This is a genomic window from Pseudomonas putida (assembly GCF_050990305.1).
GTDB lineage: Bacteria > Pseudomonadota > Gammaproteobacteria > Pseudomonadales > Pseudomonadaceae > Aquipseudomonas > Aquipseudomonas putida_AH.
This window is the reverse complement of sequence record NZ_CP158817.1, coordinates 4180623-4295965: the sequence shown is the minus strand read 5'-3', so window position 1 is coordinate 4295965 and position 115343 is coordinate 4180623. Positions and strand designations below refer to the sequence as shown.

Below are 115343 nucleotides of genomic sequence, written 5' to 3'. Positions count from 1 at the left end.
GGGTTGTGCAGGGAAGGGTCGTTTGAGGATGAACGACGGTTTTTCGGGTCCTGAGGGATTGGGATGGGTCAGATGACAAGGTTCTGGACCGTTGCCGTCGCGAGCGCATTGGTGCTGCCGGCGGGTATCACGCAAGCTACCGTCAGCGGGCAGATTCAGGCGCGGCTGACGCTCATCGCCGGTTGCGAGGTGACCAATGGTGCCGACACCAGCAGCCCGGTCAGCGATTTCGGCACGCTGGATTTCGGCCAGCACGGCCCGACCTGGGACAACCCGATCAAGGCCCGCGTCAGTGATGAGGCCAGTGGCACGCTGAACGTGGCCTGCAACCCCTCGGTCACCGGTTTCACCGTCACCATCGATGGCGGCACCCATGGCGACGGCACCACGCGCCGCCTGAGCAATGGCCGCCAGACCATTGCCTATCAACTGTTCTTCGATGCCTCCGGCAACCAGAGCTACAGCATCGGCCAACAACACAATTTCGCTGTCACCAGTGGGGCGCAGATACCGATTCCGGTATTCGGCTCGGTGGTGGCCAATACTCGCGCGCTCCCGGCCGGTGTCTACTCCGACACCTTGACGGTGACGCTCGACTGGTAACCCCGTAGAGGACGGACACCATGCGTACGTTTGCATCAAGGATAGGTTTGTCGCTGCTTGGCCTGACGCTGGCGTCCGGCGTCCAGGCGGCCACCACCGTCACCGGCCAGATCAACTCGAGCCTGATCCTGATCAGCAGTTGCCAGGTCAACGGTTCCGGCGGTTCTACCGGTCTGAACTTCGGCGCCTTGAACTTCGGCACGGCCAACAGTTTGTTCACCACCGCCACCGGACAAGTGTTGGGCGGTGGCGGCGGGGCGCTGTCGATTCTTTGCTCCGCCGGCACCACGCCGACGGTCAAGGTGCGGGCTGGCGCCCATGACGGGCAGTCGGCGGGAGGCACGCGGGCGCTGTTCGACGGTGTCGCCAACTATGTGCCCTACGACCTGTACACCGACGCCGGACACTCGCAGCTGCTGGCCATCGACGGGGTGATCAACCTCGCCCCCAGCACCGGCGTGGCGCAGACCGTGAATATCTACGGGCAGGCGCTGGGCAAGGCCGGGCTGCCGGCGGGGACTTACACCGACACCATTTCCGTCGAGCTGACGTTCTAGGGCCATGTATCGAACGGGCTGTGCGTTGCTGTTGCTGATGTGTGCGGGCAGCGCGCCGCTGCCGTTGTCGGCGGCCACCAGCCAGAGCTTCCAGGTCAGCGCCACGATCATCCCCGGTTGCCTGGTGGTCGGCGGGGTGTCGAATTACGGCAGCCTGAATTTCGGCAGCCGCTCGGCGCTGGCCACAGGCACCGTGCAGGTGGCGCTGACCGGGGGCGTGCAGTTGCAATGCACGCCGGGCGTGACGCTGAACATGAGCGTCGATGGCGGACAGTACAACAGCGGCGGACGGCACATGCAGCTCAGCACCGGCAGCAACCGCGTGGCCTACCAGTTGTTTAGCGATGCGGCGTTCAGCCAGAGCCTGGGGATTGGGCAAAGCGTGGCGGTGGCCTACAGCGATGCGAACAACATCAGCCTGCCGATTTACGGTCAGGTGCAATTACCCGGCAATCAGCCTGGGGGGACATACACCGATGTGCTGCAGGTGCAGCTGTCGTGGTAGCGCAACGAGCCGCTTAAGGAGTCAATCCATGTTTTCACTTTCGCAACGACCCTCGGTCGTCGGCCGCATGCTGTTGGCACTGTTGTGGCTGGGGGCGGCCAAGGCGCAGGCCGCCAGCTCGGTGCTGATTTGGCCGATCGATCCGGTGCTGGAGGCCGATCAACAAGCCAGTGCCCTGTGGTTGGAAAACCGCGGCAGCGAGACGGCGAACCTGCAAATTCGTGTATTTGCCTGGAGCCAGAGTGGCTTCAGCGATCAGTACAAGAACCAGCGCGATGTGATCGGCAGCCCGCCGGTGGCGAAGATCGAACCGGGTCAGAAACAACTGGTGCGCCTGACCCGCACCAAGGAAATCCCGCCGGGGCAGGAGTTGGCCTACCGCATCATCATCGACGAGATTCCCTCGGCGAAACCTGCGGTGGTGGACGATGGCAAAACCGCGGCGGCGATTCGTTTCCAGATGCGCTATTCGGTGCCGCTGTTCGCCTACGGGGCAGGCCTGTGGAGCAAGGAAGACACCACCCGTCGGCGCGATCCGAAAGGGGTGGGCCTGCCGGATCTGAGCTGGCGCACGGTGGCGGTGGACGGACGTCCCTTTGTCGAGGTGCGCAACCAGGGCGCGGTGCATGCGCGGCTGACCGATGTTTCGCTCAAGCAGGGCGGCCAGGCCAAACCGCTGGTGGAAGGATTGTTGGGGTATGTGTTGCCCGGCGCCGTGATGCGTTGGCCCGCGCCCGGCCCGGTGGCTGGCGACCCGGCGTTGCAGGTACGGGTCAATGGCGCGCCACAGGTGCAGAGCATCACGCCGGTCCGCTGAGTCCAGCAGGGCTGCATTGTTCATTGTGGCGAGGGGATTTATCCCCGTTGGGCTGCGAAGCAGTCCTGAATTCATCAGCGCGGTGCGTCAGACAAACCTCTGCGCATGTGTTTGGGGCTGCTTCGCAGCCCAACGCTCACCACAGGGAGTTTTTTACCTAAGGTGATGCAAGGGAGGACAAGGTCCATAGACGGACAAAAAGCGGTAATGAGCCAGGGCTGGGCTCGCAGTTTGCAGCGTCCGTTGCGGGTCGTTGGCTGTGTGTGTTGCCTGGCATTGGTTCATCACGCGAAGGCCGGTGACCTGCCGCCTCCGCCCAGTGGCATGGAGGCGGTGGCCGATGCGCAGTTGTTCCTGGAGTTGGTGGTCAACCAGATGAATACCGGACGGATCGTGGCGGTCGAGCAGCGCCACGGGCAGTTCTTCGTGCCTGCCAGCGTCTTGCGTGAAACCGGCATGAAACTGCCGGAGCACATCGGTGCCGAAGTCGGCCTCGACAGCCTGCCAGGTCTGCACAGCGAGTACGACAGCAACGCCCAGCGCCTGCTGCTGGATGTTCCGCCCGATTGGCTGCCCGAGCAGTTTGTCGGCCGCCGCGAGGCCTACCCGCGTACCCCGGCCCTGAGCAGTTTCGGTGCATTGTTCAACTATGACCTGTACCTCAACGACACCGATGATGCCGGCACCTACCTGGCGGCGTGGAACGAAGTGCGGCTGTTCGACAGCTGGGGCACGCTGTCCAACACCGGGCAGTATCGCCGTACGATGTCCGGGGATGGGGTCAGCACGCTGAACAATGGCTACCTGCGTTACGACACCACCTGGCGATACTCCGATGATGATCGTCTGCTGACCTACGAAGCCGGCGACCTGGTCAGCGGCGCCTTGCCCTGGAGCAATTCGGTGCGCTTGGGCGGGGTGCAACTGTCCCGTGATTTCGGTGTACGCCCGGACCTGGTGACGTACCCCTTGCCGCAGTTCGCCGGTGAAGCGGCCGTGCCGTCCTCGGTGGATCTGTTTATCAACGGCTACAAATCCAGCAGCGCCGATCTGCAGCCCGGCCCTTATACGCTCACCAATGTTCCGTTCATCAACGGTGCCGGCGAAGCCGTGGTGGTCACCACCGACGCACTGGGGCGACAGGTGTCGACCACGGTGCCGTTCTATGTCACCAGCAGTTTGCTGCAAAAAGGCCTGTCGGACTTTTCCGTGGCGGCCGGCACCTTGCGCCAGGAATACGGCTTGCAGGATTTCAGTTATGGCCCCGGTGTCACGTCCGGCAGCCTGCGCTATGGCCTGAGCGATCACTTCACCCTGGAAAGCCACGCCGAGGCCTCGGATGCCCTGAGCCTTGGCGGCATCGGTGGCAACATGCGCCTGGGCAATTTCGGCGTGCTCAACAGCGCCGTCAGCCAAAGTCGTTTCGACGGAGAAAGCGGTCAGCAACTGAGCCTGGGGTATCAGTACAGCAGCCAGCGCTACAGCTTCTCCTGGCAGCGTTTGCAACGACGTGATCAATATGCCGACTTGACGGTGGTCGACAGTCCGTACACCACCCTCAGCCAGCGCAGCGAACAAGCGACCCTGAGCGTCAACCTCAACACTTGGGGCAGTCTGGGCCTCGGGTATTTCGACGTGCGCGCGGCGGACGATTCGCGCACCCGCCTGCTCAACCTGACCTGGAGCAAACCCCTGTGGCACAACAGCAGTTTTTACCTGTCGGCCAACCGCGAGATCGGTGACAGCAACTGGGCCGTACAGGCACAACTGGTGATTCCGTTCGACTTGCGCGGCAGCCTGGCCGTCAGCAGTGAGCGCAGCAAGACCGGACAGACCCAGCAGCGGGTCAACTACAGCCGGGCTGTACCGACCGAGGGCGGGGTGGGTTTCAACCTGGGTTATGCCAGTGGAGACGGGCCGGATTATCGCCAGGCCGACCTGACCTGGCGCCTGCAATCGGTGCAATTGCAGGCCGGTGTCTACGGCACCAGCGACGCTGAAACCCGCTGGGCCGACGCCAGTGGATCGCTGGTGTGGATGGACCGCCAGGTATTCGCTGCCAATCGCATCGACGACGCCTTTGTGGTGGTCAGCACCGATGGCTACGCCGACATTCCCGTGCGCTACGAAAACCAGCAGGTCGGTCAGACGGATAAGAACGGCCACCTGCTGGTGCCCTGGAGCAGTGCTTACTACCGTGGCAAATACGAAATCGATCCGCTGAACCTGCCGGCCAATGTGCGCAGTCCGACCGTCGAACAGCGCATCGCGGTACGCCGCGGCAGCGGTTACTTGCTGGAATTTCCGTTGAGCCGGGTGGTGGCCGCGAGCATCGAGCTGGTGGATGCCCGGCAACAGGATCTGCCGCTGGGCAGCGGTGTTGTGCACGCGCAAAGCGGCACGCAAACCGTGGTGGGTTGGGACGGTCTGGTGTACCTGGAAAACCTGCAGCAGCAGAACGATCTGCAGGTGACCCTGGTCGATGGCAAAACCTGTCACGTGCAGTTCGCCGTCGATGTGAATCAGGATCAGGTCCCGCTGATCGGACCGTTGGTGTGCCGATGAAGTGGCTGATGCTGTTGGCGTTTTGGCTGCCGGGTTGGGCATGGGCCTTGTGCTCGGTGGTCAGCACCACGCCAGCAGGCTTCGGCTCGCTGAGTTCGATTGCCGTGCGCACCACGTCGCAACCCAGCTCCACGTTGAACGGCGGGTTGAGCTGCACCGGCTCGTTGCTGACCTTGCTCAGCAGCAACGATCATTTCTGGGCCACCGTCACTTCGACCCAAAGCGGTTTGCGCGGGCCCACCGGCGACGTCATCGGCTACACGATCTACGCCAACAACAGCACCAGTTTTCCGCTGACTCGCGGTACCGCTTACGACTTCGCGCGCAACGGCATCATCGATGCGCTGGGTTTGCTCAACGGCACGGTGCCCAAAACCGTACCGCTGTATTTCGCCACCACGATTGGCAGCAACGTCGCCGCCGGGGTGTACAGCGAAACCCTGAGCATTTTCTGGAACTGGAATTACTGTTCGGGGATCGGCGTCGGCAATGTTTGTTTGGGACGCGATATCAACAGCGGCACCACGACACTGACGATCAACCTGACCGTGGCCAACGACTGCACCATCACTGCACCGAACATTGCCTTTGGGAGCGCGCCGGTGATCAGCGCGTTTACCCCGGTCACTGGCCAGACCATCAATCTGGCGTGCACCAAGGGCAGTGCCTACACCGTTGGCTTGAGCGATGGCCAGAATCCCGTCAGTGTCGGCGGGCGGCGGCGGATGGTGTCCGGCGGTAATTATCTGGCCTATGACATTTTCAAAAGTGCCGGTACGACGCGTTGGGGCAGTGTGGGCAGTGCACGCCGCGCCAGTTCGGATGCCGAGGTCAATCCGGGAAATGGGTTGGGTACAGGCAGTCAGGTGTTCAATTACAACGCGAAGATCTATACCGATCAGACCACGCCACCGGCGGGGACTTACCTGGACAACGTGGTGCTGGATGTGGGGTTCTGAGGCTTGTGGTCCCCTGTAGGAGCGAGCCTGCTCGCGAAAAATGTCCGGGCAACGCGTTCATTCAGACAGGGCGCGTTATCGTTGACGTCCATCGCGAGCAGGCTCGCTCCTACAGGGGATTGATGTTGTTGCGAAAATGACTTATCGCTCGATACTGCGGTTCCACCGCGCATTCCACTCGGGACGCTGTTCGTTGACCTGGTCCCAATCCACCGCTATCGCCGTCTCCAGGTACTGCTTCATTGCCTCGACCTGGCCACGGGTGCGGTCGGTGGTCGGGGTGTTCGGGTTGGACGGGATCTGGTCGCCATCTTCAAGGGCAGTGGCCTGGGCTTGCGGCGTCAGCAGGAAGGCGGCGAGCTTTTGCGCCAGCTCCGGTTGGGTGTTGTTGGCGATAGCGCATTCGGCGACGTTGAGCACCACGGCGCCTTCTTTGGGTTGGGCGTATTCCACTGGCATGCCCTTGAGTTTCAGCGCGGTGACCTGGGTCGGCGTCAGTGGAAACAGCGCCGCTTCGTCGGTCTGGAGCATTTCGGAAATCTTCGCCGAACTTGGAATGTACTCCAGCACGTTACGTCCCACGCTGTTCGGCCAGGCCTTGAACCCCGGATCGACGTTGGTTTCGCTGCCGCCCTGAATCCGGTTGAACATCAGGAAACCATGCAGGCCGAAGGTGGAGGAGGCCATCGACTGGAACACCACCTTGTCCTTGAAACGCGGGTCGGCCATGTCCATCCAGGAGGTCGGCGCGTTCCAGCCTTTTTCCTTGAACAGGCGGGTGTTGTAGGCCAATCCGGTCACGCCCAGGCTGACGGCCACTGCCTGATCCTTGATCCGCCCCTTGGCCGGTATCTGCGCCAGGGTCGGGTTCTCTTCGAGCTTGTCGCACAGGCCCATGCCGATAGCGCGATACATGATGCCGTCGTCGAGGAACATCACGTGCATCTGCGGGTTGCCCTTGCTGGCCTGGACCTTGGCCAGGATATCGGCGGAGGTGCCGGGCACGATCACCACTTTGACGTTGTTGGCCTTCTCGAAGGCTGGCAGCACCTTGTCGGCGTAGAGCCGTTCCATGGTCCCGCCGTTCATGCCCAGGTACAGCGTCGGCTCGGCATGGGCCTGGGTGACGGCGAGCAGGGCGCTCATGCAGGACAAACCGAGCAGAGCAGTGCGTTTGACGTTATTCATTGGCGCGACCTTCCTCTATCAAGCTACGGAGATGGAGTGAAACCGGGTGATGGAAAACGCATCCAGCGGCGTCGTTGACGCGCCGCTGCAGATGATTTCGGTGAGCGCCTGGCCCACCGCCGGACCGATCTGAAAGCCGGCGCCGGCAAAGCCGAACGCATGCAACAGCCCCGGCTGGGTACGGCTGTGGCCGATCACCGGTTGGCGATCAGGCAGATAACCTTCGGTGCCGCTCCAGGTCCGAATTGCCTGGGCACCTTCCAAAAACGGGTAGAGCTCGACGGCCTGGCGCAGGATTTCCAGCACCGCGCCTTGGCCGGGGCGGGCGCGGGCGTCGTCGAGGGCAAAGCCCTGGCCGCCGCCCAATACGCAATTACCCCGCGCGACCTGACGGGCGTAGATGCCGCCACCTTCGACGCCGGTGCTGGCATCCATCACCAGTGGCAGCGGTTCGGTGACCAGCATCGCCGGGTGACCGGAATGCATCGGCACCGGTTCGCCGAATTGCGCGGCGAGGGTGCCGGCCCAGGCGCCGGCGCAGTTCAGCAACCAGGGCGCGCGCAGCTCCAGGCCGGTTTGCGTACGCACGCGAAAGCGTTGGCCGTCGTGCTCCACCGCCGTCACTGTGCACTGTTCATGCACTTGCACACCGTGGTGCCGGGCCGCACGGGCAAACGCCGGTGACACCAATCTCGGATTGGCGTGACCATCATCCGGGCAATACGAGGCACCCACGGCCACCTCACCGACCCACGGAAAACGTGCGCGCAGCTCGGTGCGATCGAGCACCTGCAAGTCAAGACCGAAGCCCTGGCTGCTATCGGCATACGCCTGCAAGGCATGCAGGTCGCTGAGGCTACGGGCGAGCTTAAGGTGACCGCTGCGCTGGTACTCGCCGTCGATGCCGATCAATTGCGGCAGCTGTCCCCAGATGGCGTGGGAGCGTTGCGACAGTGGCAATTGCGACAGTGGTCGACCCTGACGGCGCACGCCACCGTAGTTCACGCCACTGGAGTGCGAACCGCAAAAATCCCGCTCCAGCAGCACCACGCAGCGACCGGCCTTGCCGAGAAACAGCGCCGCCGAAGCGCCGACGATGCCGCCGCCAATGATCACTGCGTCGACTTCGATCATGCTTCGATCTCCAGACCAAAAGGCAGCGGTTTGATCGGGGCCTGGGCCCGCAGCCGGCCAATCTCGGAAACGGCGCGCTGACTCTGGCAGGCAATAATTTCCGCGGCTGCGGCGCCGCACATACGACCCTGGCAGCGACCCATGCCGACCCGGCAATGAGCCTTGACCCGATTGATTTCCCAATGGCCCTCGCGCACCACTTGGCGAATGTCGCCGGCGCGGACTTCTTCGCAGCGGCAGATCATCACCTCATCGGCAATTGCTGCGGCCCATTTTTCGGGAAAGGCAAAAGCGCGCTCCAGCCCTTGACGGAAATCTCCGATGTGTTCGAGGGCCTGTTCCAACTGGTCGGAGCGCTGGTGCGGGATCAGGTAGCCGATGTCTTCAAGCAACGCCAATGCAGCACGCTCTCCGGCCATTTCCGCCGCATCGGCACCCATGATCCCGGCACCGTCACCGGCCAGGTAGACTTCTTCGACACTGCTGCGCCCGGTGCGGTCCCTTTGAGGCAACCAGGCGCGGTTGAGCGGGTTCCAGGCGAATTCGCATCCGAGCAGGTCGGCGAGTTGGGTTTCGCTGCGCAGGCCGTGGGCGAAGGCGACGGCATCGCAGTCCAGTCGATGTTCGCCTTTCGCGTCGGACCAGATCAGCGCTTGTGCGCGTTGTTCACCCTCGACGCGTTTCAAGGATGCGCCCTGATGCACCGGGATACCGTGGGCGGTCAGCCAGCCCCTGTAATAGATGCCCTTGGCCAGCGTGGCCGGTTGTGAGAGCAGGCCGGGCAGGGCACGGGCCTGGGCGCTAAAAGGCGAGCTGTCGAGCACCGCGACCACCTTCGCCCCGGCCTTGGCGTACTGATAAGCCACCAGATACAGCAACGGACCCGTGCCGGCGAACACCACGCGTTCGCCGATGGCGCAGCCCTGGAATTTCAGGGCGATTTGCGCCGCGCCAAGGCTGTAGACGCCGGGCAGGGTCCAGCCTGGCATTGGGAGAATTCGGTCGGTGGCGCCGGTTGCGACGATCACCCGGGAAAATTCCAGCCGCGCGGCACGCCCGTCGTGCAAGGTGTCGAGGGCACCTTCCTCGGCGTTCCACACCAAGGTGTCGGGACGGTAATCGAGTTGTTCGCGCAGCGTGTCGATGGTTTGGTGCAGGGCCTTGGCCTTGCGCGCTTCGAAGCCATACAGCTTGACCGGCGAACGCTTGAAATGGGTCGGTTGGCGCCGATAAATCTGCCCGCCACCGCGTGCGGCCTCATCCAGCAACACCGGGCGAACACCCTGTGCCACCAGCGTCTGCGCTGCACGAATACCGGCCGGACCGGCGCCGATGATGACGACAGGTTTCATGCGCACCTCATTTGTGAACGATGCTGGACCCCTGTGGGAGCGGGCTTGCTCGCGAAGACGGTGGTACAGGCAACATCAATGGTGACTCTAAGACCGCTTTCGCGAGCAAGCCCGCTCCCACAGTAGACAAGGGATGGCCGCAGTATTTGTGTCCGACGCATAACCCCTGTAGGAGCTGGCTTGCCAGCGATGAGGGCAGCAGATTCACCATTGAAGTTGGCTGACAGTCCGCTATCGCTGGCAAGCCAGCTCCCACAGTAGACAGGGGATGGCCGCAGTATTTGTGTCCGACGCTTAACCCCTGTGGGAGCTGGCTTGCCAGCGATGAGGGCAGCAGATTCACCGTTGAAGTTGGCTGACAGTCCGCTATCGCTGGCAAGCCCGCTCCCACAGTAGACAGGGGATGGCCGCAGTATTTGTGTCCGACGCTTAACCCCTGTAGGAGCTGGCTTGCCAGCGATGAGGACAGCAGATTCACCATTGAAGTTGGCTGACAGTCCGCTATCGCTGGCAAGCCCGCTCCCACAGTAGACAAGGGATGGCCGCAGTATTTGTGTCCGACGCATAACCCCTGTGGGAGCTGGCTTGCCAGCGATGAGGGCAGCAGATTCACCGTTGAAGTTGGCTGACAGTCCGTTATCGCTGGCAAGCCAGCTCCCACAGTAGATAGGGGATGGCCGCAGTATTTGTGTCCGACGCATAACCCCTGTAGGAGCTGGCTTGCCAGCGATGAGGGCAGCAGATTCACCATTGAAGTTGGCTGACAGTCCGCTATCGCTGGCAAGCCAGCTTCCACAGTAGACAGGGGATGGCCGCAGTATTTGTGTCCGACGCATAACCCCTGTAGGAGCTGGCTTGCCAGCGATGAGGGCAGCAGATTCACCATTGAAGTTGGCTGACAGTCCGCTGTCGCTGGCAAGCCCGCTCCCACAGGGGAAGGAGGTTCTGCAGGTGGAATGTGCGTTCATATCGTTCGCCCCGGCTCGCGGCTGATCTGTTGTCCGGCCTCGAGTAAGGTGGCGCAGGCGCGTACGCGGCGGCCGTCGCCCAGGCGCACCCAGCAGTCCTGGCAGGCGCCCATCAGGCAGAAACCGGCGCGGGGCTCGGCGCTGAAATCGCTACCGCGCAGGTGGTCGCTCGAGGTCAGCACCGCCGTCAACACGGTGTCGCCCAGCAGGCCCCTGGCCGGTTGGCCGTCGAGGGTAAAGTCCAGGGCCGGGCGGTCGCCTTCGGCCAGTCGTTTCAGCAGAGCCATGGCGCCCTCATTGTTTGCCCACCAGAACCCGATCCAGGCCATAGACCCGATCGAGCAGAATCATGGTCAGCGCGGTCAGCGCGATCACCAGAGCCGACACCGCCGCCATCATCGGATCGATGGATTCGGTGGCGTACACGTACATGCGCACCGGCAGGGTTTGCGTGGCCGGCGAGGTGACGAAAATCGATAGCGTGACCTCGTCGAAGCTGTTGATGAACGCCAACAACCAGCCACCGGCCACCCCCGGCAGGATCATCGGCAGAGTGATCTGGCGGAACAGCGTAAAGCGCCCGGCCCCCAGGGACTGCGCGGCGTGTTCAGCGCTGCGGTCCAGGCCGATGGCCGAGGCCAGTACCAGGCGTAACACATAGGGAGTGATCACCAGCACGTGAGCGAAGATCAGCCAGGCGAAGCTGCCGTTGACACCCATCAAGGCGAACAGGCGCAGCAATGCCACCCCCAGCACCAGGTGCGGAATGATGATCGGCGACAGAAACAACCCGTTGAAAAAGTCCCGGCCGGGGAATTCGAAACGGGTGATCGCCAGCGCCGCCGGCACCGCAATCAAGGTGGCCAGCGAGGCCGCGCTGAACGCCAGGATCAGGCTGTTGTAGAACGCATCGACAAAGTCGGCACGCTCGAACACGGCGCGGAACCAGCGCAGGGAAAAATCGCTGGTGGGCAGGCTCAGGGTGTTCTCCGGGGTGAAGGCCACCAGGCACACCACCACCAGCGGCGCGAGCATGAACAGCACCACCAGAGCATGAAACAGCAGGGCGAAAGGACCGTTCCTGGACATGACGAATTATCCCAATGACTTCTTGTAGCGGCCTTCGATCATGCGGTTCCAGGACAGCATGATCAGCAGGTTGATGAGCAGCAGGGCGACGGCGATGGCGGCACCCATGGGCCAGTTGAGCTCCGACAGGTACTGGTCATAGATCAACGTGGCGACCATCTTCAGGCGACGCCCGCCGAGCAGGCCGGGAATGGCGAAGGAGCTGGCGGCGAGGCCGAAGACGATCAGGGTGCCGGAGAGAATCCCGGGCATGACCTGGGGCAGCACCACTTGGCGAATCACCGTGAACTGGCTGGCGCCCAGCGACAACGCCGCCTGCTCGGCGGCCGGATCGAGCTTCTGCAACGAGGTCCAGACCGGAATGATCATGAACGGCAGCATCACGTGGACCAGCGCGATCACCACGGCGAACGGCGTATACAACAGCTTCATCGGCGAGCCGCCGAGGGCTTGCAGGACCTGATTGACCAGGCCGTCGGCACCCAGTAGCAGGCTCCAGCCGAAGGCGCGCACCACCACCGAAATCAGCAACGGAGTGAGGATCAGGATCAGGAAGATCGAGCGCCACGGCGTACCCATGCGGCTGAGGATGTAGGCCTCGGGCACGCCGATCAGCACGCAGAGCAGAGTGGTCAGCGCGCTGATCCACAGGGTGCGCAGGAAGATTTCGTAGAAGTACGGATCGCCCAGCAAGCTGCCGTAATGTTCGGCGGTATAGGCATCGGCATTGATGCCCGAACCGTAGTCGAAGACGTTGAACGACAGCACCAAAGTCAGCAACAGCGGGATCACCAGCAGGCTGACGTACAGCGCCAGGGCCGGTGCTGACAGCCAGTAACCCTGGTGTGCCTGGCGGATGGCGGCGAGGGTGCTCATGCTGTCACCTCGTCCACACTCAACACTCGCAACAGCGCCGTGTCCCAATCCAGGCCCACCGCCGTGCCCTCGTGCAGCGGGGCCGAACCGTCGTTGCGGCGCACCACGCACAACTCGCCCAAGGTCGTCGACACGCCGTACAGCCATTGGCTGCCGAGGAAGAAGCGGCTGCTGACTTTGCCCTGCACGCGTCCGTGGCCGGCCTCACGCAGATCGATTTTTTCCGGGCGCAGGCTCAGGGTCAGCTCACCGGCACCGTAGGTGCAGACCTGAACCACACCGTTCGCGTCGCGTTCACCGGGCAGCAGATTGGCCTTGCCGACGAAGCCGGAAATGAACTCGGTGCGCGGGTGTTCGTAGAGGGTGTAGGGCGCGTCGATCTGGGTGATGCGTCCGGCCTGCATCACCACCACGCGGTCGCTGATCGACAGGGCTTCTGACTGGTCGTGGGTGACCATCAGCGTGGTGATGCCCACTTCGCGCTGAATGCGGCGGATCTCGAATTGCATCTCTTCGCGCAGGTTAGCGTCGAGGTTGGACAGTGGTTCGTCGAGTAGCAGCACCGGCGGCTGGATCACCAGCGCGCGGGCCAGGGCAACGCGCTGGCGCTGGCCACCGGACAGTTCCCGTGGGTAGCGCTCGGCGTGCTGGTGCAGGCGCACCAGTTTCAGGACCCGATCCACACGCTGCTGGATGTCGGCGTTCGGCACCTTGCGCATGCGCAGGCCGAAGGCGACGTTGTCCTTGACGGTCATGTGCGGGAACAGTGCATAGCTCTGGAACACCACGCCCAGGCCTCGACTGGCGGGTTTGGCGTGGGTGATGTCGCGACCGTCCAGCACGATGTGCCCGCTGGTGACTTCGACGAAGCCGGCGATCATTTGCAGGGTGGTGGTCTTGCCACATCCGGAGGGACCGAGCAGGGAAACGAACTCGCCTTTCTCGACCGAAAGGTCGGTGGCGACCACGGCGTCGATTTCACCGTAGCGTTTGCCAAGTTTTTGAAGTTGCAAAAAAGCCATGACTGCGCCTCCACCTGAGATTGTTATGCGCAGCCTTTGGGCGCGCTTTTTTGTATGGGCAGATACGAAAAAATGTTGGCGGGGTGCGTTGGCGCTCGACTTGAGTCGGCTGCCGCTGTTGTTTGAATCGCCCCTGTCTGGACGCAGATTAGGACGAAGACTAGGATGGGCTCAATGGCCAATTTCACTGAATCGATGACTATTTTCAGTTTCATTCGCTGAGTAAATTAATTACTGAGAAAACCCATGTCAGATTCCATTGAGCGGAATGAAAGCAAAAATGAAGTCGGTGTCGGTGCCGTCTCAAGGTTGTTTGCGGTGTTGCGAGCGCTGGGCGACACGGTCGAGGGCGGTGAGCGGGTGACACAACTGGCGCAACAGATCGGTTTGTCGCAACCGACCACCCACCGTTTACTGCGCAACCTGATGGAAGAAGGCATGGTCGAGCAGGATGCGCGTAGCAAACGCTATCGCCTGAGCCTGGATTTTTTCGCCCTGGCTGCCCGGGCAGGCAATAGCGGCAATCTGCGCGAACTGGTGCGCCCGTCACTGCTGCGACTGTCGGCGTCGCTGGGCGATTCTCTGTTTCTACTGGCGCGCAGCGGCTTCGATGCGATCTGTCTGGACCGTAGCGAAGGGCCGTTTCCGATCCGCACCTTTACCGGTGACATTGGCGGGCGGGTGGCGCTGGGTGTGGGCCAGGGCAGTCTGGCGATCCTGGCGTTCCTGCCGGAGGAAGAGCGCGACACGGTGATCCACTACAACCTGCCGCGGCTCAAGGATTTCCATCTGTATGACGAGGTGTTCCTGCGTTCGGAAGTGGAGAACGTGCGCAAGCTCGGTTACGCGGGACGCAACACCGGGGTGTTGCAGGGCATGGCCGGGGTAGCGGTGCCGATTCTCGATCGCGAGGGACGGGCGGTGGCGGCGTTGAGCGTGGCGACCGTGACCGATCGCCTGGACCCGGATCGCTTGCCGACGGTGGTGGAGATGCTCAAGCGCGAAGCGGCGTTGATCGGGCCAAGGATTAATCCGTTCGATCCGTTGTTGCGGCGGCCTTCGCAGGTGTTTGGGCAGGGTTGAAAGGATCGCAGCCTGCGGCAGCTCCTACAGGGGCATGTGTATATCTGTAGGAGCTGCCGCAGGCTGCGATCTTTTGATCTTTTAGAAACGCACGGTCTGCCTGAGCATCTGCGCCGCCGGGGTATCCGTCGGGCTGACCATCGCATAGTTGTAGCCGCCCCCCGACCAGTACTCGGCCTGCAACCCGCCATCGCTGCGACTGCCCCTGGGCAGCATGAAGTTTTTCGGCCCCGGTGGGCGCACGTAGAAGCTGATCTTGTGCCCGCCCCGATCCTCGTACACCACCATCGCCGCCGGCCCCTGTTCGGTGCTGAGCAAGCGCCCGCTCACCGGTTTGAAGCCGGCGCCGGCGAGATCGGGTAAGCGGTTGGCCTGGGTGAAGTAGCGGTCGAGCCAGCTTTGCATGTCGCCGCCATCGCTGGCCTTGTAGTCGGCGGGCAAGATGCCTTGCTCGGCAATCAAACGGTAGGCCTGCATGGCATCGGCCATCGGTTGTGCAGTGCTGAGGAGGGTCATTTCCCGGGCTTTCCAGCCGCTGAACCCGCCGATGCTGACGGCGATCAGCAGCACCGCGGCACTGGCCAGGTGACGCCGGGACTGGCGTTTGAGGCGCTGGCGGATCACGGCAGGATCGAGGTCCGGATTGGCCGGTTGTTGCAAGGTGCCGCTCAGGGCCGCGCGCAGTAGCTGGGCGTCCTGTTGCCAGGCCCGTACTTGTGCAGCTGTGTCCGGATTGCTGGCGAGAAAGGTTTCCACGCGCTGTCGGTCGCCCTCGCTGAGTTGGTGATCGACGTAAGCGTGCAAATCGCGCTCGCTGGGGGGCATGCTGATCATTTGAGTCTCCGCAGGGCAGGGCGGGTGATTTCGCCATCGCTGAGTTGGCGCAGGGCTTGGCGGGCCCGGGACAGGCGGGACATCACTGTGCCGGTGGGTACGTCGAGAATCTCGGCGACCTCTTTATAACTCAGGCCTTCCACCGACACCCACAGCAGCAGCGCGCGCTGTTCGGTGGGCAGCCGATCGAAGGCATCGAGGGTCGATTGGGCGATCACGGTGCGTTCCACCGAAGGCTGTGCATCATCGCGTCCGGTAAAGAATTCGAGCATCCGCGCATAGCGTCGGGAGCGGCGGTGAGCGTCGAGAAACTGCCGATACAGAATCGCGAACAACCAGGCGCGCAAGTCGCCTTCGGGGCGCTTGTCGCCCCAACTCGACAGCGCACGCTCAAGGCACGACTGCACCAGATCGTCGGCGCTGCTGGCATTGCGCGTCAGCGACACGGCAAACCGGCGCAATCTGGGAATGATTTCTCTGAGTTGTTCGTCGATGTCGTTCATGAAGTGCTGGTCAGTTACTACGCTATGAACCAGGAAGACGCTTGGCGTGGGAGGTTATTCCACCCCCGGAAAAATAAACACCGCGCCAGGGAATAAACCGTTGTGCGGTGCGTCTGCCTGATTCTTCTCACTTTGTGGCCGATGGCCCTGGAGTCTTTCATGGTAGATCGATCATCACCGCCACCCTTGAGTGCTGCCAGTCTGATCGTGCGTCTGGCGGGCATCGCCGTGGTCGTCGCCGCCGTGGCCGGGGCGTTTGCCTACGTCAACGGCACCCTCGACCCACAGCGGTTGACCCCGAAAAAACTGATCAACGTGTTGGAAACCAACAACGGCGTGCACCCTGGATTCCGGCGTAATCACGCCAAGGGCGTGTGCGTGATCGGCCATTTCGAGAGCAGTGGCGAGGCGCGCAGTTATTCCACTGCGCAGGTCTTCAATGAAGCACGCACGCCGGTGGTCGGCCGCTTGGCGTTGCCGCCGGGCAATCCCTACGCGCCGGATAGCGCTGTACCGATCCGCAGTATGGCGTTGCGTTTCACCCAGGCCAACGGCCAACAGTGGCGAACCGGGATGAACAGCATGCCGGTGTTCCCGGTGGGCACGCCCGAGGCGTTCTATCAGTTGCAGCAGGCGCAGTCGCCGCTGCCCGCGACCGGCAAACCGGACCCGGCAGCTGTGCCGGCATTCTTCGGTTCACACCCGGAAGCCGGGCCGTTCCTGGCTTGGGTCAAAACCGCGAAACCTTCAGCCAGTTACGTGACGGAAACCTATAACAGCGTCAACGCGTTTTACCTGGTCAACGCCACCGGGCAAAAGCAGGCGGTGCGCTGGAACATGGTGCCGCAGGCTAAGGATGCGCCGGGGGCGACCGCACCAGAGGGTGCAGACTTCCTCGAGAAGGACCTGGTACAGCGTATCGGCGCCGGCCCATTGCGCTGGCAGTTGATGATCACCCTGGCCAACCCCGGTGACCCGGTCAACGACGCCAGCAAGGCCTGGCCCGAAGGGCGCAAGGTGCTGAACGCCGGCACCCTGGTGCTGGAAAGCATCCAGCCGCAACTCAGTGGAGAGTGCCGCGATATCAACTACGACCCGCTGGTGTTGCCCGCCGGCATCGAGGGTTCCGACGATCCATTGCTGGCCGCGCGTTCCGCCGCCTACGCCACGTCTTACCTGCGTCGCACCAGCGAAGTCAGCCAGTTACCCGCCGCCAAACAGGAGGCCAAGCAATGAGCGCCCATCCGAACCATTTCGCTCCTTTGGCGCGCCTGCTGCACTGGCTGATGGCGCTGATGATCATCGCTATGTTGTTCATCGGCGCGGGCATGGTTGCTTCGGTTTCCGAGCGTCATGAATGGCTGATCCACCTGCACAAGCCTTTGGGCGTGGCGATTCTGTTGTTGGTGATCGTGCGTCTTGTGGTGCGTTTCTCCACGCAACAGCCGCCGTTACCTGCCGATCTGCCGGGTTGGCAGGCGCTGGCAGCCAAGGCTTCCCATGTACTGCTGTATGCCTTAATGCTGATTTTGCCATTGTTGGGTTGGGCGATGATTTCTGCGTCCGGTGAACCGGTGATGATCAGCAGTTCGTTGCAACTGCCCTCGATTGTGTCGGCGAACGCTCAGGTATTCGCGTTCCTGCGCAAGGCCCATGGGTATCTGGCGTATTTGCTGTTCTTGACGGTGCTGCTGCATTTGGCGGCGGCGTTGTTCCATGGTTGGGTGCGCCGAGATGGCGTGCTGGACAGCATGTTGCGGGGCAAGGATCGCGGTTAATCGTGGCCTGAACAACAAAAGATCGCAGCCTGCGGCAGCTCCTACAGGTGTACATCTGTAGGAGCTGCCGCAGGCTGCGATCTTTTGATCTAAAGGGTGATCATCGCAAGCTGTCGACCATCTCGGCAACCGTGGTCAACACATCCTTGCCCAACTGCTTGGAACGCTTGCCCGACCAGCCAGTCTCCGCGTTCGGATGATCGTCGTGATCCTTGAACGGCATTTCCAGGGTCAGGGACAGGCAGTCGTACTTCTGGCCCACGGCGTTGCAGGCCAGGGTCATGTTGGCCTGGCCCGGTTCGTCGCGGGTGTAGCCGTACTTGGTCTGGAAGTCCTTGGTGGTTTTCTTCAGGTGGTTGCGAAAGTGCTCTTCGAGTTTTTCGATCCGAGGCGTGTAGCCCGGATTGCCTTCGCAAGCGGCGGTGAAGACGTGGGGGATTTCTTCATCACCGTGGGCATCGATGAACATGTCGACGCCGTACTTTTCCATCTGCTGTTGGACGAAAAACACTTCCGGGCTGATTTCCGGACTGGCGTTCTGCCAGGCGCGGTTCAGGTCCTGGCCCATGGCGTTGGTGCGCAGGTGTCCGTGGAAGGCGCCGTCCGGGTTCATGTTCGGCACCAGGTACAGGTCGGCGCTGGCCAGCAATTTATTGAGCACTGGGTCGTCGTGGTGTTCCAGGCGCTCGATCACGCCTTCCATGAACCACTCGGCCATATGTTCGCCCGGATGTTGCTGGGCAATGATCCACACTTTGCGCTGGCCTTCGGCCCCCGTGCCTTTGCGCAACAGCTGAATGTCACGACCTTCGATGCTCTTGCCGGTGGCCAGCAGTTCGGCGCCGGCCTTGGTCAGCGCCTGCTCGATCAGCCAGTCGTGGCGACCACGGCTGTAGGGTTCGAAGTAGGCGAACCAGGCGTGGGTCTGCTCGGCTTCAAGGCAAAAGCGCAAGCAGTCGCCTTCGAAAATGGTCGGGACCTGGAACCAGTTGACGTGATCGTAAGAAGCCCGGGCCTGATAACCCGTCCAGGCTTTGTTGTAGGAAGACTGGCTGGCATTGGTCAGGCGAAACCAGTGCTCCTGGCCAACGTGCAGGCCGCTGGCCTTGAAGTGGAACCATTGAAAGTGGGCGCTTTTGGTATCGGGACGAATGGCCAGCAAGGGTTTGAGCGGGTCGCTGACATCGATCACCTGGATGTTGCCGCTGTCGAAATTGGCAGTGATGTCGAGAGTTTTAGCCACGGTCAGGGTTCCTGATCAAGATTTTTATGGCGGCTACTGTACACGCATGAGCAGGGGGTTAGGAGCGCAGAAAAACGCTTCACCGTCCTGGTGCGAATTTGATCCGCTGCTCACGCTTTGCCGCAAAGTTCACTGTCACAGCATAGCGATCAGTCGTGTGACCACCCGCATTCTTTTGTAGCGCTCTGGTGACAGCCTGGGGCAACCCAAAAGCTGCCCTTGATGCGCCGCGGGCACGCGGTGATGGTTGCCTGTGACCTGACTCGTTATGGCCGTGGACAAATCATCCAGCGCGATCCTGAAACCGGTGTGCTTTATGGAGGGACAGAGCCGCGGACGGAATCGTCTATCGCGGTGTATTGAGCTTGTAGGAGCGAGCCTGCTCGCGATGGTCGTTAACGATAACGCTGGGTGCCTGATGCCCCGTGGCGTTCAGGGGTTCATCGCGAGCAAGCTCGCTCCTACAGTGCAGACAAGGGGGCGTCCTCCTTGACGCGTAGGCAGATTAGAGATTATGCGATTGATTCTCAAGTGCTATCTGCCATTGGTTTGCCTTTATGACCAACGGCTTCTCTTGCCAACAAATATTCTTTTGATATCATCCGCGCCATCGAATTTGCGGCACCCAAAGACTTCATTAGCCTGAAGCTATAAGCCAGAAAACTGGCAAAAAAAGACCCGGCAAAAAGCCGGGTCAAAAACCGTGATTAGCCTGATGAGGAGATAGTCCAGGAGACCGACCTAAGGTCCCTTGGTCCATCGACTGATCTCGCGACCAGCTGATGCAATAATAATCATTCTCGTTTGCAAGTCAAACGATTTTACCTGCGCGATTGGAAAATTCATTTCCAGTCCGTTATTCGCATCCCGCTCTAACCGTGCGGATGCCTCTCCAGTGAACAGTCCACCATGGCTTTGGCCATGTCGATCATATGCACCGTCGAAAACGCCAGATTCCGGCTCGAGCCCTGCAAGTGGTTGGCTGACTCGATGGCCGTGGCGGCCGCACAACGCAGCAGGTCCGAGGCATGGACCAGCGCTTCCTCGCAGCTGATGTTACGGTTCACATCAAAGAAACGCGTCTCGACCCCTTCCTCTGGATCAGCCGGCTTCAAGTAATAGTCCAGTGCGCGCTGGGCGGCGGCCGAGCCCTGGGGGGAGGTGAGTGAGGTGTCGATTTGTATATCAGGCAGTTCGTTGGCGGGGTGGGTCATGATGGTGGCAAGCTCCGTGACAGGTTCAGATCCGTGAGTTCATGCTAGTACGATCTGTATTTATTGCATTAAATGAAATACTACAATTTGTGTTTTGATGGCCGGAGTCCACCACGTATCGTGCCGCACATGGATAAATGGATTGAATTGGTCAAGGCCAAGATGAGTGAACTCAAAATCACTCAAGAGATACTCGCCGACCGCCTCGGGATGTCCCAGGGGGGCGTGGGCCACTGGCTCAATAAACGTCGTGAGCCGGGTATCGACGACATGAATCGCGTGCTGAAAGCGCTGGGCATGGACTTTCTCGAGGTGGCGCTGGTGATCCGCGAGCCGGTGGACTCACAGGACGATGAGGTTTCCCTGGCGCAAAAGTACAACCCGTATTTTCGCTACCCGGTCAGTGATTGGCGGGAAACCTGTGAGGTGCGCGATGGTGAGCAAGGGCAGTATCGTTTCGAACTGTCCGACTATCACGCTCAGGGGGCGGCCTTCTGGCTGACGGTCACCGGCGATGCGATGACCGCACCCATTGGCCTGAGTATCGCCGAGGGCATGTTGATCCTGGTGGATCCGGACGTGGAGGCGGTGCCAGGCAAACTGGTTATCGCGCAATGGCCGGACAGCAGCGAAGCGGTTTTTCGCAAGTTGATCGAAGAGGGCGGGCAGCGTTACCTGGTCCCGCTCAATCCGACTTATCCGAAAGCCCTGTACACCGAGCAATGCCGAATCATCGGCGTGGTGGTTCAGGCGACAGCCAAATTCTGATCAGATCGGTCCTGGCAGCGCGTAGGACCGATCTTCATTTCAGGCTTCTTCCAGCTCGACCAACGCACTGCCTTCGCTGACCATCTCGCCTTCCTGGCAATACAGCGCCTTGATCACACCAGCGTGGGGCGCGCGAATGCTGTGCTCCATCTTCATCGCTTCGAGCACCACCAGTTGTGCCCCGGCTTCGACCGTCTGCCCGGCCTCCACCAATACACGCACGATGCTGCCGTTCATGGGCGCGGTCAGCCCGCCGTGATGGCTGTGACTGGCTTCTACGGCGCTGATCGGGTCGTAGGACTCGATGCGGCGCAGTTCGCCGTCCCATTGCAGGTACAGGTAGTCACCGCGACGAATCGCCCGATGCTGGCGGCGTACGCCGTCGTGTTCGGTCAACAACTGTTCACCCTTGAGTTGCCCGCTGTGGGCAGCCGGTGCACCCAGGGTCAAGGCGCGGTCCTGGCCTTCACAGCTCAGGTGCAGGGTGATTTCCGAAGGCAGTCCGGCACGCAAGCCGTTGCTGTTGGCCCAAGGCGAGCTCAGGTCATCGGCGCGGGGTGAACGAAGCTGGCTCTGGGCAAACGCCTGGGCGGCGGCTTGCCAGAATGCGTCGCTGAGTTCGGACGGAGCCGGCAGCAGTTGTTCCTGATAGCGCGGGATAAACCCGGTATCCAGTTCGGCTGAAGCAAACGCTGGATGCGCAATGATCCGGCGCAGGAAGTTAATGTTGGTCTTCAGCCCGCCGATGGCAAATTCATCGAGCATGCTCAGCAGCCGCAAACGTGCCTGTTCACGGTCCTCGCCCCAGGCAATCAGCTTGCCGAGCATCGGGTCGTAGAACGGCGAGATCTCGTCGCCTTCTTCGACACCGCTGTCCACCCGGCGACCTGCGCCCGGTGCGGATTCGCGATAGAGCTCCAGACGCCCGGTGGCTGGCAGGAAGTCATTGCCCGGGTCTTCGGCATACAACCGAACTTCAATTGCATGGCCGATCAGTGGCACTTGTTCCTGAGTCATCGGCAACGCTTCGCCACGGGCCACGCGGATCTGCCACGCCACCAGGTCGAGGCCAGTGATGGCTTCGGTGACCGGGTGTTCGACCTGCAGGCGTGTGTTCATCTCCATGAAGAAGAACTCACCACGGGCATCCAGCAAAAATTCCACGGTGCCGGCGCCGACATAACCGATGGCTTGTGCCGAGCGCACGGCGGCTTCGCCCATGGCACGACGCAGTTCGGGGCTCAGGCCGGGGGCCGGCGCTTCTTCGACGACTTTCTGGTGGCGACGCTGAATCGAGCAGTCCCGTTCGTTGAGGTACAGGCAATTGCCGTGTTGGTCGGCGAACACCTGGATTTCCACGTGGCGCGGCTTGAGCAGGTATTTCTCCACCAGCATCCGCGAATCGCCGAACGATGAAAGGGCTTCACGCTGGGCCGAGGCCAGGGCTTCGGCCAACTGGCTAACATCCTCGACTACCTTCATGCCCTTGCCGCCGCCACCGGCCGTGGCCTTGAGCAGCACCGGGTAACCGATGCGTTCACAGGCCGCGCGGAAAGTATCGAGGTCTTGCGCCTCGCCGTGATAACCGGGCACCAGCGGCACCCCGGCGGTTTCCATCAGGGCTTTGGCCGCAGACTTGCTGCCCATGGCGTCGATGGCTGAGGCGGGTGGGCCAAGGAAAATCAGGCCGGCCGCTTCGATCGCGCGGGCGAACCCGGCGTTCTCCGACAGAAAGCCATAACCGGGGTGGATTGCCTGGGCGCCACTGGCTTTGGCGGCGGCGATCAGCTTGTCGATTTGCAGGTAGCTGTCAGCCGCTTTACTGCCGCCGAGATCGACACGAATGTCGGCTTCGCGGCTGTGCCGCGCATCACGGTCGGTGGCGCTGTGCACGGCGACGGTGGTCAGTCCCAGGGACTTGGCGGTGCGCATCACGCGGCAGGCGATTTCGCCGCGGTTGGCCACCAGCAGGGTAGTGAGGACGGGGGCGCTCATCAACGCGACTCCTTGGGGGTGATTTCGGCTTGCCAGCTCGGCGGACGTTTTTGCAGAAAGGCGCGCAGGCCTTCCTGGCCTTCGGGGCTGACGCGGATGCGGGCGATGGCGTTTTCGGTGTAGCGACGCAGGGCCGGGAGTAGCGAGCCGTCGCCGACTTCACGCAGCAAGTCCTTGCTGGCACGCATGGCTGCCGGGCTGTTGAGCAGCAGGTTGTCGATCCACTGCTCGACTCTCTGTTCCAGCTCGGAGGCTGGATAGCTTTCCGACAACAGACCCAATTCCCGTGCCCGTTGTCCGCTGAAGCGTTCAGCAGTCAAGGCATAGCGCCGCGTCGCGCGTTCGCCGATGGCTTGCACTACGAACGGGCTGATCACCGCCGGTGCCAGGCCGATGCGCACTTCCGACAAACAGAACTGCGCGTCATCGACACCGATGGCCATGTCGCAGCAACTGATCAGGCCCAACGCACCACCGAAGGCTGCACCTTGCACCACCGCCAGGGTCGGGATTTTCAGTTTGGCCAGGTTGTACATCAACTCCGCCAGTTCCCGGGCGTCGTCGAGGTTGGTGTGGTAATCGAGTTCGGCCGATTGCTGCATCCACGCAAGGTCTGCGCCTGCGCTGAAGTGCTTGCCGCGACCGCGCACCAGCAGGAAACGCAGGTTTGGATCGCTGGAGACCTGGTCAAGCGCCAGGATCAACTCGCGGATCATTTCGGCGTTGAACGCGTTGTTCTTTTCTTCGCGGCTGAGCCACAAGGTTGCAAAGCCCCTTGGGTCGGCCAGCAGTTCGAGGGTGTTGAAGTCGCTCATATTCTTCCGTTCTCCACGGTCTTTGACCTGTAGGAGCGAGCATGCTCGCGATGGCCTTGAAGGCGCCGCTGGGTGTCAGCTTTGCAGCGTTATCGTTGACGACCATCGCGAGCGTGCTCGCTCCTACAGAGATCCAGATCACATCCGGAACACGCCGAAGCGGCTCGGTTCGATTGGCGCGTTCAGCGATGCCGACAAGGCCAGGCCCAGGACATCTCGGGTCTGGGCCGGGTCAATGACGCCGTCGTCCCACAAGCGAGCGCTGGAATAGTAGGGGTGGCCCTGCTCTTCGTACTGGTCGAGGATCGGTTGCTTGATCTGCGCTTCCTGCTCGGCGCTGAAACCCTGGCCACTGCGTTCGGCCTGTTCGCGCTTGACCTGCACCAGCACGCCGGCCGCCTGTTCGGCACCCATCACGCCGATCCGGGCATTCGGCCACATCCACAGGAAGCGTGGATCGTATGCCCGGCCGCACATGCCGTAGTTACCGGCGCCGAAGCTGCCGCCGATGATCACAGTGAATTTCGGCACCTTGGCGCAGGCCACGGCGGTCACCAGTTTCGCGCCGTGCTTGGCGATGCCACCGGCTTCGTACTTCTGACCGACCATGAAGCCGGTGATGTTTTGCAGGAACAGCAACGGGATGCCGCGCTGGCAGGCCAGTTCGATGAAGTGCGCGCCTTTCTGCGCAGCTTCGGCAAACAGGATGCCGTTGTTGGCCAAGATCGCGATCGGGTAACCGTGCAGGTAAGCAAAGCCGCACACCAGTGTGGTCCCGAACAGTGCCTTGAACTCGTCGAACACCGAGCCGTCCACCAGCCGCGCAATCACTTCGCGCACGTCGAACGGCTGCTTGGCGTCTGCCGGCACCACGCCGTACAACTCGTCGCTGCTATAGAGCGGGGCGATGGGTGCGCGTTGTTGCACGTCGCCGAGCTTGCGCCAATTGAGGTTGGCGACGCTGCGGCGGGCCAGGGCCAGGGCATGTTCATCGCTTTCGGCGTAATGGTCGGCCACTCCGGAAATCTTGCAGTGCACGTCGGCACCGCCCAGGTCTTCGGCGCTGACCACTTCCCCGGTCGCGGCTTTCACCAGCGGCGGACCGGCAAGGAAAATCGTCGCTTGCTCGCGCACCATGATGGTTTCGTCGGCCATCGCCGGTACATAAGCGCCACCAGCGGTGCAGGAACCCATGACCACGGCGATCTGCGGGATGCCCATGGCGCTCATATTGGCCTGGTTGAAGAAGATCCGACCGAAGTGTTCGCGGTCGGGAAACACTTCATCCTGACGCGGCAGGTTGGCGCCACCAGAGTCAACCAGATAGATGCACGGCAGGCGGTTCTGCTGGGCAATGGTCTGGGCGCGAAGGTGTTTTTTCACGGTCAGTGGGTAGTAGGAACCGCCTTTTACCGTGGCATCGTTGGCGACGATCATGCACTCGATGCCTTCCACGCGGCCGATACCGGCAATCACACCGGCGGCGGGCACGTCTTCGCCATACACCTCGTAGGCCGCCAGCTGGCTCATCTCCAGAAACGGCGAGCCCGGATCGAGCAAGCGATTGATGCGCTCGCGCGGCAGCAACTTGCCCCGCGACGTGTGGCGTTCCTGAGCCTTCGGACCGCCACCTTGCGCCACTTGGGCGAGCAGGGTGTGCAGCGCGTCGACCTGCTTGAGCATCGCCGCGCTGTTGGCGGCGAACTCCGCTGAACGGGGGTTGAGCTGGGTATGCAGGGTAGCCATGGGCAGCTCCGTTTAGCGGGTTTCGTTGAACAGTTCGCGACCGATCAGCATGCGACGGATCTCACTGGTGCCGGCACCGATTTCGTACAGCTTGGCGTCACGCAGTAGACGACCGGCCGGGAATTCGTTGATGTAACCGTTACCGCCGAGAATCTGGATCGCGTCGAGGGCCATTTGCGTGGCGCGTTCGGCGCTGTAGAGGATCACGCCGGCGGCGTCCTTGCGCGCGGTTTCGTTGCGCTCGCACGCTTGGGCCACGGCGTACAGGTAGGCGCGGCTGGCGTTGAGCTGGGTGTACATGTCCGCGACCTTGCCCTGGATCAGCTGGAACTCGCCGATGCTTTGGCCGAACTGCTTGCGGTCGTGGATGTACGGCACGATCAGGTCCATGCAGGCCTGCATGATCCCGGTCGGGCCACCGGAGAGCACGACGCGCTCGTAGTCGAGGCCGCTCATCAGCACTTTCACGCCGCCGTTGAGCGTGCCGAGGATGTTTTCTTCCGGCACTTCGACGTCATCGAAAAACAGCTCGCAGGTGTTCGAGCCGCGCATGCCCAGCTTGTCGAACTTGTTGCTGCGGCTGAAGCCTTTCCAGTCGCGCTCGACGATGAAGGCGGTGATGCCGTGCGGACCCTTTTCCAGGTCGGTCTTGGCGTAGATCACATAGGTGTTGGCGTCCGGACCGTTGGTGATCCAGGTCTTGCTGCCGTTGAGCACGTATTTATCGCCGCGTTTGTCCGCGCGCAGTTTCATCGAAACCACGTCGGAACCAGCATTCGGCTCGCTCATGGCCAGTGCGCCAATGTGCTCGCCGCTGATCAGTTTCGGCAGGTATTTGGATTTTTGCTCGTGGTTACCGTTGCGGTTGATCTGGTTGACGCAGAGGTTGGAATGCGCGCCGTAAGACAGGGCAACGGAGGCCGAGCCGCGGCTGATTTCTTCCATCACCACCACGTGAGCCAGGTAACCCAGGCCAGCGCCACCGTACTCTTCCGGTACGGTAATGCCCAGCAGGCCCATGTCGCCGAACTTGCGCCACAGGTCGGCGGGGAACAGGTTATCGCTGTCGATCTGAGCGGCGCGGGGGGCGATCTCTTTGGCGACGAAGGACTGAACCTGATCGCGCAGCATGTCGATGGTTTCACCGAGGGCAAAATTCAGGGATGGGTAGCTCATGGGTCACCTTTTGGCTTTTTTGTCGGTTGATGAGACGGTCAATCGATTCTCACCTTTACGTTAACGTAAGCCTGTGACGAATGGCTGTCAATCACCCTTTACGTTAACGTCAACTTGAGCGACAGTAGGGGCAGTTCAAGATAGAGCGCGGACGAACTCTGTGGGAGTGAACTGTGGTGAGGGGATTTATCCCCGTTGGGTCGCGAAGCGGCCCTGAGCCGGTGATTGCGGTGCATCAGATGGACCGCATTCGCTGGATTCGCGACTGCTTCGCAGCCGAACGGGGAAAAATCCCCTCGCCACAAAAGCCCTCTCCTGCAGATGACCGCGAACAGCCCATAAATAAAGACAATAGGGGTCGTCATGGATCAACCCAGTGCAAACCCGCAACGCAGCTACACCCGTGGTTCCCAGGACAAAGCCTTGCTGGCGATGACCATTGGCCAGGCGTTCGATAACACAGTCGCGCAGTACCCGAACGGGGAGGCGCTGGTCGTGCGCCATCAGCAGTTGCGCTACACCTGGCGGCAACTGGCGGAGGCGGCGGACCTGCACGCCAGGGCAATGCTGGCGCTGGGCATGCAGACCGGTGACCGGCTCGGCATTTGGGCGCCGAACTGTGCCCAGTGGTGCATCAGCCAGATCGCCAGCGCGAAGATCGGCGTGATCCTGGTCAACATCAACCCGGCTTACCGCAGTTCTGAACTTGAGTACGTGCTGAAGCAATCCGGCTGTCAGTGGTTGGTGTGCGCTGGGGCCTTCAAGACCTCCAACTATCACGCCATGTTGCAAGGCCTGGCGCCGGAACTGGCCGAGCACGCCATTGGCAAGTTGCAGAGCGAACGCCTGCCGGACCTGCGGGGTGTCATCAGCCTGGATTCGCAACCGCCAAGTGGCTTCCTGCCGTGGTCGCAATTGGCCGATCTGGCTGGCAGCGTGTCGGTCGAGCAACTGCGTGAACGTCAGGACAGTCTGCATTTCGATCAGGCGGTGAACATTCAGTACACCTCCGGCACCACCGGTTTCCCCAAAGGCGCGACCCTCAGTCACTACAACATTCTCAATAACGGTTACATGGTGGGTGAAAGCCTTGGCCTGACCGCCGCCGATCGTCTGGTGATCCCGGTGCCGCTGTACCACTGCTTTGGCATGGTCATGGGCAACCTGGGCTGCATCACCCACGGCAGCACCATGATTTACCCTAACGATGCCTTCGATCCGCTGCTGACCCTGAACACCGTCGCCGAAGAAAAAGCTACGGCGCTTTACGGCGTGCCGACCATGTTCATCGCCATGCTCGATCAGCCGCAGCGTGCCGAATTCGACCTGTCGAGCCTGCGCACCGGAATCATGGCCGGCGCGACCTGCCCGATCGAAGTGATGCGCCGGGTCATCAATGAAATGCACATGAGTGAAGTGCAGATTGCCTACGGCATGACGGAAACCAGCCCGGTGTCATTGCAGACGGGGCCGTCAGACGATCTGGAATTGCGCGTCACCACTGTGGGCCGCACTCAGCCACAGCTTGAAAGCAAGATCATCGACGAGGCGGGCAACCCGGTGCCCCGTGGCACCATCGGCGAACTCTGCACACGCGGTTACAGCGTGATGCTCGGTTACTGGAACAACCCGCAAGGTACCGCCGAAGCGATAGACCAGGCGGGCTGGATGCACACCGGTGACTTGGCGAGCATGAACGAAGAGGGGTATGTGTGCATTGCTGGGCGCAACAAGGACATGATCATCCGTGGCGGTGAGAATATTTACCCACGGGAGCTGGAAGAGTTCTTCTTTACCCACCCGGCGGTGGCTGATGTGCAGGTGATTGGTATTCCGTGTTCGCGCTACGGCGAAGAGATCGTCGCCTGGATCAAGTTCCACCCCGGCCACAGCGCCACCGAGCAGGAGCTGCAAGCCTGGTGCAAGGAGCGCATTGCGCACTTCAAGACGCCGCGTTACTTCAAGTTCGTGGATGAGTTCCCGATGACCGTAACCGGCAAGATCCAGAAATTCCGCATGCGCGAGATCAGCATCGAGGACCTGAAGGCGAAACTGTAGGAGCTGCCGAAGGCTGCGATCTTTTGACCTTGCTTCTGAAAAGATCGCAGCCTCGTTTCACTCGACAGCCCCTACAGGAATTTGGTCTTTCCTGCTTTTCACAAACGCCAGACAGCACAAAGGGGAGCCGAAGCTCCCCTTTAATTTTGTCGTTGCGCGTGCTCTTTTTTATTATTGAGGGGCGGTCTGTTTTTGTTTTTGGCAACCGTTGCCCTTTACCGCTGTTTTTGGCGATCCCCACTCGGGATCAAGAGCAAACGTATTTTTTTGAGCGCTGATCTACTTTCTCGCTGAGCGATCCAACCAGTTCGGGAGCTACCTGAAGGTAGTTTTATTGTTCTCTGCCCGGTTGCGGGTGACTTCGAAAAGCACCCTGAAAAGCACATCTTCTCCAAAAAAATCTGTTAGCTGCGTCTCTGCCGTGTTGTTTTTGTTATGTCAGAGTCGTTACGTCTTGTTTTTATTAGGTGTGTCACAATTTTTTATTCTTGTTATGCCATAGAGATAGCAGAAGCCGTGCCAACTTTTAAAAACCCTTTAAAATCAACAACTTAATATTTTGTAGGATTTTTCTCTCAGGGAATCCCTGACAATTTGTTTCCGTGTTACTCGCTTCCGCCCACGTTTTCAGTGTGGGCGGTAACACCCGGACACATCCGCACACTCAGTGTGCGCTACGGGCCTTGGCCACGCGTGAACCGGTCGGGCGCCCCAGCACTGTACAAATTTGCTGGCCGGCCAGGATCAGGGCGTCCAGGTCGATTCCGGTTTTGATACCCAGGCCGTTGAGCAGGTACACCACGTCTTCGGTGGCGACGTTACCGCTGGCGCCCTTGGCGTAAGGGCAGCCACCCAGGCCGGCAATGGAGCTATCGAACACCGAGATACCTTCCAGCAGGCTGGCGTAGATGTTGGCCATGGCCTGGCCATAGGTGTCGTGGAAATGCCCGGCCAGTTTTTCTCGCGGTACATCGGCCGAGACCACTTCGAACATCCTGCGGGTGGCGCCAGCGGTGCCCGTGCCGATGGTGTCGCCCAACGAGACCTCGTAGCAGCCCATCGCGTAGAGCTCGCGAGCAACCATGGCTACCTGTTCGGGTGCGACCTGGCCTTCATAAGGGCAGCCCAGCACGCAGGACACGTAACCGCGCACCGTTACGCCATGCTGCTTGGCCGCGTCCATGATCGGCACGAAACGCTCCAGGCTTTCGCTGATCGAGCAATTGATGTTGCGTTGGGAAAAGGCTTCGGACGCGGCAGCGAACACCGCGACTTCCTTGACCCCGCAGGCGAGGGCGTCTTCAAAGCCGCGCAGGTTGGGCGCGAGTGCGCCATAGGTGACGCCGGGCTTGCGCTGGATCTGCGCGAAGACATCGGCCGAGCCCGCCATCTGCGGTACCCATTTGGGGGACACGAAACTGCCGACTTCTATATAGCCCAGGCCCGCCGCCGTGAGCGCGTCGACCAGTTGCACCTTGTCGGCGACGCTGATGGGTTGGGCTTCGTTTTGCAGGCCGTCGCGCGGGCCGACTTCGACAAGGCGTACGTGGGTGGGGAGGGACATGGGATTGGACCTGTTCTTATTGTCTGAATGTTCGCAGAACCTTGTGGGAGCGGGCTTGCCCGCGATGAGGCCAGCACATTCAACTTGTATGTTGACCGACCCTCCGCCATCGCGGGCAAGCCCGCTCCCACAGGGTATTGTGTGGATCTACTGTACTGATTCCTGGTTTTTGATCGTTTGCTCCAGCGCCTGCACACAGCGTTCTTCCGCCGTATCAAGCTCCAGTTTCATCTGTTCGATGTCCAGCATTTGCTGCTCCAGCTGTGCCCGGCGTTCGCTGATTTTTGCCAGCATGCTGTGCAGTTGCTTGGTGTTACCGCTGGAGGGGTCGTAGAGCTCGATCAGCTCGCGGCATTCGGCCAGGGAAAAGCCGATGCGCTTGCCCCGCAAGATCAGCTTCAGGCTGACTTTGTCACGGGGCGAATAGATACGCTCCTGACCACGGCGCTCCGGACTGAGCAGGCCTTGTTCTTCATAGAAGCGAATGGCCCGGGTGGTGATGTCGAGCTCACGGGCGAGGTCGGAAATACTGTAGGTCTGGCTGCTCATGGAAGCGCTCACGAAAGGTCATGGCGCTAAGCTAAAGGCAGGTTGACGTTTACGTCAAGGGGCAGGGGTTTTCAGTGTCGTTACGGGCCTCTTCGCGGGCAAGCCTCGCTCCTACAGGTTTTGTGTGGTTCGCATCCGGGTGATCGGCACAAAACTGTAGGAGCGAGGCTTGCCCGCGAAGAACGATGATGCGGTGCAGAGACTTACCTACACCTTCTCCAGCTTCCTCTCCTGCGCCGTCACCTGCTGGCACAACTCGATCATCTGCTCGCGCATCCAGCGGTTGGCCGGGTCCTGGTCAGTGCTTTCGTGCCAGTAGAGGTGCGTTTCCACCGGCGGCACATCGTTGACCGGCAGATAAAAGGCGTGCAGGTCGTTGCGACGGGCGAAGCGTTCCGGCACGGTCATGACCATGTCTGTCTGCTGCAGCACTTGCGAGGCCATCAGGTAATGCTGGGAGCGCAGGGCGATCTTGCGCTGGATGCCCATCTTGCCCAGCGCCAGGTCAACATAGCCCAGGCCACTGCGACGGCTGGAAATATGGATGTGGGTCAGGCCCAAGTAGTCATCCAGCGAGAGTTTTTCTTTGCCCGCCAGCGGGTGGCCCTTTCGCATGGCGCACACGTAGCGGTCTTCCATCAACTTGACGTGGCGTACTTGCGGGTCAGTGTTGAGCGGCGCATCGACCGCGAAGTCCAGGCGGCCGGCCGCCAGTTCCTTGGTGGTTTCGCGGCGTTTGGACAGGAAGCTTTCGATGATCACCGTCGGTGCCAGGCGGCGCAGGCGCTGGAACAGCGGCGGCAGGATCACCGCCTCGGTGAGGTCGGTCATGCTGATGCGGTAAGTTTTGACCGCCTGCTGCGGGTTGAAAATGCGGCTTTCCTGCACCGACACCCGCAGCAGCGAGAGCGCGTTACGCACCGGGCCGATGATGTTCTGGGCCATGGGCGTCGGCACCATGCCCTGGGCTGTGCGCACGAACAGCGGGTCGTTGAAGGTCTCGCGCAGGCGGGCCAGGGCGTTGGATACCGCGGGCTGGGTGATACCGACGATCTGCCCGGCGCGGGTCAGGTTGGCTTCGGTGTAGATCGCGTCGAAGACGATGAAAAGGTTGAGATCGACCTTGCTCAGATTCATGCGCTGCACTCTTGTTATTAGGGCTTTTTGATCGGACCCGGAGGTCTTGGCAATCAGCCGATCATATATCGGTGATGAATGTTAATACACGCCGAGAATAGGCTAGGTAAATTTTCGTAGCTGTTCTAGCATCGATTGCATGATCTAAACAACCTCCCCCAAGAAGGTATCTGCTCATGGATTTCGCTTATTCGCCCAAGGTTCAGGAACTGCGCGAGCGCGTGACCGCGTTCATGGACACCTACGTGTATCCCGCCGAAGCCGTGTTCGAGCGCCAGGTCGCCGAGGGCGATCGCTGGCAGCCGACGGCGATCATGGAAGAACTCAAACTCAAGGCCAAGGCTGAGGGCCTGTGGAATTTGTTTCTGCCTGAGTCGGAACTCGGCGCCGGGCTGACCAACCTTGAATACGCGCCACTGGCGGAAATCATGGGGCGTTCGCTGCTCGGTCCCGAGCCGTTTAACTGCTCGGCACCGGACACCGGCAACATGGAAGTGTTGGTGCGCTACGCCAACGAAGAGCAGAAACAGCGCTGGCTGGAACCGCTGCTGCGCGGCGAGATCCGCTCGGCGTTCGCCATGACCGAACCGGACGTGGCGTCCTCCGATGCCACCAACATGGCGGCCCGCGCGGAGCGCGATGGCGATGAGTGGCTGATCAACGGCAAGAAGTGGTGGACCTCCGGCGCCTGTGACCCACGCTGCAAGATTCTGATCTTCATGGGCCTGAGCAACCCGGATGCACCGCGCCATGCCCAGCACTCGATGATTCTGGTGCCGGTCGATACCCCCGGCGTGAAGATCGTGCGTCCATTGCCAGTGTTTGGCTATGACGACGCGCCCCACGGTCACGCCGAAGTCGTGTTCGACAACGTGCGGGTGCCGTACGAAAACGTCCTGCTGGGTGAAGGGCGCGGCTTCGAGATCGCCCAGGGTCGTCTCGGTCCGGGCCGGATTCACCACTGCATGCGTTCGATCGGCATGGCCGAGCGCGCGCTGGAGTTGATGTGCAAGCGCTCGGTGAGTCGTACGGCATTCGGCAAGCCTTTGGCCCGGCTGGGCGGCAACATCGACAAGATCGCCGACTCGCGGATGGAGATCGACATGGCTCGCCTGCTGACGTTGAAAGCGGCGTACATGATGGACACCGTTGGCAACAAAGTGGCCAAGAGTGAAATCGCGCAGATCAAGGTGGTGGCGCCGAATGTGGCCCTGCGGGTGATCGACCGGGCGATCCAGATCCATGGCGGGGCAGGGGTGTCGAACGATTTCCCGCTGGCCTACATGTATGCCATGCAGCGCACCCTGCGTCTGGCCGACGGCCCGGACGAAGTACACCGCGCGGCGATCGGCAAATTCGAGATCGGCAAGTACGTGCCCAAAGAGATGATGCGTAGCGGGCAGTGAAAGGATGCAGTTTCTGTATTGAGTGATTCTCTGTGGCGAGGGGATTTATCCCCGTTGGACGGCGCAGCCGTCCCATTTTTTGGGGCTGCTACGCAACCCAACGGGGATAAATCCCCTCGCCACATTGGTCACCAGTTCAATTCAATACACCCAAACCTCAACCCGCCGATTCTTGATCCGCCCTTCATCTTCGCTGTTGGCGGCTACCGGCATTTCGGCGCCGAAGCCGCGCACCTCACGCAACACCACACCGTTTTTCACCAGCTCCCGCCTTACCGCCATGGCCCGCAGTTTCGACAACAGGTCAGCACGTGCAGGGTCGCTCTTGGCATCGCCAAAGCCCACCAGCGTGACCCGCCGATCGTTCTTGTCGTGCTGCTTTATATAGTCGAGCACCCGCGACAGATCCTGTCGGGCCTTGTTGTCGAGGCTGGCGCTGCCTTCTTCGAAGCGAAAGTTCACCGTCAGTCGCTGGGCGTGACGGCTGAGCCCCTGATAACCCTCTGGCATCAGCGCATTGGGTGTGACGGCCATGGCCTGCACGGTCTGAGCGATAAAACCGTTGGCGGCCACAATCGCCTGGCCCTGGGGGCTTTGGGCGAAGGCGACCAGCGCCTCGGCCCAAGGATTTTTCCCACTAGGCGGCAAGTAAAGGAACAAGCGTCGGGACAACGGATAATCTTCGGTCGCAATCAGGCTATTGAGCGGCAGCATCGCCTGGGATTGGCCATCGACAATCGCTACGGCTTTGGCCTGGCGCACGTAGGGTAGGCCAATGAAGCCAATGCCTTGCCGGTCGAGGCTGACTGCATCGGATAATTGCTCGCTGGATTCGAAGCGTTTCGCGGTGCTGCTCAGGGTTTTCCCTTGACCGCTGAGCACCAGTTCTTTGAAGGTGTCGTAGGTGCCGGACTGATCATCGCGCGCATACAGATGAATCGGTCCGCCGCTGCCGCCGAGTTCTTCCCAGGTTTTGACTTCGCCACTGAAAATGCGCGCCAGTTGCACGGTATCGAGTTGGCCCAGCGGATTTTGCGGGTGAAGAATGATTGCCAGGCCGTCGATGGCAATCACCTGTTCGGCGCCAGGACTTTTCAGGTCGCCCAGGGATTGGAGACTGACTAATTCACTGTCCTTGATCGGACGCGAAGACGCCGCGAGATCGGCGCTGCCGTTTTTCAATGCGCCGAACCCGGTGCTGGAACCATGAGCCGCCAGCTCTACCTCGACCCGGCGACCCTGGCCGGATTCACCGACGATTCGCAGTTCATTGGCGATGTCCGCAGACTCGCGGTGCACATTGGCAAGCCCCTGTTGGCGCAGCAAACCTTCCACCAGCGCCGGCCCCAACGCCGCGCCGATGGTGTTGGAGCCCTGGATGCGCAGCACCGGGCCCTGTGCGGGTATCGGCAAATCGCTAGCCGAGACCGTCAGCGGCAGGCATGCGCAGAGCATCAACAGGAATAAACCACGCAGCGTCATGCCGGCACCTTACAGAGTGAATGAGGTGCGGGGAGATTAAGTCAGTAAGGTTTCTGAAAGATGACAGTTTTGGGTGGGGTGCCTGCTCAAGATGAAGGTGGTCACACATTCGACGAAAACCTGAGGAAGGGCGTAGCGGAATGTCTGGTGAGGGAGCTTGCCCCCGTTCAACTGTAGAGCAGTCGTGAAGCCATTCGATGCACGGACAGGAACCTGTAGGAGCCAGGCTTGCCGGCGAAATTGGCCTCATGGGCGCCTTCGCCGGCAAGCCTGGCTCCTACGGAAGGCAACGGCATCACTCCACCTTATTCAATGCGGTGATGGGCATCCTGTAGGAGCTGCCGCAGGCTGCGATCTTTTGATCTTTAAAAAAACAAAATCAAAAGATCGCAGCCTGCGGCAGCTCCTACAAATGGGTATCTGTACAGCCATAAAAAAACCGCGACCTTCTCCAGGGGCCGCGGTTTTTTATGCCGCTCGATTATTGCTGCAACACAGTCGCCTGGTTGCCGTTGCCGTACTGTTGAACGTTGGCGTTCTGGTAGTTGCCGCTCTGGTCGACGTTGGCGATGTTGCCGGTGCCGCCCTGGGTGACGTAGGCCACGTTCATGGTGTCAGCCTGTTTGACGGTGATCATGTTGTCGTCGCCATACAGTTGAGTGGTGAACGCCTGGTTGCCGGTGCCTTCCTGATTGAACTCGGTGCTGTTGCCGGTACCGTTGGTGCTGCCCTGGGCCAGGTTGGTGGTGCCGCGCTGGTCGGCGATCAGGATGTTGTCGGTGCCGTTCTGGTCGAAGTACAGCTCGTTATACGAGTCGGCCTGGCTGATGGTGGTTTTGTTGCCGTAGCCGGTCTGGTTGGTGGTCATGATGTGGCCGACACCGTCCTGTTTAAAGCTGGCGATGTTGCCATTGCCGTTCTGATTGACGGTGGCAGTCTGGCTGCTGCCGAACTGGCCGCCCATTTGCGGCCCTTTCCAGTTGCTGGCGTAGACCTTGTTGTCGTTACCCACCGAGTTGGTGTTGAGCACGTGGCTGTCGCCGCTCTGGTAGGTGTAGTGGACGTTGTTGTCGCCCAGTTGGTAAATCCCGACTGTGGAGCCCACGGATTCGAACTGGTCGGCGTAGATGGCGTTGGCGTTACCGATTTGCAGCACATTGGCGGCGTTGTTTTCGCCGAAGCTCTGGTCAACGATGGTTTCGTTGGAGTCGCCGTATTGGTTGATGGTGGCCTTGGCATTTTTCTGGGTGTCTTGCCAGACTTCGGTGCCGTTGAGGTTACCGTACTGATTGACGGTCAGGTTGCCACCTTCACCGTTGCGCTGGTCGCCGTAGGCATAGTTGGTGCTGCCGGACTGGTTGAGGTTGATTTGGCCGCCCATGTGATTGATCTGCTCGGCGGTGGCGTAGTTGGTGTCGCCGTACTGGATGATCACGGCGTTGTTGCTAGCACCGAGCTGGATCTGTTCGATGTTGGCTTCGTTGTTGTCGCCGTACTGGTAGGTCTTGCCGGAAGTGCCTTCCTGACTGTCCTGATAGACGAACGAGAAGTTGCCGTTGCCTTCCTGTTGCTGCAGGACCTCGCCGTTGCCCACGCCGATCGACTGGCTGGCGTGGCTGATGTTGTAGGTGCCGATCTGGTTCTGGGTGATGGTGCTGTGGTCTTCGTACAGCTGTTCGGCATAGCCGGCGTTGTAGTCGCCGGTCTGGTTCTGGTTAATGGTGCTGGTGGCCGTGTCTTGCACGGCGGCCGCGTCGTTGCCGGTGCCTACCTGCAGCTGGGTGGCGGTACTGAGCGGCGCTGCAGTTTGCTTCACATTGGCGACGTTGACGTCACCGAATTGGCTCTGGGTGGACACGCTGTCATCGGCCAACGCCTGGGCACTGACAATGACGAGGATGGCGGCGGTAAGGGGCGTCAGTTTGAACATGATGAAACCTCCAAGTGATGCAGTGCTTTATCGAAATTGAGTGACCGATACGCTCATTCCATTTCCTGCTTGGGTCACAGCACTCTGCTGCCCCGTGCCGGCCTGGACGATGCTGGCGTCGTTGTTGTTGCCGTTCTGAGAAATCTCTGCCCGGTTGTGGCTGCCGCTCTGAACGATCGAGGCGGCGTTGCCATAACCTTGCTGGTTGATAAAAGCCATCAGGTCGCTGCCTTGTTGCAGGATGTAGGCTTCCTGATTGCTGCCTGACTGAACGATCTGGCCGAGCAGCGACTGGCCGTTCTGTTGCAACAGCGCGATGTTGGCCTGGCCGTTCTGGTCGATCAGGGCATGCTGGCCCACCGGGGGTGGTAACTCGCCGAGATCGGCGCCAGGCGCCAGGTCATCGTTCTCCATCAAATCGTCGGCACGCACGCCCGCGCTGGTGCACAGCAGGAGCAGGCAGAGCAGGGCGGCGGTCGACTTCTTCATGGCGTCTTCCTTTTCGCGAAAGGTTGGCCCCTCCACTCATCGAGTGGAGGGGGCGAGGGCTCAGTTCGAGATCACCTGCACGGTGCGAGTGGTGCCTTGGGACGAGGTGATGGTGGCGGTCGGGTTAGCCGACGGAACCACGTTGGTGATGTTGTTCGCCGTGAACCGCCAGCGACCGGTCACCGGCACCGTGGTGGTGCCCAAGGTCTGCAGCCCGGTCGGGGTGGTGACCTTGATGGTGATGGTGTTGCCAGTGGTCACCGACGAGGTACCTGCAAAGTCCCAGGTGAAACGGTTATTGGAGCGGGCCGACACCGTCGCCGTTGTGACCGCGAAGGTTTCCGCCGCTGGTTTAGGCGAGACTTGCACCGTGACCGTGGCCGGCGTCGTCGACACAGCACCGAAGCTGTCCTTGGCGAAGTAGGTGAAGGTCGTGGTGAAGGCCGTGGTGAACGTGGCCGGTGGGGTGTAGGTCAGGACCGTGCCATCGCTGGTAACGGTGCCGCGACCTGACGGTGGTTGACCGAAGCTGGCGATGGCCAGAGGCAGGTTGCCTTCCGGATCGGTGTCGTTGGCCAGCACACTGATCGGAATGGCCACGCCCAGGGTGGCCACACTGTCAGCGACGGCTGTAGGAGCCTGGTTAGGCGCCACGGTGATGGTCACGGTTGCCGGGGTGGTCGAAGCCAGGCCTTTGGAGTCTTGAGCCTTGTAGGTAAAGGTTGTGGTCAGCGTTGTGTTAACCACCGCTGGCGGGGTGTAGACCACGGCGGTGGTTCCGCTCAGGGCGACGGTGCCCTGATCAGTGGCCGGCTGAGTCAGCGCGGTGATGGTCAGTGGTGTGTTGCCGTCCGGATCGGTGTCGTTGGCCAGCGGGCTGAGGGTGATTGGCACGCCGAAGCTGGTGCTGCCGCTGTCGGCGCGGGCGATCGGAGCCTGGTTTTCGCCAGTGTCCGGTGCCGTGCCGACCACCACCACAGGTTCGGTGTCGCTGCCGCCAGCGGCGGATTTGACGGTGACGGATGCGGGTGGTTGTGGCAGATCGGCGACAGTGATTTTTTGCAGGGTGCCGGATTTTGTCAGGCGTCCATAGCCTTGGGCGACCATGTCCGGAATGCCCACTTCATCGGTGGACCGGGCCTCGATCACCAGGCTGTGATTGCTCCAGCTGTAGCGTGCGGTCTCGATTTTCACCAGGTCAGTGAGCTTGCTCGACACTGCGGTTGGGCGGGTGGTGGCATCAGCACCCGTAGCAGTGAGCACCACGACCGGAGGCACGGGGCCGTTGAACTGACGCGAGCCAAAGAACAATCCGGTGTTGTCCCCCGTCATGGGGATCAGGCAGGGTGATGGCGTGGTGCCTGGCACCAGGGCAACGGATTCGCGGAAGCACAACTTAGAAGCGCTATCCGCTTTACCGAACACTTCGACCTGGGTAGTGGTGCCGGTGCTCGACGCGGTGCGGCGGTAGCTGGCACGGGTAAGGTCAACATGGGTTTGTGCCCGGTTGTCGTAGACTTTACCGGACAGCGTGAAGAGCTTGGTCTCGATCACCCCTGCCGGACCTTCGATGCGTACAAAGTTGGTGTCGTTGGGGCTGCCGGTCACTTCTTCGGTGAGGTTGGGGTCGCCGACAAACCTTTCAGTGACACCGGTGTCCGGGTTCAATTCGTCGTAGGGACCATGAATGCTTTGAAGGAATGGCCCGATCGCACCATTGACCGCGCCGGTGAAATTACCCGAGGCGCCGATGCCGATGTCTCGGGTGATGTTGATCGCACGACGACCCGGTGTGGTGACAGTGACGGTTTCCACGCCATAAGGGTGAGTCACTTTGTAGACGCCAGCGACGGGCACGTTGATGCGCATGCGTATCCGCGCAAAGCTGATTTGATCACCATCGAGCGGGTTGCCACCGGCGAACGCCGCTTCTATGCCGGCGACATAGGCGTCCATACCATAACCGGCGGCGTTGTTGGGAATGGTGGTTTCGGCCAGGAACCAGAAGGCTTCGTCTGGCCAGTTGTCCGGGAACACCATCGGCTGGGTGTCATCGAAAATCCCCGGAGTCGGCAGCAGGGTGCACATGTAGGAAGGCGCTCCAGGTGTACCGGCTACCCGGGTGCTGGTAGCACGGGACTGGCACAACTCAAGCGATAACAGGTTTTTGTCCTGATACCACATGGGGAATTTCCCCGTGGCAAAGGTGTAAGGGCCGGGGTCGACGGCATTGAGTTGCGCGAACGCACTGCCGGACAGCGAGAGAGTCAGCCCGAGCGCGTTGAGCGCGAAGCGTGGCCACTTGTTCATGATGCCTCCTGATGCGGATCTGGGCATGAGAGCGTTCATTGCACGATGACCACTTCTTCGGTATCGCTGCCGCCATTGGATGACGTCACCGTGACCTTGGCCGGTGGGATCGGCGAGATGCCGGTCGACATGGATTTCTCCGCGCCTTCGCCACTCAGGGAGCCGATGACGACACCGGTTCCGGTGGTCGCGGTGAGCGTGGGTGGCGAGGTTTCATCGCTGGTCGAAGCCACGATGCTGATCTGCCCGGAGCTCAGGCTGTACTGAGCCTGCGAGATCACCACCAGGTCAGTCAGCGGCATGGGCAGGGTGGTGGGCGTGCTGGTGGGGATGGCCAGACTGTTATCAGCCGTCAGCTGCAAGACGGCCGGCAGCGCTGGGTTGGTTGAGGACTGGGCGTACCAGCTGCCGGTGGAATCGGCTTCGGTCAGGTTCAATACCGGGCTGTTGCTGTCCAGGGTCACTTTGGCCGGTTGTGGTGGCGCCTTGACGAATACATCTTGCTGGGCCACCGGGGCACCGGCATCGCCTTTGCGCGAGTAGGTGCCGCGCTCAGTGATCATCGGCGTCGGCCGAGCCAGTTTTGATAGCTTGCCGGACACGGCGAAAACAGTGGTGCGCAGGTCAATACCGCCCGGCCCTTCGATACGGATGAAGTTGGTGTTGAACGGGCTGCCGGTCACGGCCTCATTGAGGTTCGGGTCACCGATGAATTGTTCGGCCTGGTGAGTATCAGGGTCGGTCTCGGTGTAGGGACCGTTGACACTGCGCAGGAACGGTCCGACATCACCTTTAAGTGCGCCGTCATAGGTTTTCGGCGCGCCGATACCGATGTCACGGGTCATGTTGATCGCCCGCCGCCCGGGGGTATCGACCGTGAAAGCTTCGACGCCGTAAGGGTGGGTAATGATGTAGGTGCCAGCGGTGGGCACATCGACGCGAATGCGTATGCGGGCAAAGCTGATCTGGTCGCCTTCCAGGGGATCGCCTCCACTGAAGGCGGCCTCGACCGCCGAACCGTAGGACAAGTTGATGCCCCTGGCCGCATCAACAATGGTGCCGTCGGCGGTGAACCAGAACGCTTCGTCGGGAAAATTCGTCGGGAAGTTCAGCGCCTGGGTATCGTCGAATATGCCGGGCGCAGGGAGCAGTGAGCACATGTAGGTGGGTGCGCCTGGAGCGCTGGGAACCCTGGAACTGACAGCCTTTGACAGACACAAGTCGAGTGTTCGTCCATGGGTGTCCTGATACCAGGAAGCGAAACCACCGGTGTCGTGTAGATAGGGACCGGGGTCTACAGCAAACAGCGCAGCCTGGGCAACGCCTTGGGCCAGAGCGGTCACAGTCAGTGCGATCGCGGTTTTAGACAGTAAAGGGTGCATGAGTATTCCCTCTATCAGAGTACCTGCCCCTTGGAAGTGGGCCAGTTGGCAGGTCATTCGGCAACTCCCATGCCAATTGGCGAAAATAACCATGAGAGGCCCGGTACACGGGCGTTCACCGGACTATGGGGAAGCCTTTCCCCAAAAGTGGGAACGGGCCTTTTTCCCCAGCATTGGGGGCAGATGGGGCAATTGGACAGGGCGGGGAAAAATGGGGGAAAAGCCACCCGAAATCGGGCAATCTGCAAGCAGTGGGCTATAAAGCTAAAGGGGCAGTTCGGGCAGTTCGGGACAAGACATCCATGACCACGCTGGCAAAGACACTTGAATCCGAAAAGGGCGATATTCGCTTGAACTCGCGCAAGCAACCTTTCAATTTGTTGCGCTGGTTTTCGCTGATCAGCATGGCGGTGATTGGCACGGTGGCGGTGGCGTTGGGGTCTGTGTCGACCAAGTTTGTGATTACCGAAAGCGTACAGCGCGATGCATTGTTGACCTCGCAGTTCATTCAGGCGATCGCCTCGGCCGAGGTACGGCACGTGTCGATTCCCAACGTGCGGACCATGGGCGAGCTGCTCGATCCGCGCAAGGACCGGGACTATCCCGATGTCGATCCACTGGCCCGTGCCAACGCCCGTGGCGAATTCCTCGACCACATCGAACACTTGCCCGACGTGATCCTGGCCAATATCTATGCCCCCGACCGCATGGTGATCTGGTCGACCAATCCGGCCCTGATGGGCACCACGATTCATACCGACGACGACCTCGATCAAGCGTTCGCCAAAAGAACGCCGGTGTCGGCCAGTTATCACGACGTGGACAAATCCCGGATGGAACAGAAGTTCGTGACGCCACCGGAATACATCTTTATCGAGAACTACATCCCGTTGTTCGATGCCGACGGCAAGAACGTCACGGCGATGGTCGAGATCTACAAGGAACCCCAGGACCTGATCAATCGCATGGAGCGTGGCCTGGTCCTGATCTGGCTGGCCACGGCCCTGGGTGGCGGCCTGATTTACCTGGGGTTGTACTGGATCGTGCGTCGCGCGGCGATACTGCTGGCGACCCAGCAAAAACAACTGATCACCAATGAAACCTTTGTCGCCCTGGGCGAGATGTCTTCGGCGGTGGCCCACAGCCTGCGCAATCCGCTGGCGACCATTCGCTCAAGTGCCGAGCTGGCGCTGGAGTTCGACGACGGCGCGGCGCACAAGAACATCAAGGACATCATTGGTCAGGTCGATCGCATGTCGAAGTGGGTACGCGAGTTGCTGCAGTCCTTGCGACCGCTCAGTGACGAGGCCGAGCCGGTCAACCTGGTGGCGGCCTTGCATGACAGCCTCATGGCCTTCGAGCACCAAATCGCCATAGGTCGGATCAATGTAGTGTTCGAACCCAAAGAAACGCCCATGGTCCTGAGCCAGCAGGTGCAGCTGACGCAAATCCTCAACAGCCTGGTTTCCAATGCGCTGGAGGCCATGGACGAAGGCGGGACGCTGGCCATCACCCTGGAGCCCGCCGACGCCCGTGGTGTGCGTGTGGTGGTCAGCGACACCGGCAAAGGCATGAGCGAAGAGCAACGAAAAATGGCCTTCCGCCCGTTTTTCACCACCAAGCAGGGCGGGCTCGGCGTCGGGCTGGTCCTGGTCAAGCGGATCATGGAGCGTTTTGGCGGTGCTGTTGCCCTGGACAGCCGTGAAGGCGAGGGCACTTCTGTTCGTCTGTCGTTCAAGTTGGTTCCCTGAAACCGGTAATGCTGATCGCTTAAGGGTTTTGGGGTGAGACGGTGTACATATCCGTTACTTCGGTCATGGCCGCTGGCGGTTTCGCCCTTACGGCGAGTTACTTGGAAGAGCGCCAAGTAACCAAGCGCTCTATCCCCTGACGTACGGCCCTTCGCTGAAGCTCAGGGTTCCCTCGCTCCGGTCCTGCTCCGTGGGCCCGCCGCGACAGGCCATCCTTGGCCCAACGCGGCTAACCCGGCATCCATGCCGGGTTGCCCACTGCGCAGAACCTGCACTCGGCCTTCCGACGGGGCAGGGCAGATCAAAAGCCAAAGCCAATGCGAGGCGGCCTTCGAGCCGACCTGATTTTGGCGAATGTTATCAATCCCCTGTAGGAGCGAGCCTGCTCGCGATGGACGTCAACGATGACGCTGGCTGCCTGAATGGCCGTGGCGTCCTGGCGTTTTTCGCGAGCAGGCTCGCTCCTACAGGGCGCGCGTGCTTTGTCGGTGGCGTGAGGGGTTCAATTGAGACGGTGTACATATCCGTTTCTTCGGTCATGGCCGCTGGCGGTTTCGCCCTTACGGCGAGTCACTTGGAAGAGCGCCAAGTAACCAAGCGCTCTATCCCCTGACGTACGGCCCTTCGCTGAGGCTCAGGGTTCCCTCGCTCCGGTCCTGCTCCGTGGGCCCGCCGCGACGGGGCAGGGCAGATCAAAAGCCAAAGCCAAAGCCAATGCAAAAGCGAGGCGGCCTTCGAGCCGACCTGATTTTGGCGAATGTTATCAATCCCCTGTAGGAGCGTGGCTTGCCCGCGATGGGCGTCAACGTTAGTGCCGGCGGTCTGGATGATTTCGTTGTCTTGAAATCCATCGCGAGCAGGCTCGCTCCTACAGTTGGAATTTGTCAGGCGCAGGCTTGGTGTTTGCTTTGCTTTGCTTTGCTTTGCTTTGCTTTGCTTTGCTTTGCTTTTGATCTTGACCTGCCCCGTCGGAAGGCCGAGCGCAGGTTCTGCGCAGTGGGCAACCCGGCATGGATGCCGGGTTAGCCGCCCCCGGCCATGGATGGCCGATGGCGGCGGGCCCACGGAGCAGGACCGGAGCGAGGGTATGTCGAGCCTAGGCGAGGCACCGTACGTCAGGGGATAGAGCGCTTGGTTACTTGGCGCTCTTCCAAGTGACTCGCCGTAAGGGCGAAACCATAAGCAGCCGTTTCCGAAGAAAAGGATATGTACGCTGTACCCCGACCCCGACCCCGACCCCGACCCCTAAACCTCGCGCGCCCCCTGAAATTGGGGATGAACTTTCCCCGCTAGCGGGTGTCATTCCCCAGTCATTTCCCCCAGGTATGGCACATTGATGTTGATAAGCCATTGTTTTGTTGGGCGTTAATGCTTTTGTAAAAAGCAGTTACAAATATGGCGAGGCAATTGCAAAGCCACCATCACCCCCTTCACGCATACGAGGTGGCTGATGATGGACAGAAAAGCGCAGTATCCCTTCAAGTGGTTGTTGACGCCTTTAAGTATTGTTATATCGATGACATTAAGCACAGGGATGCTGCGCGCCAGCCCGATCGACGATGAGCGACAGCCAGAGCCATCCGATCCGTCCGCCTACTACGACGAACCGGCCGACGAGCCAGCCGCCTTGAATGCCATCCTGAGCATGCCAGAGGCCAACGTAGATGCCTTCGATTTGCCCGATGGCGTCAAAGGCACACGCGACACTGAGCGTGTGGAAAACCAACTGCCACCGGCACAGCAAACCAGTTTCAACTACCCCACCAATGGCAAGCCCAGCCCGTTGTTCGGAGCTCAGCCATTTACCCAGCAAATGATGCTGTTCGAGGAGTTCGGGCCGGAAAAACTCGATGCCACCACACCGGCCGCGCAACTGCCGTTTCCACCACCGGGCATTGGTCCATTGCCGGCCCAGGACCCGACCAGTGCAGCTCGCAGTGCACCGCCAAGCCTGGCCCTCGATAACTTCCTGCGCCAACCGGGGTTGACGCCGTTCCCCAGCCAATACGCCAACACCGTTGACCGCAACCCATGGCAGGCGCAGATCGAGCAATTCCTCAACCGCCATATCGGTTCGTCGGCCGAAGGCCGTCCACCAGGAAAGGGCTGGTCCCATCAGCGCTGGAACGAGTTTTACCCGCAGAACGCCTACAAGACCGTGCAGACCGGTATACGGACCAACGGCGGCTTGCGTGACGATCGGCAGATGCACCACTACGCGGTGGGTGAGTTCGGCCCCGGTGGCCTGTATCACAACGTCGCGGGCATACCGGCAACGGACGGTACCTCCAAGGGTGTCGAACCGCGCCTGCACCCGCTGATGCCAGCGCAGAACCACAACTCGGTGTGGACCTTCGACGGGACGCTGCCGCCCAAACTGTTGATGGTGCGTTACGGTCAACCCGTGCTGATGCGTCACTACAACGGTTTGCCTATCGACCCGTCGGCCAACATGGGTTTTGGTCTGCATACCATCAGCACCCACGAGCACAACGGCCATGCGCCGGCGGAAAGCGACGGTTATGCCAACGCGTTTTTCTTCCCCGGTCAGTACTACGACTATCGCTGGCCTATTCAGCTCGCCGGGTACGACACCATCAACACCAAGGCAGAAGACCCGCGTGCGGCGTTCCCATGCTCGCCGGGCGAAACCCTGTGGACCAATGACATGAACCCAGGCCTCAAGACCTGCGACCACGGCACGATCAAGATCCGTGGCGACTGGCGCGAGACCATGAGCACCCACTGGTTCCATGACCACATGCTCGATTTCACCGCGCAGAACGTCTACAAGGGCAACGCGGCGATGATGAACTACTACAGCGCCCTGGACCGTGGCAACGAATCGGTGAACGACGGCGTCAACCTGCGTTTCCCCAGCGGCAACGCCTTGCCATGGGGTAACCGCGACTACGACGTGAACCTGTTGTTCGCCGACAAGGCCTGGGATCAGAACGGTCAACTGTGGTTCAACCCGTTCAACACCGACGGCTTCCTCGGTGACCAAGTGGTGGTCAACTGGGGCTGGAAACCTACCCTGGACGTGCGTGCCCGCAGCTATCGGTTCCGCATGCTCAACGGTTCGGTATCGCGCTACTACAAGTTCGCCCTGGTGCGTGAAATCAAGGGCTCCAGTGGCGAGTTCCAAGGGCCTAGCGGCTCGGGTGTGTCTTATGCCCGTGTACCGTTCCACATGATTGCCAATGACGGCAACATCATGGAACACGCCGTGCCATTCGACGGCACCATGGACCTGGACGCCGATGGCGACAAACAGAACCACAACGCCATTCTGCCAACCCAAGGCATTGCCGAGCGCTTCGACATCATCGTCAACTTCGCAAAAAACGGCATCAAGCCGGGTGACAAGATCTTCTTCGTCAACCTGCTGGCCCACGACGATGGCAAAGGCCCGAAAGAACCGATCCCGCTGGGGGACGTACTGTCCGAGAAATACAAGGCGGTGATCAAACAGGGCAGCAAAGGCCCGCAGTGGGACAGGGGCGATCCGGCGGTGGGCAAGGTGTTGCAACTCAACGTCAAGGCCTACACCGGTCAGGACCTGGCCATGGACCCTTCGCTGTACGAGCCGGCCAAACCCGGCAAGGCTGAAGGCCTGGTGATGATCCCGCTGAAGATCCACCGTGACAACGCTGCCGACAAGGCGTTGCTGGCCAACGCCCGTCACCGCACCTTCACCTTCGGCCGTTCCGACGGCACCGATGAAGCACCGTGGACGGTCAAGACCGATGGCGGCTTCGGCTACCACATGGACCCGCGTCGCCTGAATGCGGCGACCCAACTGGCCAACGGCCCCACCGACGCCGGGACCGCCGGGTTCGGCACCCTGGAGGTGTGGAACATCAGGGCCGGCGGTACGGGTTGGAGCCATCCGGTGCACGTGCACTTCGAGGAAGGGATCATCCTCAGTCGCGGCGGCAAGGCACCACCGGAATGGGAAAAATGGGCACGCAAGGACGTTTACCGCATCGGTTCGGAAAAAGATGGTTTGGACAACGTCGAGATGGCGATCAACTTCCGCGAGTTTGCCGGGACCTACATGGAGCACTGTCACAACACCCAGCATGAGGACAACTCGATGCTGCTGCGTTGGGACCTTGAGAAGCCCGGTCAATTCCAGTTGATGCCGACACCGCTGCCAAGCTGGGATGGTGTGCGCTACGTGAACTCTGCCGCACTGCCAACCTTCCGCACCGGCGACGGCAAGGGTCCACTAGTCATCGTCAAATAAGGTCATCAGGGAGGGAGTCGACATGAAAATGCATACACCGCGCCCACGCGCCTGGCTCATGCACTTGGTATTGCTGATCGCCGCCGGTCTGCTGGTCAGCCAACTGCTGGTTGCCAAACCGTCGCCGTCGACTCCCGTTCCTTCACCGCAACCTTCACCCGCACCGACGGCCGCCACGGGAGAAACGGCCGTCGCCGAATCCGCCACCCCCTGGGGGGCGGACTATTTCCCCAACACCCTGCTGACTGACCAAAACGGTCGGCAGGTGCGTTTTTTCGATGACCTGATCAAGGGCAAGGTGGTGGTGATCAACTTCATCTTCACCTCTTGCAGCGACTCTTGCCCGCTGGAAACCGCGCGCCTGCGCCAGGTGCAGAAATTGCTTGGCGATCGGGTCGGCAAGGACATCTTCTTCTACTCCATCAGCATCGATCCCTTGAGCGACACCCCTGAGGTGCTCAAGGCCTATTCACAACGCTTCCAGGTGGGGCCTGGCTGGCAGTTCCTCACCGGGGAGTTCGCCGATGTCACCGAGCTTCGGCAAAAACTCGGTTTGTTCATCGAGGGCGTCGATAACGGTCGCAACAAGGACCACAACCTGAGCCTGATCGTCGGCAACCAGGAGACCGGTCGCTGGATGAAAGCTTCACCTTTCGAGAACCCATGGATTCTGGCCGATCAATTGGCCAACACTTTGCATAACTGGAAGCAGCCGAGCATCGGCGAAAGCTATGCCAATGCTCCGGAAATACGTCCGCCGAGCAATGGCGAAGAACTGTTTCGCACCCGTTGCGCTTCGTGCCACAGCCTTGGCCCGATGGACGGGCAGGGCATTGGTCTGCGCAGCATCGGCCCGGACTTGATTGGTGTGACCCGCCAGCGCGATCCTGCGTGGCTCAGCCGCTGGATCCGTGAACCGGACCGCATGCTCGCGGAGAAAGACCCGCTCGCCATGGAACTGTACGAACGCTTCAACCGGATTCCGATGCCCAACCTGCGCATGGATGAGAACTCGGCGCAGTCGATCATCGAGTTTTTGCAGCAGGAAACCGATCGCCAGCAGCCAGCAGTGACTGCTGACAATGAAGAGCCCGAACACCATCATGCCGTCGCGGTGCCCAAGACTTAGGTGCAATAGTGGCGAAATAACACTTTCTTGACCGTCTGTCGCGTTCAATGCCACCTACACTGATCCACAGCACGACAGAAATGGCTTGATCACAGTAACCAGGACACATGCATGCAGATGCTGGAAGAACAAAAATTACCGGCGACGATTCCACCGGCGGCAGAGAGCAAGGATTGGCGACCGCCGTTCAATCTGGTGCGCTGGTTCTCACTGGCAAGCTTTTTCATCATTGCCGCCGTGGCATTGGGACTGGGCTACATTTCCACGCGCTTTGTGGTGCAAGAGAGTATCGAGCGCGATTCGATGCTGACGGCGCAATTCATTCAGGCCATCGGCGATGGCGAAATTCGCCATGCCTCAATCACGCCGAACAGGACCATGGGGGAAATGCTCGATCCACGGGATGACAATGCGTATCCCGATGTCGATCCGGCGTCACGTGCCAACGCGCGCATCGAGTTCCTCGATCACGTGGAGCACTTGCCTGACATTCTGCTGGCCACTGTCTACGCCCTCGATCGCACCGTCGTCTGGTCGACCAATCCGGAGTTGATCGGGCAGCGCATCGAGGACGACGACGAGCTGGATGAGTCCTTCGAAATGAAGGAGGCGGTGTCCACCAGCTACCACGAAATCGATGAAGAAAAACCTGAGCAACGTTTGCTGCGTGAACCGCAATACCTGTTCATCGAGAACTACATCCCGATGTTCAACGCCGACAGAAGCAAAGTGATTGCCATGGTGGAGATCTACAAGGAACCCATCGACCTTGTGGAGCGTATCCAGCGTGGGTTCAAGGCGATCTGGCTGGTGACCCTGCTCGGTGGCGCGGCGATTTACATGGGCTTGTTCTGGATCGTGCGACGGGCCGCCATGCTGTTGCAGAGTCAGCAGAAGCAACTGGTGGCCAACGAAACCTTTGTCGCCCTGGGGGAAATGTCCTCGGCGGTCGCCCACAGCCTGCGCAATCCACTGGCCAACATCCGCACCAGCGCCGAGCTTGCCCAGGAAATCGCCAGCCACCCCGCGCAGAAGAACATCGGTGACATCATCAGCCAGGTCGATCGCATGTCGCGCTGGGTACGCGAATTGCTGGTGTCGTTGCGACCGGTCAATGACGACCATGAAGACGTCGACCTGGTGCTGGCCATCGACGATGCCCTGGGGGCTTTCGAGCCGTTGATCAAGCGCTCGAACGTCGAAGTGCGCTTCACCCCCAAAAGCGTGCCACCGGTCGTCAGCCAACAGGTGCTGCTAACACAAATTCTCAATAGCCTGTTTGCTAACGCCCTGGAAGCCATGCCCAAGGGCGGCGTGCTGAGCATCGATATTGAAACGCCGGCACCCGGACAGGTGAGCATGATTCTCAACGACACCGGCAAGGGCATGACCAAACAGCAACAACAAATGGTCTTCAAGCCGTTCTTTACCACTAAGCAAGGCGGACTGGGTGTAGGTCTGGCCCTGGTAAAAAGAATAATGGAGCGTTTCGAAGGCTCGGTGGAACTGACGAGCCAAGAGCAGGAAGGAACCCGCGTAAGTCTGAATTTTAAAGTGGCAACGGGAGGGGAATATGGAACACAGCATACTGCTGGTCGAGGATGATGAACTCCTCGCCGAGAATATTCAGACGTACCTGGAGCGCAAGGAGTTCGAGGTGACGGTCTGCCACTCGGCTGAAGACGCACTGGAGCAATTGAAGACTTTCGTTCCCGATGTGGTGCTGACCGACAACTCGTTGCCCGGTATGAGCGGGCATGATCTGATCCAGAAGCTGCGCGTCAGCGCGCCCGATCTGAAAGTGATCATGATGACAGGCTACGGCAACGTCGAGGACGCCGTGGTGGCCATGAAAGAAGGGGCTTTCCACTACGTGACCAAACCGGTGGCATTGCCCGAGCTCAAGTTGCTGCTGGACAAGGCCCTGGCCACCGAACGCATGGAACGCACGTTGTCGTTCTATCAGGAGCGAGAGGCGCAGAAGGCCGGGGTGCAGGCGTTGATCGGTGAATCGGCGCCGATGGTCTACCTCAAAGGCACGATCAGCCAGTTGCTCGACGCCGAGCGGCGGATGGCCAACACCGACCTCCCTCCGGTGCTGGTCGAAGGCGAAACCGGCACCGGCAAGGAACTGGTGGCCCGCGCCCTGCATTTCGACGGCCCGCGCGCCAAGGGGCCGTTCATTGAATTCAACTGTGCCTCGATTCCGGCCAATCTGGTGGAGTCGGAGCTGTTCGGTCACGAGAAGGGCGCCTTTACCGACGCCAAGGATCGTCGCCTTGGGTTGGTGGAAGCGGCCGATGGCGGCACGCTGTTTCTCGACGAAATCGGCGAAATGGATCTGATATTGCAGGCCAAGCTGCTCAAACTGCTGGAAGACCGGACGATTCGCCGGGTCGGGGCGGTCAAGGAGCGCAAGGTCGATTTGCGGGTGATCAGCGCCACCAACTGCAACCTCGAACAGATGGTCCAGCAGGGCAAATTCCGCCGCGACCTGTTTTTCCGCCTGCGCATCATCTCGATCAAGGTGCCGCGCCTGTATGCCCGTGGTGAAGACATCCTGCTGCTGGCCCGGCACTTCCTCGCGTCGCACGGCAAACGCTACGGCAAACCGCACCTGCGCTTCAGTGATCAGGCCGAAGAGTTGCTGCTCAACTACAGTTGGCCGGGCAATGTGCGCGAGTTGCGCAACATGCTGGAGCAGACCGTGTTGCTGGCCCAAAGCGACATCGTTGCCGCTCACCAGTTGAACGTGTGCATGAGCCTGGTGGACGAGCCGCCAATGTTCCAGCACGAGGTGCCCATCAGCGAACCACGCTCGAGCTTCGTCAACTCGGATTCGATGAACCTGCCGGAAGTCGAACGCGACATGGTGCGCAAGATGCTCGACAAGACCGACTGGAACGTCACCAAGTCCGCACGCTTGCTGGGCCTGAGCCGCGACATGTTGCGTTACCGGATCGAAAAACTCGGCCTCGCACGCCCGGACAAACGCCAATGGTAAGGAGGCAAATATTTTTTCTGTAGGAGCGAAGCTTGCTCGCGATAGCGGCAGTCCACTCAGCAATCATGGCGCCTGACACACCGCCATCGCGAGCAAGCTTTGCTCCTACCGTTGTGAGATTTACAGGGCCGGGCCTGGCGCGCTCAGGCAGGCCAGCATGCACGTGGGGTCGATGACCTCCTGGTTGACGTAGACGCCGCGCTCCTCATCGTAGGTGCGGATGAAGACACGCACGGTGGCATCGGCCACCGTTGGCAGCCGGGAGTCGGAAAACACGTGTTCGCTGGACACCGGGATGAACGTCTGGGGCGAGGTCGGGATGTACGACCCTGGCGGTACGGTACTTAAAGTGGGCGGGGCGGGGTGGGCGAACGGTTGATCGGCCCCGTAATAGTTGAATTCACTGCTCGATTGCTCGGTTTGCATCGGGCTGTCGTCGGCCTGTGCCCAGGTGGTGGCGGTCAGGCAAAGGGCAAGCAACAGCGTCTGTTTGATCGTGTTCATAGCAGCACCTGCGGCATCGGATTTCACGCAAATCCCCAAGGTCATTAACTATAGCGCTCCCCGTAGGAGCGAGCCTGTGGCGAGGGGATTTATCCCCGTTGGGCTGCGCAGCGGCCCTAAATCCTGCCATCGCAATCTTTCAGGCAGAGCGAGGCTTAACGACTGCTGCGCAGTCGAACGGGGCGGTGTGACGATTGGCTAAATCCCCTCGCCACAGGGCTGCTACAGTCATGCATCAACTATTCGATAGGGACAGGTGCAATGGATTTGCCAACCAAAGAAAACGTCATCGCCAGCAACCGCGATGCCTGGAATGACTCCGCCCGCCATCACAAGGACAGCCCTGAATGGCCGGTGCTCTTGAACGCGGTGACACGCGCGGATTTTTGTTGCCTGGATGACACCTTGACCACTGTGCTGACCGAAGTCGGTGTGGAGGGTAGGGAGGTCGTGCAATTGGGCTGCAACAATGGCCGTGAAAGTCTTTCTCTTTTTGCCTTGGGCGCCCGGCACGTGGTCGGCGTCGACCAGTCAGCGGCGTTTCTCGAGCAGGCGCGGGAACTGGCCTCACGCTCACCCCACGACGTCGAATTCGTCGAAGCCGACATTCACCGTTTGCCGCTCCAATTACAGGACCGATTCGACGTAGCGCTGATCACCATCGGCGTCTTGAACTGGATGCCGGACATCGGCGAATTCTTCCGGCATGTCGCGCAAACACTCAAGCCGGGTGGGACCCTGGTGGTGTACGAAACCCATCCGTTCCTCGAAATGTTCGACCCCGAAGCTGCCGATCCTTTTGCCCTGGCGAGCTCCTACTTTCGCCGCGAGCCTTTTGTACAGACTGAGCCGATCGTCTACGAGGGCAAGGTCGAACAACAGGCCACCCCTTCCTACTGGTTCGTGCATAACCTGGGTGATCTCTTCAGCGGTGCGCTCGCTGCCGGGTTGCAGATCAGCCATTTCAGGGAGTACCCGCATTCCAACCGCGAGGAACTGTACGACCGCTACGAAGGGCGCGAGGCGCAGGTGCCGATGTGTTTTACCTGGGTGGCGCAGAAGCGCTGAGAGATGTACTGACTGGGCTGACGCCTTCGCGGGCAAGTCGGGTCGCCGCATCGCTCGCTCCTACAATGATTGGTGTCGTACACAAATACTGAGTGCGACGAAGATCCTGTAGGAGCGAGGCTTGCCCGCGATAGGGACGACTCGGTCCTAAATCAAGCCTGAGCCGCCGCCGTCACCACCGGCCGCCCCGGTTTGCGCAGCGGGTCGAGGCGCGAACCGCTGTAGCGAGTTTCGCGGAAGAAGCGCCAGCGGCCGAACAGGCCGTAGACGTGGGTGACGCGGCCCTGTTCGTGATAACCCATGCGGATGTGCAGTTTCAGGGCCGGGATGTTGTGGGTTTCACAAACGTCCACCACCTTGTTACAGCCTTGTGCCGCCATCGCCTCCCATAGGGCGACCTGTACGTCCACCGACAGGCTGCTGCCGAAATAGGCACGGATCATTTCGCCGCCGAATTCGAAGAACTCACCGGGTTTGACCGGGAACCGGCAGCCGTAATAGTGGCGGTCGTGGTAGTCGCGGGTGCTGCCCCAGATGAACCCCACCGCATCGCCGTTTTCGTCCAGGTACATGTGCCCGGTATGACCTTCGGCGGCCAGTTCGGCCATGGTCTGGACCCGGTCGCCGAAGTGCCTGGCAAACGCCGTGGCGTTTTGCGCGGTGATGTCCACCTTGCGCACGCCGGAGTAGGGTCGCAGCTTGTGTGGCGGCACCGGGCTGACCAGATCGCGCTCCATCCACAACAACTCCCAGTGGAAGAACACATAGCGTTTCCACAGTGTGCCGAACGTGCGGCTCAGGCCTTTTTGTTTGATGCGTTCGCGGAGTTTGTCGATCAGGCTCATGTAGCCCTCCTTGGCCGGGATTGGCCCTGCTGGGGTGAAGGTACTGTTGGGTATAGATCAAGCGGGACGCGGCGTGCAGGCGTGTTGGCCGGCAATTTGTTTCATCGTATGTAGCATCCTTGACACAATTTTCAGGCGTCAAAAAGCCACGTTCCGGGAGAATCCGGAATCTCAAATTTTGTGAAAATCAGGGCGCTTGTGTAGGAGCTGCCGCAGGCTGCGATCCTTTGATTTTGCTTTTAAACGACAAGATCAAAAAATCGCAGCCTGCGGCAGCTCCTACGGGTTATTCCATCATCGTCTCTAAGCGGCGAGCGCCATAGGCGACCCTCGGCACACCCGGCAAGCGTTGCTCCAGTAGCTTGCTCAGCGACTCACCCTGATTCAGGTAGGCATCGCCAAAATCGGCACCCAACTGATTGGGGTGGGCGACGATCTCCAGCAGACCGTCGCTGGGCGGGGCGGCGTTGCGCAAATCCACCGGGGTGCACACGTAGTCGGCGGTGGCACCGGCCAGGCTGCTCAAGCGATGGTTGAGCAACTGCTTGAACAGGCGTTTGGGCAGGCTCAGATTTTGCCCCAGGTTGCGCGCCAGCCGCACGGGAACGCCCTGGCGAGCGGCGAAACGCGCGACGATCTCGCCGATGGGCCAGATGTTGTGTACGTGTTGATGGGAATCCAGATGGCTGGGGCGCACGCCGTTATCCACGCAGCGTTGCCATTGGGCCTCCAGTTCTTCTTCTACCGCGAGGCGATCCTGGCGAGGGAGCCAGAGGCGGGAGCGGGACAGGTTGAGGTCGAACACTCCGGCACTGTCGCAAAAGGTCCGGCGCGAGAGGATGCGCCGGCTCAGCGGGCGGCCATAGGTGAGGTTGAAGTGCAGGCCGATGCGGCCCTCCAAAAGCGGGTGTTGGGCCAGGGCACAGGCCGCTTCGAAGGCGGGCATGTTGGCCATGGCGGTGGCGGAACTGATGATCCCGGCCTGGAAAGCCCCCAGAATCACCGCATTTTCACAGGCACTAAGGCCGAAATCGTCAGCGTTGACTATGACTTGCTGTGGCATGTTTACCCTCCATAACTGTGTCGGTGGGTGCAGCGGCCCTGGAAGCGGGCGCCGCGACGGGTACAGGGGTGCTGACGACTGCCGCACGCCTGGCCCGCCATTGCTGCAACAACGGTTTACAGCGCTGCCAGACCCGCAGGGCAAGCCCCAGGGCCAGGCCGCTTGGACGCCAGGAGTAAAAGCTCCAGCGCCAGTGTTCCATGTAACCGGTCATGCGCTCATGCAGTTGATGGCTGGAGTTTTCCAGGCTCACCCGTGAGGCATCGATCCAGCGCCAATTGTCCTCCAGACCCCAGCGAATCCATTCTTCGAGCAGCACCCGACCGCTGCCCAGGTCGGCGTATTGCGGCAGGAATGCCAGGTTGTAGTCGTACAATCGGCCTTGCTCCAGCAACCCTAGACGATAGCTGATGCAGCGCCCGTCGAGTTCCAGAATTACCACGCGCACCAGGCCCTGGGCGGCGAGGGCGGTGAAGGCGCGGTCCATCCATTGGCGGTGGCGCTCGCCGGCGAAAATGCCCACGCCTTCATCGCCTTTCCAGCTCACCGCTTCGACTTCGCCGATGACCTTGAGCAACGGCCCCATGGTCGTCGCGTCGGGGGTGATGCGCCGTACTTGCGCGCCACAGGCGGCGATGCGTTTGCGCGCCCGGCGCAGTTTGTAGCGCGGATCGCCCGAGACTTCCTGGTGATCGGCATCGGTGACCCGATGCACCGGCACCCGACAACTCAGGCGCCGTTCTGCGGTGGAGCTTTGGCTCATCCATCCGCTCAGCGCGCTTGTGGCGTCGGCCGGTTCGTACAATTCATTGAGTTGCAACAGCGCGTGGGGCAATCGACGGCGAATTTCGGTCAACGCCATGCGCATGTCCGAGGCCTCCAGGCAAGCGAGCAGCGCGAGGCGGTCGGCCAAGGGATACCCCAGGTGATGCAGCACCCGAAACGGCAATCCGCCGAACCGCTCGACGGACGCCACCAAGGGTAGACACAGGACCAGTTCCTGGCCCTGCCAGCCGAGCAGAACGTGCAAGCGTTCGCCGGCCGTCAGTGCCTGTTCCGACGCAGACATCCAGGCCAGCGCGTTGAACGGCGTGTGGTCCATCACTCGCAGTCGCAGCGCTTCATAAGCCGCTGCGGGGAAGTCTGCGGCGCACAGCGACGCGCACCATTGCAATCGCACTGTCATAGGTTTATGCCACCGACGCTTGAGCAGGTGAACGTTCCGGTTTGCGCAAGGTGTCCAGGCGCGAGCCGGTGTAGCGGGTTTCGCGATAGAAGCGCCAGCGACCAAACAGTTCATACACGTTCATGATGCGCCCCTGTTCCGTGTACCCGGTACGAATGTGCAATTTCAGGGCCGGGATGTTGTGCCACTCGCACACATCCACCACCGTGTGGCAGCCTTGGGCGAGCATGGCTTTCCACAACTCCGTTTGCAGGTCCATCGACAAGCTGGTGCCCCAGTAACCCCGGCTCAGTTCGCCACCGAACTCGAAAAACTCGCCTGCTTTCACCGGGAACCAGCAACCGTAGTAGTGGCGGTCGTGGTAGTCGCGGGCGGCGCCCCAGATGAACGCCACCGCATCACCGTTTTCGTCCAGGTGCATCTGTCCGGTGTGACCTTCGGCGGCCAGTTCAGCCATGGTGCCTACGCGGTCACCGAAGTGGCGGGCGAACGCGCCGGTGTTGTGCGGGGTGATGGCCACGACTTGCAGCGGCGGATAGGGCTTGAGTTTATGCGGGGGCACCGGGCTGACCAGGTCGCGCTCCATCCACAGCAGTTCCTGATGGGAAAAAACGTAGTGTTTCCAGGCTTTTTTTAGGGTGGCGCTCAAGCCTTTTTGCTTGATGTGCTGGCTGAGTTTCTGCAATGCACTCATGTTAATGGCTCCTGGCGGGCGGTCCCGCGAGTGGAGTAATCCAGCGCGCGGCGAAATGCCTGCGCGGCCAAGCAGAAGAGCGGTGGTCACGAGGCATTCCAGGACAGGGCGAACAGTGTTTGCCCTGGTAGCTCGAAGCTCAAGCGACCGTCGTTACAAGTCATGGGCGCGTCGCGGCTGCGGTTGTCCGCGCCGAAATAACGCAATGATCCATTGGCCAGCGGGCAGTGCGCCCCGCTCAGGTCGACGCGCTGCAAACGCGAGCCCTTGTTGACCCCCAGCAGGCTGCGTTTGGCGTCGTCGGCCATGGCCAGCACGTCGACTTCAAAGGCATCGTTTTCCAGGTACAGCACGCTGTGCAGCCAATGCTGCTGGATGAACTGCTGGGCCAGGCCCACCGGCTTGAGTTCGAAATGGTTGTCGCCGTGCACGCGCAACATGCCCTTGGGGTACTCGGGTTCGTCGGCGGCCTGGAACCAGTTGAGCATCTCCAGCAAACCGTCCTGGGCCGAATTGATCACCACCGAGGCCCACCACAGCGAGGTGAAGTGGGTTTCCTGATCGTAGGGGCTGAGGCTCGAACCGCTGGACAGGTTGGTCTGGTCCAGCAGCAAGGCCTTGCGCGGCCGCCCGTTGGCGTCAAGCCCTACGAGGTCGGCGGCGCGGCGCACGCTGTCGCGATAGACCCGGGTGGCCAACAGGTCGCGGACCATCCATTCGTGCCAGGCCAGCGCATCGACCTGGTCACCGGATTCGGCCAGCAAGCGTTTGGCCCAGTCCAGGCCGCGCTTGTCGGCGGCGTTGTCGGCGAACGGGCCATTGATCAGACGCGAGCTGGCGGGCATGGCGATGCGCACGCCGGCGCGGGCGTTATCGGGGTTGCTGCGCACCTGCCGGGCCATGCTGTTGAAAATGCTTTGGTAACTGGCGTAGTCCGGGTAGTTGAGGTTCGGCTCATCGGCAAAACCGATGTAATGGATGCCTTTGCCACCCAATGCCCGGGTCGCGGCAAGCCAGGCCTCGAGACCGGCGTTGCTGGTGGTGTCGGCGCGTAGATCGGCCTGGCGTTGGCTGCCGGCGAGCAGGGTGATGTCCTGGGTAATGCCGAAACGGTCCTGATACAGCTGACGGAACCCGTCTTCGTACTGCGGTTTTTTCGCGGTGATGTCGACAAAACTGTAGTAAGCACCCGCCTGTGGCTTGAGCGCATCGAGCACGGCGTAACTGGCGGGCGGCGGCATCACGTAGGGCAGGGCGATGCCCAGGTTTGGCGTGTTGCCCAGGACCTTATCGTGCAAGGTCAGGCGAGTCTGGCCATCATCTTCGCGCAGCGGTTTGAGTTGCTGTGGGTTCTGCGCAAACAGGTTGGCGGTGCCATCGAGCCAGAACGCCACTTTACCGCTGCCTTGCAGACGCAGGCGCCAGACCTGATCGACGTTGGCCACCGGCAAGGCGACCTGATCGAACTGCCAATAGGCACGGTACGGTTTGAGGGTCAGTGACAACGCTTGGCCATCGCCGACACGCTGCGCCTGCAAGGCACTGACACCCCCGTGGAACTTGCCGGCCAGCACCGCGTGTTCGCCCGCCGCGACCTTGAAAAACAACTCGTCGCCGTCCCGGGTTTCCGCGCTGAAATGGACCTTGGCCGGAGCGAACAACGCCACCGTGCGTTCGTCGTGCTCGACCTTGTAGCGGCGGAAGCTGTAGCCGGGAATCTCCAGCTGATAACTGGCGGCGCCCGGTGTCAGCGACCAGCGCTGGCTGCCGCTGGATTCGCTGGCGGCAATCCGGCGCTCGCCTGCCAACTTGCCTTGGCCGTCGAGCAGGTAAAGGTGTTCTTCATTGGCGTCCGCCTGCCAGGCCGGCACCCAACGCACAGTGACGGTGTCGGGTTGATCGGCTTGCAGGTACAAGCTGCCGTCGCGAATATCGGCCCAGCGCATCGGCCCGGCATACGCCTCCAGCGACAATCCGAGGCTCACCGCCAGCGCGAAATACCTCATGCCGATTTCCGCTGCACTGACTTGCGTTGCAGGAGCTCCAGCATCGGCGCCACGTCGCTGGGCAGGATGATCAGGGTTTGCCAGAACGGCACCTGGCTCAAGCGGCAATACAGCACCAGCAACGCGACGGTCACCGCCAGGTAGGCGATGGACGAAGCCGCCGCCGCACCCACGATGCCGTAGGCCAGTATCAATACCAGGTTCAGCGCCAGGTTGAGCAGGGCGCCAAGGCCCATCAGTAGCGAAATCGAGCCGGGCCGGTCCTTGCCCAGCAAGTCCAGGCGCAGGATGCTCGCGTAGCACAGCCCCAGCAGCCCCGGCAGCAGTGCCAGCAACGCCGGATACGCCGGCTGATAAGCGACGCCGAACAAGGTGACGATCAGCCATTCACCGATCAGCGCCATGGTCAGGCAGGCGCCCAGCATTACCGTGGCCGTCAGGCGCAGGGCCAGCGGCGTGACTTTGTCGATGCCTTCTTCCTGTTGCAGCAGGCGTTTCATCAAGGGCGTGGTCACCGCTTCCGGCACGATCAGCAGCAACTCGGCAGCCGCGCTGGCCATCGCGTAATGGCCCAGCGCGGTGCTGCCGAGCAGGGCGCCGATGAACAGGTAGTCGGACCGCAGGATCACTTGCTGGAACAGCAAGTCGGGATGGCTGCGGGCGCTGTAGCGCAGCAGTTCGTTCTGGCTGGCGCGGTCCCATTGCAGGGTCAGCGGTTGATTGCGCTTGAGCCACAGCCAGCCCACCAACACCACCAGACTGATGCCGGCCAGCCAACTGATCAGCGCCGCTTCCAGGGCGGCGCTTTTCCACATCCAGAACAACGCCAGAAACAGCAGCAGCGGGGCCAGCGACTCGATCAGCCGCAGGGCGTTGAACGCCACCACGCCGCCCGACGCGTTGTGCAAGGTCAGCAGTCCACTTTTGAGCACCGTCAGCGGCACCGCCAGCAACAGCAGCCAGGCCAGTAAACCGAGTTGTGTGGTGATGTCCAACTCGCTGCCGAACTCGCGGGTCAACGCCACCACCAGCAAGGTCAACAAACCGGCCAGCAAGCAGCCGAACACCAACACCTGACTCAGCAGCAAGCCCATGGGCCGTTGCTTGGCCGCCTGATAGCCCACCGCCGAATTCAACCCGCCGCTGGTGGCGGCGCTGATCAGGTCCGGCAGGGTGCTGAGCAGGGCAAACAGGCCCCGTTCGCTCGGCCCGAGAATCCGCGCCAGCAACACATTGCGCAGCAGACGCAGGCCGATCATCGCCAGCTTGGTGCCCATGCTCAGGGCCAGGTGCTTGAGGTAATGGCTGCGACTCATGGGCGGGCCCCACGGTAGATGCGCCAGGACAGCAACTGCGGATTGCGCGCGGTGCGCTGGCTGACGCCGAAGCGTGGCAAGGCCAACGGATCGTCGGTGCCGCGATAGATCCCGGTGCCGGTGCCCAGGGCAAACGGGAAGTCGTGGTCGGCCACGCGCTCGCGCACCCGCGCATCGTTGTCGCCATTGGGGTAGCAGTACACCGGCAGCGGCCGATTGCAGCCCTCCAACAGGGCCTGACGACTGCGACTCAGCTCTTCATCCAGGCGCTGATCGTCGAGGCCGGTGAGGATCGCATGGCTGGCACCGTGTGGGCCGAAGCGCACCAGGCCGGAGGCTTCCAGCGAACGCACCTGATGCCAATCCATGGCTTGCGGCAGCGACTCCTGCGGGCAGGCGTCGGTCAGGTGATTGAGGTCCGACGGGGACAAGGTTTTCAGGGTTTGCAAAAACTGCAGCAGGGCCAGGCTGCGCCGTTGCTCTTGCGGGTCATTGCACGGCGCCGGCAATGGCCGACCGCGTTGCTGCAGGCACTCGATCAGATGCCGGCGGGCCTTTTCGCCGTGGCTGTTCCACAGGGTTTCGCCGATGCTTTCCCACCAGAAGCGCTGGCGGCTGCCGATGAAATCCGTGGACAGGAAAATGCTCGCCGGCACCTGGTGCTTTTGCAGCAGCGCGAAGGCATTCACCGCGTTGTCGCGCCAGCCGTCGTCGAAGGTCAACGCCACTTTCGGCCGCTGCGAACGCAGGCTGTCCGGTTGCAGAATCTCCATCAAGGGCACGCAGTCGAAGTGCTTTTTCAGCCAGACCAGCAAATGCTCGAAGGCCTTGGGGCCCACGCACAGTTCATTGCGATGGGGCAGGTCGGCGGCGCGGTCGTCGGCCAGCACCCGGTGCAGCATCAGGATCACACCGGCGCCATGCAGTTGTTGGCGGCCGACGGGGGAGTTGAGGTACAGCCAACCGCTGGTGCGTTTTAATAATTGTTTGATCGCCATGGCCTATGACCTTATCGATTTTGCTCGGGGTTCCATTGCGCATAACGCTGACCACGCAGGAACTGCCAAAGACCGATGCTCATCCCGGCGAGCGTCACCAGAAAAAACGCAGCGAGGCGAAAGGGTTTGGGCAAGCGGTGCTGCGAATCCAGCAGGCCGGCGATGGCCACCGCGTAACCGAGCAGCTGGGCGATCAGGCTCAGGCGATAAAAGCCGTGGTCTTCCCACAGCCAGAAATTGCTCAGCAGCAACGGCAGCAACAGGATCGGCGCCAGGCGCCGGATCAACTTGTGGCTGATCAAGGCAATCGCATACAGGCCATGTTTCAAAGGATTGAGCAGCTCGCGGCGCTGGGCCAGGCTCTGCAAGCCGCCGACGGTCACGCGCTGGCGACGACGAAATTGCTTGTCGGCTTCATCCACGCCGGTGTCGATCACTCGGGCCTGGGGCACGTAGATGATGCGCTTGAACGCCACCGGCGCGCAGGTGCTGATGAAGAAGTCATCGTTGACCTGCGCCGGCACGTTCTGGAACAGCTCGCGGCGCAGGGCGAGCAGGGCGCCGTCGGCGGACACCATGCAGCCGGTGCGGTTTTCCACGTGGCGCAGCCAGCCTTCGTAGTGCCGATAAAGGCTGTCGCCGATGCTCAGGCCCTTGCCGGTCACCGGGATCTGCATGTGCCCGGCGCAGGCGCCGACCTGGGGATCGGCCAGCGGCGCGAGCAAGTGGCCAAGGGTGTCGGTGAACCATTGGTTATCGGCATCGGTGAACACCAGGATCTCGCCGGTGCTCAGTGCCGCGCCGGCATTCAGGCAGGCGGCCTTGCCTTGGCGGGGCAGATCGAGCACGGTGATGCGCGGGTCGACGACCCGGCGTGCGCAGGCCACGGTGTCGTCGGTCGAGCCGTCGCTGGCGACAATGATCTGCAGTGACCGTGCCTGGTAATCCTGGGCCAGCACCGTGCGTAATTTTTCTTCGATGTGCCGGGCCTCGTTGTGCGCGGCAATCACGATGCTCACGTCCATCGGCGCGGCCGGCCCGTGATACCGCGTCGCAAAGAACGGCGCCAGCAAGGTCAGCAACAACGGGTAGCCGACATAGGCATAGACCGGCAACAACAGGCACAACCAAAAAATGAATTCAGCCACGGGCAGGCCTCCTGGCATTCCATTGACACAGACTGAGGATGAACGCGGCGCCGGCCAGGTGCAGGCGCACCCAGTGCAAGCCCCACAGTTGCAGGGTCAGGCAGACGTTGCGGTGCCTGGCGCTCTGGCGCACGCTCAGGACCAGCGCGGGTAGGGTGGTCAGCGACAGCATGATGGCCGCGTGGTGCGGAAAGCCATTGAACAACGCCGAGATCGCCATGAGGTCCAGCAACCAGGCGAGCAACGACAGCAGCGGAAAACGCAGCAGGCGCAGGCTGATGCCATGGGTGCGCAACAGTTGCAGGTGACTGCCCTGGCGCCACATTTCCTTGCCCATCCACTCGCGCCAGTTCATTTCGTAACCCCAGTGCAGGGCGACGTTTTCGTTGATCGAGATCAACCGTGCACCGTGCTGGGTCTGGCGCAGGGTGAAGTCCTTGTCTTCGCCGGTGCGCAGGGTCTCGTTGAAACCGCCGACCTTGTCGAACCAGGGGCGGCGCATCAGCAGGTTGGCGCTGGGCAGCCAATCAACGCTATGCACGGTATGCCGGGTTGGGCGCAACGTCCGCCGTTGCCAGGCCGTGGCATACCAGGGCGCTTCGGCCGGGGTGTGCAAATCCAGGCCGAACACATCGGCCACGCTGTACGCCTCCAGTTTCAGCAGGTGGGTCAACCAGTTTTCGGGCATCTCGATGTCGGCATCGATGAAGGCCAGCCATTTGCCGGTGGCGATTTGCGCTCCGCGATTGCGCAGGGCACCGATCAACAGGCCAGGCATGACCAACACCTGGGCGCCGAACTGTCGGGCAATTTCGGGGCCCTGATCCGTCGAGCCGTTGTCGACCACGATCAGCTCGCTTTCCAGGCACGCCGCGTTGGCGGCGCGTTGCGCGGCCAGCAGGGTCCGGGCGATGTGCCGGGCTTCGTTGTACATCGGGATGATGATACTGATGCGATTCATGTCCGGACCTCCTGGAGGGGACTTTCTTCGGCTTTCAGACGCAGCACGCTGGTCATCGCGAGCATGATCCACACGTACTTCTGGTTCGGTGCACTGAGGAACATCAAAAACAGCGTCAACGACAGGTAACTCATACCCAGGTGGGTCAACAGGTCGGCCTGTTGCCAGTTACGGCGCCGCATCCAGGCCTGCCGGGCGCGTGTCAGGTTGTACAGCCCCAACGCCAGCATGCCGACGAACAACAGGCCGGCGGGAATCCCCAGTTCACTGAAGATTTCCAGGTAGGTGTTGTGGGCGCGGCGGTACAGGTCACCGATCTTGCGGTTGGCGGAAAACGCCTTGGCATAACCGGTGGTGGCGTAGTGCAGCGGGAACGTGCCGGGTCCGGTGCCCAGCAGCGGGTTCTCGCGGATCATCTGACTGCCGACCACGATGTAGGATGCGCGGCGACCGAGGGATTCGTCCTGGGCCTTGGCGCCCGAACTCAGAATGCTCAAGGACTGGATGCGCGCCACATAGCCGGGCGGCATCAGCGCAATCGCCAGCGGAATCACGATGGCGATGCCGAGCATGGCAAAACCCAGGTGACGTGGACGGATACGCGGCAACTGCGCGCGGTAGTGCCACAGGCCGATCATCAGGCTCAGGAACAACACCACCAGCCCTGAGCGCGATTCGGTCTTGGTCATGCCACCGAGCAACAGCATGAAGCACGCCAGCCAGAACAGGCGATGCAGCCAGTTCGGGCCGCGAATCACCAGCAGCAGCGCCAGCGGTACGGCGAAGGCGATCAGCATGGCGAAGGCGTTCGGGTCTTCCAGCAGGCCGGCGGCACGCCCCTGATCCTGATACTTGCTGGAAAACATCGCCAACGCGCAGGTCAGAGTGACGCTTAACGTCACCCCTTTGGCGAACAAGTCCAGGTTCATGTCACGGCCGATCAGCAGGGTGATCACAAACAGAATCAGGCCGACGCTCAGCTCACGCAGATGCCCCAGGGACATGCCCATGTCATCGGTGTTGAGCAGGCTCAGCAGGTACAACACCATGAACCAGCTCAGGTAGCGCCAGAGGTTACTGCGCAAACGCTCTGAGGGCAGCTGGTGCAAGGCCAGTTGCAGCATCAGGATCAGGGCCAGCGAGGCACCGATCAGCTTGGTGCCCGACAGCGCGTTGTCCTTGAAAAAACCTTCGAGGGGAATCAGCGCCGCGATCGCCAGCAGGCCCCAGGCCGGTTTGCGGTACAACACCGCGACACCGACCACGCCCAACACCGCGCCCGGCGCCAGAAACGGATAAGGGCTGGCCAGCAACGCGAGGCAGACCAGGCCGAGCAGACTGACGATCGAGAGCGGAAAAATCACGCGCGTGCCTCCCGTGCGGTATGGAGGTAGAGCTGCGACCAGCGTTCGGCCAAAGCCTTGAGGTCATAGCGATCCAGTTGCGTACGCCTTGCGTTGTCGGTCAGCTCGCGCGCCAGTGTCGGGTCGCGCAGCAAGGTGCCGATCTGCCGGGCGAGGGCGGCGCTGTCGGCGGGGGGCGCCAGCAGGCCGTTGTGCCGGTCTTGCAGCACATCGGGGATGCCGCCGACGCCGAACGCCACCACCGGTACGCCGGCCTGCATGGCTTCGAGCAGAATCATCGGCGTGCCTTCGGTGCGCGAGCTGATCACCAGCGTGTTGAGTTGTCGCCACCACGGGCGCATGTCGATCTGGTAACCCGGCAGTGAAATCCGTTCCTGCATTCCGGCTTCGTTGATGCGCGCCAACAGACTGTCCCGTTCCGGGCCATCGCCGAGCATCACGACATCCAGTTGCGGGTACTGCTGACACAGCGGAATCAATGCGTCGAGAAACAGGTCCGGACCCTTTTCACTGCTCAGGCGCCCGACGTAACCGGCCAGCCAGCGTGGGTGTTGTGTCACCTGCTCGGGCAGATCATTGCTGGCGGGTAAGCCATTGGGTATCACTTGCAGTTTCTCCGCCCGCACACTGGCCTGACGGCACAAGGTGGCAATACTCTCGGCCACGCACACCACCCGGTTCACCGATGCGGTGCGGCACAGTTGCAGGCTCAGCCAGGTGTAGAACTTTTGTTTGCGGCTACGGGGCGTGAAGCCGTGCTGGGTGATCACCAAAGGCAAGCGCAACAAGGTGGCGGCGACCCAGCCGAACACCAGTCCCTTGAAGTTGTGCGTGTTGATCAGCGGCCGCTCGGCCCGCCGCTGGCGCAAGTGCGCCAGCAACGCCCGCAGCCCCGTGCAACTGCGACAGTCCACCCCGGCCTCGCGAAACCGTGCGAGCAACTCATAGGGTGCATCGAGAAACAGCACCTGGTGTTGCCCCGGCGTCGCCAGGCAGTGGTCGAGCAGCATCCGCTCGGCTCCGTAGAACCCGCCGCTGCTGAGCAAATGAATGATCGGCAGCGACCGGCTCGTTGCCGATGGCAGAGGCGCGTTCAATTGCGCACCCAATGGACGAAGCTCGGCACGCTCCAGTTCTTGTGCGGATTGCCCGGTTCCATGTTCTGGTCGTTGATCACCAACAGCACCGGCACGCCCAGTTCATGGGTGATTTGTGCTGGGTGTTTGAAGCGGTGATCGAAGAACTCACGCACGTAGACCAGGGCAATCGCCAGCAGCAGGCCGGTGAACAGTCCGAATGGAATGATCAGCAGCGGTTTGGGAAACGCCGCTTCGGTCGGCTCGAACGGCGGGCTCAGGACCCGGGCGTTGGACAGGTCGTTGTCCAGCGAGCGAGCCGTGCTGCTCTCGGCGAAGCGTTGGGCGTAGGTGGAGAACGCCGCGTGCAGGGCGTCGATCTCGGTGTCCATCTGGCGCAGCTTGCTCTGGGTTTCCTGCAGTTGGTGGATGCGGTTCTTGAACTCGGCGATGCGTGCGGTCTTCTGGTCGATCACCGAACTGACAATCGCCAGGTCGTTGGTGCGTTCCTGAATCCGGTTGCTCACCACCTTGAGGAACTGCTGGCGGGTGCGGGCGATTTGCTCGCGGGCCAGCAGCATCGGCTCACTGCCGGGCTGGAAGATCGCCAGGTCGTTCATGTAGCGACTGACTTGAGTGGTCAACGCCTCGCCCATCTGTTTGATCTCGCGATCTTCGAAGGCAACGTTGTCCACGGTGGTGGTGAAGGTGTAGGGGAAGGTGTAGTCGTTGAGCTTGTTGTTGCTGGCGGTGGCCAGGCTGGTCTTGAGGTAGTCGAGCCAGCGCTGGCTTTGCAGCAGGCGATCACGATACAGGTTGAGTGCTTGCTCCTCGGTGTTGATGGCGTTGAGACGGAAGGTGATTTCTTCCTTGGGGTCGGCCGCACCGATGGATTCGAGCAACGCCTGGCGGTTCGCTTCCAGACCATTGAGGCGCACTTGATATTGGGTTTTCTTGGTTTCGTAGAAGCTCTGTGGCAGGTCGATCGATTGCAGCGCCTGACGGCTGACCAAATAGTTTTGCAGCAACGCCGCAACAAACTTGGTGCCTTGGGCCGGGTCCGGGAAGCTGTAGATGATCGAGATCACGTTGGAACCCGGCAGGGTTTCGATCTTCAGGCTGTCGATGGCTTGCTGGGTCAAGCCGTCGAGCGCGGTGTCGCGCACCGGATCGGTCTCCATGCCCAGCGCGGACTTCATCGGGTTGATCACGTGCTCGCGCAGCGGCGTGCTGACGTAGCGCTTGAACGGCTGGGCCAGCAGTTTATTGATCACACCGGGCGACGGGGTGTACTCACCCTTGTCCCGTAACTCGCTGATGGTCTGCCGGATCAGGGCGGGCGAACGCAGGATGTTGCTCTCGGTTTCCATGTCGGCCAGCGACGGTGGAATGAACTGGGCGTTTTCCTGGTTCAGGGACGTGGTGGCGTCGCCCTGGGAGAGCTTTTTGGACTGCACGATCACCTGGGCGGTGATATCGAAGCTCTGTTTGAGCATCAGCGGCAAGACCAGGGCGATGACTGCAAAGACCAGGAACACCCGCTTCACCATTTGCTTGTTGGCGAAGAAGATCCTGAAGAACTCGTGCAGGTAATTTTCTTTGGGATTCATGTCAGCTCACCTGAGAGTCAGTTGTTATTGCTGTCTTTGTTGTCGACGCGGTAGCCGAAGCTGAAACCCACACCCTGGAACAGCACCACGTCAGCCAATTGCCTTGCCAGTTCGCCGGCGCTGGCCAGCTTGGTCTTGGGCACGTAGAGCATGTCGTCCGGCTGCAGGTAGGCGATCTGCGAGGCATCGCCAGACAGGGCTTTTTCCACGTCGTAGCGCACGGCCTTCACCTGGTTGCCGCTGCGGCGCATGATCATCACCGAATCCAGGCGAGCCTTGGGGTTGCTGCCACGGGCCAGGGTCAGGGCTTCGAGCACCGAGACCGGGCGGCGGATCGGGTAGGAACCCGGTTGGCCGACTTCGCCGAGCACATAGATCTCGTTGCCCGCAGTGGATTTGAGCAGCACGTCGACGGTCATCCGTCCCGGCAGTTGCGCGTACTTTTTATTGAGGAAGTCTTCCAGCTGGTTGACGGTCATGCCTTGCAGCGGCACGGCGCCGATTTCCGGGAAGCTGGCATAGCCGTCGGTGCCCACGGTGATCTCCCGGCTCATACCGGTGGCGGGGTGGTTCAGCGCGCTTTTCAGGTTCTGTTCATTGGTCAGCGGGCTGATGATTTGCACCGTCAGCTGATTGCGGTTGGGCTGGAACAGGGCCTTGCGGTTATAGGCACGCTGGATTTCCTCGCGGGCTTCATCGGACGTCAGCCCGGCGATCTTCACCGAGGTGTTGGCCCCCGGCAGTTCAATGCTGCCGTCGGGCAGCACCAGTTGATTGCCATTGAGTTGGCTGGCGGCGGTGAAGTTCAGCCCGACCTGGTCACCGGACTGAATGCGGTAAGCCTGCGAGCCACTGGTGCTGATGTGGAAGATCACGTCCAGCACATCTTGTGGGCGCAAGGTTTGTTCGACCTTGGGCATGTCGGTGGCCTGGGCGTTGGCCGGCGTGGCGGTGAGAATATTCACCGGCATGTTGCGGGTGTCCTCGGAAGTACTGGTGGTGCAACCTGCAAGCGGCAGCAACAGCAGGACAAGCATCTTGGCGTTCATGGCGTCATCCTTTTTACGATCGCTTACAGGTTCTTGTAGAGCCACTTGGGCATGTAGTACTTGCGTCGGTTGAACACGCTGCCGACCAGTTTCGCTCCGGCCTGGGTCAGGCGCTGCACGGCGGCCTGGGCCACTTCCCAGCGGGTGTCTTCGGAGCGCACGACCATGATCACGCCATCGACCTGGGTGCTGATGACCAGGGTGTCGGCGGCCGAATACACCGCATCGCCGTCAATCACCACGAAGCGATAACGACTGCCCAGTTCATCGAACAACGGTCCCAGACGTTCTGGTGTCAGGTGCTCGATGCCCCGTGAGTGGCGACCGCTGGGCAGGACGTGAAAGGGCAGGCTCGACACGTCCACTACGCAGTCCTGTAGCAGGGGTGGGCTCTGCTGGTTGAACAGCAGGTCGCGAAAGCCGCGCTCCTTGGTCAAGCCAAGCTGTTGCGTGAGGTTGGTCGAAGACTGGCTGGCGTCCACCAGCAGCACTTGGCCGCTGCTCATTTGCGCCAGTTGACTGGCCAGCACCAGGGCGCTGGTGGTCGTGCCCGCGCCGGGGTTGGCGGCGGTCAGGAACAGGATGCGCAGATCCTGATCAAGCACGGTCGAGGCCAGGTTGGACTCGCTGGGGTTGGCAATGCTGAGACTCTTTGCAGTTGAACCGTCCATTAGCTTGCTCCGTGGCCGCTGAATACTTTGAAGGGGGTTTTCAACAGGATCTTCAGATCAAGCAGCAGGCTCTGCTCGGCGATGTAGCTGAGGTCCAACTCAACGCGCTGGTCGAAGTCGATATTGCTGCGCCCGGAGATCTGCCAGAGGCCGGTCATGCCGGGGTAGATGCTCAGGCGTGCGAGGTGATTGTCCTTGTAGCGATAGGCGTTGAACGACGTCGGCCGCGGGCCGACCAGGCGCATGTCGCCGGTCACCACGTTGATCAGGTTGGGCAGTTCGTCGAGGCTGGTGCGCCGCAGGAAACCGCCGATGCCGGTGATGCGCGGGTCCTTGTCGATCTTGAAGTCGATGGCGTCGGCACCGTGCTTGTTCAGGTGGCGCAGCGATTCCTTGAGCTCCTCGGCGTTGGCCACCATGGTGCGGAACTTGTACATGCCGAACATCCGGCCGCGGTAGCCGGTGCGTTTCTGCACGAACATCACCGGCCCCGCACTGGTGAACTTGATGGCCAGCGCCAGGCCCAGCAGCAAGGGCGAAATCAGCAGCAGAATCAGCAATGCACCGACGCAGGCGAGTACGCGGTTGGTGCGCGACAGTGTCCAGGGGCGACCTCCTTCACGGCCTGTTACCCAGCCGCGACCCTGCATGTGGATCGCCGCATCAAGGCGCATTCGGTGCTCGGGGTCCAGGCGCTTGTCACGGCGCAATTGAATGATCGGTACTCCTTTTTCATGTCCAGTCATTGAGCAATCCTCCGCTGAAATTCAGCCGCGAGCGGCGCGTGGGCGATAGGCAGTGGGTAGTAGTCGCGGAACCAGGCGATGAAGCGCCCGAGTCCTTCATCCAGCTCGATACGGGGCTGGAACCCGGTGGCGCTGGCCAAGTCGCTGGCATCGGCGCAGGTGTTGAGCACATCGCCCGGTTGCAAGGGCAGCAATTCGACCCGGGCCTTTTTTCCGAGGTATTTTTCCAGCAGCGCCAGGTAGTCCTTGAGTTCCACCGGGTGCTGGCCGCCGATGTTGTAGAGGCGCCACGGCGCCATGCTGCTGGCCGGGTCCGGATGCTCGCGGTCCCATTGGGCATTGGCCTGTGGTGGCTGCTCGATCAACCGGGCGATGCTTTCGATGATGTCGTCGATGTAGGTGAAATCGCGCTGGTGCTGGCCATGGTTGAACAACTTCAGCGGCGTGCCTTCGCTGATCGCCCGGGCGAACTGGATCGGCGACATGTCGGGCCGACCCCAGGGCCCGTACACCGTGAAAAAGCGCAGGCCGGTACAAGGAATGCCAAACAGGTGGCTGTAGCTGTGGGCCATCAGCTCATTGGCTTTTTTGGTGGCGGCATACAGCGACAACGGGTGATCGACGCCGTCGCGCACCGAGTACGGCGTGTGCTGGTTGGCGCCGTACACCGAGCTGGACGAGGCGAAGATCAGATGCTTGACCGGGTGGTGGCGGCAGCTTTCGAGGACGTTGAGAAAGCCACTCAAATTGCTGTCGAGGTAGGCCCGAGGTTTTTCCAGGGAGTAACGCACCCCGGCCTGGGCCGCGAGGTTGATCACCACTTCGGGTTTTTCCCTGGCGAACAGGGTGTCGACGGCCGCGACATCGGCCAGGTCAATCGTTGAGAGCTGGAAAGGGCCGACCTGCTCCCGCACCCAACGCACACGATCGTGCTTGAGTTGCGGGTCGTAGTAATCATTGAAGTTGTCGAGCCCGATCACTTGGTGCTCGTCGCGCAATAGCCGCAACACGCAATGGGCACCAATGAAGCCGGCGGCTCCGGTCACCAGAATTCTCATGGGCGGGCCGCCTCGGACAGGCAGTGTTCACTGATCGGTGGAACAGCGTGTTGCAACTGCTTGATCTTGTTCGGATCGATGTCGACACATAGGACGAAATGTCCAACATTCGTCAGTGTCGTTGCTTGTATCAGGCCAACATAGCCCGTGCCAAATACGCTCACGTCCATATTGGCGTGCCTCGTAAGTCGGTGAAGAAAGATCAGAAATGGGACTGTCAAAAGGGGTATAGACCAGCCTTGGGAAACCGTGTCAGCAAAATGACATGTAAAAAGGCTAAGACACCCCCAGTTTCGGGGGCCAATTGCCATCAAGCGCTTGTCCCTGCTGGCTTGGGCGAAATTTTGAGCAATTGTGAAGATTTCCAAGAAAGCGATAAACGGTCGTAAGGCTTGAAATACAAGGGCTGTAGCTCGTTTAGTGTTTCAAAATTGAGACGATTTTTTTTTGACGCTTTCAACTGTTTTTTGACGCTTCTTGCGCTTCGTTGGCTCGCTGCTAGTGTCAAAAAATGACCGACAACCTTTTGGCCCCCCCCGTATTTGGGTGAAGAAAAGCTAATGATTCGATATCTCAAAGAAATTCTGATAGCTGTCTATTTGATCACCCATTACGACTATTACTTTGGTCGTGTCAGCGCGATGGGATTGAGTTTTGCGCTGATATTGTTTGTCGCCATGTTCGTCGTTTTGACAGCTGCATTATTTATGACGGCTTATATTCGCCAGGCACTGACCAGGCATTTTTTCGCGCTGGCGATGTTTGCTTCAGCGGTTTTCTTTGATGTGTATTCCCGGGTCACCGCCGATTACCTGACTTACAGCAGCTTCGTCTCGCTGGTGTACTCCGGCGGCTTTATCGAAGAAGCCATGTATCAGTACCGCGACGCGATCATCAGCGGTGTGCTCGGTGGATTGCCGCTGCTGTTGGGCATCGGCCTCAAGCCTCGTCGGCGTTTGCCTCTGTCGGGTGCGCTACTGGTGGCGGCGCCACTGTTGGGGGTGTTGTTACTCAGTGCCGTATTGTTCGTGCGGGCTGGGGAGGGCGCGCGCGGCCTGCCGCAGATGTACACGCCGCTGGCCTATCTGAATCTGTTCGCCTATGAGTCCCTGCACAACACCGTCGGCCCGCGTGAACCGGTGAGCCTGGCGCGCATCGATCAACCGGTGGGGCACGACATCGTGCTGATCATCGACGAGAGCATTTCCGGCAATTACCTGGACATCAACGCACCGTTCGGCGTGCACAGCAATCTGAAGGAGGCGCGTGCGGGCGTCGCGATCTTCAACTATGGCTACGCCGCCTCGATTGCCAATTGCAGTGTCGACACCAACGTCACCCTGCGTTATGGCGGCACCCGCGCCGACTACGTTCGGATCAACAGCACGTTGCCGTCGATCTGGCAGTACGCGAAAAAAGCCGGGTTGCGCACGGTCTATATCGATGCGCAACGCACTGGCGGTAATTTGCAGAACCTGATGAACGCCGCCGAGAAAAAGGACATCGATGAGTTCGTGCAATTCGACCAAACCAGCGTGCGCGATCGCGACATGGCGGCAGCGGCAAAACTGATCGAACTGCTCAATGACGATCAGCCGCAATTGGTGATCATCAACAAGGTCGGGGCGCATTTTCCGGTGCACGACAAATACCCCGATGGCTTCATGGCTTACCGTCCGACCTTGCCTCGGGGGCAATTTGTCGAAGTGGCGGACACGGGCGAGCGTAACGGTTTCAATGGCCAGCCAGACGATTGGGTTTTGTACCGCAACGCTTACAAGAACACCCTGTTGTGGAATGTCGGTGAGTTTTTTTCGCGGGTGTTCGCCCAGGCCAATCTGAACAACGCCTTGCTGATCTACACCTCCGATCATGGCCAGGACCTGCATGAGCGGGGCAATCCGGGCTTGAACACCCATTGTGGCGGGGACCCGGTGGAAGAGGAGGGCCTGGTGCCGTTGGTGGTGGTTCAGGGCAGTGGGTTGAAAACCCCTGACTGGCAGGCGGCACTGGCCGGCAACAAGGATCGCTCCAGCCACTACAACATCTTCCCGACCTTGTTGCAGTTGATGGGGTATGACTTGGCGGGGGTGGAGGCGGTGTATGGCAAGCCGCTGAGTGTGCCGACGGCCGATGATTTCACTTTCAACTATCGGTTCAATGCACGGCTGGGGGCCAAGCCTGCTTGGAAGCACATCGACTTGAACAGTATTGTCACGCCGTCGCAGGCGCCAGTAGGAGCGAGCGATGCGGCGACCCGACTTGCCCGCGAAGAACGATAACGCGGTCATCTAGCCGTCCGCTATCCTAGGCTCACTGCTTTCACTGAGCCTCACCCCATGCTTGAAGTCCAGGGCGTCTTCAAAAGCTACGCCACGCCGCAAGGCCCGTTGCCGGTGCTGCAAGGCGTCGACTTGACCCTCAAACCCGGCAGCAGCCTGGCGCTGATGGGCGAATCGGCCAGTGGCAAGAGCACCTTGCTGCACCTGATTGCCGGGCTGGACAAGGTGGATCGCGGCAGCATCCGCAGCGGCGAACATCGACTGGAGCAGATGAACGAAGGGCAATTGGCGAACTGGCGGCGCACGGAAATCGGCCTGGTGTTCCAGCAGTTCAACCTGATCGGCAGTTTGCGGGTGGAGGACAACCTGGCATTTCAGGCGCGACTCGCCGGGCGTCATGATCCGCGCTGGCAGGCGCACCTGGTGCAGCGCCTGGGCTTGGCGGATGTGCTGCGCCGTTATCCCGAACAACTCTCTGGCGGGCAGCAGCAACGGGTGGCGTTGGGGCGCGCACTGGCGTCGAAACCGACGCTGCTGCTGGCCGACGAACCCACCGGCAGCCTCGATGAAGCCACCAGCGACGAAGTGCTAAAGCTGCTGCTGGAGTTGCTCGATGCCAGCCCCACGACCCTGTTGATGGTCACTCACAGTCCCCACGTCGCGGCGCGACTGGCCGACAAAGTGGTACTGCACGGTGGGCGACTGGCCGGTGTGGACGGGAGCTGAGATGCGCATCTTTCGCCAAACCCTGCGGGCGTTGCTCAGTCATTGGCGACAGCACCCGGTGCAGTTTTTCAGCGTGCTGACCGGGCTATGGCTGGCCACCAGTTTGCTGACGGGCGTGCAAGCGCTGAACAGTCAGGCGCGGGACAGCTACGCCCGGGCCAGTCAGTTGATCGGCGGCGAACCCCAGGCCAGCCTCAGTGCGCCTACGGCCGCAACGTTCTCTCAGCAATGGTTTGTCGACCTGCGCCTTGCCGGTTGGCCAGTGTCGCCGGTGTTGCAGGGGCGGCTGACGCTCAAGGGCCATGAGGACCAGCGCTTGCAACTGATGGGCATCGAACCGGTGTCGTTGCCGGTGGGTGGCGTCGTGGCGGGGCAGGTGCTGACGATCAATCAGGTTGTCGAGTTTTTTACACCACCGGGCATGACCTGGATTTCGCCACAGACCTTACAAGCCCTGGGCCTCAAGGAAGGCGATCGCCCGCAGGCGCTGAACGGTCAGGCGCTGCCGCCGTTGCAGGTGCAGACGGATATGGCCCCTGGCGTGTTGTTGGTGGACATTGGGTTTGCCCAGCAGATACTCGGCTTGCCGGATCAGCTATCGCGCCTGCTGTTGCCCAAGGATTTCACGGCGACGCTGCCCGAGTCGCTCAAGGGGCAGTTGCAGTTCAAGAGCAGCGGTGAAGAAAACAACTTGGCGCGGCTGACCGAGAGCTTTCATCTGAACCTCGATGCACTCGGGTTTCTGTCGTTCGTGGTGGGTCTGTTCATTGTGCATGCCGCCATCGGATTGGCACTGGAACAGCGCCGAGGTTTGCTGCGGACCCTGCGAGCCTGCGGGGTCAGCGCGCGGATGCTGATTGCTTGCCTGGCGGTGGAATTGGGTGGCCTTGCCCTGGTCGGCGGCTTGGCCGGTGTGATCAGCGGCTACCTGCTGGCCGGCGTGTTGCTGCCGGATGTCGCCGCCAGCCTGCGCGGTTTGTATGGCGCCGAGGTGGCGGGGCAGTTGAGCCTGAGCCTGTGGTGGTGGCTCAGCGGCATCGGCCTGAGCCTGCTCGGTGTCTTGCTCGCCGGCGCCAACAGCTTATGGCGGGCGGCGCGTCTGCCATTGCTGGCGCTGGCCGATCCCCAGGCCTGGCATCAGGCCCACGCGCGCTGGTTGCGGCGTCAAGGATGGGTGGCGGCACTGGCCCTGGCGATCGCGCTGCTGGCGTTGCTGCGGGGCGACAGCCTGGCCAGCGGTTTCGTGCTGATGGCCGCGCTGTTGCTGGGCGCGGCACTGGCCCTGCCGGTGGTGCTCAATGCCGTGCTCAATGGATTATTGGGTCGTAGCCGTTCCGTGCTCGGCCAATGGTTCGTCGCCGATTGTCGCCAGCAACTGCCGGCCCTGAGCCTGGCATTGATGGCGCTGTTGCTGGCGCTGGCGGCCAACATCGGTGCCGGCAGCATGACCGCCGGTTTCCGCCAGACATTCAGCAACTGGCTCGAACAGCGGCTGACCGCCGAGCTCTACCTCAATCCACAAAACCCGGCGCAGGCGGGGGAGCTGTACAGCTGGCTCAAGCAGCAGCCGCAGCTTGTGGCAGTGCTACCCAACTGGCAGGTCCCGATCCAGTTGCAAGGCTGGCCGGCGGACATCATTGGCGTGATCGATCATCCGACCTATCGTCAGCACTGGCCGCTGCTGGAAGCCCTGGGCGACTCACCCTGGGATCGCCTGGCCATAGACGATGCCTTGATGCTCAGCGAGCAACTGGCCCGGCGCCTGAAGGTGCGATTGGGCGATCACCTGACCATTACCACGCCCAATGGCCCCTGGTCGCCGCGGGTTGTCGGCATCTACGCCGACTACGGCAATCCGAAAGGGCACCTGTTGGTCAACGTCAACCATCTGTTGCGCGGCTGGCCACAATTGACGCCCAACCGTTTCAACCTGCGCATCGAGCCTGCATCGATTTCGCCTTTCGTGAATGCACTGCAAGCGCGGTTCGCCCTGGAGGACAGTCGCATCGTCGATCAGGCCCGGCTCAAAGGTTGGTCCACGCAAGTGTTCGAGCGCACCTTCGCCGCCACCGCCGCCCTCAACAGCCTGACGCTGTGTGTGGCGGGCGTGGCGCTGTTCATCAGCCTGCTGACCCAAAGCCAGAGCCGTCTCGGCCAACTGGCGCCGCTATGGGCATTGGGCGTGACGCGCCGGCAACTGATGCTGCTCAACCTGGGGCAAACCTGGTTGCTGGCCGTGTTGACGCTGGTAATGGCCTTGCCGTTGGGCATCGCGCTGGCCTGGTGCCTGGACACGGTGATCAACGTCCAGGCTTTCGGCTGGCGCCTGCCGCTGCGGGTGTTCCCGGTGCAATTGCTGCAACTGATGGGGCTGGCGCTGGTGGCGACAGTGCTGGCGTCGGCGTGGCCGTTGTACGCTTTGTATCGCACGCAGCCGGCGGACCTGCTGAGGACCTTTGCCCATGAGGATTAAATTCGCGGTGATGCTGTTGGCGCTGTTATCGAGTGGTTGCGATCAGTCGGTGCCCGTGGAAAAAGGCTTCGCCGGGATGGGCAATCAAGCGGCGGCGTTCACGCCAGTCGTGGCCGGGCGGGTGTTCAGCTTCCCGGCAGACCACGGCCCCCATGATGGATATCGCATCGAATGGTGGTACGTCACCGCCAACCTCAAGGATGAGCAGGGCCACGAATTCGGTGCGCAATGGACCTTGTTTCGCAGTGCCTTGAAAGCCACGCCCGAGGTGGCGGGTTGGGAGAACCAGACGATCTGGCTCGGTCATGCGGCGGTGACGTCGGCGACCGTGCATCACGCGGCCGAACGCTATGCCCGTGGTGGCGTCGGTCTGGCCGGGGTCAATCTGGAACCGTTCAACGCGTGGATCGACGATTGGCGTTTGAGCAGCCAATCGACCCATGCCGATCCGTTGAGCGATATGCAGTTGAGTGCCCGCGACAAGGCGTTCAGCTATCAACTGCGCCTGACGTCAAATCGACCGCTGGTGCTGCAAGGGGAGAAGGGGTTCAGCCAGAAATCCGAACAGGGCCAGGCCTCGTATTACTACAGCCAGCCGTTTTTCCAGGCCCGCGGCCTGTTGGAGATCGACGGCAAGCGCTATCAAGTCAGTGGCCCGGCCTGGCTCGACCGTGAATGGAGCAGCCAGCCCCTGACCGCCAACCAGACCGGGTGGGACTGGTTTTCCCTGCACCTGGACAGTGGCGAACAGGTGATGCTGTATCGCATGCGGCAAAAGGACGGCGCGCCGTACCTGACCGGCACCTGGATCGATGCCCAAGGCCAGACCCGCTTGCTGCAAGGTGCCGACATCCACCTCACCCCGCAAGACACCGCCCGCGTCGCCGGCCATTCAATGCCCGTGCGCTGGGCGATCCAGATTCCCGACAAGCACCTCGACATCGTCATCAGCGCCCTCAACCCCAACGCCTGGATGGACCTGCGCATTCCCTACTGGGAAGGCCCCGTGCGGCTGAGCGGTAGTCATGGTGGGCAGGGGTATCTGGAGATGACGGGGTACTGAGTCGCGCAACAGCGTCTATGCTCACCTGCACGCTCGGTATCGCATCTCGATTCGGTACCGTTTGTCGTCATTGACCACAGGGAATGTTCTGCCTATGAAACTTCACGCACTCACCAAAGCCATCACCCTCGCCACTGTACTGTCTGCCGTCAGTTTCAGCGCCATTGCGGCGGAAGTTCCACTGTCCGCTGTCGTGGAAGCCGATCATATTTCCACCAAAGTTGTTTCGGTCGATATGGCCACTAAGCAAGTTGTCCTTGAGGGGCCGCAAGGTAATCAAGCCACTGTGCAATTGACCGAGAAGGCCAAGAATATCGACAAACTCAAGGCGGGTGACCAGGTTGACATCAAGGTGACCCGTGCCGTTGCGGTGTATCTGGATACCGATGTCGACGGAGGCTTGCCGGGCAGCATGGAGCGCAGCGGTGAAGTGCGTGCGGCACCGGGGTCCAATCCGGCCGGCGAAGCCTATCGTCAGGTGAAGGTGCAACTGAAAATCACCGCGATCGACCTGAAGAAACATCGAGTGACCCTTGAAACCCCTAAAGGTCAGAAAAAAACACTCAATGTCGAAAAACCGGAGATCCAGGCCAAGTTGAAAAACCTGAAAGTCGGGCAGAGTGTTTATGTGGTCTATACCGATGTATTGCAGGTGAAAAGCATTCCAAAAGGTTGAGGACGCGCGTTCTTGTTTGATTATTCCTGTACAGCTTTTTGTATAGGAATAATCTCGCGCATGGACGAGCCAGTGAGTTTGAACGCGGGTCAAGATACTTTTTTGATACACGTCTGATAAAAAACGTATCAGCAAATTTCATGCTTGAATCGCGGACATCCGTACCAACTTCCATTAAAATACGCCCCGTTCGCCCAGTGTCACGGCTCTTTACCAGTGCATGGAATGCCGAGGCCATTGCACTGGGCGGACACTCCCGTGGGAGTGATACATAAAAAGTCTTAAAGCATGAAAAGGGTGACTGTGAAGTCGCCCTTTTTTTGTCTGCGCAGATAGCCCTGTCATTGAAGGGTCCAAGTCTTTTACGTGAGCGACGGTCACGTTGGTAGGTGTCCGGGAGCGAGGCGGGTGGCGGCGAAAATCCCGATCACCTGCATGGAAAACCCCGCGACAGGGGGCCGCTTTTGGCGCACCGTGTCCAAACGCCTTTGGGGTCGAACGATCGGCCCGGAACCTGGGTCTTACACTTGGGCCAACGCGCAGCCACTTGCGCATCCTCGCAACCGCCACCCGCAGTCCCGAGAAGGAGTGAAGACATGAAAATCCTGATGGTTTTAACGTCCCACGATCAATTGGGTAACACCGGCAAGAAAACCGGCTTCTGGCTGGAAGAATTCGCGGCACCGTATTACGCCTTCAAGGACGCTGGCGCACAGGTGACCCTGGCTTCGCCCAAGGGTGGCCAGCCACCACTGGACCCGAAAAGTGACGAGCCTGATTTTCAAACCGAGGCCACCGAGCGGTTTCGCAAGGACCCGGCCGCCCAGGCCGCACTGGCGTCGACCGTGTTGCTCGGCTCGGTGTAGGCCGGCGATTTCGATGCGGTCTTCTATCCTGGCGGCCATGGCCCACTCTGGGATTTGGCCGAGGACAAACAGTCGATTGCGTTGATCGAAGCCTTCTACAACGCCGGTAAACCGGTGGCCGCGGTTTGCCATGCACCGGGCGTGTTGCGCCACGCCAGGGACGCGAACGGTCAACCCTTGGTCAAAGGCAAGAAAGTCACGGGGTTTACCAACAGCGAAGAAGACGCCGTGCAATTGACCGACGTCGTGCCGTTCCTGGTGGAAGACGAGCTCAAGGCCAAGGGCGGGATTTTTTCCAAGGGGCCTGATTGGGCGAGCTATGTGCTCACCGACGGCCTGTTGCTCACCGGGCAGAACCCGGCATCGTCGCAGGCGACGGCGCAAGCGCTCCTCGCGAAGTTGAAATAAACAAAAACTCTGTAGGAGCACGGCTTGCCGGCGATGGCGTCCTCGAAATCGCTATCGCCGGCAAGCCGTGCTCCTACAGGTCGGTGTCAGTCGTGCAATGCGGCAAAACACTGCTCGATCGAGCGCCGCTGAGTCTCGGCATACAGCTCCAACTCATCAATGGTCGAACGCCCCAATGCCTTTTCAAACGCCTGTCGATTGGAATGCTCACCGTAGTGGGACTGAGCGGCGTCCCCCAGGTTTGACTGGAAAATCCCCGCCGCGCTGACCGGCAGAAAATCTTCATACACCAAGGGTTCCACCCGCAGATACCCGCCGCTGACCAGCGCTTCGAGGGGCAGGGTTTTCAGTTCGGCCGTTCCCAGGCCTTTTTCCGTCACGAAGTAGCGAAAGTACGCCAGTTCCTGTTGGCGCATGCCTTCGTAGGTGTCGGGGAATTCGCTGAAGTGCTGCGCCATCAAGGTGTTGTAGCGCGCGGCGTTGGCTTCGTTGGGGAAGTCTTTGAGTTCGTCCCGGGCCGCATTGAGCAAGCGGTCATACAGCGCCCGGCCTTTGGGGGTGAGGGCGGCACCCCGTTGTTCGATTTCGCCGAAGCGGGCGCTGTGGCTGCCACGGGAGTCGGTTTGATCGGTGAAGGCGACCGGCTCGTCGAGCGCCTTGAAACTGGTCTGGCGCAGCAGGATCGGACACTGGCGGCGCGGCGGGCCTTCGATCACGGCTTTAGGGGTGATGCCATGCACCGGCATCTGCGCCTGGACGATGTCGATGTCCAGGGTGCGCGGTGTCAGGTGATTGATGTGTGGACCTTTGAACGCCACCACATCGGCAATCAGGCGATGCTGGGCGCTGAGTTTTTGGTATTGCCCGGCGGTGACAGTGGCGCTGTGGTGCCAGCGGAAGGTTTCCAATGCCTGTTTGACGAAGTCCCCAGCCTCTTCTTCGGTGAGACCGCCCTGGGTTTCGGCGCGGTCGATGAGGGTCAGCGCGGCAGGCGTGAAGATCGAACGCTTGTCCAGCACCGACTGGGCAAACGCTCGCAGTTGCGGGTCTTCGATCAGTTCCAGGCGCAGCAACGAGGTGAACACACGGAACGGGCTGACCTGCAACGACGCTTCATGCACCGCACGAAATGCCGTGGAATGCACCGGTACCCCGGCCGGTGTCAGGTCGTAATAACCCACCGGCTGCATGCCCATCACTGCGAACAGACGGGCCAGGGTCGCCAATTCAGCGGCCGTACCGACCCGAATCGCGCCATGGCGCTCCAGGTCCAGGCGCTCGATTTCGCCGGTGCTGTTCAGCTGTCGGGCTATTTGCGAGTCGCTGTCGAGCACGTGGCGGTTGGTCTGTTCCACCAACGCCATCAGCGCGCCGTACAACGGCACTTCTTCGCGGTACATGTCGGACATCGCTTTGGAGAAGCGTTGGCGGATCAAGTCGGGGCTGACGAAGCTCGGGTGAGTCATGAACGGAATTCCTGGCGCGGTGACGTGAAGGATGGGAGAAAAGATCGCAGCCTTGCACGCCGCCGACAAACGAAGTTTCTGACGAACCTCATTCTACAAAGGACTGCAAGCGGTTGGGTGTGTAGGAGCTGTCGCAGGCTGCGATCTTTTGATTTTGTTCAGGATCAAAAGATCGCAGCCTGCGGCAGCGCCTACAGAGGGGTCAGGGTTTTATTCCATTTAGATCGCAATATTCCAGCCAGTCCATCCCGGCCATCTCGGCCACTTCCCGGTGCACTTCCAGGCGCTGGGCTTCATAGTCTTCGGGGGTGGCCGCCGTCAGCTTCAGGGTTAGCTCCCAGGCAAACAGCCCCAAGCTTTCGGCTTCGGCCTCGAAGGCTTCGTGCAAACGTTCTTCACGAAACTGCGCCAGGGTTTCGCCCTTGGCCTGGGCGAGCAGGGGGTTGAGGTGGTCGAGTTCGTCGCGCAGTTGCGGGCGCTCATCGAGGAACCGCTTCAACGCCAGTTCATGATGGTGTTCAGGTGCAGGCATGGTCGCTCCTTCGAGGGGTGTATTGCAGTAAAGCAGAACGATACGCGCTGCCACAGTGATACAGTCCGCTTTTTCCCGATGAGCGAATGCAATGCGAATTCTGATGGTGGCGCTGGCCGTGACAATGCTGGCCGGGTGCGCAGGCTCGGTGATGAGCGACGCCCGCAGCAACCCCCCGTACAAGACCCTCAACTCGGACAAGCCGGCAAAAGACGTGGCCCAGTGCGTGCAGTTTTCCTGGCAGGACGAAGCGGTGTTCGGAGTCGATGCCAGCGGCTATCTGGAGACTGGCGAGAAAGGCCGTACGACCGTGTACACCCGTTCGGCGGAGTCGTTCGTGGACGTGACCACCGATGCCTCGGGCACCGTGTTGAGTTACTACGCGCAAAAAGACGACTTCGTCGCCAAGCGCCGGTTGGCGGCGTTGGCAACTTGCCTGTGATCAACGCATAACCCTGTAGGAGCAGAGCTTGCTCGCGATGGCGCCAGATCATTCAACATTGATGTCGACTGACCTGACGCTATCGCGGGCAAGTCGGGTCGCCGCATCGCTCGCTCCTACAGATTATTGGTCGTTGATCAAACGCTTCTGAAAGAAGAAATGCTTGAACCCCGGCGGGTAGTCGGCGATGTGCCCGATCTCGCTGTAACCGCATTTTCTGTAGAACTCGGGTGCCTGGAATTCGAAGGTATCTAGCCACAGCCCGATGCACTTTCTCTCCCGCGCCAAGTCTTCGGCCATTTGCATCAGCTTCGTGCCCATGCCCTGGCCCCGTGCCTGTTCCGGTACCGACAGCAAATCGATGAACAGCCACTGATAGAACAGCCGCGCGTAGAGACCGCCGAGGATCTCGTCGTTTTCGTCGCGTACCAGCAAGGCAATGTGCTCGGGGATGGCGCCGTCGGCCTTGGAGGCGTTATAGGCACGCAGCGGTCGCAGGATGGCCTGGCGTTCTTCTTCCGTGGGGGTTGGCGAGAACTCGATTCTCAAGGGCATGGCGATATCCTTATGGCAGTGAAACCGCAGCCTATCGCGGTCATGGCAATTGATCTATCCCCGAGCCAAAGTGGAACCGTCGCCAGCGCGCAGATGTCTAGCCTCAAGAAGCGTGATTCCAGAACGCTGCCCCTGAGGACATGTCGTGAATATTTTCGAAGCCTTGCGTGAAAGCCACGAGCGCCAACGTACCTATGCCAAAGCGCTGATCAAAACCAGCGGCGACACCCCGGAGCGGGTGGAGGCCTACCAACAGCTCAAGTCTGAATTGCAGGCCCACGCAACCGCCGAAGAGCGGCATTTCTACATCCCGTTGATGGAGTTCGACAACGGTGTCGACCTCAGTCGCCACGCCATCGCCGAGCATCACGAAATGGATGAAATGATGGAGGACCTCGACGAGACCGAGATGTCCAGCCCAGCCTGGCTGGCGACGGCGAAGAAACTCTCCGACAAGGTCCACCACCACCTTGAGGAAGAAGAGCAGAAGTTCTTCCAGATGGCCGGCAAGCTGCTCGACGACAAGCAGAAGGAAACACTGGCGGGCCAATACGTGAAGGAATACAAGGCGCAGCTTGCTTGAATAAACAAGCGTCGGGCGTTTTCACCTAAGCTATCGATTCTCTGAAACAACAGGACGCGTTTTCATGTCGAACACAGCCGAACGGGTCAACATCCTCGAATCCCGGGTGTTGTCCCACGACTGGTATCTACTCAAGAAAATCACCTTTGATTACCTGCGTAACAACGGTGAGTGGCAACGTCAGACCCGAGAGGTTTACGACCGTGGCAACGGCGCGGCGATTCTTTTGTACAGTCGCGAAAAAAAGACTGTGGTACTGACCCGGCAATTCCGGCTGCCGGTATTCGTCAACGGCCATGACGGCTTGCTCATTGAAGTGGCGGCGGGGTTGCTCGAAGGCGCCGCACCCGAAGCGCGCATCCGCGCCGAAGCTGAAGAAGAGACCGGTTACCGCGTGCACCATGTGCAGAAGGTGTTCGAGTCCTATATGAGCCCCGGCTCGGTCACTGAGAAGCTGTACTTCTTTATCGCTGAGTACGATGCGACGTCCAAAGTCAGTGACGGGGGTGGGCTGGAAGAGGAAACCGAGGAACTGGAAGTGCTGGAGTGGCCGTTCGATAAAGCCCTTGAAGCGTTCTATCGGGGGGAGATCTGCGATGCCAAGACCATCATGCTGCTGCAGTACGCGGCGATGAAAAACATTTTCGCGGATTGAGTCGCACCCTGTCCTGTGGTGAGGGGATTTATCCCCGTTGGGTCGCGTAGCGGCCCTAATCCCCTTCCATTACATTCATTCAGGTATATCGCGTTCTCAACGTTTTACGGCTGCTTCGCAGCCGAACGGGGATAAATCCCCTCGCCACAGGGAATCGGTCAGCTCGAAAACAAATCGCCGGTCGTGCCAGTCTCAGACCACTCACCTCCCTCAAGCGTCAGCAACAACGCCTTCGCCTCCAGCCCTCCGGCAAACCCCGTCAGCTTCCCCGAAGCACCAATCACCCGATGACACGGCGCAACAATCGAAATCGGGTTCTTGCCATTCGCCGCGCCCACCGCCCGCACTGCGCTCGGGTTGCCGATCTGTTCGGCGATCTGGCTGTAGCTGCGGGTTTCGCCGAACGGGATGGTCAGCAACGCTGCCCAGACCTGCTTCTGGAACGCCGTGCCGGCAAAATCCAACTCCAGTTCGAAACGCTGGCGAGTGCCAGCGAAGTATTCACGCAGTTGCTCGGCGGCGCGCACCAGGATCGGGTTGCCCGGCGCTTCGCTCATCGGTCCCAGACGCACCCGGTCGGGTTTGTCGTTTTCCCAGAGGATGGCTGCCAGTCGCGAGCCGTTCGCCACCAGCTTCAACTCGCCGACTGGAGATGCCAGGGTGATGTAGGTGTAAGTCATGCCAGGGGCCACGCCGAACTGTTGAACAAGCGTTAAGGATACTGCCTCGCCGGGGAGGCGCAATGCGCAATCTTGACCATACTTCGTACTGCTCTTGAAGCCTTCCCTCTGTTTGGACAGAGCCCTAAAACAAAAAGAGACCGACTCATGAAGTACGAACCTTTTGCCAAATCGCTGTTGGCGACTTCCTTGGCACTCAGCTGCCTTACTGCCCACGCGGCCTCCGTAGCCCCAGTCGCGGGGGAGAACGGCATGGTGGTCACGGCCCAACATCTGGCCAGCCATGTGGGTGTGGATGTGCTCAAAAGTGGCGGTAACGCCGTGGATGCCGCCGTCGCGGTGGGTTATGCGCTGGCGGTGGTGTATCCCGCGGCAGGCAACCTGGGTGGCGGCGGTTTCATGACGATCCAGCTCGCGGACGGGCGTAAGACATTCCTCGATTTCCGCGAAAAAGCGCCGCTTGCCGCCACCGCCAATATGTACCTGGACAAGGAGGGCAATGTCGTTCCGGAATTGAGCACCCGTGGCCACTTGGCTGTCGGCGTGCCCGGTACCGTTTCGGGCATGGAGCTGGCGCTGTCGAAGTACGGCACCAAACAACGCAAGGACGTGATCGCCCCGGCCATCAAGCTCGCCGAAGACGGTTTCGAGCTGGATCAGGGGGATGTCGACTTGCTGCATGAAGGCACCGACATGTTCAAGAAGGACATGAAGGATTCCGGCTCGATCTTTCTGAGCAACGGCGAGCCGATGCAGGTCGGGCAGAAACTGGTACAGAAAGATCTGGCCAAAACGCTGCGGGAAGTCTCCGAGAAGGGGGCTGACGGCTTCTATAAAGGCTGGGTGGCCGACGCCATCGTCACCTCCAGCCAGGCCAACAAGGGCATCATCACCCAGGCCGACCTCGATAAATACAAGACCCGTGAATTGGCGCCGATTGAATGCGACTACCGTGGCTATCACGTGGTCTCGGCTCCGCCGCCCAGCTCCGGCGGTGTGGTGATCTGCCAGATCATGAACATCCTCGAAGGCTATCCGATGAAGGATCTGGGCTATCACTCGGCCCAGGGCATGCACTACCAGATCGAAGCCATGCGTCACGCCTATGTCGACCGCAACAGCTACCTGGGCGACCCGGATTTCGTGAAAAACCCGATTGCCCACCTGCTCGACAAGAACTATGCGACCAAGCTGCGCGAAGCCATCCAGCCGCAAAAGGCCGGCAATTCCAAGGAACTCAAGCCCGGCGTGGCGCCCCATGAAGGCAGCAACACCACCCATTACTCCATCGTCGACAAGTGGGGCAACGCGGTGTCGGTGACCTACACCCTCAACGACTGGTTCGGTGCCGGGGTCATGGCCAGCAAGACCGGGGTCATTCTCAATGACGAAATGGACGACTTCACCTCGAAAGTCGGCGTGCCGAACATGTACGGCCTGGTGCAGGGCGAAGCCAACGCCATCGCCCCCGGCAAGGCGCCGCTGTCGTCCATGAGCCCGACTATCGTCACCAAGGACGGCAAAGTGGTGATGGTCGTCGGTACGCCAGGTGGCAGTCGCATCATCACCGCGACCCTGCTGACCATGCTCAACGTGATCGATTACGGCATGAACATTCAGGAGGCGGTCGACGCGCCACGCTTCCACCAACAATGGCTGCCGGAGGAAACCAACCTGGAGAACTTCACCACCAGTCCCGACACGGTGAAGATCCTCGAAAGCTGGGGCCACAAGTTTGCAGGTCCCCAGGACGCCAACCACTTGGCGGCGATCCTCGTCGGCGCACCTTCGCTGGGCGGTAAACCGGTGGGCAAGAACCGTTTCTACGGGGCCAACGACCCACGGCGCGGTACCGGCTTGTCGCTGGGCTACTGACGGTTGTGTTTGCAGGGGGACGGGCTTATGTTCGTCCCCTGATCTTCTGACTTTTCAAGGAAGGAACCATGACCAGCGCACTGTTAATCATCGACGTCCAGCAAGCCCTGTGCTCCGGTGAGTACGAGTGTTTCGAGATCGGGCGCGTCATCGACACGATCAACGACCTGAGTAACCGGGCGAGAAAAGCCGGGGTGCCGGTGGTGCTGATCCAGCACGAAGAAGAGGGCGATCTGCTGAAACACGGCGCTCCAGGCTGGCAACTGGCCGAAGGGTTGCAAACCTCTCCCGACGATCATCGCGTACGCAAAACCACGGGTGATTCGTTCTATCAAACCAACCTGCAAGAGTTGCTGCCGGTGCAGGACGTCGAACGCTTGGTCATCTGTGGCCTGCAGACCGATTACTGCGTGAATGCAACGCTGCGTCAGGCGCACCAAATGGGCTATGACGTGGTACTCGCCGCCGACGCGCATTCCACCGTCGATAACGGCAACACCCATGCCGAAGACATCATTGCCGAGCACAACAAGGACTGGGCGGACCTGAGCAGTTCGGTGGCGCGCATCGACGTCGTCCCGGCCAGCAAAATCCGCTTCTGAAAGCCCCGAATTTCCCCTGTAGGAGCTGCCGCAGGCTGCGATCTTTTGCTTCTAAAAATCAAAAGATCGCAGCCTGCGGCAGCTCCTACAAGAGCGCGCTCTGTCTCAAGTGGCAAACATCAGCACCTTGGGTTCACGCACAACCTCCGGCATCACGCCCCCCAGCACCAACCGGGTAATCGTCGCTGCCGCCTGCTGATAATCCACATCCACCGGCGTTTCCCGCCCGGTGATATGCGCCATCTGCCAACCAAGGTTGGTGTAGGTGCGCGTGGCCGACCAGATAAACAGCATCAAATGTTCCGGGTCGACCGGTGCCAACAAACCCCGTTCGATCCAGCTGCGCAGGCATTCGACGTTGCGTCGGGCCTCGGCGTACAGCAGGTCGCGGCATTCCTGGGGTAAATGCCTGGCCCCCAGCAGCAACTCCCCGCTGAACACCTTGGCAATGTGCGGATGCTCGCTGGCAATGCGAATCCGCGCGGTGATGTAGGCCGACAGACCCACCAGTGGGTCATCGCTCTCGCGCAGCGCCGCCGAGGCTTGCAGCAATGGCTCGACGAAGCCGAGCAACACCTTGGCGTAGAGGTTCTCTTTGCTGTGGAAGTAGTAATACAGGTTCGCCTTCGGCACGCCCGCGCGTGCTGCGATGTCGCGGGTCTGGGTGGCATCGAATCCCTTGGCGGCGAATTCCGCACTGGCGGCTTCCAGGATCAGCTGTTGATTGTGTTGGCGAATGCGGCTCATGGGCAGGTCTTGGCGATTTGAGCCTCGCAATATACAAAAATATATAGCGGTGGGGCCAGCGATGAAGTTAAATGGTGCGGTCTCAGAAGTAACCGATGGTCAGGTCGATATGGCCGTCAATGATTTTCTTGAATAGTTGTATGGCTTGAAATGCCCTGTGCGGTGACGTCCGGCTCGGGACATTTCGTCGTGCACTGCTAGTCTTTCACGTTGATCAACGACGAGTTGGATCCATATTGAGAGGCGAATATGGACGCAGGCAAAAACCGGCCATCCCCCCGACGAAACCTGACGGCGGAACTGGTCGCCCGAGTCGAACGGTTCGAGCCCGATCCGGGGCCCGAGCCGGGTACCTGCGAGCACACGCCGGCTGAGTTCGATGCGATGGTCGAGTCCTTGCTGGGTGAATACACACCGCAGGATCTCTGGGTGTTCGCCTACGGTTCGTTGATCTGGGCTCCGGAATTCGAATTCGAAGAGCGCCGCAGCGCCACTGCCTATGGCTGGCATCGCTCGTTCTGCCTGACCCTGACCCGCTGGCGCGGCACCCGCGAGCTGCCAGCACTGATGCTGGCCCTTGACCGTGGCGGCAGTTGCCAGGGAGTGGCCTTTCGACTGCCGGCACAGGATCACTTCAAGCAAATAGGTCTGTTGCTGGTCCGGGAAATCGACGCCAACCCGCCGACCAATGTCCCGCGCTGGATAACCGTTAAAACCGCGTCCGGGCCACTGCGAGCCTTGGCCTTCGTCGCTGCGCGGGACGGCAAGGCCTACGCGGGCAAGTTGCCGATGGACAAGGTCGCGCAGGTCCTGGCCCGCGCGGCGGGGCATTGGGGCTCGGCGGCGCAGTACCTGTTCCGCACGGTGACCATGCTGCGCGAGCAAGGCATCCGTGATCGCAACATGAGCCGCATCGAAAGCCTGGTGGCCGAGGAGATTGAAGCGGCGATGTTAGCGACAAAAACGCCTTGATAGTTCGATGCACATAGGTGTGGGTGTACTCAATCCCTGTGGGAGCGGGCTTGCCCGCGAAGGCGTCGGCTCTCCCGACATTAACGTTACCTGACACACCGCCTTCGCCGGCAAGCCAGCTCCCACAGGTTCGGTGTCGATTTGTACATTTGTGAGCAAGAAGCATCCGCAATAGCGTCTACACTCGGTGATATGGCAATCATCGGGAAGACGGGCTACATGCCTGTCGACAGTGGAAGGGTGTTGGCTGGAAAGGGACGGTTCATTAGTATCCGCGTCGTTTTCTTGATCAACCGAAATGTTTTACTTTCCCGGGCCGCTGTTTATGGATGCTTTCGCACTGCTTTACCAATACTTGTTCAGATGGGTGATCGCCCCCGTCAGCGACCAGTTCCTCGGCCTTTTCGACCTTAATGGCCGCCTCTGCCTGGCCTTTCTCTTCACCTCCTATGCCGTTGCGTACGGCCTGTTCCGCTGGCGCAAATCCCGCGGGCTGACCGATGCACCTACGTTCTGGCAATTCATCGGTGGTAACCACGTGCATTTCCACCCCTCGGCGTTGCTCGATTACCGCTACTACTTCGTGCGCGCGATCCTGAAAGTCATGCTGGTGGTGCCCATCGTCGGCCTGGTGGATCCGTACGTGCTGCGTTCGGGGGATTACGTGCGCTTTTTCACGCAACTGTGGGGCGCTCGGGTTCAGGTTGAAGAGCACCTGGCGCTGTCCCTGCTCTACGGGCTGGGGGTGTTTGTGTTGCAGGACTTCCTGCATTACTGGGCCCACCGCGCCTACCATTCCCGTTACCTGTGGGCGTTCCACAAAGTCCATCATTCGGCACCGGTGCTGGTCCCGGCCACCGCCAGTCGGTTGCACTTTGTGGAGAAGATGATCGAACGGTTGATCGATCTTGTGTTCCTCAGCGCCTTTGCCGGCCTTTTCTGGTACGCCTGCGGTGGGGAAATCAGCCGCTACACGCTGTTTGGCGTGACCTACATAGTGTTGATCCTCAACGCGCTGGCCGCCAACCTGCGGCACAGCCATGTCTGGCTGTCGTTCGGGCCGGTGGTCGAGCATGTGTTGAACAGCCCGGCCCAGCATCAGGTGCACCACAGCGACGCGCCCCGGCACTTCGACAAGAACTTCGGCGTCAACCTGTCACTCTGGGACTGGATGTTCGGCACGCTCTACGTCACGCAATCCAAGCCCGAAGCCATTCGCTTCGGCACTGGGGAGGCGGATCAGGGGCGTTACCTGACGCTCTACAGCCTGATCGTGACGCCGTTTATCGAGACTGCACGCAAGCTCCATCAGTTGAAACGCCATCGCTCAAATCAACCATTGAACCTGTGGCGAGGGAGCTTGCTTTCGACAGGGCGCGAAGCGGCCTCAAAAAATGGGCCTGCTGCGCAACCCAACGGGAGCAAGCTCCCTCGCCACAGATAGTTCGTCGATTCAACGCTCGGGAAGCTTCCAGCGCTCACGCAAACGGTCGTATTCGGCCTCGGGCAATTGCACCAGTAACGGGTTCCGGCGCGGGTCCAGCCAACTGAACAGCTCAGCAATATCCGCTGGCGCCATGGCCGTGCAGCCGCGAGTCGGCATCGTCGGGCCGCGCCAGATGTGGAAGAAAATGCAGGAGCCGGCGGCGGGGGATGCCGGCGTGTTGTGCTCAATGAAAATACCTTGTCGGTACAGCTCGTCCTGACGGCGCATGTGTTCGGAGCTGTTCCAGTCTCTGGCGATGGTCGAACCATCGAGCAACGTGTTGTAACGAGCGGACTGGCTGTCATCCACGCATTCGATGCTCGGTGTCAGCGCGAGGTAGGGCAGTCGGGTGTGCGCCGTCGGGTCGTAGCCGAACGCGGTCCCCAGTTTGAAAACCCCGGCGGGTGCCTTGCCGTCGCCTTCCTGCTTGACCGGTCCCTGCAAGTTCGCTGGATCGACCAACCCCTTGCCCCAGCCCATGCCGTTCTTGCCCAGTACAACTGCAAACGCCGCTGCATGTTTTTCGAAGGCGTTGCCGTGCCGTTCATAGCGTTGGGCAATGCCCTGGGTATCGTCCCAGCGTTGGCTGGTGACCACGATCAGTTGATCGCTGCCTTCAAGCCCTTGCGCCATTGCAGCACAAGGCAATAGCAGGAGCAGCAGCGAGCAGGCCTTGTTCAACCGGCTCATGGCGTTAACGGCGTAATGGGGAAGTCCATGGCGTCCTTCAACGCCCCATCGTCGGTATAGGTGAAATGCCACCACTCGGTGGCGTAACCGGTGAATCCCTCTTTTGCCATGGCGCGGGTCAATCGCTGGCGATTTTCCATGGCGGTCGTGCTGATCGATTTCGAGTCGGTATGGGCGCGCTCATCGAAACAGTCGAAACCGGTGCCCATGTCGACGGCACCGTCGTGCCAGCGCTGACCGTAAGGCGCGGTGCAATCGACTGGCGCGGCCGAAGACGTCCAGGAGTCGGCGGGCAGGGCATCCGGCCCGGTCAGGGTCAAGTCGACGGTGTTGCCTTTGGAGTGATTGGAGTTGCGGGCCACATAACCAAGGCGCCAGAAATCCTGCTTGTCCACCCGTGGATAGAACTCGGCTTTGCGTGGGTCGCCGGGCTGCGTGGCAAAACGCCCCATGTCCGCCACCGCGCGTTTGGGCCGATAGCAGTCGAAGACTTTCAAGCCATAGCCTTGCGTGCGCAATGCCGCTTGCACCCGGGTCAGGGCCTGGGCTGCGTCCGACGACAACAGGCACTCAGGCGCCTGGTAACCATCCAGTGGATGACCGGTGAAGTTATGGGCACTGGCGTAGCGGATGTCCTGCTCGATGGACGGATCGAGGGTGCGCAGATAGATCATGTGTTCGGGTTTTTCTTCTGCGGTAGCGAGGCCGGGCAGGGTGAGGCAAACGCACAGAAGCATTGATCGAGTGACAAGTGGCATCGTGCCGGTTCTCCATGAGTGCATGACGTGTCAGCCCATCATGGCTTGAAATCCATTGCGTTGTGAACGTCAATCCCGTAGGAGCGAAGCTTGCTCGCGAAAGCGGTGTGTCAGAAACATCAGCGTTGCCTGATGCTCCGCATCGCGAGCAAGCTTCGCTCCTACAGGTTTTACGCTGCCCGTAGGAGCGAAGCTTACTCGCGAAAGCGGCGTGTCAGACACATCAGAGTTGCCTGATATTCCGCATCGCGAGCAAGCTTCGCTCCTACAGGATTTGCGTTGTAATCAGTCGCGATAGACCGGGAAGTCACTGCACATCGCCGCCGCCTGACGAGCGACTTGGGCCTCGACATCGGCATCGCCGAGGTGGTCGAGGATGTCGCAGATCCAGCCTGCCAGTTCGGTGCTCTGGGCCTCCTTGAAACCACGGCTGGTGATCGCCGGCGTGCCGATGCGCAGGCCCGACGTCACGAACGGCGATTGCGGGTCATTGGGCACGGCGTTCTTGTTCACGGTGATGCCGGCTCGGCCTAATGCGGCATCGGCGTCCTTGCCGGTCAAGCCCTGACGAATGAGGCTGACCAGGAACAGGTGGTTGTCGGTGCCGCCGGAAACCACGTCGTAACCGCGCTTGATAAACACCTGTGCCATGGCCTGGGCGTTGCGGATCACTTGCGCCTGATAGGTCTTGAAGGCGGGCTCCAGCGCCTCCTTGAAACACACGGCCTTGGCTGCGATCACATGCATCAGCGGACCGCCCTGACCTCCGGGGAACACCGCGGCGTTGAGTTTTTTCTCAAGCTCGGCGTTGGCTTTGGCCAGGATCAACCCGCCACGGGGACCGCGCAGGGTCTTGTGGGTTGTGGTGGTGACCACGTCGGCGAACGGAATCGGATTCGGGTACAGACCGGCAGCGACCAGCCCGGCGACGTGGGCCATGTCCACGAAAAGATACGCGCCAACCTTGTCGGCGATCTGCCGAAAGCGCGGGAAGTCGAGGGTCTTGGAGTAGGCGGAGAACCCCGCAATGATCATCTTCGGCTGATGCTCCACGGCCAGGCGCTCGACTTCGTCGTAGTCGATCAGCCCGGTCGCGGTGTCGATACCGTACTGCACGGCGTTGTACAACTTGCCGGAAAAACTCACCTTGGCACCGTGGGTCAGGTGGCCGCCGTGAGCCAGGCTCATGCCCAGCACGGTGTCGCCGGCCTGCAGCAACGCCAGATACACCGCGGCGTTGGCCTGACTGCCGGAGTGCGGCTGCACGTTGGCGTAGTCGGCGCCAAACAGCGCTTTTGCACGATCGATCGCCAGCTGCTCGACCACATCGACATGTTCGCAACCGCCGTAGTAACGCTTGCCTGGATAGCCCTCGGCGTACTTGTTGGTCAGGCCGCTGCCTTGGGCCTGCATCACCCGCCGGCTGGTGTAGTTCTCCGAAGCGATCAACTCGATGTGATGCTCTTGTCGCGCATCCTCGGCGTTCATCGCCGCCAGCAGTTCGTCGTCATAGCCTTTGATCTGGTCGTGCTTGCTGAACATGTGAAGCCCTCTGGGATTAATCCTGCAGGAGCGAAGCTTGCTCGCGATAGCCATCTGCCAGGCGACATCGTCGGTGAAGGTGACGCCGTCATCGCGAGCAAGCTCTGCTCCTACAGGGTTGCGTTGTTGTCGGGAGTCGGTGTTCGCAAGGGTGATGCCAGAGTTGGTAATTTGTTTTAGAACAATGACTTAGGTGAATTGTGGTTAGATTGGCGCAAAATCACTGTAATGAAAACAATACAGTCAGGCAGGCATTGGCGGATGAAGTCCGGGGTCGGCGGGGGGGCAGAGGCTTGTCTCGATTTCACTACGGTGTATCGATTTGCATACACAAACCCGGTAGGAGCTGCCGAAGGCTGCGATCTTTTGATCTTGCTTTTACACAAACAAAAGATCGCAGCCTTCGGCAGCTCCTACATTAGGGCCGTGCGAGAACAGTGAGATGTCAGTGCTTGTCGGGCGACGGCGTTTTGCGCGAACAGGCCGCCAGGTCCTCGAGAAACGCCTGAAGAATCGGCGGCGGTGCGGTGCCGCGCCGGGTGATCACGTCGAAGGGCGACATCAGTTGCAGGCTCTTGGGGGCAAGCTGGTGCATCTCGCCGGTCTTGATCCATTGCGCGGCGAAGTGCGCCGGCAGAAAGCCCAGGTAGGCACCGGAGATGATCAGGATCGCCAGGGCCTCGATGTTGTCGACGGTCGCCGCGGCCTTGCTGACACCCAGGTGTTCCAGATCGTATTGCTGCATGTAGCCACGGACCACGATGCGGCTGGTGCTGACCTCCTGGAGCAGTTCATCGCCCTCGGCCAGGTTTCCAAACAACGGATGCCGCCGCCCGCAATACAACCCCAGCGCTTCCTGATACAGCGGTGAATGCTCAAGCCCCGGCACATGGATCGGGAAATGCCCGATGGCCAGGTGCAGGCGGCCATCGAGTACCCGCTCCTCAAGCTCTGCAGGTTCGCCGACATACACGCTCAGGTGCACATCGTGTCCCCGCGATACGAAGCGCTGGGTGGTGCGCGGGATCGGTGAATCGGGGTCGGTGATGGTGGTGTCGATGATCCCCAGGTTGAGTTTGCCGCTGATGTGCTGCTTGAGCACGTCGGCGTCCATGCAGAAGTTTTCCACCGCCGAGAGCAGGCGCTGGGTGGCTTCGTGAATCGCCACCCCTTGCTCGGTCAGGCGAAAGCCACTGCGCCCGCGCTGGCAGAGCTTGACCCCCAGGCGAGTCTCCAGGTGGGTCATCTGTTCGCTGATGGTCGACTGCCCGGCATTCAGCGCCGCCTGCGCTGCGGAGAACCCGCCGCAACGGACAATCGTGGCAAATACCCGAAGCAACTTCAGGTCAACATCGTGCAGTTGAATCACCCTGGACCTCCGGCGTGTGGATACATCGGCAATGCCGATATGAGTATCTGATGTTTAGCATTTTTTCCACGAAAAGCTGCGCTCATAGTCACTCCAACGGCGGTCGCCCTGCAGTCCGCTGAGCCGATAACAAGAAGTGGAGAGGCTTGAAATGTCCAATAACGGTTATGAATCCGGTCGCCTGAACCTGCCTTTCGTGGGCCATTGCACCTTCGGAAAATCCCCGGTGTGCACTGACTGGGATGCGCTGGACGCCGATGTGGCGATCCTCGGTGTACCCAACGACATGGGCACCCAGTGGCGTTCCGGCGCACGCTTCGGGCCACGGGGCATTCGCGAGGCATCGACGCTGTTCTCCTTCGGCCATGCCGGCGCCTACGACCACGAAGACGACGTCATGTACCTGACCGCCGCCGACGTGCGCATGGTCGACGTCGGGGATGCCGACATCGTTCATACCGACATGGTCACCAGTAACCAAAATACTGAATACGCGGTGCGCAAGATCCTCGATGCCGGGGTCATGCCGGTGGTACTCGGCGGCGATCACTCGGTGCACGCGCCAGTGATTCAGGCGTTCGAAGGCCGCGGCCCGATCCACATCATCCACTTCGATGCGCACCTGGACTTCGTCGACGAGCGCCATGGCGTTCGCTACGGCCACGGCAACCCGCTGCGCCGTGCTTCGGAAATGAACCACATCGTCGGCATGACCCAGATGGGCATCCGCAACGTGTCCTCTTCCAACCGCGATGACTACGAAGCCGCCCACGCGGCCGGCTCGAAAATCCTCTCGGTGCGCGATGTTCGCCGGCTCGGTGTCGACGGGGTGCTGGCGCTGATCCCGCAGAACATCAACTACTACATCACCATCGACATCGACGGCTTCGACCCGTCCATCGCCCCCGGCACCGGCACCCCCAGCCACGGCGGCTTCCTCTACTACGAAGTGCTGGAAATCATCCAGGCACTGGCCAAGCGCAGCAAAGGCAACATCGTCGGCATGGACCTGGTGGAGGTGGCTCCAGTCTACGACCCGACCGGCATGACCTCGATCCTCGCCGCGCAACTGCTGCTCAACAGCATCGGCTTCATCTTCCACGAGCGCGCTCAGGCGCGGTCGGTGAAGAACGAAACCACCACGGCCACGGCGTGACCTGACCGCCACACAGAGGAGCCTGAAAATGGACGCGATCGTTAAGCAGTATTTGCAGAAATTCGGTGTATCCGAAGCCACCCAGACCTTCCTCGGCAAGGTCCAGAAAATGTTCATTGGCGGCGCCTGGATCGAAGCCAGTGACGGCCAGACCTCGGACGTCATCGAGCCATCGACCGAAGGCCTGATCACCCGCATTCCCATGGGCACCGTCGAGGATCTGGACCGCGCCGTGCAAGCCGCCCGCGCCCAGTTCGACGGCGGTGCGTGGAGCCAGGCCAAGCCGGCGGAACGCGAACGGCTGATCCAGCGCCTGGCCGACCTGATTGAAGAAAACGCCGAGGAACTGGCGCAAATCGAATCCATCGACATGGGCAAGTCGGTGGTCTTCGCCAAAGGCGTCGACATCCAGGGCACCGTCGATACCCTGCGCTATTTTGCCGGTTGGGCGACCAAGCTCCATGGCCGCACCGTCGAACCTTCGCTGCCGGGCAATTACCTGGCTTACACCCGCAAGGAAGCGGTGGGGGTGGTCGGCGCTATCGTGCCGTGGAACTTCCCCCTGCAAACCATGGCCTGGAAGCTTGGCGCGGCGCTGGCCACAGGTTGCACCGTGGTGGTCAAACCCGCTGAACTGACCTCGCTGTCGGCCCTGCGTTTTGCCGAGCTGGTGCAAGAAGCGGGCATCCCGGACGGCGTGATCAACATCGTCACCGGGCGCGGCAGCGTGGTCGGCGCGGCCATGGCCACTCACCCTGGTATCGACAAGCTGACCTTCACCGGCTCGACTCCGGTGGGCCGCACTGTCGGCCGCGCCGCGCTGGACGAAATGAAGCGACTAACCCTTGAACTCGGAGGAAAATCACCGGTAATCGTGATGGCCGATGCGGACATTCCGGCCGCTGCGCAAGCCGTCGCCAACGGTGTGTTCTTCAACTCGGGGCAGGTGTGCGATGCCGGTACGCGGGCTTATGTTCATCGCAGCGTCTACGACGAATTCCTGCGCGAACTGATCGCCTATACCCGGACCCTGAAAATGGCACCCGGCATGGACCCGGACTGCTTCATCGGTCCGCTGGTGTCGGCCCAGCAGAAACAGCGCGTGACCGAGTACATCGAGACCGGCAAGCGTGAAGGCGCCGAACTGGTCTACGGCGGCCAACCTGTCGAGGGCCCGGGCTTCTTTGTCGAACCGACGATCTTTGCCCATTGCCGCAACGACATGCGCATCGTCCAGGAAGAAATCTTCGGCCCGGTACTGGTGACCGCGCCGTTCGACGATGAAGAAGAGGCGCTGGCCATGGCCAATGACTCGGCCTACGGCTTGGCGGCGGCTTTGTATTCCAACGACCTGGGCAAGGTGCACAGCCTGATTCCACGGCTCAAGGCAGGTTCGGTCTACGTCAACGCCCACGGCACCCTCGACCCATCGATGCCGTTCGGTGGCTACAAACAGTCAGGGTTCGGCAAGGACCTGGGCGCGGAGCAGCTCGATTACCTGCTCGAAACCAAGGCGGTGTGGATCACGCTGCCCGGCTGACACGGTCCCCTTTGTGGGGGCGGACTGTGGCGAGGGGATTTAGCGAAACGTCGCACCGCCCCGTTGGACTGCGTAGCAGTCCCATTTTCAAGGGCCGCTTCGCGCCCCAACGGGGATAAATCCCCTCGCCGCAGGTCGCTCCTACAGGGGTATCGGCACGGACGCGCCAAAACAATGCGGTTATCTCGTCATGATCTTCCAACAATAAGAGACAATCATGAACATTGACGCCAAGCCTGTTCCGAGTGTGTCCATCCTCGACGACAAATCTGTGGTCGAGAGTCATTCCATCGATTTCATCCCCGAAAGCGAGCGCACCGACAAACTGTCGAGCCAGGGTCCGTTCTGGTTCCTCGGCAACTTTACGTTCTTCACCATGACCATCGGTTTTGTTGGCCCCAGCGTTGGCCTGACCGCGCTCTGGACCACCCTGGCCGGCACGCTGGGCATCATGTTCGGCACGCTGTTCATGGCCTTTCATGGCTCGCAAGGTCCGCACCTGGGCCTGCCGCAGATGATCCAGTCCCGCGCGCAATTCGGCTATCGCGGAGTGATCCTGGTGCTGCTGGCGACACTGTTTGTGTTTGCCGGGTTCAACATCGTCAACCTGGTGCTGATGATGCAGGGCTTGCACACGCTGTTCGGTTTCAGCCCTACCGCGATTGCCGTGGCGGTGACGATACCGGCAGCGGTGTTGGCGATCCTCGGCCATGACTGGATGCACCGCAGCTTCAAATGGGCGTTGTACCTGTCGCTGCCGCTGTACGGTCTGGTGACCCTGGCGGTGCTGATGGGCTGGGTGCCGGATGCGGTACTGCCGGCAATGGCCGAAGGCGAAGTCGCCCCGGCACCCCTGGGCTTCAACTGGACCGGCTTCATCGCCCAGTTCGCGGCGGCCGCCAGTTACAACATCGCCTACGCGCCCTATGTCTCCGACTATTCGCGTTACCTGCCAAAGAACACCTCCAGCGGCAAGTTGATTGCCGTGGTGTTCCTCGGTGCGTCGTTGTCCGGTGCGTGGATGATTTCCGTGGGCGGCTGGCTGGCCGATCACCTGCACTCCACTGACGTGCTGGTAGCCCTCGGGCAAGTCGGCAATACGGTGTCGCCGCTGATGGGCACGGCAGTGGTGGTCATCACCATCCTGGCGTTCCTGCCGGTGATCGCGATGAACATCTACAGCGCCAAGCTGACCACGTTGACCTGTGTCGACTCGATCAAGCACATCGAGCCGACCCGTAAGGCGCGGATCCTAGCCATCGCTTTTGTGATCCTGCTGCAACTGGGTGTGGCCCTGAGCATCCAGAGCTCGGGCAAAGGTCTGTCGGTGCTCGGTATCTACCTGGTGGTGATGCTGTACTTCCTGGTGCCCTGGACCTCGGTCAACCTCACCGACTACTTCTTTGTGCGCAAGGGCCGCTACGCCATCCCGCACTTCTTCATGCCCCACGGCAACATCTACGGCAGCTGGGGCCTGCGCGGCATCCTCGCGTACGCCATCGGCTTCGTCTCGATGATTCCGTTCTTCTACATCTTCGACGGCGTCGAGCAGCGCGAGGTGTATGTCGGCCCGCTGGCCAAGGCCCTGGGCAGCATCGACATCGCCTGGCTGGTGGGGCTGATCGTATCGGGGCTGGCGTACTACTGGCTGAGCCGCTCGATCGACCTTGCGCGTGAAGAAACCGTCATTCAGCAGATTGAAAAAACCAGTCCGCAATACACCACCGGCGATTCGCTCAGCCTGTTCAACGAGTCGGCGGTTCGGAGATAAATCATGGCTACGCAAAAATACGACTACATCATCATTGGCGCCGGCTCAGCAGGTTGTGTGTTGGCCAATCGCTTGAGTGAAGACCCGGCCACGTCTGTGCTGGTCCTGGAATTCGGCGGCAGCGACCGCAGCGTGGTGATCCAGATGCCCAGCGCATTCTCGATTCCGATGAACACCAAGAAGTACAACTGGCGCTACGAAACCGAGCCGGAAACCTACCTGGATGGCCGACGCATTCACTGCCCACGGGGCAAGGTGCTGGGTGGTTCGTCGTCGATCAACGGCCTGGTTTACATCCGTGGCCACGCCTATGACTTCGACGAGTGGGAATCCCTCGGCGCCCAGGGCTGGGGTTATAAAAACTGCCTGCCGTACTTCAAGCGTGCCGAGAGTTTCGAGTCCGGGGGCGACAACTATCGCGGACAAACCGGGCCGCTGCACACCACCAGCGGCAACCACATGAAAAACCCGTTGTACGGGGCTTGGGTCGAAGCCGGTGCCGAAGCGGGCTACATCAAGACCGACGACTGCAACGGCTACATGCAGGAAGGGTTCGGCGCGATGCACATGACCGTGAAAAATGGCGTTCGCTGCTCGACGGCCAACGCTTATCTGCGCCCGGTCATGGACCGGCCGAACCTGACCGTGATCACCCACGCCATGACCCGGCAGATCATCCTCGAAGGCAAGCGCGCGGTAGGGGTCATGTACGACCACGATGGCCAGACCCACCAGGTGTTTTGCAACCGCGAAGTGCTGATCTCCTCCGGCCCGATCGGTTCACCGCACCTGCTGCAACGCTCCGGTATCGGTCCGGCTGAGGTCCTGCGCAAAGCCGGAGTCGTCGTGCACCATGACCTGCCGGGGGTGGGGGAGAACCTGCAGGACCATGCCGAGGTGTACATCCAGTTCGGCTGCAAGGAACCGGTGACCCTCAACAGCAAAATGGACCCGCTGAGCAAGTTGATGATCGGTTTGCGCTGGCTGCTGTTCAAGGACGGGCTGGGCGCTACCAACCACTTCGAGGCCGGTGGTTTCATTCGCTCCGACAAGGGGCTGCGCTGGCCGGACATTCAGTTTCATTTCCTGCCGGCGGCGATGCGCTACGACGGCAACAAGCCGATCAAGGGCCACGGCTTCATGGTGCTGACCGGGCCGAACAAACCGAAAAGCCGTGGGTATGTGCGGGTCCGTTCGGCCGATCCTTACGAGCATCCGGAAATTCGCTTCAACTACCTGCAACGCGAAGAAGACCGCGAAGGCTTCCGCCGCTGCATCCGCCTGACCCGCGAAATCATTGGTCAGAAGGCCATGGACCGTTTCCGCGACGGCGAAATCGCCCCTGGTCCGCTGGTGCAAACCGACGAGCAAATCGACGCCTTCGTCCGTGAAAACCTCGAAAGCACTTATCACCCTTGTGGTTCGTGCCGCATGGGTGAGGACGACATGGCGGTGGTGGACTCCGAACTGCGGGTGCATGGCATTGCCGGGCTGCGGGTGATCGACTCCTCGGTATTCCCGACCGAGCCGAACGGTAACCTCAATGCCCCGACCATCATGCTGGCCGAACGGGCGTCGGATCTGGTACGCGGGAAGAAAATGCTGCCAGCGGCGAATGTTCCGGTGGGGCTGGTGGAGAATTGGGAGAACAGCCAGCGCTCCTCCTTGCCGGGGCGCAATGTGCGGGTCTGATTCTATTTGGCGGGCACCCCGATCCCCTGTGGGAGCGGGCTTGCCCGCGAAGGCGGCCTGGAAGCCGACCTGTCTCTTGCTGACCGAGTACATATCCATTGCTTCGGTAACGGCCACTTAGGGTTTCGCCCTTACGGCGACTTACTTTTTTTTCAAACGCCAAAAAAAAGATAAGCAAAAAAAGGCTCGCCCCGAGCGTCCGGCCCCTCGCCAAGGCTCGGGGTTCCTTCGCTCCGGCATTCAGCCTCCCGAAGGGGCGGGTGGATCAAGATCAAGAGCCGCAGGCGAGCTGACACTCGGCCTATTGAGTGGTGAAGAGCGGATGGGGTGTTCGTGATCTGCTCTTGCTCTTGTAGGAGCAAGGCTTGCCCGCGATGACGGCCTGACAGCCGACCAATTTCTTCCAGATTTACCTCAACCCCCTTGTAGGAGCGAGCCTGCTCGCGATGGTCGTCAACGACAACGCTGTCAGCCTGGCACCCCGCGGTGTTCTGTCGTGCATCGCGAGCATGCTCGCTCCTACAGGGACTCCCCCGGTGTCAGGGCGGAACCATAAGCTGCCGTTACCGCAGCAATGGATAGGTACTCAGTCAACAAATGCCAGGTTGCCTGACACAAAGGCATCGCGAGGCGGCCTGACAGCCGACCTGATTTCGCGGATGTACCTGCTCCCTTGTAGGAGCGAGCCTGCTCGCGATGGTCGTCAACGATAACGCTGGCAACCTGACACCCTGCGGTGCTCTTTTGTCCATCGCGAGCAAGCTTTGCTCCTACAGTTGATCTGCGCAGGACGTCTGTCTTGCCTTCCTACTCAGGCGGATCAATCCGATCCAGCGCCCTATTGACCGCCAACTCTCCCAGCATGATGACTTGCGCGATGCCCAGCAGCGTATTGCGACTCGTCCCTTCCGTTCTATCCGCCAGATCCAGTGTCATGACATTGGCCGAGGCCAGTGATTCACAGGCATGGGCCAGCAGCGTTTCGGTATCAAGTTCGGGGTTGACGATGAAGGTTGTGCAGGGCTTGCGGGAAGTGGCGCGGATGTCGGCGTAGGAAGGGATGCGTTCGGATGTTGCCGGATCGGATTCCGGCGGATTTGGTGTGGGTTTGACCATATGCTGATTACTCCTGATGGGCCGCCAGCACTTCTCTACTAAAAGAAGGGTGGCGGCTGTAAGCAGGTTAGTAGACCGGGGAGATCAGCATTTACCGGCGCGCCGAAGCGCCCTGCGTACAGCCACCATCAAATCAGGGATGGGGATCACCTGACCGACAACGCCATGCACCTAGCTGATAAAACCACGGGCTACTAAACCCGATCACTGACAATCAGTGACGCGAATCAAGCTACCGATCGACCCCAAGGCGCACAAGCCGGCGGATTCTGGCGTAACCGTAGGCAACGACGCAAGGCGCTGTGGCTTACATCAAGTAACCTGGCGGGCTTTTTAAACACGTTAAAAAGCGCACCCCGGAAAACGCCAGAAAGCAGCCGACAGCCCTTCGTTCAATCCCTTTAAACCGCGCTGCAAAACGCTTACGGATCAGCATTTACCCGATCTAGGAAGCGTCCTACGCGCTTTTAGGACGCGTCCTCTTTTCAACAAATTTCAGCCTCCTCAGGCTGGCAAGCGCTTGAACGGGGATGGACATGACGCCTCCTCCTGCACCAGCCACAAGTTCTTGGAACTCACGGATATCTCTGCCGGATTCTTTTCGCAGAACAAGGAGCGACACTCAACATGGCCAGTTTGCTTTCCCGACTTTTCGGACTTCACCGCAACCACCGCGACGAGCGATTCGATCAACCGAACGCGCCAATTTTGCCGACGCCGAGCACCCGGCCCGCCCCCACACCCTCACCATCTGAAACGCTGCCGCCGGTGAAAAACTGGTGCCATCCATTCAAAGACAAACGCGATCCTCTAACGCAACTGACCCACCTGGCCAATGCGATGGCCGGCTACTACCCACTCGGCCGCAACGGCCTGTGGCACGGCGGGGTGCACTTCGACAGCGGCACCGCCGGCACGCTGGACCAATCCAGTGTGCATTGCCTGGCCGACGGCGAAGTGGTGGCTTATCGCATCGATACGAATTCGCCGAAAACGACTTACTTCGTCAATAAGCGAGCAGTGGAGAAACCTGACACGTGCAACTTCGTGTTGGTCCGCCATCGCCTTCAACCACCAAAGATCGAAGGCAGCACCGACATTCCTCCGAGCCTGACCTTCTACAGCTTCTACATGCACCTGCAGGACTGGGCCAAGTACCAGCAGGACTCGACCCTTGCCCGCCCGGCATTCTGGCCCGAGCGTCCGACCTTTATGGTCAAGCAGACCGCCAACGACCCTTTTCCCGGGCAGCCCGACCGGCGCGGCCTGAATGTGTACAACAAGTGGCATGGCCGGGCCATCGATTTTCTGCCGCGAGGCGCCGAGGTGACCATCAGTGGCGAGGGTCAATTTCGCAAACTCGAAAGCAGCCTGGGACCGGCCAAACTGCTCAACCCCGATGGCTCGCTCAAGGGTTATGTCTCTATCCAGGTGCTCCAACACCCGGACCACAGGTGGACCCGGATCAGTTCGTCGAAAAAGATCGTCAATGTCCGCGCGGAGCCGGTGATTGCGGCGGATAACGTCATTTTCGATTTACCGGTCAATTCGCAGGTCACGGTCAGTGGCGAAGGCGCCTTTCGCAAGCTCGAACGCATCGACCAGTATGTGCAGTTTGATTCACTCGACGGCGCCATTGAGCCGCTAGCGAAAGATCAGATCGTGGTGCTGGACGAGCCCGTGGCGATCAAGGCCGGAGACCTGATCGGCCATCTCGGCCTGTATCAGGAGGGTGACGCGAATCTGCCGACGGAGAAGCTGCACCTGGAAACCTTCACTGGCGATGACATCGAAGCGTTCATCGAAAACAGTCGAGCCTGGGCCCAACGCCTGCCAGAAAAAGACAAAACGTGGCTGAAGCTCGCCAAGGGCACACCCGTGGTACCGCCGGAAGGAAATACCACCGCTGGGCAATTGCTGGTTTCCAGTGCTTCCAGCCCGCTGAGTGCCGCCGACTTGCTGGTTCCCAAGAGCTTGCTCGATCAACTGCCGGCAGACCGAAAAATCCAAGTGCTGGCGACCTCGACACGCAAGGCCCGCAATTGGTATCGCCTGGAAAACCTGTTGCACGACGCCGACAACAACCTGCTCGATGGCTGGGTGTGTGAAGAAGTCGGCGTAACGCCCTGGGTCAGTCCGTGGGCATGGGAGGGCTATGACGTCATCATCGATTTCAGCCGGCCCAAACACATGCTGGCGTCCTTTCTCAGCGCCATCGACGGTCTCACCGACGCGCAACGCGAGCGTTATCGTCCCATCGCCGAAAAAGACGACAAGGGGCCGATGAAGAGCCGGTTGTACGAAATCATCGATCGCAACCGCGACGGCAAGATGACCGCCACCGAACTGCAAGCAGCCCTTGAGCGCCCGGCTCATGCGCAGTCGATTTCGCAGTTGATCCTTTACAAGGAAAGCGAATGGTTTCACCAGCCCAAGGTCTGGGACGCACTGGATGAATTGCTTGGCCATAGCGGCTCGACACCGCATCTGCACTGGCTGGCGGAAAAGCAGCGGATTGCGCAGATGGGGTGGTGGAAGGAAGTGGCGGAGAAGGTGGGGTTGCCTTCTTGGGGGAGCGCTTATCACTTTCATCCGATTGGGTTGGTAGGTTGTTTCGCGCAATCTGTAAATGAAATGCTGAACTGCAAATTCTGCGGTGCCAAGCTCGAGTTGACGAAAGATTTTTTGAGTGAAGTATGCGGCAATGAAGTGAACCCGCTTTTCATCAGTGCGATGATCGAAGCAGGTAAAACTCTATTCAAGAAGTATGGCGTAAATAGCTGCGAACAAATCACCCACCTACTCGCACAAGCAAAGAAAGAGACCGGAGGGTTTTTACAGTTTCGAGAGTCATTGAACTATTCGAGGAGGACATACAGTGCCGCTAAGCTTTATCGGTTGTCGCCGACTGTTATCAATGCGGGATTTTCTAGAAGAGAACTTTCCTTCGCCAGTGATGAAGAAAAACTGATGTGGATAGATGAACATCTCATTGGTAATGACGCCGCCTATGGATTGCATTGTTATGGCAATGCTGAACAGCCAGGGAAAGATTTTAGAGGGCGGGGACTGATTCACCTCACTCATTATGAAACCTATAAGAGGTGCGCTAAAGAAACAGGGCTGCCGATTGACTCTAATCCAGAACTTCTAGAGAAGGATTTCGCCGTTGCGATAGAAACAGCGCTGTGGTTCTGGAAGGTGAGACGTATAGCTGCGATTGCGGAGGATCGGTCGATAAGTGGGGATGCTGGTGTTACCGCAGTAACTCGACCTATAAATATGGGGCTGGCAGGTTTGTCTGATCGGCAGAAGTACAAGCGGGAGATCACTAAGAGGTTCAATGCTCATTTTAGCAGTCGGTGTAATCGAAATGATTAAGTTAATTGTGTTCTTTGCCTATTTGTTTGGATCGACGGCTGTAGCGAGCGATGTGGATTGCGGTAGTACTGGTTTTCGAGAGGCTTATCACTCTATGGATGCACATGGGGTGAAAGCATGCTTCGTTTACACAAAGACAGATGTGGAAACCGAGAAGCAATTGTCTCGTGATCCTGATGAAATATCCCTTTACTCAGTTGTCTCGACTGAAAAACCAAAACTTATTTATGAATTTCCATACGCTGGCACGCAAGGAAAAATCACGGACGCATTTTTTCTTCCAGTTGACGGAGTGCTTGATGAAATGCTAATTGTTATTCACCGCATGGAAGCACCAAGGTCGTGGGATTCGGTAAGTGACATCCACAGCGTCAGCATTATTAAACGGGAGGGAAATACTCTAGCTCTCGATAAAAAACGCACTCGTTTTTTTGATTTGGGCGGGAGTAATGTCGATGAAGAAGGGCACTCGACTTATGTGTATCCATACAAGGATAAAGAGAGTGTTGAAGAGGCGGTTAGCTCGAAATTGTTTAGCGCTATAATTGCCGACAAAAAAATCACAGGCACCATTTTGGAGAAAACCTATCTTAATGAGGGGGCTTCTGAGCCGATTCCGCAGTATTCAAGCAAGATGTATCTAATCAAAGGGGACAGAGTTTTAGTGGAGGACTCGACGGCCGGATGGTGCAAGGTCTCATACCAATCAAAAGTAAAGATGATTACGAAGTGGGCGCAGTGCAAATCGATTAACTTTTCGGCGAATTAGGTGAAAGCATGCCAATCAGACTGGATAAAATCCCCCCACCCGCACAGCGCCCCCAACGACCTCGATTTTTACTTTGGCTCGGCCTGTTATTGCTGTTCTGTCTGCTGGGCACAGGCGCGACGCTGTTATTCGGCGACGAAACACTGCCCCAGCGCCCCGCGGATTTCTGGCGCCTTGCCTTAATCATTCCAATCCTGAGTTGGTGCGCGCTGGGCCTCGTGCGAGTGTTTTTATACGCAGGCCAACAAGGCGCCGCCGATGGTTGGGATGAGGCTCGTGAAGAAGACCTGATCCGCAACATTCGTCAGGGCCGTCGATCACAGCAGGTGTTGGGCGTGAGCTTGCAGACTGCTGTTCAGGAACTTGTGGATGAGCCGCAAATGCAACTGGACGCTCTGCTGAGTGGGACGCGAGCGCTGAAGTCTCAAACGTCCAGGCAGGACGGAACAGTACTGCGTCATAGTTGTTTGTCCCAAGATGCAGATGAAAACCCGGAAGCGATATTGCTGAGTGTGTTGGCGCAGACGCTGGCCGATCTTGCACCCACTTTGGCGCAGTTGCCTGATGATCAGCCTTTGGCCCTGTTGCTGGATGTCGATACCGGATTGCCGCAGAAGCAATGGCGTCGGGTTTGGAGACAGGCATGGCGCGAATCCGGCATTCGCCAACCCATCAGTTCCGTCGATGGCAGCGGGCTGGCGGCATTTGACTATTGGCTCGATCAGCGTATCCGTGATCAGGCGATGCTGCTGGTGGTGGCCGTGCAGTTTGCGCCGACGCAACCTGAAGGCACGGCGGAAGCCGCCGTCGGGTTGTTGTTTGGCAACCGTCTGACGCAAACCACATTACCGCCGATTGCCTATCTGCACCGCCCGGAACAGGAGCGCAAGCCCACCACCGAGGACCTGCTTTACGCTACGCGTCAGGCGCTTGATTGGGTGCCGCTTGAGTCGAGAGCAGTCGAGCAGGTTTGGCGGGTGGGTATTGATGCGCGACGGGCTGTTGCCATTGCAAGTGTGTTGTCCGAAATATCCGTGTCAGTCAAGAAGCCGGGATTGTGCAACCTCGATGCAGCACTGGGTCATCCAGGCTGCGCTTCGCCTTGGTTAGCCGTCGTTGCGGGGACGCAGGCGATTCAGCGTGGGACTGGGCCGCAATTCATCTTCAGTGGTGGCGCGGCTGGGCTGTGGGGCACGGTGTTGATGCCTGCTTCTCCAGTTTTGAAGTAGGAGTCTTGTTGTTCGGGTATTAAAGTCAAAAGATCGCAACCTGCGGCAGCGCCTACACCGGTCCCGTGTAGGCGCTGCCGCAGGCTGCGATCTTTTGATCTTTGCTAGGCTGTAAATCCCAACACGTCCAATGGAACACCCCCATGCCCATCCAGGCCCTGCGCGCCGACGCTTCCCACCTCGACACCATCGCCCCGTTGTTCGACGCCTATCGCGGTTTCTACGGCCAACCACCAAACCTGCCACAATCCCGCGCCTTCATCGCCGAGCGTATCGCCCGCAACGAGTCGGTGATTTTCCATGCCGTGGATGACAGCGGCGAAGCCCTGGGCTTCGTGCAGATGTTCCCGACCTTCTCCTCCATCGACGCGCACCGTACCTGGCTGCTGGGGGACCTGTTCACCACGCCCGCCGCTCGCGGCAAAGGGGTAGGGACGTTGTTGATGAACACCGCCCGGGACTTTGCCCGGCTGATGGGCGCCAAGGGCATGACCCTGGAAACCGCCACCGACAATCACAGTGCACAGCGTCTGTATGAATCCCTCGGCTGGGTGCGCGACGCGGGTTACGACACCTATTGCCTGGACTTGAAACAGGGCTGACCTTCAATGAAGTGGCAGCCTCGACGAGGCTGCCACCACAGTCGCTAGTTAGGCATTGGCAGGGTAATGCCTTCTTTCTCCAGATCCTCCCGAACCGATTGAAATTTCTGGTATTTGGACAACTCGATCGGGCCGTCGTAGCTCATGCTTTGCAGTTTGCGTGGCGGGTATTGAACGTAGGTTTTCATCAGCTTTGTGATTGCCATGCTGATCGGAACCATGGTCCAGGTGTGCTCGGTGTAGTTATTCATGAAGATGTCGTAGCGCTCCTGCGGATCCTGCAGCAGGTCGAACACTTGCGGCACGGTCGCCACGTACTTGGTCGGGCCTTTCCAGCCCTGGTTGGAGTCGACGGCCAGGCCACCGGTCACGGCGCCGTTGTCGCCCCTCAAGTTGAACACCGCCTTGTAGTTGCCCACCCGGGCGGCGCCGGGGGACAGTTCGTTCTCGGTGAAGTAGAACCATTCCTTGCGCGGATCAGGCCCGGTGCCGAGCAGCACCGGGGTCATGTCGTAGCTGTCGAAGATGATCGGCTTGCCTTCGCGGTCCTTGTCCGGAAGTTTGATGCCAGCCACGGAGGCGAACGTCGCCATCAGGTCCAAGCCGCCGATGATGTCGTGGTTTTTTTGATCGGCCTTGATCTTGCCGGGCCAGACCATGATCGCCGGTACCCGGTTGCCGCCTTCACGCACCGTGCCCTTGGTGCCACGGAACGGCGTGTAGCCGGCATCGGGGTAAACGTCCTGCCAGGCACCGTTGTCGGTGGTGTAGACCACCAGGGTGTTCTTATCCAGACCCAGCGCTTTGAGCTTGTCCATGATGCGCCCGATGTGGGTATCGAGTTCCACGATGGAGTCGGCGTACTTGGTCTTGGAGATCGACTTGTGGACGAACTCCGGCGACGGCAAGTTGGGCTGGTGAACCTTCATGAAGTTGACGTTGATAAAGAACGGTTTGTTTGATTTCGCGGCGGTGTCGAGAAACTCCAGCGCCGCCTTTTCCACGTAGTTGTCGAAGAATGGAATGCCGACGACACCGGGCTTGCCATCCACCACGGGGGTGTCGACGTACTGGCCGTTGATCTTGAACTCTTCAACGGCTTTTTCTCCGGCCTTGGCCGACAGCGCGCCTTGGGTCACCTTGGTGAACATGGCGCGGGTCTCGTCATCCATGTCCGGGAACCAGGTAGGGTCGGCGTAGGTGTAGGCATTGAGGTGATACAGGCCGACGTATTTCATCACGTCATAGCCCTGGGCGTTGGGCAGGGCGTAATCGGCTTCGCCCAAGTGCCACTTGCCGGTGAAATATGTCTCGTAGCCCCCGGTTTTCAGAACGGACGCCAGCGTCCATTCCGCCGCCGGCAAGCCGCCGCCCTGGCCCTGGAACGCCACGGTGGTCATGCCGCTGCGGTTAGGGATGCGTCCGGTCTGCATGGCGGCCCGACCCGGCGTGCAGCTGGGTTGGGCGTAGAAGGAGAAAAAGGTCGTGCCTTCGGCGGCCAGTTCATCGATGCGCGGCGTTGGCATGCCGCGACCGACGCCGCCTCCGTAAGGCCCCAGGTCACCGTAGCCGGTGTCGTCGGAGACGATGAACAGGATGTTGGGTTTTTCGGTCTGTGCTGCTTGTGCGATGCCGTTGAGTGCCAAGATCAATGAACACGCAACGTAAAACCTGATGCGGTGCGAGTGCCTATTCATACACGGTTTCCTCTGGGAAATTGCTGCCAGACCACTCAACGGGAGGCAAAACAATAAGGATCCTGGTGCGTGATCACCCAAGCATGCGCCTGGACAGTTCGAGGAAGGTTTCTATCGGAAGAATGGGCATCCCGTACGCTATTCAAGGCGGTCGTGGAAGATTAGTTCCGCAACTTACGCGGCGCGCAACCGTACGCCGCGTAATTGGCATCGTTCGTCGATTTTCCAGCGTAAACACTTACTGTAGGGGCGTAATGCTGTTCACTTAAAGACAGGCACTCACCTTTGTGGCGAGGGGATATAGCGAAGCGTCGCACCGCCCCATTGGCCTTCACAGCAGGCCCATTTTTTGGGGCCGCTTCGCGACCCAGCGGGGATAAATCCCCTCGCCACAATGTAAAACTCGTCTCAAGATCTACTTAAGTGAACAGCATTAACTGTAGGAGCGAGGCTTGCCCGCGATGACGGCGGCACATTCGACATTGATGTCGACTGACACACCGCTATCGCGAGCAGGCTCGCTCCTACAGGTTTGTCACCTTCAATCTTTCAAAACCCGCTTTCGCGCATCAACACCGCGAGAAAATGGGTCGCCACATCGCCCAGCACACTGCGGCGCTCGCCTTCGATTTTCAGGTGTCCACGGGTTTCGCGCAGGCTCGGCAGGGGCTCGTCAAGTTGGATCAGCACCTGGAACAAGGCAGCGCTCGGCACCAGCTCATGTTCCTGTGGTGTGGTCGGCACCGGCCCGCCAAAGCGTGACGACAACATGCGGTGGGACAATTGGCTGGCGCGGGTACTGCCGATCACCAGCACCTTGCCGCTCAGTGGTGTGGTCTGGCCGTCGGGGTAAAAACGCACACGGTCGCCGGTGACCAGGCGGTGCACCTGGTCCTGGGCAACGTAGGCGTCCACTTGCCAGCTGCGCGGATCGATCAGGATGCCCAGGGGTTCCTGACGGCCGATCCACTGGCCGGTTTTCCAGTCCGGGTTGACGTCCAGCCACAGGCCGGCAAACGGGGTTTGCAGGTTGAGCCGGGCGATTTCCGAGCGGGCGGCCCGGGCTTCCTCGAACTGCACGTTCAAGCGCTGGCGGGTGACCGAATCTTCGGCCAGACCACCGGGGTCGGCCAGCAGTCCGGACAGTCGTGCTTCATAGCTGCGGGCATTGGCTTCGCTGCTCTGTATACGTGAGGCGATGTCCGGCTCGTCCAGCACCACCAGCACCTCGCCAGCCTTGACCGGACCCTCTTCGTGAATCGATTTCAGCCGCGCCGGGTAGGGCGCATAAACCCGTAATTGGTGCTCCGCGCGGGCCACGCCGACGGCGTCGATCTGGGTGCGCCAGGGCAGGGCGAGGCCGATCAGGATCAGGCCCAGTACTGCATAGAACAGCACTTTGCGCAGGCGTGGAATACCCGCGCGATGGCTCCACCAGTGGCCCAATTCGCGCACCACCGGCATGGCGATAAACCAGGACAGTTCAACCATGAACAGAATGATCCCGAGCAATTTGAAGAAGAACAGGTAGACCGCCAGGGCGATCCCCAGAAACAACACCAGCCGATAGACCCAAGTGATGATGGCGAAGGTCACCAGCAGCCGGCGCTGGCTGGTGGGGAACACTTCCGGCCAGTCTTCCTGCAAACCCAGCAGGTTGCGCCGCAGGGTGACCCGGGCGAGTGCCGAGGCGCGCTCGTGCAGGTTGGGGAAGTCCAGCAGGTCGGAAAGGATGAAGTATCCGTCGAAGCGCATGAACGGGCTGGCGTTCAACGCCAACGACAACAGCCAACTGGTGGTCGCCAGGTACAGCAGGGCGTTGCGCAATGCACCCGGATCGCACAATGCCCAACCCAGGGTCGAGAGCCCGGCCAGGGACAGTTCGGTGACGATCCCGGCCGAAGCGATGGCCAGCCGCTGGCGTGAGCGGCTGAGCTTCCAGCTTTCACCGGTGTCGGTGTAGAGCATTGGCCACAGCACCACGAAGGCGATGCCCATGTGCCCGACGCGCAACCCCAATCGTGTCGCCACCAGCGCATGCCCCAGTTCATGCAGGGTTTTGGCGACGATCAGCGCCAGGGCGAAACTGAACAGGCCTTCGGTGGAGAACGATTCGACCACCGCGCTGGTAAAGCTGTCCCATTGCTGCAGGACCAGAATCACCCCCAGCACGCTCAGGCACACCACCAGGATCGCGGTCAGCGGGTGGAACAGCCAGCGCAGGGCATGGGCCAGGTGTTGCAACAGTTGCTGCGGATGCAGCAGCGGAATGCGGAAAAACAAGTAGTGGTGCAGCCACCAGCGCCAACTCAACCAACTGCCTTCCTCGCCCTTGGCCTGCAAGCGCGCCAACGCTGCGGGCCCGGCACGCAGCAACTGGTGTTGTTCGAGAAACTGGCGAAAGTCGAGGATCTGCTCGACATCGGGCTTGAGCGCGGTGCCTTCGGCGATCTGCTCGCTGATTTTTCGGGGCGACTGACCCCAGCGCAACAGGCATTCGAACTCGAGCCAGCCGATGCGGTAGAAACGGTTGATCACTGTGTCCTGGATCACCCACGCCGGCTCGCCGCTGCTGCCGTGGGCGGCTTCGCTCAAACGCAGGTCCTCGCGCAATGGGGGCACGGGAATGTCGGCGGGATCGAGCATTACCAGCCACTCCAAGCGCGCAATGTCGCCAGCGGTCGACGCAGCAAGTAATAACCGAGCATCACCCGGCCGCCATACAGCTTGGCCGTGCCGTGCAGGCCGAGGCGGGCGTGTTCCGGCGTGCCATCGATGCTCGCCAGCAGGCGGTAGGCGACGACGCCTTCATCGCTGGGCCGGGCCTGATAACTGGTTTCCAGGATCGTGCCCTTGAGCGGGGTCAGCGGGTACGCCGTCAGGAACAGCGTGACCTCGGCGCCAGGTTCAAGCGCGATGGCGTCGGCCACCGCCAGTTGAATCAACATGGCCGGTTGGGTCGGGTCGGCCACTTGCATGATCCGCTCGCCGGTCACCACCGGTTTGCCCAGCCAGTCATTGGGGTCGCTGAACACTGCGACACCGGCGCGCGGTGAAAGCACCTGGGTGCGTTTGAGCTGCGCCTGCACCGCCGCCAGCTCGGCCCGACGCTGTTGCGAACGACCTTCGAGCAGGGTCAGTTCGCCTTTGCTCTGTGGGTTGTCGAAGGCCCGCTGACTGGCGGCCTGCAATTCGGCATCGGCGACTGCCACTTCCTTGCCGAGGACTTCGGCGCGGCTGCGCAGGGTGGTTTCGTCCAGGGAAAACAGCGGCGTGCCGGTGTCTACGGGTTGGTTGGGACGGACCTGGATATGTTCGATCACCCCATCGATGGGCGAACTGATGATCTGCGCCTGACGGGACACAATCTCGGTGGGCGCCAAGGCCGTTTGCCGCACCGGCAACAACAGCAAGGCACCGAGCACCAGCAACCCCAGCAGCAGCTGCTTGCGATTGGGCCACCAGCGACCGAAACGCCGACGCTTGGTCAATGCGGTCCAGCAGTAAGCCCAGGTGTTGATCGGGCCGGCCAGGACCTGACGCAGCACGGCGGGCGGCTCCTGTTCGAGCAACAGCAACAACAGACCCAGTCGATGCCCATCTCGGTCCTGTATCGGCACGCACCACAGACCCGACGGCCACCATTCACTCCAGCCTTCGGCAATGTCCGCGGGTGCCGAGGTGGTGTCCTGGGTCAACCAGACCGGTTCGCCGTCCGGCACCTGGGTGGCGATCCAGCGACTGGCGCGGCGCAGCCATACCAGATAGGGCGAATCCTCGCTGGGGCGTGACAGCCCGGAGACACACAACAGCTCCAGTGAAGTGTCGCGCTGGGCAAACACCAGCGCCTGATGAAACGGCAACAGCGGATACAGGTCGTTGGCCATGCTGAAGGCCAGGGCGTTCAAAGAGTCAGCAGCGATGGCCTTGTCGCGCAGGGCATCGAGCTCCAGCAGCAGGTGCGGGTGGGGCAGGGGCTCATTCATGGTCATGGCTGGGCCGTATCCTGATTGAACTGCGCCGTGCCACTCATGCCGGCCATCAAGTCAGGAAATTTCTCGTCGAGCCGAGCTTCCAGTTCAACCGTTTGCGCCACCGCATCGACCCGCGAATTGACCACCGTGACATGGGCCGCATAGTTTTTGCCCGTCTCATGGATGTTCACTTGCAACGGCATGCCTTTCTTCAGGGTCTTGAGCATGTTCGAGGGGACGTTCAGCCGCACTTTCAACGCGCCATCGCTGACCAGGTCGAACAGTGGCGTGCCGGCGCTGACGGTTTGATAGGGTTTGACGTAGACCTTGGCCACCGTCCCGGAAAACGGCGCCAGCACCTGGCAGTAGCCACTCTGGGCCACGCCCATGGCTCGGGCGCCCTCGGCTTTTTGCACTTCGGTGTTGGCCATCGACACTTCGATGTCGCCAACGGCATTGAGCTGACGCAGTTGTTTTTTCGCTTCCAGATTCTGTTTGGCCATCGCCAGTTCAGCCACCGCGACCTTGCTGCGTGCCTCGGCTTCGTTGCAGTTGAAGCGCGCGAGCAAGGCGGATTTGTCTACGTGTTCGCCGAAGGTGGCTTTCAATTCACCGAGTGTTCCGTTCATCTGGCTTGAGAGGGTGGTCTCAAGTTCAGCGGCGAGCAACACGCGGATCGTCGTGGCGCTTTCCATGGGTGGGTCCTGGGCCTGAACCCCGAGGGTGGCAGCGGTCAACATCAGCAATAACCATCGCGCGTCACGGGTGGGTCTGAACATTCGGCATTCCTTGCTGGGTGACGAGCAGCCGTTGCTGCTCCTGTTTGTTCAAGGTGTTCTGGATTTCCCGGGCCAGGGTCTTGATGTCATGTTTGTCGATTTCGTTGGGCAGCACGTCCAGCCCCACCGAGTTGTACAACCGCCCCCACGCCGCCTGGGCGCTGGAGAAGGCCGCTTCGCGCTGGTAGCGCGACAGCAGATAGCGACCCTCGGCGCGGATCACTTCCAGCTCCGAACCCAGGGCGCCGGTCTTGGCGGCCTGGGCGTAATCGAGCAGGCTGCGATCGACCCGCAGGCTATCGTCAGTGAACTCCACCTCCTGGCGCGCCAGTTGATAGCGCAAGGCGCCGACGCGCACCTGAGTCAGAATCGCCATCGACAGTGCCACGCGCCGGGTGTCGTCGGTTTCACTCTGGGATTTTTCCGCCCTATTGAGCGAGGGCAGTTGCAACAGACGCAGCAGGTTCATCGAAACTTGCAGGCCGGTCGCGTTCCAGTCGCTGTTGTAATTGAATTTGTTCGAGTCGTAGTGGTAGCCGTAGTCGAAGCTGACGTTCGGCCACAACTGCGCCTTGGCGATGTCCAGGTCCTTTTGGTTGACGCGTTTGCGGTACCACTCCTCCATGATTTCCGGACGGTTTTCCATGGACAGTTGTTCGAGCTGCGAGATGCTCTGGTGCAGTTCCGGCAGCGGCGGTTCGGCGGTGTCGGCCAGGACCATTTTCGCGCCCGGTGGCAACGACATCAGCGCCGCCAGTTCCGCCTGGGCGAACTCAAGGTCCTGGCGGCGCACGGTCAGCAGGTAGATGGAGTCGAGCAGGGCGCGTTGGTAGGCGAGGATTTCCTGGCGCGGCAGCAGGCCACGGGTTTCCGCATCCCGGGCCGAGGTCAGGGCGGTCTGGGTGCGGGCCAGCAATTTGTCGACTTCCGGCATCAGGCGTTGGGCACCCAGTGCTCGCCAATAAGCGTTGCGCACATCCTGCAAGACGTTCTGCGCGACTTTACGCCGGCGTTCCTCGGCCATCAGGATCTGATCGGATTTTTGCTGGGTTCGATAATAAGCCACGCCGAAATCCAGCAGGCTCCAGCTCAAGCCTAATCCGTAGAGTTCGCGATAGCGCTCTTCCGAGGTCGATGCACGCAAGCTGACTTGCCGGTCCTCGATGCCGATGGAGGTGCCGCCAGAGTCGTTGTTACGTCCGGCGTAGCCCGCCGACGCGACCAGGCGCGGCAGCATCTCGTGGCTCGACAAATCACGCAGGTCCGAGGCCAGTGCGCTTTCCATGAGTTTGAGGCGATAGTCGAGGTTGTACTTGAGCGCCCGCGCAGCCGCCTCATAGAACGTGATGGGCGCAGTGACAGCTTCCTGGCCGGCGTACATGCGTGACTGATCGGCAAGGATGCGCTGGCGGTTTTCCTCTTCGGTGGAGGGCTTGGGGTCCAGCGAAGAGCAGGCGCTGAGCAGCAGCGTCGAAACGAGGGCGGTACTCAACAGCCGGGTCGCGTTTTTGGGCATATTCAATCCTTTGTGTTCACCGGTTTACTTCAATTGGTCGGATTACGAGGTTCTCGATTGACCGGGTATAGACGGTT

General features: G+C 60.6%; 94 protein-coding genes and 3 pseudogenes (1 of these 97 only partly in view). 40 read left to right on the top strand and 57 right to left on the bottom strand.

Annotated features, from left to right (window positions below):
* The first annotated feature begins 72 nt into the window (after positions 1 to 72).
* The 6 genes from ABTV22_RS19275 to ABTV22_RS19250 all read left to right on the top strand — a co-directional run bounded on the left by ABTV22_RS19275 (position 73) and on the right by ABTV22_RS19250 (position 6006).
* Complete coding sequence (locus ABTV22_RS19275) at positions 73 to 603, top strand: Csu type fimbrial protein (RefSeq protein ID WP_433736089.1); 531 nt, start codon at positions 73 to 75, stop codon at positions 601 to 603.
* Positions 604 to 623: 20 nt separating this feature from the next.
* Positions 624 to 1160, top strand: a complete 537-nt coding sequence (locus tag ABTV22_RS19270) for a Csu type fimbrial protein (protein WP_433736088.1) — start codon at positions 624 to 626, stop codon at positions 1158 to 1160.
* A 4-nt stretch (positions 1161 to 1164) separates the two neighbouring features.
* A complete protein-coding gene (locus ABTV22_RS19265) occupies positions 1165 to 1665 on the top strand; it encodes a Csu type fimbrial protein (RefSeq protein ID WP_433736087.1) in 501 nt (166 codons plus the stop codon).
* A gap of 28 nt (positions 1666 to 1693) precedes the next feature.
* Positions 1694 to 2482 carry a fimbrial biogenesis chaperone gene (locus tag ABTV22_RS19260; RefSeq protein ID WP_433736086.1) on the top strand — a complete coding sequence of 263 codons (789 nt, stop codon included), beginning with the start codon at positions 1694 to 1696 and terminating at the stop codon, positions 2480 to 2482.
* A 207-nt stretch (positions 2483 to 2689) separates the two neighbouring features.
* Entirely contained in the window at positions 2690 to 5047 is a 2358-nt protein-coding gene (locus tag ABTV22_RS19255; RefSeq protein WP_433736085.1) for a fimbria/pilus outer membrane usher protein, read from the top strand.
* A complete protein-coding gene (locus ABTV22_RS19250; RefSeq protein ID WP_433736084.1) occupies positions 5044 to 6006 on the top strand; it encodes a Csu type fimbrial protein in 963 nt (320 codons plus the stop codon). Before ABTV22_RS19255 ends, ABTV22_RS19250 begins: the two co-directional genes overlap by 4 nt.
* A gap of 141 nt (positions 6007 to 6147) precedes the next feature.
* Here the strand turns inward: ABTV22_RS19250 and ABTV22_RS19245 are convergent, their stop codons facing one another.
* From ABTV22_RS19245 to ABTV22_RS19215, 7 genes are all read right to left on the bottom strand, one after another.
* Positions 6148 to 7194, bottom strand: a complete 1047-nt coding sequence (locus ABTV22_RS19245) for an ABC transporter substrate-binding protein (protein ID WP_433736083.1) — start codon at positions 7192 to 7194, stop codon at positions 6148 to 6150.
* 18 nt (positions 7195 to 7212) lie between these two features.
* Complete coding sequence (locus ABTV22_RS19240) at positions 7213 to 8328, bottom strand: NAD(P)/FAD-dependent oxidoreductase (RefSeq protein ID WP_433736082.1); 1116 nt, start codon at positions 8326 to 8328, stop codon at positions 7213 to 7215.
* Entirely contained in the window at positions 8325 to 9680 is a 1356-nt protein-coding gene (locus tag ABTV22_RS19235) for an FAD-dependent oxidoreductase (RefSeq protein ID WP_433736081.1), read from the bottom strand. The genes ABTV22_RS19240 and ABTV22_RS19235 overlap by 4 nt, the downstream gene beginning before the upstream one ends.
* 964 nt (positions 9681 to 10644) lie before the next feature.
* Positions 10645 to 10935 carry a (2Fe-2S)-binding protein gene (locus ABTV22_RS19230; protein ID WP_433736080.1) on the bottom strand — a complete coding sequence of 97 codons (291 nt, stop codon included), beginning with the start codon at positions 10933 to 10935 and terminating at the stop codon, positions 10645 to 10647.
* A gap of 7 nt (positions 10936 to 10942) precedes the next feature.
* A complete protein-coding gene (locus ABTV22_RS19225; RefSeq protein ID WP_096510076.1) occupies positions 10943 to 11737 on the bottom strand; it encodes an ABC transporter permease in 795 nt (264 codons plus the stop codon).
* A 6-nt stretch (positions 11738 to 11743) separates the two neighbouring features.
* Entirely contained in the window at positions 11744 to 12613 is an 870-nt protein-coding gene (locus ABTV22_RS19220) for an ABC transporter permease (protein WP_433736079.1), read from the bottom strand.
* Positions 12610 to 13635 carry an ABC transporter ATP-binding protein gene (locus ABTV22_RS19215; RefSeq protein ID WP_433736078.1) on the bottom strand — a complete coding sequence of 342 codons (1026 nt, stop codon included), beginning with the start codon at positions 13633 to 13635 and terminating at the stop codon, positions 12610 to 12612. Before ABTV22_RS19215 ends, ABTV22_RS19220 begins: the two co-directional genes overlap by 4 nt.
* A 246-nt stretch (positions 13636 to 13881) precedes the next feature.
* Between ABTV22_RS19215 and ABTV22_RS19210 the strand changes: the two genes are divergently transcribed.
* Positions 13882 to 14718 (top strand): IclR family transcriptional regulator, encoded by an 837-nt coding sequence (locus tag ABTV22_RS19210; protein ID WP_433736077.1) that lies wholly within the window; start codon positions 13882 to 13884, stop codon positions 14716 to 14718.
* Between the two features lie 81 nt (positions 14719 to 14799).
* On the opposite strand, the gene ABTV22_RS19205 is transcribed toward ABTV22_RS19210, so the two are convergent.
* Positions 14800 to 15552, bottom strand: coding sequence for an anti-sigma factor family protein (locus ABTV22_RS19205; RefSeq protein ID WP_433736076.1), 753 nt, complete (start codon positions 15550 to 15552; stop codon positions 14800 to 14802).
* Positions 15549 to 16055: a sigma-70 family RNA polymerase sigma factor gene (locus ABTV22_RS19200; RefSeq protein WP_433736075.1), complete on the bottom strand. Its 507-nt coding sequence runs from the start codon at positions 16053 to 16055 to the stop codon at positions 15549 to 15551. Before ABTV22_RS19200 ends, ABTV22_RS19205 begins: the two co-directional genes overlap by 4 nt.
* A gap of 159 nt (positions 16056 to 16214) precedes the next feature.
* Here ABTV22_RS19200 and ABTV22_RS19195 point away from each other — a divergent pair, with 159 nt between their 5' ends.
* Together ABTV22_RS19195 and ABTV22_RS19190 are read left to right on the top strand one after the other, a co-directional pair.
* Positions 16215 to 17291 carry a catalase family peroxidase gene (locus tag ABTV22_RS19195; protein ID WP_433736074.1) on the top strand — a complete coding sequence of 359 codons (1077 nt, stop codon included), beginning with the start codon at positions 16215 to 16217 and terminating at the stop codon, positions 17289 to 17291.
* On the top strand, positions 17288 to 17833 hold the full coding sequence (locus ABTV22_RS19190) for a cytochrome b (protein WP_433736073.1): 546 nt from the start codon (positions 17288 to 17290) through the stop codon (positions 17831 to 17833). The genes ABTV22_RS19195 and ABTV22_RS19190 overlap by 4 nt, the downstream gene beginning before the upstream one ends.
* A 100-nt stretch (positions 17834 to 17933) precedes the next feature.
* Here ABTV22_RS19190 and ABTV22_RS19185 read toward each other — a convergent pair whose 3' ends face one another.
* Positions 17934 to 19082, bottom strand: a complete 1149-nt coding sequence (locus tag ABTV22_RS19185; RefSeq protein ID WP_433741452.1) for a M14 family metallopeptidase — start codon at positions 19080 to 19082, stop codon at positions 17934 to 17936.
* A 213-nt stretch (positions 19083 to 19295) separates the two neighbouring features.
* Between ABTV22_RS19185 and ABTV22_RS19180 the strand changes: the two are divergent.
* Positions 19296 to 19439: pseudogene (locus tag ABTV22_RS19180) on the top strand (hypothetical protein); the annotation flags it as partial.
* Between the two features lie 509 nt (positions 19440 to 19948).
* On the opposite strand, the gene ABTV22_RS19175 reads toward ABTV22_RS19180, so the two are convergent.
* Positions 19949 to 20290, bottom strand: coding sequence for a DUF6124 family protein (locus tag ABTV22_RS19175; RefSeq protein WP_433736072.1), 342 nt, complete (start codon positions 20288 to 20290; stop codon positions 19949 to 19951).
* Between the two features lie 129 nt (positions 20291 to 20419).
* Here ABTV22_RS19175 and ABTV22_RS19170 point away from each other — a divergent pair, with 129 nt between their 5' ends.
* Positions 20420 to 21058 carry a LexA family protein gene (locus ABTV22_RS19170; protein ID WP_433736071.1) on the top strand — a complete coding sequence of 213 codons (639 nt, stop codon included), beginning with the start codon at positions 20420 to 20422 and terminating at the stop codon, positions 21056 to 21058.
* Positions 21059 to 21097: 39 nt separating this feature from the next.
* Here the strand turns inward: ABTV22_RS19170 and ABTV22_RS19165 are convergent, their stop codons facing one another.
* The 4 genes from ABTV22_RS19165 to ABTV22_RS19150 all read right to left on the bottom strand — a co-directional run bounded on the left by ABTV22_RS19165 (position 21098) and on the right by ABTV22_RS19150 (position 26790).
* Complete coding sequence (locus tag ABTV22_RS19165) at positions 21098 to 23053, bottom strand: acetyl/propionyl/methylcrotonyl-CoA carboxylase subunit alpha (protein ID WP_433736070.1); 1956 nt, start codon at positions 23051 to 23053, stop codon at positions 21098 to 21100.
* Positions 23053 to 23868, bottom strand: a complete 816-nt coding sequence (locus ABTV22_RS19160; protein WP_433736069.1) for a gamma-carboxygeranoyl-CoA hydratase — start codon at positions 23866 to 23868, stop codon at positions 23053 to 23055. Before ABTV22_RS19160 ends, ABTV22_RS19165 begins: the two co-directional genes overlap by 1 nt.
* Before the next feature lie 138 nt (positions 23869 to 24006).
* Entirely contained in the window at positions 24007 to 25614 is a 1608-nt protein-coding gene (locus tag ABTV22_RS19155; protein ID WP_433736068.1) for a carboxyl transferase domain-containing protein, read from the bottom strand.
* A gap of 12 nt (positions 25615 to 25626) precedes the next feature.
* Positions 25627 to 26790 (bottom strand): isovaleryl-CoA dehydrogenase, encoded by a 1164-nt coding sequence (locus ABTV22_RS19150; RefSeq protein ID WP_433736067.1) that lies wholly within the window; start codon positions 26788 to 26790, stop codon positions 25627 to 25629.
* 363 nt (positions 26791 to 27153) lie between these two features.
* Between ABTV22_RS19150 and ABTV22_RS19145 the strand changes: the two genes are divergently transcribed.
* Positions 27154 to 28848: an AMP-binding protein gene (locus ABTV22_RS19145; protein WP_433736066.1), complete on the top strand. Its 1695-nt coding sequence runs from the start codon at positions 27154 to 27156 to the stop codon at positions 28846 to 28848.
* Between the two features lie 664 nt (positions 28849 to 29512).
* Here ABTV22_RS19145 and ABTV22_RS19140 read toward each other — a convergent pair.
* From ABTV22_RS19140 to ABTV22_RS19130, 3 genes are all read right to left on the bottom strand, one after another.
* Complete coding sequence (locus ABTV22_RS19140) at positions 29513 to 30412, bottom strand: hydroxymethylglutaryl-CoA lyase (protein ID WP_433736065.1); 900 nt, start codon at positions 30410 to 30412, stop codon at positions 29513 to 29515.
* 147 nt (positions 30413 to 30559) lie between these two features.
* Complete coding sequence (locus tag ABTV22_RS19135; protein WP_433736064.1) at positions 30560 to 30961, bottom strand: MerR family transcriptional regulator; 402 nt, start codon at positions 30959 to 30961, stop codon at positions 30560 to 30562.
* A 207-nt stretch (positions 30962 to 31168) separates the two neighbouring features.
* Entirely contained in the window at positions 31169 to 32098 is a 930-nt protein-coding gene (locus ABTV22_RS19130; RefSeq protein WP_433736063.1) for a LysR family transcriptional regulator, read from the bottom strand.
* A 176-nt stretch (positions 32099 to 32274) separates the two neighbouring features.
* Between ABTV22_RS19130 and ABTV22_RS19125 the strand changes: the two genes are divergently transcribed.
* A complete protein-coding gene (locus ABTV22_RS19125) occupies positions 32275 to 33504 on the top strand; it encodes an acyl-CoA dehydrogenase (protein WP_433736062.1) in 1230 nt (409 codons plus the stop codon).
* Between the two features lie 141 nt (positions 33505 to 33645).
* On the opposite strand, the gene ABTV22_RS19120 is transcribed toward ABTV22_RS19125, so the two are convergent.
* From ABTV22_RS19120 to ABTV22_RS19100, 5 genes are all read right to left on the bottom strand, one after another.
* Positions 33646 to 34986 (bottom strand): substrate-binding domain-containing protein, encoded by a 1341-nt coding sequence (locus ABTV22_RS19120; RefSeq protein WP_433736061.1) that lies wholly within the window; start codon positions 34984 to 34986, stop codon positions 33646 to 33648.
* Between the two features lie 481 nt (positions 34987 to 35467).
* Positions 35468 to 36916 carry a curlin gene (locus ABTV22_RS19115; RefSeq protein WP_433736060.1) on the bottom strand — a complete coding sequence of 483 codons (1449 nt, stop codon included), beginning with the start codon at positions 36914 to 36916 and terminating at the stop codon, positions 35468 to 35470.
* A gap of 27 nt (positions 36917 to 36943) precedes the next feature.
* A complete protein-coding gene (locus tag ABTV22_RS19110) occupies positions 36944 to 37405 on the bottom strand; it encodes a curlin (protein ID WP_433736059.1) in 462 nt (153 codons plus the stop codon).
* Between the two features lie 60 nt (positions 37406 to 37465).
* Entirely contained in the window at positions 37466 to 39715 is a 2250-nt protein-coding gene (locus tag ABTV22_RS19105) for an Ig-like domain-containing protein (RefSeq protein WP_433736058.1), read from the bottom strand.
* A gap of 35 nt (positions 39716 to 39750) precedes the next feature.
* On the bottom strand, positions 39751 to 41097 hold the full coding sequence (locus tag ABTV22_RS19100; protein ID WP_433736057.1) for a hypothetical protein: 1347 nt from the start codon (positions 41095 to 41097) through the stop codon (positions 39751 to 39753).
* Positions 41098 to 41399: 302 nt separating this feature from the next.
* On the opposite strand from ABTV22_RS19100, the gene ABTV22_RS19095 reads away from it, so the two are divergent.
* From ABTV22_RS19095 to ABTV22_RS19075, 5 genes are all read left to right on the top strand, one after another.
* Positions 41400 to 42848, top strand: coding sequence for a sensor histidine kinase (locus ABTV22_RS19095; protein ID WP_433736056.1), 1449 nt, complete (start codon positions 41400 to 41402; stop codon positions 42846 to 42848).
* Positions 42849 to 44301: 1453 nt separating this feature from the next.
* The gene (locus ABTV22_RS19090; protein ID WP_433741450.1) at positions 44302 to 47100 is read left to right on the top strand and encodes a multicopper oxidase domain-containing protein; all 2799 of its coding nucleotides are present in this window, start codon (positions 44302 to 44304) and stop codon (positions 47098 to 47100) included.
* 22 nt (positions 47101 to 47122) lie between these two features.
* Positions 47123 to 48229: an SCO family protein gene (locus ABTV22_RS19085; RefSeq protein ID WP_433736055.1), complete on the top strand. Its 1107-nt coding sequence runs from the start codon at positions 47123 to 47125 to the stop codon at positions 48227 to 48229.
* Between the two features lie 111 nt (positions 48230 to 48340).
* Positions 48341 to 49834 (top strand): sensor histidine kinase, encoded by a 1494-nt coding sequence (locus ABTV22_RS19080; RefSeq protein WP_433736054.1) that lies wholly within the window; start codon positions 48341 to 48343, stop codon positions 49832 to 49834.
* Positions 49803 to 51233 carry a sigma-54-dependent transcriptional regulator gene (locus ABTV22_RS19075; protein ID WP_433736052.1) on the top strand — a complete coding sequence of 477 codons (1431 nt, stop codon included), beginning with the start codon at positions 49803 to 49805 and terminating at the stop codon, positions 51231 to 51233. Before ABTV22_RS19080 ends, ABTV22_RS19075 begins: the two co-directional genes overlap by 32 nt.
* A 120-nt stretch (positions 51234 to 51353) precedes the next feature.
* On the opposite strand, the gene ABTV22_RS19070 is transcribed toward ABTV22_RS19075, so the two are convergent.
* The gene (locus ABTV22_RS19070) at positions 51354 to 51737 is read right to left on the bottom strand and encodes a hypothetical protein (protein WP_433736051.1); all 384 of its coding nucleotides are present in this window, start codon (positions 51735 to 51737) and stop codon (positions 51354 to 51356) included.
* Between the two features lie 261 nt (positions 51738 to 51998).
* Between ABTV22_RS19070 and ABTV22_RS19065 the strand changes: the two genes are divergently transcribed.
* Complete coding sequence (locus ABTV22_RS19065; protein ID WP_433736050.1) at positions 51999 to 52805, top strand: class I SAM-dependent methyltransferase; 807 nt, start codon at positions 51999 to 52001, stop codon at positions 52803 to 52805.
* Between the two features lie 152 nt (positions 52806 to 52957).
* Here the strand turns inward: ABTV22_RS19065 and ABTV22_RS19060 are convergent, their stop codons facing one another.
* The 17 genes and pseudogenes from ABTV22_RS19060 to ABTV22_RS18980 form a co-directional block, all read right to left on the bottom strand.
* Positions 52958 to 53650, bottom strand: a complete 693-nt coding sequence (locus tag ABTV22_RS19060; protein ID WP_433736049.1) for an N-acetyltransferase family protein — start codon at positions 53648 to 53650, stop codon at positions 52958 to 52960.
* A gap of 286 nt (positions 53651 to 53936) precedes the next feature.
* Entirely contained in the window at positions 53937 to 54713 is a 777-nt protein-coding gene (locus tag ABTV22_RS19055) for a ChbG/HpnK family deacetylase (protein ID WP_433736048.1), read from the bottom strand.
* A complete protein-coding gene (locus tag ABTV22_RS19050; RefSeq protein WP_433736047.1) occupies positions 54685 to 55899 on the bottom strand; it encodes a GNAT family N-acetyltransferase in 1215 nt (404 codons plus the stop codon). Before ABTV22_RS19050 ends, ABTV22_RS19055 begins: the two co-directional genes overlap by 29 nt.
* Positions 55900 to 55903: 4 nt before the next feature.
* Positions 55904 to 56593: an N-acetyltransferase gene (locus tag ABTV22_RS19045; protein WP_433736046.1), complete on the bottom strand. Its 690-nt coding sequence runs from the start codon at positions 56591 to 56593 to the stop codon at positions 55904 to 55906.
* Positions 56594 to 56679: 86 nt separating this feature from the next.
* Positions 56680 to 58599 carry a hypothetical protein gene (locus ABTV22_RS19040; protein WP_433736045.1) on the bottom strand — a complete coding sequence of 640 codons (1920 nt, stop codon included), beginning with the start codon at positions 58597 to 58599 and terminating at the stop codon, positions 56680 to 56682.
* A complete protein-coding gene (locus tag ABTV22_RS19035) occupies positions 58596 to 59915 on the bottom strand; it encodes a lipopolysaccharide biosynthesis protein (RefSeq protein ID WP_433736044.1) in 1320 nt (439 codons plus the stop codon). Before ABTV22_RS19035 ends, ABTV22_RS19040 begins: the two co-directional genes overlap by 4 nt.
* A complete protein-coding gene (locus ABTV22_RS19030; RefSeq protein ID WP_433736043.1) occupies positions 59912 to 60913 on the bottom strand; it encodes a polysaccharide deacetylase family protein in 1002 nt (333 codons plus the stop codon). The genes ABTV22_RS19035 and ABTV22_RS19030 overlap by 4 nt, the downstream gene beginning before the upstream one ends.
* 11 nt (positions 60914 to 60924) lie before the next feature.
* Positions 60925 to 62061: a glycosyltransferase family 2 protein gene (locus tag ABTV22_RS19025; RefSeq protein ID WP_433736042.1), complete on the bottom strand. Its 1137-nt coding sequence runs from the start codon at positions 62059 to 62061 to the stop codon at positions 60925 to 60927.
* On the bottom strand, positions 62054 to 63022 hold the full coding sequence (locus tag ABTV22_RS19020; protein WP_433736041.1) for a glycosyltransferase: 969 nt from the start codon (positions 63020 to 63022) through the stop codon (positions 62054 to 62056). The genes ABTV22_RS19025 and ABTV22_RS19020 overlap by 8 nt, the downstream gene beginning before the upstream one ends.
* Positions 63019 to 64386, bottom strand: coding sequence for an O-antigen ligase family protein (locus tag ABTV22_RS19015; protein ID WP_433736040.1), 1368 nt, complete (start codon positions 64384 to 64386; stop codon positions 63019 to 63021). Before ABTV22_RS19015 ends, ABTV22_RS19020 begins: the two co-directional genes overlap by 4 nt.
* Positions 64383 to 65495, bottom strand: coding sequence for a glycosyltransferase family 4 protein (locus ABTV22_RS19010; protein ID WP_433736039.1), 1113 nt, complete (start codon positions 65493 to 65495; stop codon positions 64383 to 64385). Before ABTV22_RS19010 ends, ABTV22_RS19015 begins: the two co-directional genes overlap by 4 nt.
* Positions 65480 to 67072: a GumC family protein gene (locus tag ABTV22_RS19005; RefSeq protein WP_433736038.1), complete on the bottom strand. Its 1593-nt coding sequence runs from the start codon at positions 67070 to 67072 to the stop codon at positions 65480 to 65482. Before ABTV22_RS19005 ends, ABTV22_RS19010 begins: the two co-directional genes overlap by 16 nt.
* A 17-nt stretch (positions 67073 to 67089) precedes the next feature.
* Positions 67090 to 68121 (bottom strand): polysaccharide biosynthesis/export family protein, encoded by a 1032-nt coding sequence (locus tag ABTV22_RS19000; RefSeq protein ID WP_433736037.1) that lies wholly within the window; start codon positions 68119 to 68121, stop codon positions 67090 to 67092.
* A gap of 23 nt (positions 68122 to 68144) precedes the next feature.
* The gene (locus ABTV22_RS18995) at positions 68145 to 68792 is read right to left on the bottom strand and encodes a CpsD/CapB family tyrosine-protein kinase (RefSeq protein ID WP_433736036.1); all 648 of its coding nucleotides are present in this window, start codon (positions 68790 to 68792) and stop codon (positions 68145 to 68147) included.
* On the bottom strand, positions 68792 to 69538 hold the full coding sequence (locus ABTV22_RS18990) for a sugar transferase (protein WP_433736035.1): 747 nt from the start codon (positions 69536 to 69538) through the stop codon (positions 68792 to 68794). The genes ABTV22_RS18995 and ABTV22_RS18990 overlap by 1 nt, the downstream gene beginning before the upstream one ends.
* On the bottom strand, positions 69535 to 70596 hold the full coding sequence (locus ABTV22_RS18985; RefSeq protein ID WP_433736034.1) for an NAD-dependent epimerase: 1062 nt from the start codon (positions 70594 to 70596) through the stop codon (positions 69535 to 69537). The genes ABTV22_RS18990 and ABTV22_RS18985 overlap by 4 nt, the downstream gene beginning before the upstream one ends.
* A 14-nt stretch (positions 70597 to 70610) precedes the next feature.
* A pseudogene (locus ABTV22_RS18980) lies at positions 70611 to 70766 on the bottom strand (UDP-glucose 6-dehydrogenase); the annotation flags it as partial.
* A gap of 390 nt (positions 70767 to 71156) precedes the next feature.
* Between ABTV22_RS18980 and ABTV22_RS18975 the strand changes: the two are divergent.
* From ABTV22_RS18975 to ABTV22_RS18950, 6 genes and pseudogenes are all read left to right on the top strand, one after another.
* Positions 71157 to 72878 carry a sulfatase-like hydrolase/transferase gene (locus tag ABTV22_RS18975; protein WP_433736033.1) on the top strand — a complete coding sequence of 574 codons (1722 nt, stop codon included), beginning with the start codon at positions 71157 to 71159 and terminating at the stop codon, positions 72876 to 72878.
* A gap of 57 nt (positions 72879 to 72935) precedes the next feature.
* A complete protein-coding gene (locus ABTV22_RS18970) occupies positions 72936 to 73604 on the top strand; it encodes an ABC transporter ATP-binding protein (RefSeq protein WP_433736032.1) in 669 nt (222 codons plus the stop codon).
* A gap of 1 nt (position 73605) precedes the next feature.
* Positions 73606 to 76077, top strand: a complete 2472-nt coding sequence (locus ABTV22_RS18965; protein ID WP_433736031.1) for an FtsX-like permease family protein — start codon at positions 73606 to 73608, stop codon at positions 76075 to 76077.
* Positions 76067 to 77140, top strand: coding sequence for a lipocalin-like domain-containing protein (locus ABTV22_RS18960; RefSeq protein ID WP_433736030.1), 1074 nt, complete (start codon positions 76067 to 76069; stop codon positions 77138 to 77140). The genes ABTV22_RS18965 and ABTV22_RS18960 overlap by 11 nt, the downstream gene beginning before the upstream one ends.
* Positions 77141 to 77234: 94 nt before the next feature.
* Positions 77235 to 77816, top strand: a complete 582-nt coding sequence (locus ABTV22_RS18955; protein WP_433736029.1) for a hypothetical protein — start codon at positions 77235 to 77237, stop codon at positions 77814 to 77816.
* 596 nt (positions 77817 to 78412) lie between these two features.
* Positions 78413 to 79090 (top strand): annotated as a pseudogene (locus ABTV22_RS18950) (type 1 glutamine amidotransferase domain-containing protein).
* An 86-nt stretch (positions 79091 to 79176) separates the two neighbouring features.
* Here ABTV22_RS18950 and hglS read toward each other — a convergent pair.
* Both hglS and ABTV22_RS18940 read right to left on the bottom strand, forming a co-directional pair.
* Positions 79177 to 80556 carry a 2-oxoadipate dioxygenase/decarboxylase HglS gene (hglS, locus tag ABTV22_RS18945; RefSeq protein ID WP_433736028.1) on the bottom strand — a complete coding sequence of 460 codons (1380 nt, stop codon included), beginning with the start codon at positions 80554 to 80556 and terminating at the stop codon, positions 79177 to 79179.
* A gap of 202 nt (positions 80557 to 80758) precedes the next feature.
* On the bottom strand, positions 80759 to 81088 hold the full coding sequence (locus tag ABTV22_RS18940; protein ID WP_433736027.1) for a DUF6388 family protein: 330 nt from the start codon (positions 81086 to 81088) through the stop codon (positions 80759 to 80761).
* A gap of 91 nt (positions 81089 to 81179) precedes the next feature.
* On the opposite strand from ABTV22_RS18940, the gene ABTV22_RS18935 reads away from it, so the two are divergent.
* A complete protein-coding gene (locus ABTV22_RS18935) occupies positions 81180 to 81530 on the top strand; it encodes a hypothetical protein (protein WP_433736026.1) in 351 nt (116 codons plus the stop codon).
* Between the two features lie 123 nt (positions 81531 to 81653).
* On the opposite strand, the gene ABTV22_RS18930 is transcribed toward ABTV22_RS18935, so the two are convergent.
* A complete protein-coding gene (locus ABTV22_RS18930) occupies positions 81654 to 82085 on the bottom strand; it encodes a GNAT family N-acetyltransferase (protein WP_433736025.1) in 432 nt (143 codons plus the stop codon).
* Between the two features lie 145 nt (positions 82086 to 82230).
* Between ABTV22_RS18930 and ABTV22_RS18925 the strand changes: the two genes are divergently transcribed.
* On the top strand, positions 82231 to 82668 hold the full coding sequence (locus ABTV22_RS18925; protein WP_433736024.1) for a hemerythrin domain-containing protein: 438 nt from the start codon (positions 82231 to 82233) through the stop codon (positions 82666 to 82668).
* Positions 82669 to 82732: 64 nt separating this feature from the next.
* A complete protein-coding gene (locus ABTV22_RS18920; protein ID WP_433736023.1) occupies positions 82733 to 83323 on the top strand; it encodes an NUDIX domain-containing protein in 591 nt (196 codons plus the stop codon).
* A 158-nt stretch (positions 83324 to 83481) separates the two neighbouring features.
* Here the strand turns inward: ABTV22_RS18920 and ABTV22_RS18915 are convergent, their stop codons facing one another.
* Positions 83482 to 84003: a methylated-DNA--[protein]-cysteine S-methyltransferase gene (locus ABTV22_RS18915; protein WP_433736022.1), complete on the bottom strand. Its 522-nt coding sequence runs from the start codon at positions 84001 to 84003 to the stop codon at positions 83482 to 83484.
* A 147-nt stretch (positions 84004 to 84150) separates the two neighbouring features.
* On the opposite strand from ABTV22_RS18915, the gene ggt reads away from it, so the two are divergent.
* Together ggt and ABTV22_RS18905 are read left to right on the top strand one after the other, a co-directional pair.
* Positions 84151 to 85878, top strand: a complete 1728-nt coding sequence (gene ggt, locus ABTV22_RS18910) for a gamma-glutamyltransferase (protein ID WP_433736021.1) — start codon at positions 84151 to 84153, stop codon at positions 85876 to 85878.
* Positions 85879 to 85946: 68 nt separating this feature from the next.
* Positions 85947 to 86480, top strand: a complete 534-nt coding sequence (locus ABTV22_RS18905) for a cysteine hydrolase family protein (protein WP_433736020.1) — start codon at positions 85947 to 85949, stop codon at positions 86478 to 86480.
* A gap of 105 nt (positions 86481 to 86585) precedes the next feature.
* Here ABTV22_RS18905 and ABTV22_RS18900 read toward each other — a convergent pair whose 3' ends face one another.
* Positions 86586 to 87227: a TetR/AcrR family transcriptional regulator gene (locus tag ABTV22_RS18900; protein WP_433736019.1), complete on the bottom strand. Its 642-nt coding sequence runs from the start codon at positions 87225 to 87227 to the stop codon at positions 86586 to 86588.
* 249 nt (positions 87228 to 87476) lie between these two features.
* Here ABTV22_RS18900 and ABTV22_RS18895 point away from each other — a divergent pair, with 249 nt between their 5' ends.
* Both ABTV22_RS18895 and ABTV22_RS18890 read left to right on the top strand, forming a co-directional pair.
* Positions 87477 to 88199: a gamma-glutamylcyclotransferase gene (locus ABTV22_RS18895; protein ID WP_433736018.1), complete on the top strand. Its 723-nt coding sequence runs from the start codon at positions 87477 to 87479 to the stop codon at positions 88197 to 88199.
* Positions 88200 to 88524: 325 nt separating this feature from the next.
* Complete coding sequence (locus tag ABTV22_RS18890; RefSeq protein WP_433736017.1) at positions 88525 to 89643, top strand: sterol desaturase family protein; 1119 nt, start codon at positions 88525 to 88527, stop codon at positions 89641 to 89643.
* A 9-nt stretch (positions 89644 to 89652) separates the two neighbouring features.
* On the opposite strand, the gene ABTV22_RS18885 is transcribed toward ABTV22_RS18890, so the two are convergent.
* The 4 genes from ABTV22_RS18885 to ABTV22_RS18870 form a co-directional block, all read right to left on the bottom strand.
* Positions 89653 to 90375, bottom strand: a complete 723-nt coding sequence (locus ABTV22_RS18885; RefSeq protein ID WP_433736016.1) for a L,D-transpeptidase family protein — start codon at positions 90373 to 90375, stop codon at positions 89653 to 89655.
* Positions 90372 to 91133 carry a M15 family metallopeptidase gene (locus ABTV22_RS18880; protein WP_433736015.1) on the bottom strand — a complete coding sequence of 254 codons (762 nt, stop codon included), beginning with the start codon at positions 91131 to 91133 and terminating at the stop codon, positions 90372 to 90374. The genes ABTV22_RS18885 and ABTV22_RS18880 overlap by 4 nt, the downstream gene beginning before the upstream one ends.
* A gap of 285 nt (positions 91134 to 91418) precedes the next feature.
* Positions 91419 to 92675, bottom strand: coding sequence for a serine hydroxymethyltransferase (gene glyA / locus ABTV22_RS18875; protein ID WP_433736014.1), 1257 nt, complete (start codon positions 92673 to 92675; stop codon positions 91419 to 91421).
* A 445-nt stretch (positions 92676 to 93120) separates the two neighbouring features.
* Complete coding sequence (locus ABTV22_RS18870; RefSeq protein WP_433736013.1) at positions 93121 to 94044, bottom strand: LysR family transcriptional regulator; 924 nt, start codon at positions 94042 to 94044, stop codon at positions 93121 to 93123.
* 151 nt (positions 94045 to 94195) lie between these two features.
* On the opposite strand from ABTV22_RS18870, the gene speB reads away from it, so the two are divergent.
* The 4 genes from speB to betA all read left to right on the top strand — a co-directional run bounded on the left by speB (position 94196) and on the right by betA (position 100203).
* Positions 94196 to 95200, top strand: coding sequence for an agmatinase (gene speB, locus ABTV22_RS18865; protein WP_433736012.1), 1005 nt, complete (start codon positions 94196 to 94198; stop codon positions 95198 to 95200).
* Positions 95201 to 95228: 28 nt separating this feature from the next.
* A complete protein-coding gene (locus tag ABTV22_RS18860; RefSeq protein WP_433736011.1) occupies positions 95229 to 96740 on the top strand; it encodes an aldehyde dehydrogenase family protein in 1512 nt (503 codons plus the stop codon).
* A 217-nt stretch (positions 96741 to 96957) separates the two neighbouring features.
* Positions 96958 to 98511: a purine-cytosine permease family protein gene (locus ABTV22_RS18855; RefSeq protein WP_433736010.1), complete on the top strand. Its 1554-nt coding sequence runs from the start codon at positions 96958 to 96960 to the stop codon at positions 98509 to 98511.
* A 3-nt stretch (positions 98512 to 98514) separates the two neighbouring features.
* A complete protein-coding gene (betA, locus tag ABTV22_RS18850) occupies positions 98515 to 100203 on the top strand; it encodes a choline dehydrogenase (RefSeq protein WP_433736009.1) in 1689 nt (562 codons plus the stop codon).
* Between the two features lie 807 nt (positions 100204 to 101010).
* On the opposite strand, the gene ABTV22_RS18845 is transcribed toward betA, so the two are convergent.
* Complete coding sequence (locus ABTV22_RS18845) at positions 101011 to 101319, bottom strand: DUF6124 family protein (RefSeq protein ID WP_433736008.1); 309 nt, start codon at positions 101317 to 101319, stop codon at positions 101011 to 101013.
* 627 nt (positions 101320 to 101946) lie between these two features.
* Between ABTV22_RS18845 and ABTV22_RS18840 the strand changes: the two genes are divergently transcribed.
* From ABTV22_RS18840 to ABTV22_RS18825, 4 genes are all read left to right on the top strand, one after another.
* Positions 101947 to 104700, top strand: coding sequence for a glycoside hydrolase family 19 protein (locus tag ABTV22_RS18840; RefSeq protein ID WP_433736007.1), 2754 nt, complete (start codon positions 101947 to 101949; stop codon positions 104698 to 104700).
* The gene (locus tag ABTV22_RS18835; protein ID WP_433736006.1) at positions 104663 to 105469 is read left to right on the top strand and encodes a hypothetical protein; all 807 of its coding nucleotides are present in this window, start codon (positions 104663 to 104665) and stop codon (positions 105467 to 105469) included. Before ABTV22_RS18840 ends, ABTV22_RS18835 begins: the two co-directional genes overlap by 38 nt.
* Before the next feature lie 8 nt (positions 105470 to 105477).
* Positions 105478 to 106698 (top strand): hypothetical protein, encoded by a 1221-nt coding sequence (locus ABTV22_RS18830; RefSeq protein ID WP_433736005.1) that lies wholly within the window; start codon positions 105478 to 105480, stop codon positions 106696 to 106698.
* A 143-nt stretch (positions 106699 to 106841) separates the two neighbouring features.
* The gene (locus ABTV22_RS18825) at positions 106842 to 107300 is read left to right on the top strand and encodes a GNAT family N-acetyltransferase (protein WP_433736004.1); all 459 of its coding nucleotides are present in this window, start codon (positions 106842 to 106844) and stop codon (positions 107298 to 107300) included.
* A 44-nt stretch (positions 107301 to 107344) separates the two neighbouring features.
* Here the strand turns inward: ABTV22_RS18825 and ABTV22_RS18820 are convergent, their stop codons facing one another.
* From ABTV22_RS18820 to ABTV22_RS18795, 6 genes are all read right to left on the bottom strand, one after another.
* A complete protein-coding gene (locus ABTV22_RS18820; protein ID WP_433736003.1) occupies positions 107345 to 108997 on the bottom strand; it encodes an arylsulfatase in 1653 nt (550 codons plus the stop codon).
* Between the two features lie 549 nt (positions 108998 to 109546).
* Positions 109547 to 111643, bottom strand: coding sequence for an HlyD family efflux transporter periplasmic adaptor subunit (locus ABTV22_RS18815; RefSeq protein WP_433736002.1), 2097 nt, complete (start codon positions 111641 to 111643; stop codon positions 109547 to 109549).
* A complete protein-coding gene (locus tag ABTV22_RS18810) occupies positions 111643 to 112989 on the bottom strand; it encodes an efflux RND transporter periplasmic adaptor subunit (protein ID WP_433736001.1) in 1347 nt (448 codons plus the stop codon). Before ABTV22_RS18810 ends, ABTV22_RS18815 begins: the two co-directional genes overlap by 1 nt.
* A complete protein-coding gene (locus ABTV22_RS18805; RefSeq protein WP_433741448.1) occupies positions 112986 to 113711 on the bottom strand; it encodes an efflux RND transporter periplasmic adaptor subunit in 726 nt (241 codons plus the stop codon). Before ABTV22_RS18805 ends, ABTV22_RS18810 begins: the two co-directional genes overlap by 4 nt.
* 19 nt (positions 113712 to 113730) lie before the next feature.
* Positions 113731 to 115266, bottom strand: coding sequence for a TolC family protein (locus ABTV22_RS18800; RefSeq protein WP_433736000.1), 1536 nt, complete (start codon positions 115264 to 115266; stop codon positions 113731 to 113733).
* 29 nt (positions 115267 to 115295) lie between these two features.
* A protein-coding gene (locus ABTV22_RS18795) for a VCBS domain-containing protein (RefSeq protein ID WP_433735999.1) crosses the window boundary here: on the bottom strand, positions 115296 to 115343 show its 3' portion. The gene runs 11298 nt beyond the window's last position; only the last 48 of its 11346 coding nucleotides appear in the window; its start codon lies beyond the right edge, outside the window; its stop codon occupies positions 115296 to 115298.

Excerpts from the sequence above, each read along its gene's own strand:
- ABTV22_RS19275 (WP_433736089.1), top strand. The coding sequence starts at position 73 with ATGACAAGGTTCTGGACCGTTGCCGTCGCGAGCGCATTGGTGCTGCCG.
- ABTV22_RS19270 (WP_433736088.1), top strand. The coding sequence starts at position 624 with ATGCGTACGTTTGCATCAAGGATAGGTTTGTCGCTGCTTGGCCTGACG.
- ABTV22_RS19265 (WP_433736087.1), top strand. The coding sequence starts at position 1,165 with ATGTATCGAACGGGCTGTGCGTTGCTGTTGCTGATGTGTGCGGGCAGC.
- ABTV22_RS19260 (WP_433736086.1), top strand. The coding sequence starts at position 1,694 with ATGTTTTCACTTTCGCAACGACCCTCGGTCGTCGGCCGCATGCTGTTG.
- ABTV22_RS19255 (WP_433736085.1), top strand. The coding sequence starts at position 2,690 with ATGAGCCAGGGCTGGGCTCGCAGTTTGCAGCGTCCGTTGCGGGTCGTT.
- ABTV22_RS19250 (WP_433736084.1), top strand. The coding sequence starts at position 5,044 with ATGAAGTGGCTGATGCTGTTGGCGTTTTGGCTGCCGGGTTGGGCATGG.
- ABTV22_RS19245 (WP_433736083.1), bottom strand. The coding sequence starts at position 7,194 with ATGAATAACGTCAAACGCACTGCTCTGCTCGGTTTGTCCTGCATGAGC.
- ABTV22_RS19240 (WP_433736082.1), bottom strand. The coding sequence starts at position 8,328 with ATGATCGAAGTCGACGCAGTGATCATTGGCGGCGGCATCGTCGGCGCT.
- ABTV22_RS19235 (WP_433736081.1), bottom strand. The coding sequence starts at position 9,680 with ATGAAACCTGTCGTCATCATCGGCGCCGGTCCGGCCGGTATTCGTGCA.
- ABTV22_RS19230 (WP_433736080.1), bottom strand. The coding sequence starts at position 10,935 with ATGGCTCTGCTGAAACGACTGGCCGAAGGCGACCGCCCGGCCCTGGAC.
- ABTV22_RS19225 (WP_096510076.1), bottom strand. The coding sequence starts at position 11,737 with ATGTCCAGGAACGGTCCTTTCGCCCTGCTGTTTCATGCTCTGGTGGTG.
- ABTV22_RS19220 (WP_433736079.1), bottom strand. The coding sequence starts at position 12,613 with ATGAGCACCCTCGCCGCCATCCGCCAGGCACACCAGGGTTACTGGCTG.
- ABTV22_RS19215 (WP_433736078.1), bottom strand. The coding sequence starts at position 13,635 with ATGGCTTTTTTGCAACTTCAAAAACTTGGCAAACGCTACGGTGAAATC.
- ABTV22_RS19210 (WP_433736077.1), top strand. The coding sequence starts at position 13,882 with ATGTCAGATTCCATTGAGCGGAATGAAAGCAAAAATGAAGTCGGTGTC.
- ABTV22_RS19205 (WP_433736076.1), bottom strand. The coding sequence starts at position 15,552 with ATGATCAGCATGCCCCCCAGCGAGCGCGATTTGCACGCTTACGTCGAT.
- ABTV22_RS19200 (WP_433736075.1), bottom strand. The coding sequence starts at position 16,055 with ATGAACGACATCGACGAACAACTCAGAGAAATCATTCCCAGATTGCGC.
- ABTV22_RS19195 (WP_433736074.1), top strand. The coding sequence starts at position 16,215 with ATGGTAGATCGATCATCACCGCCACCCTTGAGTGCTGCCAGTCTGATC.
- ABTV22_RS19190 (WP_433736073.1), top strand. The coding sequence starts at position 17,288 with ATGAGCGCCCATCCGAACCATTTCGCTCCTTTGGCGCGCCTGCTGCAC.
- ABTV22_RS19175 (WP_433736072.1), bottom strand. The coding sequence starts at position 20,290 with ATGACCCACCCCGCCAACGAACTGCCTGATATACAAATCGACACCTCA.
- ABTV22_RS19170 (WP_433736071.1), top strand. The coding sequence starts at position 20,420 with ATGGATAAATGGATTGAATTGGTCAAGGCCAAGATGAGTGAACTCAAA.
- ABTV22_RS19165 (WP_433736070.1), bottom strand. The coding sequence starts at position 23,053 with ATGAGCGCCCCCGTCCTCACTACCCTGCTGGTGGCCAACCGCGGCGAA.
- ABTV22_RS19160 (WP_433736069.1), bottom strand. The coding sequence starts at position 23,868 with ATGAGCGACTTCAACACCCTCGAACTGCTGGCCGACCCAAGGGGCTTT.
- ABTV22_RS19155 (WP_433736068.1), bottom strand. The coding sequence starts at position 25,614 with ATGGCTACCCTGCATACCCAGCTCAACCCCCGTTCAGCGGAGTTCGCC.
- ABTV22_RS19150 (WP_433736067.1), bottom strand. The coding sequence starts at position 26,790 with ATGAGCTACCCATCCCTGAATTTTGCCCTCGGTGAAACCATCGACATG.
- ABTV22_RS19145 (WP_433736066.1), top strand. The coding sequence starts at position 27,154 with ATGGATCAACCCAGTGCAAACCCGCAACGCAGCTACACCCGTGGTTCC.
- ABTV22_RS19140 (WP_433736065.1), bottom strand. The coding sequence starts at position 30,412 with ATGTCCCTCCCCACCCACGTACGCCTTGTCGAAGTCGGCCCGCGCGAC.
- ABTV22_RS19135 (WP_433736064.1), bottom strand. The coding sequence starts at position 30,961 with ATGAGCAGCCAGACCTACAGTATTTCCGACCTCGCCCGTGAGCTCGAC.
- ABTV22_RS19130 (WP_433736063.1), bottom strand. The coding sequence starts at position 32,098 with ATGAATCTGAGCAAGGTCGATCTCAACCTTTTCATCGTCTTCGACGCG.
- ABTV22_RS19125 (WP_433736062.1), top strand. The coding sequence starts at position 32,275 with ATGGATTTCGCTTATTCGCCCAAGGTTCAGGAACTGCGCGAGCGCGTG.
- ABTV22_RS19120 (WP_433736061.1), bottom strand. The coding sequence starts at position 34,986 with ATGACGCTGCGTGGTTTATTCCTGTTGATGCTCTGCGCATGCCTGCCG.
- ABTV22_RS19115 (WP_433736060.1), bottom strand. The coding sequence starts at position 36,916 with ATGTTCAAACTGACGCCCCTTACCGCCGCCATCCTCGTCATTGTCAGT.
- ABTV22_RS19110 (WP_433736059.1), bottom strand. The coding sequence starts at position 37,405 with ATGAAGAAGTCGACCGCCGCCCTGCTCTGCCTGCTCCTGCTGTGCACC.
- ABTV22_RS19105 (WP_433736058.1), bottom strand. The coding sequence starts at position 39,715 with ATGAACAAGTGGCCACGCTTCGCGCTCAACGCGCTCGGGCTGACTCTC.
- ABTV22_RS19100 (WP_433736057.1), bottom strand. The coding sequence starts at position 41,097 with ATGCACCCTTTACTGTCTAAAACCGCGATCGCACTGACTGTGACCGCT.
- ABTV22_RS19095 (WP_433736056.1), top strand. The coding sequence starts at position 41,400 with ATGACCACGCTGGCAAAGACACTTGAATCCGAAAAGGGCGATATTCGC.
- ABTV22_RS19090 (WP_433741450.1), top strand. The coding sequence starts at position 44,302 with ATGGACAGAAAAGCGCAGTATCCCTTCAAGTGGTTGTTGACGCCTTTA.
- ABTV22_RS19085 (WP_433736055.1), top strand. The coding sequence starts at position 47,123 with ATGAAAATGCATACACCGCGCCCACGCGCCTGGCTCATGCACTTGGTA.
- ABTV22_RS19080 (WP_433736054.1), top strand. The coding sequence starts at position 48,341 with ATGCAGATGCTGGAAGAACAAAAATTACCGGCGACGATTCCACCGGCG.
- ABTV22_RS19075 (WP_433736052.1), top strand. The coding sequence starts at position 49,803 with ATGGAACACAGCATACTGCTGGTCGAGGATGATGAACTCCTCGCCGAG.
- ABTV22_RS19070 (WP_433736051.1), bottom strand. The coding sequence starts at position 51,737 with ATGAACACGATCAAACAGACGCTGTTGCTTGCCCTTTGCCTGACCGCC.
- ABTV22_RS19065 (WP_433736050.1), top strand. The coding sequence starts at position 51,999 with ATGGATTTGCCAACCAAAGAAAACGTCATCGCCAGCAACCGCGATGCC.
- ABTV22_RS19060 (WP_433736049.1), bottom strand. The coding sequence starts at position 53,650 with ATGAGCCTGATCGACAAACTCCGCGAACGCATCAAACAAAAAGGCCTG.
- ABTV22_RS19055 (WP_433736048.1), bottom strand. The coding sequence starts at position 54,713 with ATGCCACAGCAAGTCATAGTCAACGCTGACGATTTCGGCCTTAGTGCC.
- ABTV22_RS19050 (WP_433736047.1), bottom strand. The coding sequence starts at position 55,899 with ATGACAGTGCGATTGCAATGGTGCGCGTCGCTGTGCGCCGCAGACTTC.
- ABTV22_RS19045 (WP_433736046.1), bottom strand. The coding sequence starts at position 56,593 with ATGAGTGCATTGCAGAAACTCAGCCAGCACATCAAGCAAAAAGGCTTG.
- ABTV22_RS19040 (WP_433736045.1), bottom strand. The coding sequence starts at position 58,599 with ATGAGGTATTTCGCGCTGGCGGTGAGCCTCGGATTGTCGCTGGAGGCG.
- ABTV22_RS19035 (WP_433736044.1), bottom strand. The coding sequence starts at position 59,915 with ATGAGTCGCAGCCATTACCTCAAGCACCTGGCCCTGAGCATGGGCACC.
- ABTV22_RS19030 (WP_433736043.1), bottom strand. The coding sequence starts at position 60,913 with ATGGCGATCAAACAATTATTAAAACGCACCAGCGGTTGGCTGTACCTC.
- ABTV22_RS19020 (WP_433736041.1), bottom strand. The coding sequence starts at position 63,022 with ATGAATCGCATCAGTATCATCATCCCGATGTACAACGAAGCCCGGCAC.
- ABTV22_RS19005 (WP_433736038.1), bottom strand. The coding sequence starts at position 67,072 with ATGAATCCCAAAGAAAATTACCTGCACGAGTTCTTCAGGATCTTCTTC.
- ABTV22_RS19000 (WP_433736037.1), bottom strand. The coding sequence starts at position 68,121 with ATGAACGCCAAGATGCTTGTCCTGCTGTTGCTGCCGCTTGCAGGTTGC.
- ABTV22_RS18995 (WP_433736036.1), bottom strand. The coding sequence starts at position 68,792 with ATGGACGGTTCAACTGCAAAGAGTCTCAGCATTGCCAACCCCAGCGAG.
- ABTV22_RS18990 (WP_433736035.1), bottom strand. The coding sequence starts at position 69,538 with ATGACTGGACATGAAAAAGGAGTACCGATCATTCAATTGCGCCGTGAC.
- ABTV22_RS18985 (WP_433736034.1), bottom strand. The coding sequence starts at position 70,596 with ATGAGAATTCTGGTGACCGGAGCCGCCGGCTTCATTGGTGCCCATTGC.
- ABTV22_RS18975 (WP_433736033.1), top strand. The coding sequence starts at position 71,157 with ATGATTCGATATCTCAAAGAAATTCTGATAGCTGTCTATTTGATCACC.
- ABTV22_RS18970 (WP_433736032.1), top strand. The coding sequence starts at position 72,936 with ATGCTTGAAGTCCAGGGCGTCTTCAAAAGCTACGCCACGCCGCAAGGC.
- ABTV22_RS18965 (WP_433736031.1), top strand. The coding sequence starts at position 73,606 with ATGCGCATCTTTCGCCAAACCCTGCGGGCGTTGCTCAGTCATTGGCGA.
- ABTV22_RS18960 (WP_433736030.1), top strand. The coding sequence starts at position 76,067 with ATGAGGATTAAATTCGCGGTGATGCTGTTGGCGCTGTTATCGAGTGGT.
- ABTV22_RS18955 (WP_433736029.1), top strand. The coding sequence starts at position 77,235 with ATGAAACTTCACGCACTCACCAAAGCCATCACCCTCGCCACTGTACTG.
- hglS (WP_433736028.1), bottom strand. The coding sequence starts at position 80,556 with ATGACTCACCCGAGCTTCGTCAGCCCCGACTTGATCCGCCAACGCTTC.
- ABTV22_RS18940 (WP_433736027.1), bottom strand. The coding sequence starts at position 81,088 with ATGCCTGCACCTGAACACCATCATGAACTGGCGTTGAAGCGGTTCCTC.
- ABTV22_RS18935 (WP_433736026.1), top strand. The coding sequence starts at position 81,180 with ATGCGAATTCTGATGGTGGCGCTGGCCGTGACAATGCTGGCCGGGTGC.
- ABTV22_RS18930 (WP_433736025.1), bottom strand. The coding sequence starts at position 82,085 with ATGCCCTTGAGAATCGAGTTCTCGCCAACCCCCACGGAAGAAGAACGC.
- ABTV22_RS18920 (WP_433736023.1), top strand. The coding sequence starts at position 82,733 with ATGTCGAACACAGCCGAACGGGTCAACATCCTCGAATCCCGGGTGTTG.
- ABTV22_RS18915 (WP_433736022.1), bottom strand. The coding sequence starts at position 84,003 with ATGACTTACACCTACATCACCCTGGCATCTCCAGTCGGCGAGTTGAAG.
- ggt (WP_433736021.1), top strand. The coding sequence starts at position 84,151 with ATGAAGTACGAACCTTTTGCCAAATCGCTGTTGGCGACTTCCTTGGCA.
- ABTV22_RS18905 (WP_433736020.1), top strand. The coding sequence starts at position 85,947 with ATGACCAGCGCACTGTTAATCATCGACGTCCAGCAAGCCCTGTGCTCC.
- ABTV22_RS18900 (WP_433736019.1), bottom strand. The coding sequence starts at position 87,227 with ATGAGCCGCATTCGCCAACACAATCAACAGCTGATCCTGGAAGCCGCC.
- ABTV22_RS18895 (WP_433736018.1), top strand. The coding sequence starts at position 87,477 with ATGGACGCAGGCAAAAACCGGCCATCCCCCCGACGAAACCTGACGGCG.
- ABTV22_RS18890 (WP_433736017.1), top strand. The coding sequence starts at position 88,525 with ATGGATGCTTTCGCACTGCTTTACCAATACTTGTTCAGATGGGTGATC.
- ABTV22_RS18885 (WP_433736016.1), bottom strand. The coding sequence starts at position 90,375 with ATGAGCCGGTTGAACAAGGCCTGCTCGCTGCTGCTCCTGCTATTGCCT.
- ABTV22_RS18880 (WP_433736015.1), bottom strand. The coding sequence starts at position 91,133 with ATGCCACTTGTCACTCGATCAATGCTTCTGTGCGTTTGCCTCACCCTG.
- glyA (WP_433736014.1), bottom strand. The coding sequence starts at position 92,675 with ATGTTCAGCAAGCACGACCAGATCAAAGGCTATGACGACGAACTGCTG.
- speB (WP_433736012.1), top strand. The coding sequence starts at position 94,196 with ATGTCCAATAACGGTTATGAATCCGGTCGCCTGAACCTGCCTTTCGTG.
- ABTV22_RS18860 (WP_433736011.1), top strand. The coding sequence starts at position 95,229 with ATGGACGCGATCGTTAAGCAGTATTTGCAGAAATTCGGTGTATCCGAA.
- ABTV22_RS18855 (WP_433736010.1), top strand. The coding sequence starts at position 96,958 with ATGAACATTGACGCCAAGCCTGTTCCGAGTGTGTCCATCCTCGACGAC.
- betA (WP_433736009.1), top strand. The coding sequence starts at position 98,515 with ATGGCTACGCAAAAATACGACTACATCATCATTGGCGCCGGCTCAGCA.
- ABTV22_RS18845 (WP_433736008.1), bottom strand. The coding sequence starts at position 101,319 with ATGGTCAAACCCACACCAAATCCGCCGGAATCCGATCCGGCAACATCC.
- ABTV22_RS18840 (WP_433736007.1), top strand. The coding sequence starts at position 101,947 with ATGGCCAGTTTGCTTTCCCGACTTTTCGGACTTCACCGCAACCACCGC.
- ABTV22_RS18835 (WP_433736006.1), top strand. The coding sequence starts at position 104,663 with ATGCTCATTTTAGCAGTCGGTGTAATCGAAATGATTAAGTTAATTGTG.
- ABTV22_RS18830 (WP_433736005.1), top strand. The coding sequence starts at position 105,478 with ATGCCAATCAGACTGGATAAAATCCCCCCACCCGCACAGCGCCCCCAA.
- ABTV22_RS18825 (WP_433736004.1), top strand. The coding sequence starts at position 106,842 with ATGCCCATCCAGGCCCTGCGCGCCGACGCTTCCCACCTCGACACCATC.
- ABTV22_RS18820 (WP_433736003.1), bottom strand. The coding sequence starts at position 108,997 with ATGAATAGGCACTCGCACCGCATCAGGTTTTACGTTGCGTGTTCATTG.
- ABTV22_RS18815 (WP_433736002.1), bottom strand. The coding sequence starts at position 111,643 with ATGCTCGATCCCGCCGACATTCCCGTGCCCCCATTGCGCGAGGACCTG.
- ABTV22_RS18810 (WP_433736001.1), bottom strand. The coding sequence starts at position 112,989 with ATGACCATGAATGAGCCCCTGCCCCACCCGCACCTGCTGCTGGAGCTC.
- ABTV22_RS18805 (WP_433741448.1), bottom strand. The coding sequence starts at position 113,711 with ATGTTGACCGCTGCCACCCTCGGGGTTCAGGCCCAGGACCCACCCATG.
- ABTV22_RS18800 (WP_433736000.1), bottom strand. The coding sequence starts at position 115,266 with ATGCCCAAAAACGCGACCCGGCTGTTGAGTACCGCCCTCGTTTCGACG.